Below are 115,343 nucleotides of genomic sequence, written 5' to 3'. Positions count from 1 at the left end.
GGCCCCGCTGTCCTTCGGCGGCGGCGGCGCGATCGCCGGCCCGCGCATGGACATAAACACCCAGGCTCGCGGCCTGGCTCAGGGTCAAGCCCTGCCCGACCAGGGCTGCGATGACCCCGGTGAGCAGATCGCCCATGCCGCCGACGGCCATGCCCGGGTTGCCGTCGGTGCACAGCCAGAGCTCTTCGGGTGTAGCCACCAGACTGCCGGCGCCCTTGAGCACCACGACGGCGTTGAATCGCCGGGCGAGTGTCTGCACGGCCGCCACCCGATCGTTGACCACATCCGCAGTCGGCCAGCCAAGAAGCCGTGCGGCCTCGCCCGGATGCGGCGTCAGGATCCAGTGATCGCGGGCGCCGCCCTGTGCGGCCAGCAGGTTCAATCCGTCGGCGTCGAGGACCAGCGGCTTACCGCTATCCATGGCGGCCTGCCATAACGCACTGCCCCATTCGGCCTGCCCCAGCCCCGGCCCGATCGCGATGACGTCGGCGGCCTCGATCAACTCGTGCACGGACGCCGGCGACTCGATACCCCGACACATGAGCTCGGGCCGCGCCTGACTCATAGGCCCCGCATGATCGGCGTGACAGGCCACGCTGACCAGTCCGGCGCCGCTACGCAGCGCCGCCTCGGCGGTCAACCGGATGGAACCGCCCATGCCCTGGGCACCGCCCACGCAGAGCACGTGCCCATTGTCGCCCTTGTGAACGTTGCGCGAACGCGGCTTGAGCGCGGCACGCAGGGCACGATGAGTGAGCCGGCGCGCGGTATAGGGCTGATCGGCGGCCAGCTCGTCCGGCGCATCGAGACCGCTGAACGACAGCTGGCCGCAGTGTGCCGGTCCGTGGCCGGTGAGCAGGCCAAGCTTGAGCCCGATGAACGTGGTCGTCGCATCGGCTCGAACCGCATGAGCCCACACATGTCCGGTGGCAGCATCGATGCCCGACGGAATATCCACGGCGAACACGCCCACGCCCGATTCGCCGGCCTCGTTGATTCGTTCGATGGCTTGTGCGAATTGTCCTTCGACATCGCGGTTGACGCCGGTGCCCAGCAGCGCGTCGACGATCACGTCCGTGGCGATGGGTTCATCGCGAAACGTCTCGATTTCTCCGCCGGCTTGCTGCCAGGCGGCCACTGCCTGGGCGGCCGCGCCCTGGTAGCTGTCGATATCCACCAGGCACGACAACCGCACGTGCCAGCCGCCCGCTCGCGCCAGACATGCGATCAGGAAGCCGTCGCCGCCGTTATTGCCGGGCCCGCAGAAAACCGACAGCCGGCCCGGCATTGCCCAGACGTGCGACAGTTCGTCATAGGCGTCGCGCGCGGCCCGCTGCATGAGCTCGAAGCCATCAACGCCGAACTGTTCGGTAAAGCGATCGTCGAGTGCACCGACCTGATCGGCGTCGTAGACGATCTCGGGGAGATATTCGCTGGATTCACTCATACGACTATTCTACCGGCGGACCGGGGTCGCCAGGTCAAGCGTCGCCTAGTCCCTGCCGGCCCAGCGGCGACGCACGCGCGCCAGCAGCGCACGGGTCGAGCCGTCGTGCGCGACGGAGGCGGCGCTGCCGTCGAGTTCGCCGAGCAGCTGGCCGGCCATGGTCTTGCCGAGTTCCACGCCCCACTGATCGAAACTGTTGATGTTCCAGATCACACCTTGGACGAATACCTTGTGTTCGTAGGCCGCGAGCAGCGCCCCCAGCGAGCGCGCATCGAGTCGATCCATGACCAGCATCGAACTGGGCCGATTGCCATCGAAACGCCGTGCGGCCAAGCGATGTTCGAGCCGCTCACCGGAGAGCCCTTCGGCGATGAGTTCATCCATCAGCGCCGCATGGTCGCGTCCATGCATCAATGCCTCGGCCTGGGCGAGACAGTTGGCGACGCGCTGGCGCTCACGGTCGTCGTCGCCGTGGGCGGCATCCGACAAGGGCAGCACGAAATCCACATCCGCGGCGAGCACGCCCTGATGCAGCATCTGGAAGAAGGCATGCTGGGCATTGGTGCCGACGCTGCCCCACACCGTGGGCACCGTTTCCACACGCGTGGGTTGGCCGTCACGGGTCACCGACTTGCCGTTGGATTCCATCTCCAGCTGCTGGAGAAAGGCCGGCAAGGCCGCCAGACGCTGTGCATAAGGCACCACCACATGGGTTGGCAACCCCAGGAAATTGTTGTTCCAGATGCCCAGCAGCGCGAGCGTCGCCGGCAGGTTATCTGCCAGCGGCGCGGTTTCGAAGTGATCGTCCATCGCATGCGCGCCGGCCAGCAGCGCATCGAACGTTTCCATGCCAAGCCCCAGCGCAATGGAAATGCCGACCGCCGACCACAGCGAGAAACGGCCGCCGACCCAGTCCCAGAACCCGAACATGCGCTCGATGCCGAACTCGCGCACCGCCTTTTCGTTGGTCGACACGGCCACGAAATGACGCGCCACGTCCGCCTGCGAGGCCCCGTTGTCGATCAGCCACTGCCGCGCGACTTCGGCGTTGGCCAGGGTCTCGGCGGTTCCGAACGACTTGGAGGTGACGATGAACAGCGTGCGCTCGGGGTCCATCCGCATGAGCGTGTCGTCGAGATCCGACGGATCGACGTTGGCCACGAAATGACAATGGATACGCTGGCGCAGCTGTGCCAGTGCATCGCAGACCAGACGCGGGCCGAGATCCGATCCGCCGATGCCGATATTGACCACGTCGCTGATCGGCGCCCCGGTATAGCCGAGCCACCGGCCATGCCGGACATCCTCGACAAAACGGCCCATTGCCGCGCGGACTTCGTGAACGCCTGCATGCAGAGGCGCGTCGTCCGGACGCCGCAGCGCCACGTGCCAGGCCGCGCGCCCTTCGCTGTTGTTGACGATCCCACCTGCGAACAACGCCTGTTTGACGACGTCGACCTGCTGCTGATCGGCCAGCCGCACAAGCGCACCCATGACCTGCGAGTCCACGCGCTGCTTGGAGTAATCGAGCGTGATGCCGGCGGCAGACAGCGTGAACCGTTCGGCACGCTCCGGGTCGGCTTCGAACATGGAATCGACGCGGGCCCGGCCGACGTCGGCGGCCAGCGCGCCCAGTTCGCGCCAGGCCGGCAGGTTACGCAGATCCGTCACGGAGGCCGCCGATTCGCTCCGACTCAAGCGGCCTGAACCGGTACGGCGTTGCGGGTATGCGTGATCTGATTACGCTCATCGAGATAGATCAGCCGCGGCGCGTGTGCGGCGGCCTCGCCCTCGGCCATGCGCGCATACGCACAGATGATCAGCCGGTCGCCCGGGCTGGCGCGATGGGCGGCCGCCCCGTTGACCGAAATCACCCGCGAGCCGGACTCTGCGCTGATCGCATAGGTCGAAAAACGCTCGCCATTGGTGACGTTGTAGATCTCGATCTGCTCGTAGGCGAAGATGCCGGCCGCATCAAGCAGGTCGGAATCGATGGCGCAGGAGCCTTCGTAGTCGAGCTCGGCGTGGGTGACGCACGCGCGGTGCAACTTGGCTTTGAGAAGCGTGACCTGCATCGGAATACCCGTGGTTGATCAGAACGGCGACCAGCGCAGAGCGTACCCAAAAAGCCGTTTCCGCACCACCGACACCGGTGTGTTCACACGCCGATATTGTCGATCAGGCGGGCCCGCCCGATATGCGCAGCGGCCAGCACCCGAAACCGTTTCATGGCGGGCTCGGCGGGGGCCAGATCGGCACCGCGAATCTCGAAATAATCGGGGTCGAACCCGGCGTCGACCAGACGCGCCCAGCCGCGTGCCTCCAGAGAACGGAAGTCGCGATGGCCGGCGGCAAGCTGCTCGGCGCAATCGCGCAACGCGGCCGACAGCGATGCCGCCTGTCGGCGCTCGTTGGCCGTCAGATACTGGTTGCGCGACGAACGCGCCAATCCGTCGGCCTCGCGCACGGTGGGCACGCCGACGATCTCGACACCCATGCACAGATCCTCGACCATGCGACGGATCACCATCAGTTGCTGATAATCCTTTTCGCCGAAGAACGCCGCATCCGGACGCACCAGGTTGAACAGCTTGGTGACGATCGTGGCCACGCCCTTGAAATGCGCGGGGCGGCGCGAGCCGCAGAGAATCTCTGACACACCCATGACCCGCACCGTGGTCTGGTGGGTCATGCCGTTGGGATAGATCTGTTCCACGCTCGGCGCAAAGATGGCATCGACGCGCTTGTTCGCGAGCGCGTCACGGTCGGCGTCGAAGGTGCGTGGATAGCTGTCGAGATCCTCGTCCGGGCCGAACTGCAACGGGTTGACGAACACGCTCACGATCACCCGATCGCAGCGCGCGGCCGCTGTATCGACCAGCGCCATATGGCCGGCGTGCAGGTTGCCCATGGTGGGCACCAGGCCCACGGTGCCCTGGCCCGTGCGGCGCCATTGCGCGAGTTCGTCCGCGGTGGTCAATATATCCATCGATTCCGGCCGTGAAGAAAGGGGAGCGCGTTTACTTGAATGCGTGCGCCGCACTCGGATAGCGGCCGTCCTTCACGGCGGCGACATAATCGGCCACGGCCGCGTCGAGCGTGCCTGCTCCGTCCATGAAGTTCTGAACGAAGCGCGGCTTGCGGCCGGGCGACAGCCCGAGAATATCGTAGATCACCAGAATCTGGCCGTCGGTATCCGGTCCGGCGCCGATGCCGATGACCGGCACCTTTGCATTCGAGGTGATTTCGGCGCCCAGTGACGACGGCACGCATTCCAGCAGGATCATGTCGGCGCCGGCTTGTTCGAGCATTTTGGCGTCGCGGATCATGGTTTCGGCGGCGTCCGAATCGCGACCCTGAACCTTGAAGCCGCCCATCTTGTGCACCAGCTGCGGCTGCAGGCCGATATGGGCACAGACCGGCACCCCGCGCATCGACAGGTGCTCGATGGTATCGACCTGGATCTCGCCGCCTTCGAACTTGACCATTTGTGCCGCCCCTTCGCCCATCAGCCGCCGCGAAGTCTCCAACGCGTCGTGCTTGGTGGCATAGGACAGAAACGGCAAGTCGGTCATCAGAAACGCCCGACCCAGCCCGGCGGCCGTGATACGACTGTGATAGACCATGTCGTCGACGGTCACCGGCACGGTGGTCGACGCACCCTGTACGACCATGCCGAGCGAATCGCCCACGAGGACCACGTCCACGCCGGCGCGATCCTCGAGCGCGGCAAAGCTGGCGTCGTAGGCGGTCAGACACGCGATCTTCTCGCCGTCGGCCTTCATACGCGCCAGATCGGAAATCGTGACGGGGGTGGCGTCACGCTGCTGCAAATGCGGATAGGGACTTGTATTCATGGCGCGCGACTATACCACCGTCACGCCAGGTCTCACGAGCGCGATTCATCCAGCACGGTTCGCGGCGCCGATGAACGCACGGCCTCGACCACGGCCGCATAGTCGGCGCCCCGTTCGACCAGATCCAGGCGCGCGGCATCCACGACCACCACACGGGTGCTGTCATAGCCGGCGAAGAAGGCCTGGTAGGCCTCGACCACCCGTGCGAGATAATCCCGTGTGAGCGAGCGTTCGGCCGGCCGGTCACGGCGTGCGATACGCGTCAAAAGCACGTCTACCGGCGCATGCAGATAGATCACGCAGTCCGGCACGGGCGCAGCCCATGCCAGGCGCGCATAGATTTCGTCATACAGGGCCAGCTCCGGACCGGACAGCGTCAGGCGCGCGAACAACGGATCCTTGTCGAACATGAAATCCGCGACACAGCCGCCGTCGAACAGATCGGTCTGTCGCAGCGCGTCGATCTGACGTGCGCGCTGGAGCAGAAACGACAGCTGGGCGGCCAGCGCCTGTCCGCGCGGGTTGTCGTAAAACGCGGCCAGGAAGGGATTGTCCTCCGGCGCTTCATCGAGCCGTCTCGCTCCGAGGCTCTGGGCGAGACGGCCACACAAGGTGCTCTTGCCCACGCCGATTGGCCCTTCGATGGCCAGGTAGCCGCCGGCTTTCATCGCTGGGCCCACGGACGGATGTCATCCGTATTCAGCCCGGCGAGCAGATCGGTGACCCGCCCTGCCGACCCCAGCACCAGAGCGGGGGCGATATCGGCCAGCGGCCGCAGCACGAACGCGCGTTCGTGGGCGCGTGGGTGCGGCAGGCTCAGCCGGGGGCAATCCAGGCGACGGTCGTCGAAGGCCAGCAGATCGATATCCAGCGTGCGCGGGCCCCAGCGCTCGTCCCGGGTCCGGTGGTGGGCCCGTTCGATCGCGTGCGCGATCTCCAGCAGCGTGTACGGGTCGCACTCGGTCGCACAGGCAAGACAGGCGTTACAGAAGTCCGGTTGGCCGGCCGGGCCGCCCACCGGCGCGGTCCGATAGAGCGCCGATAACGCCAGCACGCGCAGGTCGGGATGACGCGCGAGTTCGTCGACGGCGCGTCGTATCTGGTCTGCCGGGCGGTCGAGATTGGCCCCGAGCCCCAGCCAGGCAACAGCGACGTGACGCATCGACGTGGTCCGGTCGGGCGGCGATCAGGCCGGTTCGGCGCTTTTGCGACGCCGCCCGCCGCGGCGCTTGCGACGGCGACCGGCACCCGGGGCACCGCCGGCGCCCGAACCGGGCGTGGGCGTCGACGGGTGGTCCTGTGCGTCGGTCCACCACTGTGCAAGCTCGTCGTCGACTTCGCCCGCGCCAGCACGCAGCAGCAGAAAATCGTAGGCCGCACGGAACCGCGGATGTGCGATCAAGCGCGATGCCTGTTTGCCGCGGCGCCGATGAAAACGTGGCTGGAGCTGCCATATCTCGCGCATCGGCACCGAAAACCGCTTGGGTATGGCAACCCGCTGAATCTGATGGCCGACGACCTGGGACTGGGCGCTGGCCAGTGCCGGCGCCGGCGGCGTGCCGCCGCGTTCGAGTTCGGCGGCCTGTTCGCGAACCGCAGGCCAGAGCAGCGCAGCGAAAATGAACGCAGGGGTCACCGGGCGACCGGCCTCGATACGCGCGGCCGTGTTCGCGACCGCCTGCTCGATCAGCGCCTCGCTGGCCGCACCGGCGGGCGAATCGAGCACCGCAGCCGTCTGGTCGAACAACGGCGTGAACAACCCGTGTTCGCGCAGCATCCGGAACACCGCCGGCCCGGCCGGGTTCATCAGCAGCTTGAGCACTTCGTCGAACATGCGCGCCGACGGCACGTCCGCAAGCAGCGGCACGAGCGCGCGCGGCGGCAAGGCCGGCTCGTCGATCGTCAAACCCAGCTTTGCGGCGATGCGCACAGCGCGGATCATGCGTACCGGGTCCTCCCGATAGCGCACGTCCGCATCGCCGATCAGCCGCAGGCGGCGCGCGTCGACATCGGCCATGCCGCCGACATAGTCGTAGACGCAGTCGTCGGAGATATCGTAGTAAAGACCGTTGATGGCGAAGTCCCGCCGGCGGGCGTCCTCGGCGATCGAGCCGAAGACGTTGTCCCGCAGCACGCGACCGGCATCGTCGAGCTCGCGTGTATCGGCGCCGGGATCCGATGCCCCCGGGTCGGCACGGAACGTGGATACTTCAACGATCTCGCGGCCGAAGCGGACGTGCGCAATACGGAAACGGCGCCCGATCAGGCGGGCCTTGCGGCCGAACACCTCGACGACGGCTTCCGGCTCGGCGTCGGTCGCCACATCGAAATCCTTCGGCGCCACGCCCAGCAGCAGGTCGCGCACGGCGCCTCCCACCAGACAGGCACGATAGCCGGCCGCCTGCAGGCCTTCCAGCGTCTGCAGAGCGCCGGCGCTGATCTGGTCACGCACGATACCGTGCTCGTGCGGCTCGATGACGCGTAAATCGTTGATGATATCGCCCCGTTCATGATCAAGGAGTGGATTACGCGCGCTAGTTTACAACGGTTGGCGCCGATACTGGTCCTCGGCTGCTAAGCTTGCCGAATCGATCCGACCGTCAACGGTCCATGAAGCACAGCGAATACGTCGCCTGCGACGGTCTTGAGCTGGCGCGGCTGATCGCCGACGGCCAGATCAGTGCCGCCGAAGCACTGGCTGCCGCCCGCGCCCGCCTGGAGGCCGTCAACCCGGCCATCAACGCCGTCATCCGGCGGATGGACACCGAAGCCGATACGGCCGCCGCGACAGCACGCGACAGCACGCGTGCGTTCGACGGCGTGCCGTTTCTGCTCAAGGATCTGTTCCAGGACTACGCAGGCGTACCCAGCAGCTACGGCAGCCGTGCGCTGTACAAGGCGGGCTACACCCCGTCCCGGCATGCCGAGATCACCCAGCGTTTTCTGGCCGCCGGCGTGACGATACTCGGCAAGACGAACACGCCGGAATTCGGAATCAAGGGCGTGACCGAACCGGAGGTGTTCGGTGCCACGCACAATCCATGGAACGTCGAGCACACGCCCGGCGGGTCGTCGGGCGGCTCTGCCGCGGCGATCGCGGCGGGCATCGTGCCACTGGCCGGCGGCAACGACGGCGGCGGATCGATCCGTATTCCGGCCGCCTGTTGCGGGCTGTTCGGGCTCAAACCGGGCCGCGCGCGCACGCCCGGCGGCCCGCGTCACAGCGATCTGATGCATGGTGCCTCGGTGGAGCACGTGATTACCCGTTCCGTACGCGACAGCGCGGCGATGCTCGATGCCGTGGCTGGTTATGAGCCGGGCGCGATCGTACGTCTGGCCCAGCCGGCCACGTCCTATCTGGCCGCGCTGGATCGCCCGCCGTCGAATCTGCGTATCGGCCTGCTCGCCGAGTCGCCGTTGGGTGTGCCGCTGCACGCCGAAGCGCTCGCCGCGGTCGAAGGCACCGCGGCCCTGCTCACCGATCTGGGGCACGACGTCGAATACGCCGCACCGGCGATCGACGGCCTGGCCCTGGCACGCGATTTCCTGTCCATGTGGTTCGTCTATGCCGCGCATGCGATCGATACCGCGCGCGCCGATACGGGTGCGCATGCACGAGATTTCGAACTGGACACCCGTGCGATCGCCCACGTCGGACGCGTCCTGACGGCCACGGAGTACCTGTCCATTCACAGCCGCTGGCAGGACTATCGCCGGGCCCTGGCCGAGTTCCACGGCCGCTACGATGTCCTCGTCACCCCCACACTGGCCGGGCCGCCACCGCGTATCGGCGACACCCAGCTGCCCGGCTGGCAGCGCGGTTTGCTGAGGCCGCTGCTCAGACTGCCGTCGGCGCGCACGATGATTCGCTCCGGCATCGTCGAACAACTGGCACGCGAATCGCTCAAGCATGTGCCGTTCACGCAGCTGGCCAACCTGACGGGCGTGCCTGCCATGTCGGTGCCCCTGCACATGACCGACAACGGGCTACCGCTGGGCAGCCAGTTCGTCGGCCCGCCCGGCAGCGAGGCCGATCTGCTCGCGCTTGCCGGCCAGCTCGAGCAGGCCGCGCCCTGGTTCGATCGTCTGCCTACGCTATAACGTCCCCGCTTTACTCCCAGGTCCGTTGGCATCATGAGCTTTTCTCCCTACCCGGCCGGACTGGTCCGACGTCTGGCCGCCGCTGTCTATGATCTGTTCCTGCTCGTCGGGCTGTGGCTGCTCTCCGGTCTGTTGCTGCTGCCTTTCCACCACGGCCAGGCCGTGGACGGGCAGAGTCCGTGGGTACGTCTGTACTTCCTGTTCATTCCGTACCTGTTCTTTTCCTGGTTCTGGATGCACGGCGGTCAGACCCTGGGCATGAAGGCGTGGCGCATGCAGCTGCGCGCGCTCGACGGCGGCCCCGTACAGTGGTATCAGGCGGTCATCCGCTATATCGCAGCCTGGGTTTCATGGCTGTCGATCGTCGGCGTGCTGTGGTGCGTCGTCGACGGCCAGCGACGCAGCCTGCACGATATTCTCAGCCGTACCGAAGTCGTGGTCGTTCCACGCGACTGAGGCCGTCGGGCCGGTCAGCTCAGACGCCGCATCCAGATGGCGGTGGCCGCGGCCAGCAGCGCAGTCGGCAGACTGGCGGCCAACCACGGCGCGATCCCATAGACCGGCCCGCTCGAAGCCACGATCTCGTTGACGAGAAAAAAGACGAGTCCGATCAGGCCGCCCATGAAAAGTCGCTGGCCTGCGCTCGCGCTGCGCAACGAGCCGAACGCGAACGGCAGCGCGAATACCACCAGCACCCAGACCGTAATCGGGTTGACGATATTGCGCCACAGCGCCAGCCGGTAGTCGTCGGCATTGATATCGTTGGCCTGCAGGTAGTCGATATAACGCCAGAGCCCGACCGTGGAAAGCTCGTCGGGTGCGGTGACCGCCAGATCGAGGACGCGCGGATCGATATTCACGTCCAGCGTGAGCGTATCGGGCGCTCCGGTTTCCGTGCGGTTCTCGCCGATCCGGGTGAACTCCGGTTTGTCGACGATCAGCTTGCCACCGGCCAGCCGCGCCTGTTCTGCTACGAGGGCACGGCTCAGCTGGCCGTCGTCGGTCATCTCGTAGACATTGAGGCCATCGATACGGCCGCCCGGCAATGTGCCGTCGATCCGCACCACGGTGTCGCCCTGGCGCAGCCAGAGCCCGTCGTCGATCCGGTCGGCGATCCGCCCGTGCCGCGCCTGTTCGCGCAGATCGTCACCCATGCGCACCCCGGCCGGGCCGACATACTCGCCGATCACCACCGCCACCAATCCCAGCAGTACGCCGGCGATCGACACCGACACCGCCAGACGGGCCATCGACATGCCTGAAGCCCGTACCACCACCAGCTCGCTGCCGGCCGCCAGCGCCCCCAGGGCCAGCAGCGAACCGAGCAAGGCGATCACCGGCAGAACCAGGTACAGATCGCTGGGCAGATGCAGCAGCGTGTAGGCGATCAGATCCGGCAGCCCGTAGTCGCCATCGCCTATATGGTCGGCGTCGCCGATGAACAACGACAGCGCGACCAACGCTCCGACCACCAGCGCGACCACGCCTGTGGCGACCAATATGGTACGGCTGATGTAGCGATCGATCTGCTTCATGACGCCCGTCCCGCGCCGCGCAGCCGTGTGAATACACCCTGCTCCCGCATCACCAGCGCCACCGCGATCACCAACACCAGCGCGTGGACCCACCACACGCCGATCGCCGGCGGCAGGCGGCCGTCCTCGACCGCCGTGCTGGCCAGGTGCACGGCATTGACGTAGATGACATAGAACAATATGCCGGCGATCACGCGGCCATAGCGCCCGGAGCGAGGCGGTACCCGTCCGAGCGGCAGGGCCAGCAGTGTGAGAATGAGGATCGACAGCGGTACCGAAACCCGAGTCTGCCATTCGGCCGCGGCTTCCGGATCGTCACTGGCCAGCAGCTGCATGAAGCCTTGTGCCTCGACATCGCTGCTGGCCTCGGCGCGGGCCGGGGCCAGTTGCACGCCGTGCTCGGCGAACTTGATGGTTCGGTAATCGGCGCGTCCCGGGTAGCCCTCGTAACGCCAGCCGTTGTCCAGCACGAGCGTGACCCGACCGGTCTCCGGATCGGTCTGTTCGCGGGCACGATCGGCGGTCACCACGGTTTGCGTGGGCCGGTTCTGATTGTCCTTACGCTGGACACGGATGAACACGTTTCGAAGGTTATTGTCATCATCGCGGCTGGCGGCGTAGAACACGGCCTCGCCATCGAGAAAAGTCTGAAAACGGCCGGGGGAAAGCGTTCTCAGCAGCGCTGTCGCCCCGGCGGCTCCAATTTCCTTCATCGCACGCTCGGCCTGGGGCGCGGCCACGATCGATGCGGCCCCGGCCAGTAGGGCAACAGCAAACGCGAGCGCGAAAAAGGGTCGGTAGACGGTTTGCAAGCTCGCACCGCCCGCCAGCAGTGCCGCCATCTCGTTGTCCCGGCACAGCCGGCCGAGCGTGAGCAGCACCGCCAGCAGCATGGAAATCGGCATGACGATTTCCAAGTTTTCCACCACCTTGAACGCGGCGAGTGCCAGCACGGTATCCACCGGCAACTCGCCCGCGGCGGCATCGGCGATATAGCGTGCGAAACCCAGGCCCAGGGTCAGGAACACGAGGACGCCGGTTACCACCAGCCAGGTCCGCGTGAGCTCACCGAGCAATACGCGGAAGACCACACTAGGCATGGGCAGCCGCCCCGGCGATTCGCTCGTCAGCGCAACGAGAATTCATTTATACTGCGTCACGCATTGAGGGGGGTGATTTGTCTGCGGTTTTCGGTAAACTGCGCGACCTCGACAGCAGTTCTGGAAAGAGCGATTACCATGCCGAAACCGTTCGAGCCTGGAAACCGCGTGCGGTTTTCGCTGTCATAACAGTCAGTCTTGCAGGAGCACTTCATGGAATATCTCGTCAAAAGCGGCAGCCCCGAGAAGCAGCGTGTCGGATGCGTTGTGGTGGGTATCTTCGATCGCCGCAAGCCTTCGACGCAAGCCGAGGCTCTGGATCAGGCCAGCGGCGGCCTGATCGCCTCGGTGATGCGTCGGGGCGATATGGACGGGAAACTGGGACAGACTACCCTCCTTCACGGGTTGGAGAATCTGTTCTGCGACCGAATCCTGCTGGTCGGCTGCGGCAAGGAGCGCGACTTCAACGCCCGCGCCTACCGCCGGGCCTGTCAGGCCGCCGCCAAGCAACTGGACGGCATGGGCGGCGTGGATGCGGCGTTTTATCTGACCGAACTCAATGTGAAGGGGCGGGATGACTTCGGCTGGAGCGTCAAGCAGGCACTGCTGACCGTCGAGGACGTCTTTTACCGGTTCGAGGCCTGTCGGGGCACGGGCTACGAGCGTCATACGCGCAAGCTCGCCCGGCTGATTTTCCAGGTGCCCCGCCGTTCGGATCTGCCCGCGGCCGAGCGTGGTGTCGACGAAGGTGTGGCCACGGCCAACGGTGTCAAGTTCGCCAAGGACCTGGGCAATCTGCCCGGCAATATCTGTACGCCGACCTATCTCGCCGAGCAGGCGGTCGCGCTGGCCGAGCGCGAGAGCGCGGTCAAGACCACCGTGCTCGAGGAATCGGACATGGAATCGCTGGGCATGGGCGCGCTGCTGGGCGTGTCCCGCGGCTCGCGCCAGCCGGCCAAGCTCATCGTCATGGAGTACATGGCCGGGGCCAAGAACGCCAAGCCCATCGTGCTGGTCGGCAAGGGCGTGACCTTCGACGCCGGCGGCATCAGCCTCAAGCCGGGCGCGGCCATGGACGAAATGAAGTACGACATGGGCGGTGCGGCCAGCGTGTTCGGCGCTGTCCAGGCCGCCGCCGAACTGGGCCTGCCGGTCAATGTGGTGGGCGTTATTCCTTCGACCGAGAACCTGCCCGACGGCGATGCCTACAAGCCGGGCGACATTCTCACCAGCATGTCCGGGCAAACCATCGAGATCCTCAATACCGACGCCGAGGGCCGTCTTGCGCTGGCCGATGCACTGACCTATGTCGAGCGCAACTACCAGCCCGATGCGGTCGTGGACATGGCCACCCTCACCGGTGCATGCGTGGTAGCGCTGGGCGCCCATGCGGCCGGTCTGTTCTCGAACAACAGCCCGCTGCGTCGCAGCCTGCGCGATGCCGGCGAAACGGTGGGGGATCGGGCCTGGCCGATGCCGCTGTGGGAGGAATACCAGTCACAGCTGGATTCCAACTTCGCCGACATGGCCAACGTGGGCGGCAAGGGCGCCGGTGCGGTCACCGCGGCGAGCTTCCTGCACCGCTTCGCGCGCAAGCTGCGCTGGGCGCATCTGGATATCGCCGGGGTGGCCTGGACGTCAGGCAAGGACAAAGGGGCGACCGGACGCCCGGTGGGCCTGCTGGTGCAATACCTGATCGACCGCGCGCAACAGGCGTGAGGCCGGCCGGGCACGCGGTTTCGTGACCGAGGTCTTCTTCTACATCCTCGAAGCTGAAGGCGCCGAGGCCCTGGAGCGCTTTGCCTGTCGGCTGACCGAGAAGGCCCATGGCGAAGGTCACAGGGTGTACGTGCATGCGGCCGACGCGGACCAGGTCGCACGCATGGATACGCTGCTATGGGTCTTCCGCCAGGGCAGCTTCGTTCCGCACTGCGCTGCGAACGATCTGGCCGACGACGATCGCTTGACGCCCGTGCTCATCGGCACGGGCGCGCCGCCCGCCGGCTTCGACGATGTACTGGTCAATATCGGCGGTGATGCGAGCGGTTTCTTCTCGCGTTTCAATCGCCACAACGAGGTGGTCGCCCCGGAGGCTGTCGCCGACGCGCGTAGCCTGTATCGTTTCTACAAGGACCGCGGCTACGCGCTGACCACGCACAAGATCGCACCACGGTGACCCCCCGACATTTTTTCCGACTGTAACGAACGGCAGGCCCGTATCGACGGGCCGAAAGGCAATGCTTGATGGCTGACATGGACAAGACATTCGACCCGCACACCATCGAGGCGCGCTGGTACCCCGTCTGGGAAGAACGCGGCTATTTCGCGCCGGATATGGATGCGCCGGGCAACCCGTACTGCATCATGCTGCCGCCGCCGAACGTGACCGGCAGCCTGCACATGGGCCACGCCTTCCAGCATACGCTGATGGATGCGTTGACCCGCTACCACCGCATGAGCGGCGACCCGACCCTGTGGCAGCCGGGCACCGACCATGCCGGTATCGCCACCCAGATGCTCGTCGAGCGCCGGGTCGAAGCCGAAGGCGAGTCGCGTCACAGTCTCGGTCGCGAGGCGTTCACCGACCGGATCTGGGACTGGAAGGCTGAATCCGGCGGCCATATCACCCGCCAGATGCGGCGCCTGGGCGCATCGGTGGACTGGTCCCGTGAACGTTTCACCATGGACGACGGGCTGTCCGAGGCGGTGCGCGATGTATTCGTCGCCCTGCATGCCAAGGGTCTAATCTATCGCGGCCAGCGTCTGGTGAACTGGGACCCGGTCCTGGATACCGCCATCTCCGATCTCGAAGTCGAGAATCGCGAGGTCGCCGGTCACATATGGCACTTCAAGTATCCGCTGGCCGACGGCGAAACCTACGAATACATCGAAAAGGACGCCGACGGACAGATTACCCATCGCGAGACACGCGACTATATCTCGATCGCCACGACCCGCCCCGAAACCATGCTCGGCGACGGTGCGATTGCCGTCCACCCGGAAGATGAACGCTACGCGCCGATCGTCGGCAAGCTCTGCGAGATCCCGGTCGGCCCGGTCGCCCAGCGCCGGCGTATACCGATCATTACCGATGAATACCCCGATCCGGAATTCGGCTCCGGCGCGGTCAAGATCACCGGCGCGCACGACTTCAACGACTACGAAGTGGCCCGCCGCAATGCCATCCCGATGTACCGGCTGATGGACAGCACCGCGTCCATGCGCGACGACGGCCTGGCCTATGTCCAGGCGGCCGCCCGGGCCGCCGAGATCGTGGCCTCCGGGCATATGCCCGAAGCCAGCGATATCGATGCGCTCAATCTGGTACCGGACGAATACCGCGGCCTGGACCGCTATACCGCCCGCGAACGGATCGTTTCGGCCATCGACGCCGAAGGGCTGATGATCAAGGTCGAGGACAAGACCCTCATGCAGCCCTATGGCGATCGCTCCGGCGACGTCATCGAACCGATGCTGACCAATCAGTGGTTTGTCGATGCCAAGACCCTGGCCCAGCCCGCGATCGAGGCAGTCGAAAACGGCGACATCCGGTTCGTGCCGGGCAACTGGGACAAGACGTATTACGAATGGATGCGCAACATCCAGGACTGGTGCATCTCGCGCCAGCTATGGTGGGGGCATCGTATTCCGGCCTGGTACGACGAGGCCGGCAACGTCTATGTCGGCAACTCCGAGGCCGACGTGCGCACCGCTCATGGTCTTGGCGACGACATCATACTGACCCAGGACGAAGACGTTCTGGACACCTGGTTTTCATCGGCGCTGTGGCCGTTTTCGACGCTCGGCTGGCCCGACGAGACGCCGGCGCTGGCGCGGTTCTATCCGACCAGCGTGCTGGTGACCGGCTTCGATATCATCTTCTTCTGGGTCGCCCGGATGATCATGTTCGGCCTGGAGTTCATGGACGACGTGCCGTTCCACGAGGTCTACGTCCACGGCCTGGTGCGTGACAACGAAGGCGCGAAGATGTCCAAGTCCAAGGGCAACGTGCTGGACCCGATCGATCTGATCGATGGCATCGACCTCGAATCGCTGGTCGCCAAGCGCACCGGCGGCCTGATGCAGCCCCAGAAGGCCAAGGCGATCGAGAAAGCCACGCGTCGCGCGTTCCCCGACGGCATCGCCGCCTACGGCACCGACGCCGTGCGCTTTACCTTCGCCGCCCTCGCCTCGCCCGGGCGCGATATCCGCTTCGATCTGGGCCGTGTCGAGGGCTATCGCAACTTCTGCAACAAGTTGTGGAATGCGGCGCGTTTCGTGCTGATGCAGGTCGGTGAGGATTTCACTCCCGCCGACGACCAGGCAGTGGCGCTCTCGGCCGCCGATCGCTGGATCGTCTCGCGTCTGCAGGCGACCGAAGCCGAGGTGGCGCGCCAGTTCGACGCCTATCGCTTCGATCTGGCGGCCAAGGCGATCCACGATTTCATCTGGCATGCCTTCTGCGACTGGTATCTGGAACTGGTCAAACCCGTTCTCAATGCGCCAGCCAGCGATGCCGAACGGGCCGGCACGCGGCGTACCCTCGTGCAGGTGCTGGAGGCGACACTGCGTCTGGCCCATCCGCTGATGCCGTTCATCACCGAAGAGATATGGCAGCGCGTGGCCCCGCTCGCGCTCGGCCGAGCCCTGGCCGCCGACGGCGAGAGCATTTCGGTCCAGCCATTCCCGCGGACTGATCCGGCACGGCTCGACCTCGACGCCGAGGCCGAGATCGAATGGCTCCAGGCCGTCATCGCCGGGCTGCGGACCATTCGCGGCGAAATGGATATTGCGCCCAAGCAGAAGATTCCGGTCTGCGTCGCACGGGCCCAGGCCACCGACCGCGAACGCCTGACGCGCCACCGCTCGGCCATCGACTTTCTGGCCGGCGTGGAATCCATCGACGAGATTCAGGCCGAGGATGCGCCCGAGTCGGCAACCGCGCTGGTCGGCCATATGCAGTTGCTCGTGCCGCTGGCCGGCCTGATCGATCAGGAGGCCGAACTGGCCCGCCTGGACAAGCGGCTGGCCAAGCTGGAGAAGGATCTCAACGGGATTCGCGGCCGGCTGTCCAGCGATTCGTTCGTCGCCAAGGCACCGGCCGAGGTCGTCGCCAAGGCGCGCGAACAGCAGGCCGATGTCGAACGCGAACTGGGCGAACTGACCGAACAGCGCCAGCGTATCGCTGCGCTGTAGCCACTATCCGCGCCGGGAGACCTCCATGGCTATCAGACTGTTGCTGCTATTCATTGTCCTGCCGATCGTCGAGCTCATGCTGCTCATCAAGATCGGCGGTGTGATCGGTTTCCTTCCCACGATCGCGCTGGTCATCATCACCGCGTTCGTGGGCAGTCAGCTGGTGCGCCGGCAGGGCCTGACCGTGCTGGCGCGGATCCGCGAATCCCAGGCCCGCGGTGAAGTGCCGACGCTGCCCCTGCTCGACGGCGCCGCATTGCTGTTCGCAGGCTTCATGCTGCTCACGCCGGGTTTCATCACCGATATATGCGGCTTCGTGCTGCTGATCCCGGGCCTGCGCGAGCGGCTGGCGCGCGGCCTGGTATCCAAGGTGGTGGTGATGACGCCCGGCGGGATGGCCGGCGGTCGCTATGCCGGCCGTGGCGCTGCGCGCGGCCGTTCCGATTCCGTCATCGAGGGCGACTACCGCCGTACCGACGGCACCGCCCCCAGCGACGAAACCGCGGAGCGAATCGAGCGAAACGACCGCTCGTAAGCCCTTGCGGCCGCCAGCCTGATGGCGCGGCCCGTCGCGAGCGAATACCGCACTTATTCGCAGGATTGCTGCGCCGGCAGACGCGGCTTGCGGGATAGCGCGTCATCAGGCGCGCTTTCCGGGCCTGCGCGGATCCTCGGATCCCGGCATCGACACGCCGTGAGCCGGGGCCGCCGTTCGCGGGCGGCTGGTTGCCGGCGCGCCTCGCGGGCTGCCGAGCGTGCCAATAGGCAACGGCTCCGGTAGGCTCGAACGTATCGTTTCCCTTATGTTCGAACGTTGCCGCGATGACGACGATATCGCCAAGCGGATCGGTCCATGAACAGACCGGTGCTGGCCCGACCGCCGCCCGCCTCACCGCGGTCCAGACCGCCCTGGCCACGCGTGTGCTCGGCAAGAGTCACGAGTTGCGCCTGGCGCTGACCTGCCTGCTCGCCGACGGCCATCTGCTGATAGAGGATGTACCGGGCGTCGGCAAGACCACGATGGCGCATGCCGTGGCCCAGGTGTTCGGCCTGACGTTTTCGCGTATTCAGTTCACCAGCGATCTGATGCCCAGCGATATCCTCGGCGTGTCCGTGTTCGACCGAAACACGGCAAATTTCGTATTCAACCGCGGGCCGATCTTTGCCGAGCTGGTTCTTGCCGACGAAGTCAATCGCGCGAGTCCGCGCACCCAGAGCGCGCTGCTGGAAGCCATGTCCGAGCGCCAGGTGACCGTCGATGGCCATACCCGACGGCTGGCGCCGCCGTTTAACGTGATCGCCACTCAGAACCCGGTCGACCACAGCGGCACCTTCGCATTGCCCGACTCGCAGCTCGATCGCTTTGTCATGCGTATCGGCATGGGCTATCCGCCCGCCGAGGCCGAGCGTCGTCTGCTGGCCGAGGGCAGTCAGCGCGACCAGCCGCTGACGCCGATCGCCACCCCCTCCGATCTGCTCGCCTGGCAGCGCTCGACCACCCATATCGCCACGCGTGAGGCAGTCATCGACTACCTGCTGCGGCTGATGCACTACTCGCGGCGTCCCGGCCTGTTCGAACAGGGGCTATCCCCGCGTGCCGGACTGGCCTTGCGTCGTGCCGCCCAGGCCTGGGCCATGCTCGATGGGCGTGATTTCGTGCTCCCCGAGGATATCCAGGCCGTGCTGCCGGCGGTGGCCGATCATCGCCTGCATCGTCGTGACGGCGACAAGGCGCCGGGCTCTGCCCTGCTGCTCGAGCACGTCGGCGTCGATTGAGTCCGTGGCGCTGGCCTATCGGCTGCGCCAGGCGCAGCAACGTTTCATCCGCCGTCGCACGCCGGCGGCCGTACCGCCGCTGGCCATCTCGCGACGCCGGCTGTATATCCTGCCGACCCGCAGCGGCGTGCTGTTCGCGGGCCTGCTGGTGGTCATGCTGTTGGGCGCAACCAATTACAGCAACAGCCTGGCTTTTGCACTGACGTTCTGGCTGGCCTCGATCGCACTGGTATCGATGCACCATGCGCATCGAAACCTGCTGGGCCTGGAGTTGCGCGCGGTCGACGCCGAGCCCGTGTTCGCGGGTACGCCGGCCGTGTTCGATATCACGCTGGCACACCAGGCAACCCGCTCGCGACGCGCGGTACAGGTCAGCGCCGATCGGAGCCGCGCCGGCACGCCGGTCGACCTGGGGCCACGGGCGAGCGCGCGTGTTCAGGTCGATGCCGGGGCCGCCCGGCGCGGGTCGATGCCCTGTCCACGCCTCCGGCTGGAAAGCATCTATCCGATCGGTTTGTTTCGCAGCTGGAGCTGGCTGACACCGCAGGCACAGCTGCTGGTCTACCCTCGCCCGGCCGGCCGCGATCGTCTGCCCGAGCCCTCGGCAACCGACAGCGATCCAGCGGCCGTCGCTTGCCTGGGCCGTGGCGAGGTGATCGGCCAGCGTGGCTATCGCCGCGGCGACTCGCCCCGGGATATCGACTGGAAGGCGAGCGCGCGCAGCGACGACACGCTCGTGCGCGAATACGAATCCGAAGGTCGGCGCCGGCTGTGGCTGGACTATGAACATCTGAGCTGGCTCGATCATGAAGCGCGACTGTCGCAGCTGACCCTGTGGGTTACGCGGGCCGAGCGCCAGGGGCTGGACTACGGGCTGGCTCTGCCGGGGACGCGTATCGAGCCCGGCCACGGGCCAGCGCATCTGCGTAGCTGCTTGCACACACTGGCGCTGGCATGATCGCGCTCGGCCAGCGTCGACGCCGGACTCGCCGGCAACGGGCGGCCTATCAGCCGCCCAGCAGCATCCAGCGGCTGCGACTGACCGGCTGTCTGGTGCTGGTGGCCGCACCACACCTGTTTCATCTGCCGGGCTGGGTGCTCGCGATCGCCCTACCGCTGATCGCCTGGCAGAGCCTGGCCGCGGCCCGCGCGTGGCCTGCACCGGGGCGAGTGCTGCGCTTTCTGCTCGCGGCCAGCGCTTTTGCCATCGTGTTCGTGGGCTTCGGGCGCGTCAACGGCCAGGAAGCCGGCGTGTCGTTATTGCTGATTATGCTCAGCCTGAAGCTGTGTGAAGTCCGCAGTCATCGCGACGCCATGGTGTTCCTGTCGCTGCTGTGTTTCCTGCTGGTCACCCAGTTCCTTTTTTCACAAAGCCTGGGCATGGCGCTGTACCTGATCATCGGTACCTGGGCGATCATGGCCGCATTCGTGGATATCGGCAGCCGGGCAAGCATACACAGTGCGCTGACCGACGCCGGGCGGCTGCTCATCCAGGCGCTGCCGCTGGCCGCGCTGTTGTTCGTGCTGTTTCCTCGTATACCGGGCCCGATCTGGGGCCTGCCGTCGGACGCCGGTGCCCGCCAGACCAGCGGGTTGTCGGAGAGCATGGCCCCGGGCAGTATTTCCGAACTTGCGCTATCGCCAGGTGTGGCCCTGCGTGCACGCTTCGACGGCCCACCGCCGCCACCCGGCCAGCGCTACTGGCGCGGCCCGGTGCTCTGGGATTTCAACGGCCGGAGCTGGGAGATCAATCAGGCCAATCGCCGCCTGCCGGACGCCCGGATCGACCCGGCCTCCGACAGCCAGCGCTGGCGTGTCGATATCACCCTGGAGGCGACACGCCACGATTGGCTGATCGCGCTGGACACACCCCTGTCCATCGACCGCCCGGCAACACGCGGGGCCGGGGCGACGCTGCATGCACAGGACACCGTCGACCAGCGCACACGATATATTGCAACCTCGGTCGTCGGCGGCCGGCTGGACGCCCAACTCGCGCCGACCAGCCGACGGCGAGCCCTGCTGTTGCCTTCGGCCGGCAATCCGCGTGCACGGGCGCTGGCCGATGGCTGGGCCGGCCAGGGGCTGTCGCCTGCGGCCACCGTCGAGGCGGCGCTTGGCATGTTTCGACAGCAGCCGTTCGTCTATACGCTGTCGCCGCAGCGCACAGGCCCGGACAACGGCATCGATGAATTCCTGTTCGATACGCGCGAAGGTTTCTGTGAGCACTTTGCCGGCGCGTTCACCTTCCTGATGCGTGCTGCGGGCATTCCGGCGCGGGTGGTCACCGGCTATCTCGGCGGAGAGGCTTCGACGATGGGCGACTACTGGATCGTGCGCCAGGCCGATGCCCATGCCTGGGCCGAGGTCTGGTTTGCCGACCGGGGCTGGGTCCGGGTGGATCCGACCGCTGCGGTGGCGCCGGATCGTATCGAGTCCGGGCTGTCGGGATCGGTGATCGACAACAGTCGACTGCCCTATATGGCGCGCGGCAACGACGGGGTCTGGTACCAGGCCCGCATGATGTGGGACGCGGTCGATGCCGGCTGGAACCGCTGGTTTCTGGCCTACGGCCCGCAGCTTCAGCAGCAGCTGCTGAACGCGCTTGGACTCAAGGGCTGGACACGAGCGCTGCTCGCATTGACGGCCGGTACGCTGGGATTGCTGGCGCTGGTGTCGGCCTGGCTCGCCTGGCGCATGCGCAGGCGTGCCCACCCCGATCCGACGGTTCGCGCCTGGCATCGTATCGGCGCCCGACTGGCCAGGATCGGCTATCCTCGCCGACCGAGCGAGGGCCCGAGCGCTTATGCCCAGCGTGTGGGCGCCGCGCGCCCGGACCTGGCTGCACAGCTGGGCGAACTCGCCGACACCTATATCCGGTTACGCTATCAATCCCTCGCGGGCACCTCGGACGCCGCTTGCCGGGCTTTCGTCAAGGCCGCACGCAGGTTTCGTCCCCGACGCCGGCCGCCGGCCGGCCACCGTTCATCGGAGCAAATGCCTCATGCGCGATAACCGCCAGTTCTGCCCTGTCTGTACCAGCCTGCTCGTACATCGCGAAATCGGCGGCATCGAGCGCCCCCTGTGTTCGGATACAAGCTGCGGGTTCGTGTTCTGGGACAACCCCATTCCCGTGGTCGCGGGTATCGTCGAACACGAGGGCAAGCTGGTTTTTGCCCGCAACGCACTCTGGCCGGAGGGGATGTACGGTCTGGTCACCGGTTTCCTCGAGCCGCGCGAGACACCGGAGTTCGGTGTGGTGCGGGAGGTTGCTGAAGAACTGGGCCTGCGCGCGCGGGTGACCGAATTCGTGGGCGCCTACGGCTTCGCCCGCAAGAACCAGCTGCTGCTGGCCTATCATCTGGTTGCCGAAGGCACGATCACGCTTGACGCGGAATTGGCCGACTATTTCCATGTGGACAAGGCCGAAGCCGAATACTGGCCGGGCGGCACCGGCCTGGCCGTACGCGACTGGTTGCTGAGCCAGGGCTACGACCCGCAGCCCCGCGAACTGCCGGATGCGGTCAAGGCCTGGATGAAGGCGCCGATCGACCAGGACTGAGCCTGAACGGTTCGTGGTGGCGGGTCGGCGCACGGGCATGGCCCGGCCAGCGGCAGCGCTTTGACGAACCCTCGTGCGCGACCAACGCAGGGCGCCACGCACGCATGCCATGCGACCATGAACCGGCTGGAGATCGCTCTGATCGCCGGCCGCCGCCACGTCCGTCCGGGCACGACGTGGCGGGAACCGTAAGCCTGTGAACACGGGGGCGAGCGGCACGCTGCCGCCGCTCGCAACAACCGGGCAGCGACATCATGATTATCACGGGCAACTAGCTTGCGCGCGATTCGCGCTCGCCAGCGGCCAATCGCCTTCGTAGGATCGATCGCGTACTGCCAGGGAGAACGCGGTCATGGATCGTCTGAGTATCCTGAACGAGCAGCGCTTGGTGGACTGGCCCTGGGGCGACGATGCGCTCAGCGCCGATCGGACGAAATTACCCGACGCCGACGCCTTTCGACTCGAGGACGCGCGTAGCTACGCGCCGATGCCTACGGTCGCGCATGCCCAATGGCCGCGCATGCATATCTCGCTGATCGTCGACGGACGCTTCAGCACCGCGTATCGCACCGGTCTGTCGTTGCGTCGATTCGATCTCGGTCGGGGCAGCATCTTCATCTATCCCGCGGGCTGCGAGCTCGCCGACATCCGGCCCACCGGTGACTTTCGCATGCTGCTGGTCGAGATCGGCGGGCCGCTTCTACAGCAACTGGCCCAGGAACGGGATTCGCCGACCACCGACGATATCCAACCGCAGCACGACATACGCGACCCGGGCCTGGCGCGACTGGTGCGGGCCATGGAGAGCGACGTTAGACGCCGGCGTCCGATCGGGCGGCTCTATTCCGAATATCTGTCGCTGGCCCTGGCCAGTTATGTCATGGGCCGTTACGGGATACGCCACGAACCCGATACCCGCGCGCCTGTCCTGTCTGCACTGCAGCGCACCCGGGTTCGCGAGTACATCCACGACCATCTGGAGCGCGGGCTCAGCACCGTGGAACTGGCCCGGGTCGCTCAGCTCAGCCCGCGGCATTTCAGCCGCCTGTTTCGGGCGAGCTTCGGTGAGTCGCCGCATCAATACGTGCTTCGACTGCGTCTGGAGCGTGCCCGTACGCTGCTCAGCAGCGGGTCAACCGCCATCTCCGATGTGGCGCTGGCCGTGGGCTGCGGCAGCCAGAGTTATTTCACCGATCTGTTCCGGCGCGCGACCGGCATCACGCCCCGCCAGTACCGGCTACAGCATCGACCCCAGAGCCGATGCACGGCGCGTCAATCATGCCGCGGCGAGCCGGGGTGAGCCACACCCGGCGCGCCGCACACCGGACCAATACCCGGCCTCGTTCATTCAGCCGTTCAAGGACGCCCACAGATCACAGTGATGATCGTCGGACAGCGCCGAGATGTCTTTCGTCACCGGCTCGGGCAGCTCCAGGGACAGGTATTGCCGCGAATCGTCGCTATAAGCCGGCCATTCGGGCGTGGATGACGCATTCGGGTCGCCGGCCGCAGCGAACGTGGTCCAGTAGCTGACCATATCGGCCGAAAGCGCTGCCTGGGCATCGTCGAGCGGTTTAGCCGTGCCGGTCGCCCCGCGGAACAGGGGAAACAGATACTGTATCTCGCCGGTGTGATAGGCGCCGAAGTCGAAGGACACCGGCGGCGCATAGACCGGCGCGGTGCGATCGGCGAACTCGAAAATATAGACCGGCACGTACTCGGCCATGGCCTGGTCGAGCGCCAGCCCCGGGCAGACGATGCCGGAGTCGGTCTGTACCGCCGATAGCGCCAGGCTCGGCGAATCGTAGGCAGCCAGCGGATAGGCATCGCGCACGTCCTGGGCGCGCTCGCCGTAGCCGGCTGCGATCTGGCTGTCGTACTGCTCGGCGGTCACGACCTGGCCGCTGCTGGTTTCGTTGACCGCGACGAAGAAACGGTTCTCGTCACGCGTTGCCCCACCGATGACCGGGACCTGGTTGAAGTCGCCGGATTGAAAGGCGGCGAGCAGCGGCTGCGTGATGAGCGTGCCATCGATCACGGGGTTGCCGCCGAAAGAGCCGGCCGCCTGAATCTCGGCCACCGACAGCGCGCGCAGACAGGCCACGGTCTGCCCGGCGTCCTCGCTATCGCAGCCGGTGGCCTCGGCCAGTGCCAGCCCGTCGGCCTGGGCCGTGGCCTGGTCCACCGTGGCCGGGCCCGCGCCGCTTTCGATGATCGCGCGGTCGAACAACCCGGCTGCGGTCGGCGACGCCAGATGCACCCATACGCTCTTGCCGCCGGCGGACTCGCCGGAAATCGTGACGTTGTCCGGATCGCCGCCGAACGCGGCGATATTGGCCTGTACCCACTCGAACGCGAACTGCTGGTCCATGAACCCGTAGTTGCCGAATGAGTGCCCCTCGTCGTCCAGAGCCGGCAGGGAAAGGAACCCGAATACGTTCATCCGGTTGTTGATCGTGACCACGATCACATCGCCATCGCGCGCCAGCTGGGAGCCGTCATAGTCGTTGCTGCCCCCTGCCAGAATGGCGCCGCCGTGCATCCATATGATGACCGGCAGCGCCGCATCGTCGGTACGCGACCCAGGCGCGAACACGTTCAGGAACAGACAGTCCTCGTTCTGGCTGGGTGCGGCAAAGACGCCGAGCGTGAGTGTCTGGGCACAGGTATTGCCGAAAGCCACCGCCTCGCGCGTCTCGGTCCAGGGCTGCACGCTTTCGGGCGGGCGCCAGCGCAGGTCGCCGACCGGCGGCGCGGCATAGGGAATGCCGAGAAACTGTTCGACCTCGTTTTCGACCCTGCCCTGTACCGGCCCGGCCGACGTATCGACGATCGCCGTGCGCGCGGTGCCGTCGCCGCTGTCAGTCGAACCGGCAATATCGACCGATCCGTCGTCACTACAGCCCATGAGCAGACCGGCACACAGTGCCGCCGTCAGCCAGGGTGAGACCGCACGCCCGATGTCTGTTGTTTTCATGACGACTCCCGTTTTTTTATGAACATCCGTGCTGCCGACACCGAACAGGGACGGCAGCCATCGAAATACGGTTCGTGCATCGACCGACACAGCGCGCAGCCGTAGCCGGCCCGCGCTAGCGCCCGGCCAATGCGTCCCACAGGTCACAGTGATGCGCTGCGGCAAGGTCCGCGACATCGCGTGTCACCGGTTCGGGCAGTTCCAGCGACTGATACCGAGGGCGATCCGTGGCATAGGCAGGCCAGTCCGGCGTGCCCTCGGCGTTGGGGTCGGACACGGCCGCAAACCGAGTCCAGTAGCTGACCATGTCGTCCGAGAGCGCGCTCTGGGCGTCGCTGAGTTCGTGAGGCGTGCCCTGTCCGCCAGCATAGAGTGGAAACAGGTACTGGATCTCGCTGGTGTGGTAGGCGCCGTAGTCGAACGACACAGGCGGAGCATAGGCGGGCGCGGTGCGGTCGGTGAACTCGTAGGCATAAACCGGCACGTACTGCGAAAACCGGCGGTCTTCGTCCAGCGCCGGGCAGACATAGCCGCTGTCGGTGGTCAGCGCCGACGACGCCGCGCCCGCCGAGTCGTAGGCCGTCAATGGGTAGGCGGCGAGCACCTCGCCCGCGTCGTCGCCGTAACGGCTCTGAATCTGCCCGGTGTACTCGTCGTCGGTCAGCGCACGACCGCTGTTGAGTTCGTTCAGGCCGATGAACAGCGTGTTCTCATCCTTGTTGGTACCCGAGATGATCGGCACCTGGTTGAACTCACCGGAAGCCAGCGCCTGATCGAGTGTCTGGGTCAGAATCGTGCCGTCGAGCGGCAGAATCTGACGGCTCTGGAATCGCGGCGCCATCGACTGGATCTCTTCGACAGACAGCGCGCGCAGACACTGTGTGGTCTGCTCTGCGTCATCGCTCTGGCAACCCACCTGTTCGGCAAAGCTCACGCCCTCCGTTTCGGCGCTGGCCAGATCGGTGGTCGGCAACCCGGCGCCGCTTTCAATGATCGCGCGTTGGAACAGTCCGGCCGCGGTGGGTGATACCAGGTGCGCAAGAATGCTGCGCCCGCCGGCGGACTCACCGAATATCGTGACGTTGCCCGGATCGCCACCAAAGGCCGCGATGTTGTCCCGTACCCACTCGAACGCGAACTGCTGGTCCATGAAACCGTAATTGCTGAACGCATGACCTTCGTCGTCGAGCGCCGGATGCGACAGAAATCCGAACACGTTCAGCCGGTAGTTGAAGGTCACGACCACCACGTCTCCACGGGCGACCAGCTTGCTGCCGTCATAGTCGTCGCTCTCGCCGTCGAACAGCGCGCCACCGTAGATCCAGACCATCACCGGCAGACGGGCGTCCGCCTTGATGGCCCGCGGTGCGAACACGTTGACGAACAGGCAGTCCTCGCTCGCGCTCGGCGAAGCGAATACCCCGAGCGTGTTGGTCTGTGCGCAGGTATCGCCGTAGGCGAGGGTCGAACGCGTCTCGGTCCAGGGTTGGGGAGGCTGCGGGGGCCGCCAGCGCAGATCACCCACCGGCGACGCGGCAAAGGGAATGCCGAGGAACTGGCTGACACCCGAAGCGATACGCCCCTGCACGGGGCCATCGGCGGTCTGCACCACCGCGGTTCGGGTCGAATCCGGGGCGGGCGCACTGCCCAGCTGAGCGTCCTTGTCGTCGCTACAGGCACCCAGCGCCAATGCAACGACAATCGCGCACGCTGCGCCGGATACGCCTCTTGCACGTTCTACTCGCATCGTCATGATCTCCCCACCCCGTGTCATGAATGCTGGCCGATGATGTACAGGTGCCGCGGGCCCCGTTCCCGCCCGGGCCGATGGCCGGGGTGCCGTTGTGTGCCGGCACTACGGCATGGCTCAGTGTGGGGTAAAGGTGCACCTGCGTCTTTCGGTTTCCGGCCATTTACTATCGTCTTCGGGCCATGCATGAACGGCAGGCCCGGGCCGGATCACAGAAACGCGCGACCGCCGATCCGGCGTGAAGCGAACCGCTGTATACGACCCGTGGCCGACGACGGTTCGCTCGATTCGACATAGACAGGACAGGCTGCACGCGGTAGACGAGCGCGCGAACGTCTGGCCAGCCCGTTTTACCGGCGCCATACGCACATCCGGCCGATCGAGCAGGGGCGCCGCAGGTGATCGACGCCCCATAGCGGACGAGCGGGGTGTCGCCGGCCGGCCCGTACCAAACGCTTGGGCAAATACAGGGAGCGATCGTGTCACAACGGACCCACGCGATTCGAAGCGGGCTCCGATAGACGCCCGCACCGCGGCGAATCGGAGACCGAGATCGGACGCCATGACGCCGGACGCTTGCCTTCCGGCGTCTCGATCGGATACGGGTTCGGCCCAATCCGCGGCCCGTGTTCCACGCGCGCGGCGGCACGTTCGATCCGAACGCCCAGCGTCACGGCATCGGTCTTTCGAGGCCGCCGATCAGCCGGCGCTCGGGGCCTCGCGAACGTCGACCCGGGTAAGCAGCCAGCCGCCGGCCACGAACAGAATCAGCACCGACAGAATCGACAGGCGCGCACTGCCGGTGAGCGCCGCGGTCAGGCCAACCAGCAGCGGGCCGATGACGGCGGCGAATTTGCCCATCATGTTGTAAATGCCGAAATACTCGCCGGCTTTGCCGTCCGGTATCAGGCGGGCGAAGTAGGAGCGCGACAGCGATTGCACCCCGCCCTGGACCAGACCGATCACGCCAGCCATGACATAGAACTGCCAGACCTCGGCCAGGAAGTAGCCCCACGCCGTGATCCCGGCATACACGGCCAGGCCTAGATATATCGCCTTCTTCGTATCCCAGCGCTGGGCCAGCCAGCCAAAGCCGACTGCGGCGGGAAAACCGATGAACTGCACCATCAGCAACGCCGTGATCAGACTCTCCTGGCCGAAACCCAGGTTCAGCCCGAAGTCGACCGCCATGCGGATGATCGTGTGCACGCCGTCGATATACAGCCAGTAAGCCAGCAGAAACATCCACACCGCGCGTTCGCCGAGAATGCGCCGCGCGGTGGCCCGGAGTTCGGACAGGCCGGCCCGCAGTGCCTCGCGCGCCCCCGGCGTCTCGGCGTTGCGGGACTCGTCGACGAACAGGAACAGCGGCAGCGAAAACACCGCCCACCAGAGCGCCACACTGGCAAACGCCCAGCGCACGGCCTCGGCCCGGTCAGCCAGGCCAAACCAGTCGGGTGCGAGCGTCATCGCCACGTTGACCGCCAGCAGCAGCCCACCGCCGAGATAACCCAGGCCGTAGCCCAACGCCGACACCCGATCGTATTCGCTCGCGCTGCACACATCCACGATGAGACTGTCGTAGAACACCATCGCCAGGAAAAAACCGATCGAGGCGACCACGAACAACGTCAGCGCGGCCAGCCAGGCGCCCTGGCCGACGAAGAACAGCCCGGCGGTGGCCGCCACGGACAGGCCGGTGGCCAGCGCCAGGCCGAGCTTCTTGCGCCGGCTGCGATCGGCGATCGCGCCGGCCAGCGGTGCGAGCATGAGCACGACCAGGCTTGCCAGTGCGCTGCCGAGGCCCAGCTGGAGCGTACTCGTCTCTGCCGGATGGCCCGCACTCCAGTAAGTCTTGAAGAAGATCGGGAAGAAACCGGCAACAACCGTGGTGGCGAATGCCGAGTTGGCCCAGTCGTAGAGCGCCCAGCTGAACTGCGCGCCGCGCGCGGAGGTGATCGCCATGGCAGAAGGTGTCCGTGTTAGATATCGAGCTCGAGCGCGAGCAACAAGGCATCCTCGCGCCCATCGGCGGCCGGATAATATCCAGGGCGAGTGGCGATGCGTTTGAAGCCGCGGCGCTTGTACAGCCGGCGGGCGGACCGATTGGACGGCCGCACTTCGAGCAATACGGTCTCGGCACGTTCGGCGACGGCCTGGGTAATCATCGCCTCGAGCACCAGCGCGGCAATGCCGCGACCGCGCCAGTCCGGAGCCACGCACAGATTCAGTACATGGGCTTCGCCAACGGCGACCGATAAAAGCCCATAGCCCACCACCGCCTCGTTCAGATCGGTGGCCACCCAGCCCCGATAACCCACCCGCAGACAATCCCGGAAGATCCGTTCGCTCCACGGATAGCCGTAGGACACCTGCTCGATGGCCAGCACGGCCGGCACATCCCGCGCGCGCATGCCCCGTACACGAATGAGCTGGTCGACCTCAGCGCTCATGGGGCCGCGCGTCCCTGCGCGATGCGATGCGCGATCCGCTTGAGATCCTCCCAGGCCCTGGCTTTCTGCTGCGGGCTGCGCAGCAGATAGGCCGGGTGATAGGTCACCAGCACATCGAGCTCGCGGCGGGGATAGCGGTGCATCCGGCCCCGCATCTTGCCCAGCGCTTCCTGAGTATCCAACAGCGTCTGGGCCGCTACGCGCCCCACCGCAACAACCAGCATCGGGTCCATCAGCTCGATCTGACGCTCCAGCACCGGCCAGTCGGCGGCGACCTCATCGGCATTCGGGTCACGGTTGTTGGGCGGCCGGAACTTGCAGATGTTGGTGATATACACGTTGTGCTGGCGTGAACAGCCGATCGCCGCAAGCATACGGTCGAGCAGCTGCCCGGCGCGGCCTACGAACGGCACCCCCTGTGCATCCTCGTTGGCGCCCGGCGCTTCACCGACGATCAGCACATCCGCATCGCGGGCGCCGACCCCGAATACCGGGCGCTGCGCGCCGCGATGATCCTGTTCGCCGAGCCATGCCTCCAGGGCGTCCCAATCCATGTCGGCGAGCGGCGCACCGGCCGGCGCCGCGGATGCGGCCCCGGTCTTGTCGTCGTGGTCGGTACGGACCGGGTCGATATCGACGGTCTGCGGTGCGGGGCGATCTGAGCCGATGTCCGGTTCCGCAGATGCAGTGCCGGGGGCCGCCCCGGCCTCGACAGCCGCTGCAGCCGAGTGCTGCACGGGATGGGCCGCCGGTTGCGACGGAGCCGCCGATCGCTCGGGCCCGTCGGCCTGTTCGAGGGGCCCGGCACCGCGGTCGGATGCCGAGGGGTGCGCCGGGCCCGGCCGGCGCCCACCCGCGAGCGGGCCATCGGCGCGCGGTCGCCATGCCACCAGTCCCAGCGCATCGAGCATCCGACGTCGTTGTGCTGTACTCATGACGCTAGCCTAACCGCTCGGGCCGTGATTGGCAGCCGTCGATCGCCTGGCTCAGCCTCGCGAAGCGTGCCGACGACGCCAGCGCCGCAACGCGAGTATCGGCCCCGACGCGGCATAGACGAAAAAGCCGAGAAACAGTATCCGCGGCGGATCGAGAATGATCAGCACGAATACGACCAGCATGAACAGAATATAGCGAAACGGTACCCGCTCGCCGAAGTTCAGATCCTTGAAGCTGTGGTAGCGGACATTGCTGACCATGAGCAGCCCGGCGGCCACCGTCAGCAGGAATACGGGGACCACCAGCTGGGCGCCGCTGACATCGAAATCCGCGCTTACCCAGACAAAGCCGACCAATAGCCCGGCTGCGGCCGGGCTGGGCAGCCCGAGAAAGACCTTCTTCTCGACCGCACCGCCGCGAGTGATATTGAATCGTGCCAGCCGCAGCGCAGCCGCCGCAGTATAGAAAAAGGCCGCCAGCCAGCCGAGCTTGCCCGCGACGTTGCTGTAATAGGCCAGGCTGTCGAGACTGTAGAGATAAGCGATCAGCCCGGAGGCCAGACCGAACGCGACCAGATCGGCCAGACTGTCGTACTGGATACCGAAATCGCTTTCGGTATTGGTCAGGCGCGCCACGCGCCCATCGAGCATATCGGTGAGCATGGCAACGAAAATCGCCACCGCCGCCACCACGAAGCGCCCCTGGGTCGCCGCGATGATTGCGTAGAAACCCGCGAACAGGGTGCCGGTGGTAAACAGATTGGGCAGCAGGTAGATACCGCGCCGACGGCGGCTCGTTGCCGCGGAATTTTGCTCGCTCATGACGTTACTCTGGTAAAACCGGAGGGCGTCCGACCGCTGCGGGCAGCGCTTGCGCGCCGCAACCACCCGTCGCCCTTTGTCGCGATCCGTCGATCGCACGGACCGCAGTCCGCGCGTTGCATACTACGCGGATGCCGCCAGCTTCGGCGAACCGCCGTCCGATTGCCGCGGCGGATCGGCCTTCTTGTGTACGAGCTTGGCAAGCACACAGGCGCCGGCCGAGACATGATCGCCCAGTTCGACCTCGACCCGGGAATTCACCGGCAGATACAGATCGACCCGGCGAGCCAGCCGTCGCTGACCGCAACAGCGGCCCTGGCCCACGCGCTCGCCGAACTCGCTTCGACAGGGGCGGGCGCCGAACAGGCTGCCGTGACGGATGACCATGATCACGTCGTCCCCCTCGTCGGTGCGAATACGCGAAGCGACCCCGTCGAGCGCATCGATCGCCTCGCCGGTGAGTTCGAGCACGGTGCCCTCGACCGGCGAACGGATCAGATACGCGCCCAGCAGATGCACCTGCAGCGAGATCTTGATCGCCTCCCGGTCCAGGAAGGGGTCGTAGCATTCCCGTCGATGAACGACGCGTCCATCCACGGGCGCGATGATCGCCAGCGGCTCGGCCGGTACGTTGCGCGGTGAGTCACGGAAATACAGGGCTGCGACGATCAACGCAGCCAGCAGGGGCAGTGCCCAGACCCAGCTGACCGCGGCGTTCACGATGAGAACCGCCGCGGCCAGCCCGATCAGGACCGCCCACCCTTCCGGCACGACATGGAATAACGTCTTGCGCCGCATACCTGGCGACTGCGAATCCGAGGGATCAGACCGTCAGCATCCGCCTAATTGCGGGTTTTGTCGACGATCTTGTCCTTGGCGATCCACGGCATCATGCCGCGCAGCTTGTCGCCGACCTGCTCGATCGGATGCTCGGCAGCCAGCCGACGGCTCGCCTTGAGCGTGGGCATACCGGCCTGGTGCTCGCCGATGAACTCACGCGCGAACTTGCCGGTCTGGATCTCGGCGAGAATCTTGCGCATCTCGGCCTTGGTTTCGTCGGTGATCAGACGCGGACCGCGGGTGATGTCACCGTATTCGGCCGTGTTCGAGATCGAATAACGCATGTTGGCAATGCCGCCTTCGTAGATCAGATCCACGATCAGCTTGACCTCGTGCAGGCACTCGAAATAGGCCATCTCGGGCTCGTAGCCGGCTTCGACCAGCGTCTCGAAACCCGCCTGGATCAGTGCGATAGTGCCGCCACACAGCACGGCCTGCTCGCCGAACAGATCGGTTTCGGTCTCGGCACGGAACGTCGTCTCGATGACGCCGGCACGGCCGCCGCCGTTGGCCACGGCATAGGCCAGGGCCACGTCCTTGGCCTGACCGGAGGCATCCTGTGCGACCGCGATCAGGCTCGGCACGCCGCCGCCCTTTTCATAGGTGGTACGCACGAGATGGCCCGGGCCCTTGGGCGCGACCATGATTACGTCCAGATCCTTGCGCGCTTCGATCAGATCGAAATGGATATTGAACCCGTGGGCAAAGCCGAGCGTTGCGCCCTGCTTGATGTTCGGCTCGATCTTGTCGTTGTACAGCGCGACCTGGAGTTCGTCCGGCGTCAGGATCATGACCACATCGGCGCCGGCGGTGGCGTCTTCGATGCTCGCGACCTCCAGCCCGGCCGCTTCGGCCTTCTTGGCCGAGGACGAGCCTTCACGCAGGCCTACCACGACGTCGACGCCGGAGTCCTTGAGGTTGTTGGCGTGGGCGTGGCCCTGCGAGCCGTAGCCGATGATGGCCACTTTCTTGCTCTGGATCAGGGACAGATCGCCGTCCTTGTCGTAGTACACGTTCATGCTCAAGGTCTTTCTCCTGCGGTTTATGGCTTTGGACACGGCACGCCTCGGCCGCATCGATTGAGTGTGTGATCAGGCCGGGTCGGCATCCGATTCGCTGTAATGAAGACCGGCGGCGGCACCCGGGGTCATGGTGACCGCACCGCTGCGCGCCAGCTCCACGAGCACCCCGGCGTTCTCGAGCGTCGCCACGAACCGGTTTAGTTCGTCGCCGGCGCCGACGAACTTCAATGTCCGCACTTCGCCGTCGTCGCTGATGGTGTCGACGTCATAGCCGTCGGCCAGCGCTTCCAGCGAGAGTTGGCCCTCGGCCAGGCGCACCTTGACCAGCGCGAGCTCACGTTCGACGTGCTCGTCGCCGGTCATGTCCAGCACGTCGATCACGTCGACGAGCTTGAGCAGCTGGCGGTTGATCTGTTCGACAATGTGTTCGGTGCCCTCGGTCACCAGCGTCAGCCGCGACACCGAAGGGTCCTCGGTCGGCCCGACGTTGAGCGTCTCGATATTGAAGCCGCGCTGGGAGAACATGCCGGCCACGCGAACGAGCGCGCCCGCTTCGTTGGCCATCAGAACGGATATGACGTGTCGCATTGCTGCAATGCCTTTGAATTATGCGTGGGGCGCGCCTGCAAAGCGCGCAAAATACGCGCAATGTACAAGCGAAGCAACCGGCGCGCCCGTGCTGACGGCTTGTAGACTGGCCGGGCACGGTTGTTTGTGCGCTATAATTCGCGGTTTTCCACGCTGCCAATTGGGTGATCCCATGAGCCAAGCCCAGTACGTCCATACCTCGACCGATCCACACCCGCTGAGCGGGACCGTCCTCTCGGGCGCGGAAGTGATCGTACAGGTACTGGCCGACGAAGGCGTGGACACCATTTTCGGCTACTCGGGCGGCGCGATTCTGCCGACCTACGACGCGATCTTCCGCTACAACGCCGACAACCACGACCGCATGCCGCTGATCGTGCCCGCCAACGAACAGGGCGCGGGCTTCATGGCGGCCGGCTATGCACGCGCCTCCGGCAAGGTCGGCGTGGCCATGGTCACCTCCGGCCCGGGCGCGACCAACTGCGTGACGCCGGTGCGCGACTGCATGGCGGACTCGGTGCCGATCGTGCTCATCTGCGGCCAGGTCGCGCGCGCGGCCGTGGGCACCGACGCCTTCCAGGAGGCGCCGGTGTCCAACATCATGAGCAGTGCCGCCAAGCACGTGTTCTTCGTCACCGACCCGGACAAACTCGAGGCCACCGTGCGTACCGCCTTCGAGATCGCCCGCTCGGGCCGCCCCGGCCCCGTCGTCATCGACGTGCCCAAGGACGTCCAGAACTGGGAAGGCGCGTTTCGCGGCGAAGGCGTGCTGGCCGTGCCCGGCTATCGCCAGCGCATGCGCGACCTGCGCGAAAGCGAGCTCACCGACGACAAGTGCGCGCGTTTCTTCGAGCTGCTGGCTGCGAGCGAGAAACCGCTGATCTATGCCGGCGGCGGCGTCATCAACTCGGATTCCGCCAGCGAACTGCGCGCCCTCGCCCAGGCCTTCGGCATTCCGGTGGTGACCACCCTGATGGGCATCGGCGCGTTCGACACCACCGATGCCCTGTCGCTGCACATGCTCGGCATGCACGGCACCGCCTTCGCCAACTATGCCGTGGACGATTGCGATCTGCTGATCGCGGTGGGCTCACGCTTCGACGATCGCGTGGCCGGCGTGCCGGACAAGTTCGCGCCCAACGCCAAGGCGCTGGTCCATTTCGATGCGGATGCCTCCGAAATCGGCAAGGTCAAGGCCGTGGACTGGCATCACGTCGGGCTGTTCTCGCCGAGCCTGTCGCGCGTGCTGGCCTACGGCCGCGAGAACGGTTTTTCGGCCGATTTCTCGGCCTGGCACGAGCACGTCACCGAGCTCAAGCGCCACTATGCGATGAACTACGCTCGCGACACCGCGATGATCCAGCCGTACGCGGTGATCGAGGAGATCAACAAGCATACGGACGGACGCGCAGTGATCGCCACCGGCGTGGGCCAGCATCAGATGTGGGCCGCCCAGTACTTCGACTTCCGCGAGCCGCGGCTGTGGCTCACCTCGGGCTCCATGGGCACGATGGGCTTCGGCCTGCCGGCGGCCATCGGCGCCGCCTTCGCCCGGCGCGACAAGCTGGTCATCGATATCGACGGCGATGCATCGATTCGCATGAACATCGGCGAAATGGAGACCGTGACCACCTACGGCCTGCCCGTGAAGGTCGTCGTGCTCAACAACAACGGCGACGGCATGGTCAAACAGTGGCAGAAGCTGTTCTTCAAGGGCCGTTTGTCCGCCTCGGACAAGTCGCTGCACAAGAAGGACTTCATCAAGGCCGCCGAGGCCGACGGCTTCGAGTATGCCGCCCGGCTCACCGATCCGGCCGACCTGCCCCGCGTGATCGAGGAGTTCCTCAACTTCCAGGGGCCGGCGTTTCTCGAGGTGATGATCGATCCGGACGCCGGCGTGTACCCGATGGTGGGCCCCGGCATGAGCTACAAGCAGATGATCACCGGGGATCACATCAACAACCGCTACGGCGAGGATGGCCAGGAGCGGGAAGTCGGCGCCTCGGAGATGTTCTAGCGCCCGGCGTACGGGCGCCGCAGGCAAAAGGGCGAGGCCGTCAGGGGCTCGCCCTTTTTTGTGCGCGGCGTCATGGTCTATCGGATATCGGCCGATCGTTCGGGTGCCCGCGCAAACGCCGCCGACCAAGGGCCTTCACGCGCGGCAATCCGCACGCGTCACGGTGACCTCGCCGACCGGTGTCCCGTCTTCGAACCGGTAGCGGTACAGGAGCTTGAACTTGCGCGTCAGCAAGCGGCGCAGATGTTTCTTTGCACACATTGCCTGCCGGATGCGCGGCCCGTATTCCGAGGCGAACGTCTGCGGATCGACACGCTCGGCCATCGGCGCCAGCAGCGTGTAGTTGTACTGCAGCGTTTCGCCGTGGGCCTCTGTGCTGTCCAGCCGCGTACCGGCATCGACCCGGGCCGGCAGATCCGTATTCATCTCGGTGGAGATGTTGGCGAGCGTTGCGGTGCGGCTATCGGCACCTGCGCCGCCGAAGATAGCCGGCGCGACGACGTAGCCCAACACGACGAGCGCACACAGCAGCACCAGTGCACCCGCGACCGCGGCGATTCTGGAAAGATGGCTCTTGGCGATGGCCGGTTCTCCCTGGGTGTGATCGGGTCGTGAGTGGTGCGGCCAACATCCCATGGCTCATCGCCCAGGGTTCGGCACGCAGCCCGGCGAGGATACACGGGCGGCCGTCACCGCCTCCGAACCTTTGGAGCGCCGCCGGCTGGCTCGGACAGGGTTCACGCCGTGAATTGTCCACTAATCGCGCGTCGCACACCGTGCCGTGCCAACCGCCCATGCGGGCGGCCGAGCACCGCGCAGTCGTCAAGCGGCTGCCCCGGACCGCGTGGCGATGATCGGTGCGCCGTCGGTCACGACAATCGTGTGCTCGAACTGGGCGGACCGGCTGTCCGGATGGCCGACCAGCGTCCAGCCGTCATCGGTTTCCGAGACGAAGGTGCTGCGCGTCGACAGAAACGGCTCCACGGCGATCACCTGCCCGTACGCCAATCGTCGGCGATCGGCCGCATCGTAGAAGCCCACAATGCTTTCCGGCTCCTCGTGCAACGACCGGCCCAGGCCATGACCGGCCAGATTCTCGATCACCTTGAACCGATGCGATATCGCCACACGCTCGATCGCCTTGCCGATCCGGTTGAGCCGCGCCCCCGCACGCACCTCGGCCAGGGCGCGCTCCAACGCAAGCTCGGTGGCCCGACATAACGCCGCCTTGTCGTCGGCCACCGGCGAAACCACGGTCGTGCCGCCCGTATCGGCGTAATACCCATCACGCTCGGCCGACACATCCACGTTCACGATATCGCCCGCACCGATCACCCGTGCGCCGGGCACGCCGTGGGCGGCCTCTTCGTTGACGCTGATACAGGTGAACCCCGGGAAGTCGTAGCACTTCATCGGCGCCGACGTCGCGCCCAGTCGCGACAACATCTGCCCGCCGATTTCGTCCAGTTCGGCCGTCGTCATGCCGGGCTCGACCGCAGCCAGCATCGCGTCGCGGATGTCAGCGACGATTCGGCCGATGGCAAGAATACCGTCGAGGTCGTATTGGTTTTGAATGGTCATTGGAATCTTCAGGACGCGAAGGAAGACTTACCGGAGCGAACAAGTGACCCGCACAGCATAGCTTGCTGAGGCTGCGCGTCGGCCCGGGAAACCGTATACGCTTCCGACAGTTCGATATCCCGTTGGCCGACCTTGATGCCCTGAAACACTGACAGCGCTAATCATCCGACTCGGTCGCTTCATCCACCGCTTGAATCCGCTGTCGCTGGCGGTACCCGTAGGTGGCATTGCGCACGGTATCCTCGTCCTCGAGGCCTGCGCCAATCGCACCGGCGATAGTGGCCACCGAAGTGGCCAGCCAAGCCAGCACGATGTAATTACTTGGCCCGATCGGGTGCCCCAACTGCTGTTCGAGCAAGGTGGAGGGCACGATGATGGATACGGCAAGAATGAACAGACCCAATAGACACGCGTAGTAAACCACCACGGCGACGCTAAGGGTGAGCACGGTGGCCGTATTGTAGAGCTTGGCCATGCGCGGCGCATTGGCTTTGCGAACGGGTTCCCACAGGCGGTGCGCGATGATGATCCACGCGACCATTGCGACCATCGAGGCAACCATCAGCAGGATGAAACGTGGCCCTTGGTACGCATCGCTCAACTTCCACAGCGTCGGGAAAATCAGGCCATAGGCGCCGGTGGCAAACGCCACGGCGATTATACTTTTAAAGGCGGGGAAGACGGTCCATGGGCCGTTCGCGTGCACCATGCCGGCAAGCACTCTGAAGTTTCCGCCAAACCGGGTAATAAAACGAACGTCGACCGGCGTCTTTTCGTTTTTATCCGGTGTTATTCTCTTGATCGGAAACAATTGCTCGAAAAAACGCTCGCCCGTTAGTCGTCGTGCGCCTTCGCCGCGCAAACTTTCGTCGACCTTAAGCGATTTTCTCGTCTGCTGCGCCTGGCGCTCGCGATCGGCGTCGGAGCTTCCATGGCGCAGTTCATTGGCCAGCTGCAGTATCGCCTCCTGCAGGCGCCGACGTAGGCCCATCGATCCGAATGAGGGTAAAGAAATCAGGGCGACGGCGTTTGCCATGCTGGCCTCAGCCACCACGAAATCCTTGCCTTCGCAAATAACGAGATCGGTGATACACACAGCGTAATCCCAACCGTGGCGCTGCTTGTATTCCTCGGTTTGCTCGATAATGCGCGCTGTATCCTCCACCGCCCCGACGAGCGGCGATTCGACGACCTCGACTTTCCAGTCGCGGCGATCGTCTACATAGTTGGCCAAAAGCTCGGGAAGCTGGCGAGCGAACTGATTGGCGATATCCGCGGGCAGTTCGGGCGCAGGCACGAGCCCCAGCACGGCGGTCGTTCTGCCTGGCCGAGGGCCGCCGCTGCCAGTGGTTTGCCTTGATCCATCGGCATCTGCGTTACGTGGATGTTCTTGATCCGTCATGGCGCACACGGGCTTAGATATGGGTTATATGATTCGTCGGGCCGTGCCTATTGGTCCGGCTCGGCGGCCTTCGAATACAATCCAAGAGAGGGTTTTCGCGAACAGGTCGCTCGAGTGAGACAGCATGGGCTGTGTCTACCCGAGCGCGGTCGTCATGCCGGAATCTGGCCGCCCGCGCGGCTCCGCGCTCGAATAGTTGATATCTGAATCGTCGTCTCGTTTCGAACCCAGCTATAACGCGTCGACCCCGCTTTAGCAAATCGGTGCGAGGTTTCGGCGGGCGACGATTTTCGCCGTCAACCAACTCGCCGCATATCGGGTTGACGGTATTGACCGCGCAGTAGGGCGCCGTCTGCAGAGCTTTTGAGGCAGTACGCTCCGGCCGCTCTTGCGGCCATCGGGTAACGCCGCGATAAGGAGTCGTCTTGCAGCGCTTTCCGGTGCCTCTCGTCGGCCCGTCGTTTGAAGCCTCGCTCGAATGGACGTAACCGCCGATTCGTTCGCATCTGTGTAGCTTGAAGGCCGTCGAACGTGATCGTGTCCCGGTTATTCGACGAATAATAAAAAGAACGTAACGGGGCCTGTTTAACGGCTGCGCGGAAAGTGACGAGTCGTTATGTCTCACCCTTTTCGTCTCGTTGTCTGGTCTGCTCTCTGTAATTCCTGAGGTGCTCGGCTCTCGCTTCGCGCTGGGTCGCATGATCCCCCGGTGCCCGCCTCGCGAGTTCGTGCAGCCGGTTGTTGCGCCCGTAGAGGACCAGCAGATCACCGGGGCGAAGGCGCAACTCCGGTGGAGGCGCCCCGACATAATCGCCATCGCCCCGCACGACGCCTAGTATGAGAACGCCCTCGCCGGGAAGGTCGAGCTCGCCAATGGCCCCTTCGGCCAGCCAGGTATGCTCTCGAATATCCACCTCTACGATGCGGTAGTCGTCGCGCAGATGCAGCAGATCCGCATAGTCCCTCAACTCGAGCGTGGTATAGCGGGCGAGTACACGCCCGATGAGCGGCGTGAGAATGCGGCTGAAGGCCCGGCTTTGAGCGAGGGCGAAGAGGGCGAGCCCGCCCAGGCCGAGCACCAACAGACGCTCCGGCGTAGCCGCCCCGGCCCCGACGAAGGAAAGCAACAGGGTCGCGATAGACGATGCCATGCCAACAGCGCCAAGGCGGATGAGCAACGTTGCGACCCGCCGCCGTGCCGGGTCCTTCAGGACGGCCTCCGCTTCCTCAGTCGTAAAGCCGGCGCCGGAGAAGGCCGAGAGCGCTTGAAAGCTTGCCACCTCTTCGGACAAGCCCGTCATGGAAAAGGCGACGGCCCCGATGCGGATCACCAACATCGACAGGGCCAACACGAGAAGCAGGGAAACGACGGAAATCATAAGGCCGGCCTCTTTCGTGACGGCGCCTCAAAGGCATTACGCCCGCCATCGGATTACGTCTAGAATAGGTGCGAAACGTGTAGGCGAAAATGCACACTTTCCGTGCCGTTGCCATGCCGGCACTCCCGCAACAGAACGATTTTTTCCGAGGACGGCAGCCCTCTCAACGAGCCTGCAATTCCGTCGCCCACTTCAGTCTCATCTCTTCATCATGTCTAACGATCGGGGCTGAAGCAGCGTGTTGAGGCTCACTACCCCGGTACCTCGGTAAACTGAGGAAGGCCGTCACAAATCTCGAGCCACGGTGCTTTCGAGCCGGTGTAGATGTGCTCCGTTGGCCGCACAATCGGATCACTGTCCAAGGTGCCACTGTATAACGAGACGTTATCCGGTCTTTCGTGCGCCTTCGAGTAAAGCGGTGATCCGCACTCGGAACAACAATGACGCCGTTCGCCAGCACTTGATTGAAACGCCTTGATCACGGCTTGGCCCTTAGGAACGACGAAGTTCGCCCCCCCCCCCGCACGCACCCGTATGTTTGTTGGGAATGACGAGCGATCTAACGTGAGTCGTACGTGGCACGACATCAATTGCTAAAGAACTCATTCCATGGCTCCATTAACATCTTTTGATGCTTCTCCACCAGCTTGACGAGCTCGTTGAGTAATCGCGACGATTGAAAGCACCGCGGTGAAAACAGAAGCCAAATTTAAACCTGTTGAGCTAACGCCAATTCGACGACATTCGTTCACCTAACGCTCGGCCAACCAGCCTACCTAACGCCATAACCGCTGCCTGAATACAACACTTGGAGCGCTTGTCCGTATTAGGCAGACAATATTCTGATGCGTGGACGATTCACATGGTGTTCGATGCGGCGGCTTGATGCTTAGATTTGAATATCGCACGGATGCCACCGTCAAAAAAGCCCGCGCTCGGCGGGCTTTGATATATCGGACGGGATGGATGTGCGGACACGTCTGCGAACGCAGTGTGCGCGACTAGCGCTTCTCGTACTGCTTGCTCCCAAACATATTCTCCATCGCATCCTTGTCCTTGCTCAGATCGGTGTGATGGTCGGCCAGGACCTGTAGGCCTTTCTTGACGTTCTCGCGATCGCCGATCATCTCGAACCAGCGACGCACGTTCGGGTAGTCGTCGATGTTCACGCCCTGGGTTTCGGCGCTGCGCAGCCAGGGCCAAGTGGCGACATCGGCAATGGAGTAGTCGTTGCCGGCCAGGAACTTGAAGTCGGCCAAGCGGCGGTCCATGACGCCGTAGATACGATTGGCTTCATTCTCGTAGCGCTTGACCGCGTACTCGATCTTCTCGGGCGCATACTTGTTGAAGTGATGCGCCTGGCCGAGCATCGGGCCGACGCTGGCCATCTGGAACATCAGCCACTGCATGACGTCGTTACGCTTGACCGCATCGTTCGGCAGCAGGCGTCCGGTCTTCTCGGCCAGATAGATGAGTATGGCGCCGGATTCGAACAGGCTGTACGGCTTGCCGTTGGGCCCGTCCTGGTCGACGATCGCGGGAATCTTGTTGTTCGGGCTGATCTTGAGAAATTCTTCGCCGAACTGATCGCCCTTGCCGATGTTGATCGGATGGGCGGTGTATTCCAGGCCCATCTCCTCGAGCGCGATATGCACCTTGTGGCCGTTCGGGGTCGTCCAGGTATAGAGGTCGATCATGTGCGTTCCTTTCGACCGCTCCGGTCGATTGCTTGCATTGTGAGCTCGAAACCTAATGTTGTAGGTCACAGACGTTATTCAAGCAGGGGGCGACCGGCACCACCGGCTGGGCCTGCCCCACGCAAGGAGACCGACATGAAGGTACTGATCGCCGGCGCCCACGGACAGATCGGCCAGCGGCTGGTTCGCCGCATGGCCAAGAGCTCCCACCAGGCACGCGCGATGGTCCGCCGTGCCGATCAGGTCGACGAGATGAGCCGTCTCGGCGCGGCCGAGACCGTGGTCGCAGATCTTGAAGGCGACTGCAGCCAGGCCCTGGCCGGCTGCGAGGCCGTGGTCTTCACCGCCGGCTCGGGCGGGCACACGCCGCCCGAGAAGACCGACGATGTGGATCGCCGTGGCGCGATCAGCCTGATAGACCAGGCCGTGACGGCCGGCGTGCGGCGGTTTTTGATCGTGTCATCGATGAACGCGGACACGCCCGAAAACGGCCCCGAAAAGATGCGGCACTATTTTGCCGCCAAAAAGGCCGCCGACGATCACCTGCGGGCCTCGGGGCTCGAATACACGATCGTGCGTCCCGGCCATCTGCTGGATGATGACGGCACTGGCCGTGTGGATATTGCCAAGGATCTGGGCCGTTACGGCGACATTCCCCGCGACGACGTGGCGCAGGTGCTGCTCGAAACGCTGGACGCGCCCAATACCGTAGGCCGGCAGTTCGAGTTGCTGGCCGGCGACACGCCGATCGCCCAGGCCTTGATGGGGGTCTGATGGCCGAGTTCGTATCGCCGCAACGGCCCACGCAGCTGGCCTTCGACGCGCAGGCGGCGGTCGACCACCTGGCCGCCGCGGACCCGCAACTGGCCGAGCTGATGGCACGGTGCGGCCCCTATGCCCCGTCGACGACCGCAGCGCCGGACGTGTTTCATTCGTTGATGCGCGCCATCGTGTATCAACAGCTGTCCGGCAAGGCGGCGGGCACCATCCATCGACGCCTGCTCGACGCGCTCGGCGGTGGCGATACCCCCGGGCCCGAACGCATCGCGGCCGCCGACGACGCGACCCTGCGAAATGCCGGCCTGTCGCGGAACAAGATGCTGAGCCTGCAGGCCCTGGCCGCCGCTCAACTGGCTGGCGAACTGCCGGACGAATCACGTATCGGGGATTACGACGATACCCAGCTCATCGAGATGTACTCGTCGATCCGGGGCATCGGGCGCTGGACCGTGGAAATGCTGCTGCTGTTCCATCTCGGCCGGCCGGACGTCATGCCCATTCACGACCTGGGTGTGCGCAAGGGTTATGCGCTGACCTACGGGCTGGACGAACTGCCCAAGCCCAAGGCGCTGGAGGCCGCCTGCCGGATATGGCAGCCGTACCGATCCGTGGGCAGCTGGTTCATGTGGCGGGCGCTGGAAGCCGACGGCGCAGCGCCCCAGCCCGGTTGATGCGCCCGGCCGACCATCCCGGCCTGGGTGGCTTGCGCCGGCCGCTCGGGTTGGCGGACGACACGGGCCGGAACCAACCGTACACGGGCCCTGTGGCACGATAAGCGGGCACCAATCGCTTGCACGACCGTCCGACTCGGATGCGTGACCGCAGCCTGCGAGGCGGCAATCGGCGGTTCGCCTGGAGCTCGCCCGACGGCGCGGACCGCCCGCTCATGCCGTCGGTCGGCAGTCAGCCGAGTTTGGCCGCGGCCGACGCCTGATCGGTGATCGCCTGCCAGTTCCCCTCGGCGACCGCGGTCTTGTCGACCAGCCAGGACCCGCCGACACAGGGAATACAGTCGAGGGCGAGATAATCGGGTGCGTTGTCGCTGGACACACCGCCGGTCGGGCAGAACTGCAGGTCGGGAAAGACGCTGGCATAGGCCTTGATCGCCTTCGGCCCGCCGACCACCGAGGCCGGAAACAGCTTGACCGCGTCGAGTCCGCGCCGCCGGTGATGGGCGATCTCGCTGACGGTCTGCGCGCCCGGCAAATAGGCCAGATCCAGCTCGGCACAGCGATCGCCGACTGCGTCGCTGATGCCGGGCGACACGATGAATGCTGCCCCGGCGTCGGAGGCGTTCTGTGCCTCCGCCGCCGTCCAGACCGTACCCGCGCCCACACAGATATCCGGCACGTGCTCGCCGATCGCCCGGATCGCATCCAGGCCGGCGGCGGTGCGCAAGGTGACTTCGATCACCCCTATGCCCCCGGCGAGCAGCGCGCGGGCGATCTCCACGCCCGCCTCGGCGGTTGGGGTGACCACCACCGGAATGACCGGCGAGATGGCCATGACCTCGCGAACCTGATGTCGTTTCATGAGCGGTTTACCTGCGGCGGTGCAAAAAACGGCGCCGACGACCGGCGGCCTCTACGGCGGCTCGAGCGCTCGATCAGACCTGCGCATCGATGAGCGCGCAGGCGCCCTGCTCGGCCGAGCCCACGTTACGCCGAAATACCGAGAACAGCTCACGGCCGAAGCCGTATTCGCTGTCGACGTCGTTGGCAAAGGTGGTCGGCTCGCGCGCTTCGAGCTCGGCCGTGTCCACCTCGACGTCCAGCGTACCGGCATCGGAGTCCAGCGCGATCATGTCGCCATCGCGGATGCGCCCGATCAGCCCGCCGAGGCTGGCCTCCGGCGTGATCTGGATCGCGGCCGGGATCTTGCCCGACGCGCCGGACATGCGCCCATCGGTGAGCAGCGCCACCTGGTAGCCCTGGTTCTGCAGCTGGCCGAGCGCCGGCGTGAGCTTGTGCAGCTCGGGCATGCCGTTGCCGCGCGGGCCCTGATTGATGACCACGATGACGGCATCCTGGTTGAGCTGGTCGGCCTTGTAGGCTTCCAGCACCGCCTCCTGATGCGGGAACACCCGCGCCTCGGCACGCACCGTGCGGTGTTCTTTCTCCACCGCCGAGACCTTGATGATGCCGCGGCCGAGATTGCCCTGCAGCACGTTGAGCCCGCCGGTGGGCGAGAACGCATCGGCGGATGGCCGCAGCACGTCGGTGTCGTGGCTTTCGCTCGCACCCTCGCGCCAGATCAGCTCGTCCCCGTCGAGGAACGGCTCCTGGGTGTAGCGGTGCAGCCCGTCGCCGACCACGGTCTTCACGTCCTCGTGTACCAGCCCCGCGTCCAGCAGGTCGCGGATCATGTACTGGATGCCGCCGGCGGCATGGAAGTGATTCACGTCCGCCGTACCGTTGGGATAGACCTTGGCCATCTGCGGCACCACCGCCGAGATCTCGGAGAAATCGGTCCAGTCGATCTGCACGCCGGCCGCCCGCGCGATGGCGACCAGATGCATGGTGTGGTTGGTCGAACCGGCCGAGGCGAGCAGGCCGACGATGCCGTTGACGATGGCTTTTTCGTCGATGATGCGGCCGATCGGGCGATAGTCGTCGCCGAGCGCGGTCAGCCCGACCACGCGCGCGGCCGCCGCCCGGGTGAGCGCGTCGCGCAGCGGCGTGCCGGGATTGACGAACGACGTGCCGGGCAAATGCAGGCCCATGAACTCCATGAGCAGCTGGTTGGAATTGGCGGTGCCATAGAACGTGCAGGTACCGGGCGAGTGATAGGACAGCGACTCGGCCTTGAGCAACTCGTCGCGGCCGATCTCGCCGGCGGCATAGCGCTCGCGCACCTTGGCCTTGATCTTGTTGGGAAGCCCCGAGGGCATCGGCCCGCCGGGCACGAAGATGGTCGGCAGATGCCCGAACGACAGCGCGCCGATCAGCAGCCCCGGCACGATCTTGTCGCAGATGCCCAGGCACAGGGCCGCGTCGAACATGTTGTGGGTGAGTGCCACCGCCGTGGCCATGGCGATCACGTCGCGCGAGAACAGCGACAGTTCCATGCCCGGCTGGCCCTGGGTGACGCCGTCGCACATGGCGGGCGTGCCGCCGGCGAACTGCGCCACGCCGCCGGCGGCCCAGGCGGCTTCCTTGATGATGGGCGGGAAATCGCCCAGTGGCTGATGCGCCGAGAGCATGTCGTTGTAGGCCGACACGATAGCCACGTTGGGCCGCTGGCCGGCGGCCAGCGCGTCCTTGCTGGGCGTGTCCTCGGCGGCAAAGCCGTGGGCGAGATTGCCGCAGGACAGATGGCCGCGGTGCGGGCCCTGACTGGCGGCGTGCTCGATACGGGCCAGGTAGTCGCCGCGCGTATCCCGGCTGCGCTCGATGATGCGCCGGGTAACGTCGTCTATGACGGGGTGCAGTGCCATGGTGATCGTCCCGACAGGCCGATGCCTGTCTCTTGTCAATGTTCGTTGGCTGGCTCGCAGGCCGTGGTGTGCGTGCGGGCCGTCACGGCTCAGGGCGCCCAGTACGCCGTGGCCGTCACGCGTGTCTGGTGCAGCATCGCACGCACGGGCAGTTCCGCGGTGGGACCATCGTCGAGCGCCCGCTCATAGACCTTGCGCTTGTCGTCGCCGAAAAACAGCAGATACAGGGCCCGCGTGGCCAGCAGACGGGTCGGCCCGAGGCTGATGCGTTCGATCCGATCGTCGTCGAACACCGGCACCACGCAATCGGCCTGGCTGGCCAGCAGCGTGTCGATATTGCGGGCATCGGGAAACAGCGATGCGGTATGTCCATCGGCCCCCATGCCCAGCACCACGGCATCGAAATGCGAAGGCATTTCGGCCAGCCGCCGGGTAATCACCGACAGCGCGCCCGTGGGGGTCCGGCCGGGCTGATAGAGACTTACCACGCTGGCCCGCGCGGCCCGATCGCGCACGAGCGTTCGCCGGAACAGGCCTTCGTTGCTCTGCTCGTGTGTCGGTGCAACCCAGCGCTCGTCGGTGGCCACGATGGATACACGCGACCAGTCCAGCTCGGTTTCGCTCAGGCATTCGAACAACGCCACCGGCGACGACCCGCCGGCCAGTGCCAGCGCCGCGCGCCCGCGTGCGTCAATCCCCGCGGCCAGGCGCTGGGTGATCTCAGCGGCCAGCGCCCGGCTGGCCTCGTCGCGATCGTCGAACGTGAGCATGGCCTGTCGGTTCATTGCTTGATCTCTGCGTGTTTTTCGCTATCGAGCGCGTTCTGGCCAGACGCCGGGTTGAACCAGCGCCGCCGATCCCGGTCGACGAGCATCACCGACTGGGTCGGCCCCCAGCTGCCGGCCATATAGTCCTCGGGCTGGATATCCTCCGCCGCCCAGTTGTCGATGATGCGGTCGATCCATTGCCAGGCGGTCTCGATCTCGTCGCGACGCATGAACAGCGCCGGATTGCCGCGCAGCACTTCCATGAGCAGGCGCTCGTAGGCATCCGGATAATTGACCGCGAACGCATCCGAAAAATGCAGGTTCAACGGCAGGCTGCGCATACGGAACCCGCCCGGCCCGGGCTCCTTGGTCATCAGCGTCAGCTGTACGCCCTCCTCGGGCTGCAGGCTCATCACCAGCCGGTTGGGCTCCAGCGTCTGATCGCCGAAGATCGAATGCGGCACGGGTTTGAACTGGAACACGATCTGCGACATCTTGCGGGGCATGCGCTTGCCGGTGCGCAGATAGAACGGGGTGCCGTTCCAGCGCCAGTTGTCGATCTCGGCCTTGATGGCCACGAAGGTCTCGGCGTGCTGGTTGGCTGCGCGCACGCCGGCCGCTTCGCCCTCTTTCGTGTAACCGGGCACCGGCGTGTCGTCGATGATGCCCGCGGTATAGCGCCCGCGCACCGTGGCATGGGCCACGGATTCCTCGGTGATCGGCTTGAGCGAGCGCAGCACCTTGATCTTTTCGTTACGAATATCGTCGTGGTGCATGCTGGCCGGCGGCTCCATGGCGACCAGGCACAGCAGCTGCAGCATATGGTTCTGCACCATGTCGCGCAGCGCACCGGTACGTTCGTAGAACTCGAAGCGATTGCCGGCACCGAGCTCCTCGGCGACCGTGATCTGTACATGGTCGACCGCACCGCGCTCCCACAACGGCTCGAACAGCGAATTGCCGAAGCGCAGCGCCAGCAGGTTCTGGACCGTCTCCTTGCCCAGATAATGGTCGATCCGGTAGATCTGCGATTCGTCGAAGACCGCGCCGACCGCGTCATTGACGGCACAGGCCGAGGGGTAATCCTCGCCGACCGGTTTTTCGAGCACGATGCGCGAGCGCTCGTCGACGAGCCCGGTATCGTGCAGGTGATGAGACACCGGCCCGAACAGGGACGACGCCGTGGCCAGGTAGTACACGCGCACGCGCGCATGCTCGGGGTCGAGCGCCGCACCCAGTTCCGCCCAGCCGTCGTCGCCGGTCAGATCCAGGCGGCGATGGCGCAGACGCGAAGAGAACCGCGCCCAGACATCGGCATCGACCCGATTGGGCGCGAACTGCCGGTCCAGCGCATCGCGGACCCAGTCGGCATAGCCGGCATCGGTGATATCCGAACGCGAGACGCCGACGATCAGACTGTCGTCGCTGAACTGGCCATCCCGATCGCGGTGATACAGCGCCGGCAGCAGTTTGCGCTCGGCCAGATCGCCGGTGCCGCCGAAGATCACGAGGTCGAACGGATCGACCGGTACGAATTCAGCCATGGTGTCGTCGTCTTTTCGGTCTGTCGTCTTTCACAAGCATGAACCGTGCAAGACAGGCCCGCACAGGCACGAGCGTGGTCTCAGCCTACCACCGCGCACCCGAGCGGTACCGATTGTCGTCTGCGGATGACATCCGCCACCCGCAGACGATGCCTGGCCGGCGCCGATCAGTCCCGCACCAGCACCAGCTTGCCGGCGTGCTCGCCGCCTTCCATGGTGCGATGCGCCTCGACGGCTTCCTCGAAGGCGAAGGTCTGATCGAGCACCGGCTTGAGCCGGCCGGCCTCGAACAACGGCAGCAGCCGGTCGTTGAACTGCTGGGCGAGCATGATCTTGCGCTCGATCGGCAGGCTGCGCATGGTCATGGCCGTAACGGTCAGCCGGCGCCTGAGCAGCTTGCCGATGTTGATCTCGGTCTTGGGGCCGCCGATCACACCGACCTGCACCTGACGGCCTTCATCGCGCAGCGAGTCGAGGTTGTCGGCCAGCGCCGGGCCGCCGACGAAATCCAGAATCACGTGAGCACCGCCGGTCGCTTCCTGGACCTGTGCGGCCACGCCGTCCTTGCCGTCCTCGAAGCTCAGATCGAAGGCATAGTCGAAGCCCATCGCCTTGAATCGGGTATCCAGATCCTCGAGTCGGGCCTGACTGCGACTCGTGGCGATGCTGCGCGCGCCCAGCGCGTTGATGAGCTGCAGCCCCGCCTGGCCCACGCCCGAGGTCGCGCCCCGTACCAGGGCCCACTGCCCGGGCGCGAGTTCCCCGACCAGGAACAGCGCGCGATAGGCGGTGAGAAACGCCTCGGGCATGGCCGCGGCATGCGCCCAGTCGTAGTGCTGCGGCACCGTGAGGGTGTCGCGTTCGTGGGTGACCAGCCGCTCGGCATAGGCCGCGCCGCCAATCAGGCCCATGACCGGATCGCCCACCGCGCGCGTGAACACCTTGTCGCCCACCGCAATCACCTCGCCGGCGTATTCCAGCCCCGGGCACCGCGCGTCGAAGCCCTTGGGCGGCGGATACCCGCCCTTGCGCTGGATCACGTCCGCGCGGTTGATGCCGATGGCCTTGATATCGACCAGCACCTCGTTCGGCCCCGGCTGCGGATCCGGCAGCTCGCCGAGCTGCATTGCTTCCGGCTTGCCGGGCTCTTCTACCAACCATGCACGCATGATGTATTCCTTTGGATTTCGATTGAGTGTGTCGAGTCGTGTTCGCCCGGACGCGTTAATGGCTCGCCGACAGGTTGAGGCCCACCACTCCGGCCAGAACCAGCGCAATACAGGCCATACGCCAGGGCGTCATCGCCTCGCCGAAGAACAGGGCCGCGATCACCGACATCAGCACGATACCCAGCCCCGCCCATATGGCGTAGGCGATGCTGATATCGATGCGTCTCAGCGCCAGCGTTATACAGGCGAACGAGGCCAGATAGAACACCGCGATGCCAAGCGTCGGCCACAGTCGCGTCAGGCCATCGGAGAGCTTCATGCACGTTGTCCCCGCGACTTCGAGCAGGATGGCGGCGCCCAACAACAACCAGCTCTGCACAGCGACTCCGGTGAATTCCCAGTGCGAAGCCTAACGCCGGCACTGCATGCCGGCCAGTCGTCCGGCGCCGGTCGCCGTCACCGGTGGTTTTTGGGTAAACTCGAAGCGACCAGCCGGGTTTCATTGCGCCCGGTCCCACCGTTCACGGAGAGTTAGGAATGACGAAGACAATAAGCCTGGTCGCGGCGATGCTGCTTTCGATGGCCACTATCACCGGTTGTGCCAACTGGCAGAACTCCGATACCGGCACCGTACTCGGCGGCGTGGCCGGCGGGGCCCTGGGTTCGCAGATCGGCAGCGGCACCGGCACCACCATCGCCACCGTCGTCGGCACGCTCGCCGGTGCAGCGCTGGGCAACCGGGTCGGCTCGCGCTTCGACCAGCGTGATCGCAACCAGTTCGGCACGGCACTGGAATCCAACCAGACCGGCAACACCTCGACCTGGACCAACCCGGACACCAACAACAACTACTCGGTCACGCCGACCAACACCTATAACAGCGGCAGCCAGCCGTGCCGCAATTTCACCATGAACGCCAACGTCGACGGCAAGCCCGAAAAGGTCAACGGCACCGCCTGTCGCCAGTCCGACGGCACATGGAAGGTGCAGTCGTAGACCGGCGCATTCGAGCCGTCATACAAGCCGGGCCTCAGTGCCCGGCTTTTTTATTCCACGAAGGACACCGTCATGGCCCGCAACGTGCCGACCCGTAACGAATACCGCTGGTTCTGCGACATGCCCACCCGCTGGATGGACAACGATGTCTACGGACATGTCAACAACGTCACCTACTACTCGTATTTCGACACCGTTGCCAATCGCTATCTGATCGAACTCGGCGGCCTGGATATCCATGCGGCGCCGGTGGTCGGCTTCGTGGTCGAGTCGCGGTGCCAGTACCACGCGCCCGTGGCCTTCCCCGAACCGCTGGAAGCCGGAATCCGGGTCGAACATCTGGGCAGCCGTTCGGTGACCTACGGCATCGCCATCTTCAAGGCCGGCGAATCGTCGGCCAGCGCCCACGGCAGCTTCGTGCACGTGTTCGTCGCCCGCGAAACCGGGCGGGCCGCTCCTGTACCGGACGACATTCGCGCCGCGCTGGCGGCAATCGCCGTCGAGCCGGATGAGCCCTGAAGGGCCCGGCAGGAGAGCGCACGCATGAACACGCCCGCCCCGCCCCATGCGGCCGGCCGCGCCGACACACCGGTGTCGGCCGCCGATTATCACGCCGAAGTAGTCAACCCCGACGACGGCACGACGATCGCGATCACGGTCATGCAGCCGGCGCTGGACGCCGGCGCATGCGCACCGCTGATCCTGCACGGTCACGGCTTCGGGGGTGCACGCCTGGGCGGCCGCGAGCAGCGCTCGATCTACGAACGTCTGTCGGGCGGGCTGCTGCCCTCGGCCGAAGCGGCACGGCGGGCGGCCGAGGCCGGCTATTTCGTGATCAGTTTCGATCAACGCGGGTTCGGCGAATCCGCCGGGAATGTCGAACTCATGGATCCGGCGCGCGAAGGCGCCGATATCCGCGCGATTCTCGACTGGGCCGAGCAGTCGATGGCCCATCGCGAGCACCTGGCCTGTCGCGATGGCCGCCTCGTGGCCGGCGCACTGGGGCTGTCCTACGGCGGCGGCTATCAGCTGATCGCAGCGTGCGTGGACGACCGGCTGAGCGCGATCGTGCCCACTGCGGCCTGGCACGACCTGAGCTACAGCCTTGCACCGGACAACGTCATCAAGACCACCTGGGGCGCCGGCCTGGTCGCCCTTGGCGCACCGGCATCGGGCATCGATCTGGATCCGATGCTATACCGTGCGCTGGTCGAAGGTCTGGCGTCGCCGCTGACCGGTCAGGGCCTGTCCGACGGCGTGCGCGACACCCTCTACAACAATAGCCCGGCCTCGTTCTTCGACGGCCGGCTGGCACGCGACGGCGCGTTCGTGTCTGCACCCAACAAACGTCGCCCGCCCGTGGTCGATGCGTTGTTCATCCAGGGGGTCGGCGATACGTTGTTCAACCTCAACGAAGCGCAGGCCAACGCCGAAGCGCTGCGTGCCAACGGCTGTCAGGCGCACGTGATCGGCATGCGACATGGCCATAGTCTGCCGCTGCTGCAGAATATCGATCGCATCGCCTATCAGACCGAGGCGCAGCTGCACTGGGGGTCGTCCCAGTACGAGACCGCGGCCCTCGAGCTGGGCTATCTCGACTGGAAGCTCAAGGGGCACGCGCTCGAACACCCCATCCCACCCTGCACCATCAGTCTCGACGACGGACACGGGCTGAGCTTCGACGAGCTGCCCCGCGGACGGCGCGCAGGCGGCCGACGGCTGGAATTCAAGGCACAGGCAGTCACCGGCGGGCTGGATCTGCTGCTCGGTCTTTTTCGCCAGGACACCCTGGGCGGGCTGTCCGATCTCGTTCGCGGCACCGCCGCCAACGCGCGTGCGGCGGTGCAGCGCCTGTGGGACAGCCGCGGACGCGAAGCCCGCCCCCACGATACCGGCCTGCTGGCACAGCTGGTCAACGCGCTGCCGACCGAACATCTCGACGAACTGGCCAGCGGTGGCGTGTTCGTATCGCTGTCCCGGATCGAGCGCGACGATCTGGCTGTCATCGGTATCCCCGAAGCGCGCGTGCACATCACCGGCGATGCGCCGTCGCCGGTGGCCTTCATGGGTCTGGGCCTCAAGCGGGCGGGTCGTCGTGCCACGCTGCTGATCAACGACCAGCTACGTCCGATTCGCGGGCTCGGCACACGCGATATCCGGCTCAACGGGGTGGCCGAGCGGCTCTACGAAGGCGACGAGCTGGGCCTGCTCATCTACGGCTTCCATCCGCAGTTTCTGACCAGCTTTTCGGCCATTCCCGGCCGTCTCAAGGTCCGCGGCTGGATCGATCTACCGTTAATCGAGCGCACCGACCGCCGATAGACATGACATGACCTCGCGGCGAATAAGAGCATCGTGATCGGCCGATGCCGCGTAGGGGACTGGTAATCTTGGCGACCCTGCTCACGGACTCGGGAACACACATGACCGCACTTGCGGCCTTCGGCATCGGCCTGGCCACGGCAGTGATACTGCTCGTGCTGGTATGGATCATTCAGCTTTTCACCCGCAATGCGGGCCTAGTGGATGTCGTCTGGTCGGCGGCGGTCGGAATCCTGGGCGCCGAGTATGCGCTGGCCGGCGATGCGCCGGGTATCACCCGTGTGTTGCTGGCCGCCCTGGCCCTGACGTGGGCGTTCCGCCTGGCCGGTTATCTGGCCGTACGCATGCGCGGCGCACCGGAGGATTCCCGCTACGCGGCCGCACGCAAGGCCTGGGGACGGCGCGCCGATCTGTACATGCTCGGTTTCTTCATCTTCCAGGCGGTCGTCGCCGCGGTATTGTCGATCCCGTTTCTGGTCGTGGCCTATATGCCCGAGGCCCCTGCGATCTGGGTGGTGTTGCTGACGCTGCTCGTATGGTTCGTGTCGGTGGTCGGCGAAGGCACCGCGGATGCGCAGCTCAAGGCGTTCAAGTCGCGGCCGGAGAATGCCGGCAAGGTCTGCCGTGAAGGACTGTGGCGTTATTCGCGACATCCGAACTATTTCTTCGAATCGCTGCACTGGGTCAGCTATGTCGTGCTGGCGATCGGCGCACCGTACTGGTGGGCCACACTCGGCAGCCCGATCCTCATGGCCTGGCTGCTGCTCAAGGTCTCCGGCATACCGACCATCGAAGGCAAGGACGCCGCCGACAAACGCGAAGGCCACGACGAATACGTTCGCACCACGAGCGCGTTCATTCCGTGGCCCCCGAAAAGATAGCCCTCAGGAGCCCAAGCATTGGATAGTCTGCCCATCGAACTGTGCGAACGCGGCATGGTCCCGGATCGCATAGCCCGCGCCGGCATGCGTCGGTTGATCGCCACCCGGCTGACCAGTCCCGAGGCCACCGATCCGGAGGTTCGCGGCGAGCACATGCGTGCGTTTCTGCAGCGTGCGTCCACCGGGCCGATCGCCCAGCACACCGCCGATGCCAACGCCCAGCACTATGAAGTGCCGGCCGCCTTCTTCAAACACGTGCTCGGCAGCCATCTCAAATACAGCGGCTGCCTGTTCGAGCCCGGTATCGACAACCTCGATCAGGCCGAGCACGCCATGCTGGCGCTCTACGCCGAGCGGGCGCGCCTGCGCGACGGCCAGACCGTACTCGACCTGGGCTGTGGCTGGGGGTCTTTTGCGCTCTGGGCCGCCAAGCGCTACCCGCGCTCCCGTATCCTCGCGGTGTCGAACTCGGCGACCCAGCGCGCGGCCATCGAAGCCATGGCCGGCGAGCGCGGCCTGGACAACCTGACCGTGCAGACCTGCGATATCAACGTCTTCGATCCCGGCAGCGCCCGGTTCGACCGGATCGTGTCGGTGGAGATGTTCGAACACATGCGCAATTACCGGGAGCTGTTCGCTCGTATCAGCCGCTGGCTGGCCGACGACGGCCGCCTGTTCGTGCACGTGTTCGCCCACAAGACGCTGGCCTATCCGTTTCAGGACGACGGTGAATACGACTGGATGGCCCGGCATTTCTTCACCGGCGGCATCATGCCGAGCGAGAACCTGTTCGCACGGTTTCAGAACGACCTGATACTGCGCGAGTCCTGGTGGCTGTCCGGCAGCCATTATCGCGATACGGCCAACGCCTGGCTGGATCGCATGGACCGTGCGCACGATGAGATCCAGTCCCTGTTCGTCGACACCTACGGCCAGCGCGATGCCGCGCGTTGGCTCAACCGCTGGCGCATGTTCTTCATGGCCGTGGCCGAACTGTTCGGCTACGACCAGGGCAACGAATGGGGCATCGCCCACTATGTGTTCGCGCCGCGTGCGGCGGCGCCATCCACCGGCCCGGAGACCGCCTGATGAATTCGACCCGTTTTCCACAGCCGCGACTGATCGCGATCGCTGTGACGCTGCTGTCCGCCGGCGTCCCGATTGCGCACGCTCAGCCCGCCGACGACATGCGCTGCTTCAACGGCTATGCCTACACGCTCGATGGCGGCGATTATCGCTATACCGAACATCACGAACAGCATCTGTCGGCGGGCAAGATCCAGACCTGGGATGTGACCTATGTCGGCCGCAAGGGCCAGACGATCGCCACCAAGCACATGGATTTCACCGCCAACGATACGGTGCCGACCTATACGCTGGATATTCCGGCCGACGGGTATCGTGAAGGCATTCGCCGGGACGGCGACGACTGGATCATGTATCGCCAGGAGTCCGCAGACAGCGACGAACAGACGAAATCCTTCAAGATTCAGCCGCCGATGGCCGCGGACAGCGGCTTCAATGCGCTGGTCCAGCAGAACTTCACCGCGCTCGAACAGGGCAACACGATCGCCTTCCGATTCGCGGCCGCCGGCCGACAGGCCGTCATCAATCTGAAGGCATCCAAGACCGGGACCACCACCTTCGAAGACAAACCGGCCGTCGTGTTCGATGCCGAACTGGACATGTTCCTCGTCAATTTCTTCGTGGATTCGCTCAAGCTGACCTACGATCCGGACAGCAAGCGGCTGCTCGAGTACCGCGGTATCGGCAACATGCACGATGCCTCCGGCAAGGTGTATCCGGTCCGCGTGACCTATGCCAGCGAACTGCCGGACGTGGCACGCGCGAACGGAGCACCGGCCGACGGCTGCGGCGCGCTCGACTGATCGAACGTGCGCGTTTGAAATGAAGCGATGGTGCGGCTCATACGGATCCCGTCGACCGCTGGCCATACCACTAATCGCCAATTCGCGGCCTGCTCGATGTGTACTAGCGTATGCGTATCCCGTACGTGGCACCCCATGCCCTACGGCTATCGACGATCGCCCGCCGGCCCGGCCGGCAGGTGACGTCATTCGCACAACGACACTCGAACGAGGCCCTGCTCAATGCGCCAATCCCGTCTGTTCCATGCCCTGATCGCGATCAGCTGCGCGCTCGCGTTCACGGTTTCCAGCCATGCCTTCGCTGCCGATGGCCAACCCATCGTGATCAAGTTTTCGCACGTGGTGGCCAATGACACGCCCAAGGGCGAAGGCGCCCAGCTGCTCCAGAAGATGGTCAAGGAGCGTCTGGGCGACAAGGTCAAGATCGAGGTCTATCCGAATTCCTCGCTGTATGACGACACCAAGGGCCTGAACGCGCTGTTGACCGGCGACGTTCAGCTGCTCGCGCCGTCGATGGCCAAGCTCGGTCAGTACAGCAAGAGCGTCCAGCTGTTCGATCTGCCCTTCCTGTTCGACGACCTCGACGCAGTCACTCGTTTCGAACAGGGCGACGGCGGCCAGAAGATTCTGCAGTCGATGGAAGGCCACAACATTCTGGGCCTGGCCTATTGGCACAACGGCATGCGCCAGTTCACCGCCAATCAGCCCCTGGTGGTGCCGCGTGACGCGCGCGGCCTGAAGCTGCGCGTGGAGCCGTCCAACGTGCTCGCCGCTCAGGTCAACGAACTGCACGCCATTCCGCGCAAGATGGCTTTCGGTGAGGTCTACCAGGGTATGCAGACCGGCGTGGTCGACGGTCAGGCCGGCAATACCTGGTCGAACATCTACAGCCAGAAGTGGAACGAAGTCCAAAGCGACATGACCGAGTCCAACAGCGGCGTGCTCGACTACATGCTCATCACCAACGCCAAGTTCTGGAATTCGCTGCCGGACGACGTCCGTTCCGAGCTCGACGACATCATCGCCGAAGTCACCAAGACGGTGAACGACAAGGCAGGCGAGCTCAACGAGCAGGCCAAGCAGCAGATCATCGATGCCGGCGGCACCGAAATCCACGAACTCGACGCCGATCAGGTCAAGGAATGGCGTGAGGCCATGACGCCCGTCATCGAGCAGTTCAGCGACGAGATCGGGCCCGATCTGATCAAGGCAGCACAGCAGTCGAACAAGTCGTAGGCCGGTCTTACGACATTCGACGGACGCTGCCATGGGTCTGATCCGTTTATGGAACCGGCTGGAAGAGGCCCTCGTGGTCTTCTTCCTGACCGGCATGACACTCGTGACTTTCGCCTATGTGGCGGTCACCAATCTTTACGGTCTGTTCTACGATCTGGGCGATGCGGTGCCTTCGCTGGAAACGCCGGCCTTCGCGGTCGGCGATTTTCTTCTGACTCTGGGTCAGCAGATGACCTGGAGCCTGGCGGTGACCACCACGTTGTTCGCCTGGCTGATCTTCATCGGCATCGCCTACTGCGTACGCGAAGGCGCCCATATCGGCGTCGACCTGCTCGTGCGTCTGTTCCCCGAGCGCCTTCAACGGGTCTTCGGGGTCGTCGCCTGCCTGATCTTTATCGGCTATGCAGGGCTGCTGATGGTCTCGAGCTTCACCTGGCTGCAGTCGCTGATGGTCAACAATATCGGCGCCGAGGATCTCGATGCCTTCGGCATCAAGGAATGGCACGTGGCGCTGGTCGAGCCCATCGGCATGGCGCTGGTCATCGCGCGCCTGCTCGAGGTCATGGTGCATATCGTGCGCGGTCGTCAACTCGGGCTGGAACGCAGCAACGAGGCAGGCGATGCGTTGTCGCTCATGGAGCGTGAGCTGGAAAACAGCCGGCAGGCCGAGCAAGCCGCCGTGGCCGACAGCGCATCCGATACGCGGGGGTCCCGATGACCATCGCGTTTCTGTTCATCGTTCTGTTCGTGCTTATGTTCATCGGCGTGCCGATCGCCGTGTCGCTGGGTCTGTCGAGCGCATTGACGATCCTGCTGTTCAGCAACGATTCGCTGCAGTCGCTGGCAATCAAGCTGTTTGCGACATCCGATCACTACACGCTGCTGGCCATTCCGTTCTTCCTGCTGTCGGGTGCGTTCATGACCAGCGGGGGCGTGGCGCGACGGCTGATCGATTTCGCCAATGCCAGCGTCGGCCATATCCGCGGCGGTCTGCCGATTGCCTCGGTGCTGGCGTGCGTGCTGTTCGCGGCGCTGTCGGGCTCGTCGCCCGCCACGGTGGCCGCGGTCGGCTCGATCGTGATTGCCGGAATGGTGCGTTCGGGCTATACGGAGTCGTTTGCGACCGGCATCGTGTGCAACGCCGGCACGCTCGGCATCCTGATTCCGCCGTCCATCGTGATGGTGGTCTACGCAGCCGCCACGTCGACCTCGGTCGGCAAGCTGTTCATGGCCGGCGTGGTACCCGGCGTGGTGCTCGGCCTGCTGTTGATGATCGCGATCTATGTGATCGCCCGCATCAAGAACATGCCGGCACAACCGAAGGTCAGTTTTCGGGAATGGCTCACCACGGCGCGCAAGTCGCTCTGGGGCCTGCTGCTGATCGTGATCATCCTCGGGGGCATTTACACGGGCATCTTCACGCCGACCGAAGCCGCCGCCGTGGCGGCGGTGTATGCGGCGTTCGTGGCCGTGGTCATCTATCGCGACGTACGTATCCGCGATTGTCCGCGGGTGGTACTGGATGCGGCCAAGCTCAGCGTCACGCTGATGTTCATCATCGCCAACGCGATGCTGTTCGCGCACGTGCTGACCACCGAGCAGATCCCGCAGACGATCACCCAGTGGGTGGTCGAGCAGGGCTTTTCTCAGGTCGGTTTCCTGCTCGTGGTCAACGTGGTCCTGCTGGTGGCCGGCAGCTTCATGGAGCCATCGGCGATCATCCTGATCCTGGCCCCCATCCTGTTCCCCATCGCCACCCAGCTGGGCGTCGACCCGATCCATCTCGGCGTAATCATGGTGGTGAACATGGAGATCGGCATGCTCACGCCACCCACGGGGCTCAATCTGTTCGTGGCCTCGGTGGTGACCGGGCAACCGTTGACCAAGGTGATCCGTGCTTCGGCACCCTGGCTGATCCTGCTCATCGGGTTCCTGCTGCTGATCACCTATGTGCCGATCGTCTCGCTCGGTCTGCCGAATATGCTCGGCATGCCCTGATCGGCTCGACGAGCGGCGCGTTCGCGAGGCGGACCTCAGGGAATGAAAAAGGGCCGGCGTCGATGACGCCGGCCCTTTTCTTGCCGCCGATACGGCGAGCGCCGGCCCCGCGGCGTTCACCGGGGCACTGTACTAATAGCCGCGGAATTCCGGCTGGCGCGCCATCCAGGGCTGCATGCGTTCGAAGGCTTCCTCGATCTTTTCCATGGACGTCGAATAGCTGATCCGCATCAGATTGTTGGAATCCTCGCCGAAGGCGTCGCCCGGAATCACGCAGACGCCGGTTTCCTCGAGCATGCGCATGCACAGATTACTGGCATCCACTCCGTTGGGCAGCGACGGCGCGATATAGAACGCGCCCTGTGGCCAGTAACCGGTCAGGCCGGGCGTATCGGCGACCAGATCGACTACCCGATCGCGGCGACGCGAGTACTCGGTAACCATTTCGGTGATACAGCTCTGGTCGCCCAGCAGTGCGGCGACGCCCGCCCACTGGGCCGGCGTACTGGCGACCGTGGTCGTGAACATGTGATAGCGGCGCAGCGTACGGATGGTGTTCTGATCGGCCACGATCCAGCCGACACGCAGCCCGGGCATGGCATAGGTCTTGGAAAAACTCGAGACCACCGACACGCCGTCGAGATCGGTTGCGCAAGACAACACGCTCGGGTAGTCGATATCGTCGAGTATGAGGTTGTCGTAGACCTCGTCGGAAAGGATCTCGACGCCGCGATAGGCCGCTTCCTGGCACAGCCATTCGATCGTCTCGCGCGGATAGACCGTACCGGTCGGGTTCGACGGCGAATTGAGCACAATGGCATGGGTGTTCGGCCCGATCATCTTGATGATGCGTTCGGGATCGATCTGATGGCCTTCGCTGGCCTTGGTCGGGACGGTGCGTACCTGTCCGCCGTTCATCCGGATCAGCGGCGCGTACAACAGGAACGTCGGGTCGGCGATGATGAACTCGCGGCCCGGCGCGGCCATCGCCGTGAGCATCAGGTAAATGCCTTCGGTGGCCCCCGTGGTAACCAGGAAGTTGTCTTCCGAGAGCGTGCTGCGATACTTGTTGTTGTAGTAATCCTTGAGCGCGGTCAGCAGCTCCGGCAGACCGGCGTCCATGGTATAGCCTGTCTGACCGGCTTCCAGCGCGTGGATATGGGCGTCGATGATATGCCTCGGGGTGGCGAAGTCCGGCTGGCCGATCGACAGATGCACGACGTCGTCGAGTTCGGCGGCCCGATTGACCATGCGCCGGATGCCAGAGACCGGAATCGCGTGCATCGCCGGGTTCCAGACCATGCGGCTGCGCACATAGCGCTCGCCCGGATCGGCCGCCAGCACCTTGTTGCTCGTTTCCAGATTCGCAGCCATGCCCACCTCTTGTTGGAAAAATTCGGTAGCGCCCCAGCCACCGATATCGCGAGCGTATGCAGGTCGTAGGAGCCCGGTCAAGACAAGATTCCGCCAAGCCTGCACGGGTTTGTGTTGACGCAGCTCAAGGCCTCTGGGTACCGTGCGCCATGGCCACCGTCCGCACGCTGCTCCAATCGGGCTGCCCACTGTATTCATGAGCGATTACCGCACGCCCCGCGGCCCCGAGCCCGCCGACCCGCCCGTTCGCATCACCGTGCTCAGCGACAGTGCCGAAGGGCCCGAAAGCCTGGCCCGGCTGCACGACATCGCCGATCTGCGCATCGCCTGCGACGAGGCCAGTCTGCGCGCGGCCCTGCCGGGCAGCCGTATCCTGTTGGTGACCGATTTCCGCACCGAGTCGCTGGAGGCCGCCTGGGATGCCGCCGATTCGCTCGAGTGGGTGCACGCGGCCAGCGCAGGCGTCGACCAGTTGATGTTCGACGCGCTGGTCGACTCCAGTATTCCGGTGACCAACGCCCAGGGCATCTTCGATCGTTCGATCGCCGAATACGTACTGGGCGCGATCCTCGTATTCGCCAAGGACACACGCAACAACATTCGCTATCAGCACGCCCACCGCTGGGTTCATCGCGATACCGAGACCATCGAAGGCAAACGGGTGCTGGTGGTCGGCGCCGGTTCGATCGGCCGCGAGATCGGCGCGCTGTGTCGTGCTGCCGGCATGGGCGTCGCCGGTATCGCGCGGCGCGAACGTCCTGCAGATGACGTCTTCGACGCGGTATACGCGGCCGACACGCTCGACGAACATCTGGCCCGTGCCGACTACGTGGTGGTCGCTGCGCCGTTGACCGACGCCACCGAAGGCTGGTTCGACGCGGGTCGGTTCGAGGCCATGCCCGAGCATGCGCGTTTCATCAATATCGGCCGCGGGCCGATCGTGGTCACAGACGACCTGGTCACCGCGTTAGAGACGGGCCAGATCGCCGGCGCGGCTCTCGACGTGTTCGAGAGCGAACCGTTGCCCGGCGACCATCCGCTCTGGGACATGGACAACGTACTGATGTCGGCACACATGGCCGGCGACTTCATCGGCTGGCGAGACGCGCTGATCGACCAGTTTCTGGACAACCTGCGCCGCTGGCAGTCCGGCGAGCCGCTGTTCAACGAAGTCAGCAAGCGTCATGGCTACGCACCGGGCGGGCAATGACGCGCACGCGCGCCGATCAGGGTTTAAAAACATGCCGGCGCCCTGATAACTGATAGACAGACGGCACTGACCGACCGCCGGCGCTGTGCGTGACCGGTCGTGCCCCCGGATTTCGCCGAACCGACAGGACCGAGGACAACATGATCGAATCGTATCTACTCAAGAATATTTCCGGCTATATCGACGGCCAGTGGGTCGACGCGGACTCCGGACGGACGGTCGAGGTGCTCAACCCGGCCAACGGCAAGACCCTGGCCGAGATCCCCTACATGGCGGCCGACGAAACCGCACGCGCAATCGCTGCCGCCAAGGCGGCGCTGCCCTCGATGCCCGATGTCGCCACGCGTCGCGAATGGCTCGAAGACACCCGCGATGCGCTGATCGCCGAAAAGGAAGAGATCGGCCGGATTCTGTGCCTCGAGCATGGCAAGCCGTGGAAAGAAGCCCAGGGCGAAGTCGAGTATGCGGCGAGCTTCTTCGATTATTTCGCCAAGAGCATGGAAGACGGCCTGGCACCCGAGGAGCTGGCCGACAAGGTCAAGGACTGCACGTGGACCGTCTACAAACGCGCGATCGGCGTGGCCGGCCTGATCACCCCGTGGAATTTTCCGATCGGCATGATCGCCAAGAAGATTGCGCCGGCAATCGCCGCCGGCTGTCCGGTCGTGATCAAGCCCGCTACCGAAACGCCGCTGACCATGATCGCGATGTTCCAGATCATGCACGACCGGCTCGATCTGCCCAAGGGCGTGATCAACCTGGTAATGGGCAGCTCGAAGGAGATCGGCGGCGAACTGATGAGCTCGCCCGACGTACCCATGATCTCGTTCACCGGCTCCACCGGCGTCGGCCAGCTGCTGATCGAGCAGTCCCGGCAACACGTCAAGAAACTCGGCCTGGAACTGGGGGGCAACGCGCCCTTCATCGTGCTCGATGACGCCGACCTGGATTCGGCCGCCGATAACCTGATCGCCAACAAGTTCCGCGGTTGCGGCCAGACCTGTGTCTGTGCCAACCGGATCTTCGTGCACTCCAATGTGTACAAGGAATTCACCGACAAGGTCGTCGAGAAGGTGAAGGCGCTCAAGGTCGGCGACGGCATGGACGAGGACGTCGATATCGGCCCGCTGGTCAACGCCGCCGGCTTCGACAAGGTCCACGATCACGTCAAGGATGCGCTGTCCAAGGGCGCGACACTGGTGGCCGGCAAGCACCCGGACGAGCTGGATTCCGACAAGAACCTGTTCTATCCGCCGACCGTCATCACCGACGTCACCCACGACATGCTGTGCTGCCAGGAAGAGACCTTCGGCCCGCTGATTCCCATGATCGCGTTCGACACCGACGAACAGGCGGTCCAACAGGGCAACGACACCGAGTTCGGCCTGGCCTCCTATGTCTTCGGCAAGGATGCCAAGCGGGCGCACAAGATCATCGCCCAGCTGCACTTTGGCCATTGCGGGTACAACACGGCCACCGGCCCGGCAGCCCATGCGCCCTTCGGCGGCATGCTGCATTCGGGTATCGGCCGCGAAGGCGGCCACGACGGCCTGCTGGAGTACGTCGAACTGCAAACCGTGCCCGACGGCAGCTGATTCGACGGCTTCGAACCCGGATCGATCGAGGCGGCCTTCGGGCCGCCTTTTTCGTGTACGCCAAGTATCGCCCGCATACGACGCTACGGCGGCCCGGCCGTTCCCACCGTCTGGCTCGACTGTGAACACGAACGGTCCGCCAGATGGCTCTCGGGCCCGCACTACGTCCTGCCGCTACCGGACGAAGGCCGAGACAGGCCTATCGACGGTTCGGGTTCGTGGTGCGGCTTTCGTCGTCGCTATCGCCGCCGAACAGATGATGGCCGTACACGCGTGCACCGCCGGTGGACACCGTCGGCCCCGCCCGATCGACGCCGGACCGCGACGGCCAGCGAGCCGCAGCGGCCGGTACCGCCGGTACGACCATTGCAGTACAAAGCGCGGGCGGCGTATGTTGCCAGTCTAATCACGACGGCCGACGGCCGTACGATCTTGCCCACTCAACCACGGATACGCGCAGTGAAAGCCTATTTCGACGAACGCCAGAACGACCATGTGCCCCAGAGCTATCTGACCCGCGGTCAGATGCGCGCGCCGCAGGAGATTCCGGCCCGCACGCCGCCACTGATCGCGGCTCTGAAAGGTCTCGGCGTCGAGCTTTCTCAACCGCGGGATCACGGCATGGCACCGATCTCCGCGGTCCATGACCTCGGTTATCTCCGCTTTTTGGAATCCGCACATCGTCGATGGATGGCGATTCCCGACGACTGGGGCAACGAGGTGATGTCGAACATCTTCGTGCGCTCGCCCAATCCGCTCAAGGGCATTCTCGCTGAATCGGCACGCTACCAGGCCGACGGCAGTTGCCCGATCGGCGAAAAGACCTGGGCGGCCGCTTACCAGTCCGCACAGGTCGGGCTGAGTGCTGCCGACGATATTCTGTCCGGCGAACGGTTCGCCTATGGGTTGTGCCGTCCGCCGGGCCATCACGCACGGCGCGACGGCGCCGGCGGCTTCTGCTATCTCAACAACGCTGCAATCGCTGCACAAGCGCTACGCGGCAAATTCGAGCGGGTCGCGATTCTGGATCCCGACATGCATCACGGTCAGGGGATCCAGGAGATCTTCTACGAGCGCGATGACGTACTGTATATCTCGATTCATGGTGATCCGACCAACTTCTACCCCGTCGTCACCGGCCATGCCGACGAACGGGGCGAAGGCGTGGGCTACGGCTACAACATCAACCTGCCCATGCCCCATGGTTCGCCCGAACAGACGTTCTTCGAGAAACTCGACGAGGCGATTGCCGCCATACGACTCTTCGATGCCGATGTGCTCGTGCTGACCCTCGGATTCGATATCTACAAGGACGACCCGCAGGCCAAGGTGGCGGTCAGCAGCGAAGGTTTCGCCCGACTCGGCCAGGCCATGGATGCACTCGGCCTGCCGGTCTGCGTGATCCAGGAAGGCGGCTACGATATCGACAGCCTTGAAACCAACGCCACGCAGTTTTTCACCGGCCTGCTCGGAGCCTGAACGCAGGCAGCGGCCGGACGGGTGAAACGACGGCCGGCCGCTGCGACAGGCCCGGCCCAGGCTTTGCCAACAGGCGCACATGCATCGGGTCGAGGTGGTGCCATACGGGCGGACGCCTTCATGGCACCACCATTCCCCCGGCCGTATCTACAACACGATATCGCCGGCCATCGGAATGAGCCTAGCCGCCACTCCGTGGTATCGACACCCCCCGATCCGCGCCTGATTCGACCTCGGATCCAACTGGCGGATATCGATGTTCCGGCGTGTCGTGTCGTACTCAGCGGCTGTCGCTGTTCCCAAACGGCACGCTTCCCCCGCCCGGGCCTCGATGGAGCGAGACGTCCTGCGGCAGCACCGGCGTATGACAGGTTGTGCATACCAGCTGGGCATCCAGGGCGTGGCCACAGGGACGATGCATGCGTACCAGCGGAGGGCCCGAATCGTCGGCCCTGTATGCGTCCCCCCACTGAGCGATCGTGACCAGTATCGGATGCAGTGCGCGCCCTGCCTCGGTCAAGCGATATTCGTGGCGTGGTGGGCGTGTTTCGTAAGCGCGGCGCTCCAGAACCCCATGGTCAACCAGATGCGTGAGCCGATCACGCACGATGGTTCGCGAGATATCCAGCCGGGCCTGGAAATGCTCGAAACGGCGCACGCCCATGAAGCATTCGCGCAGCAGCATCAATGTCCATCGGTCGCCGATGACGGACAGCGTCCGAGCCACTGAACAGGCTTCGTATTCCAGCTCGTTCCAACGCAAGGCGCGCACCGTGAATCGTGGGCTTATTGACGGAATTGTACCCGTGATGAATACTCCGTACAGATTTTAAACGGAGTAGGCCGTGAATGAACCCGAGCGCGTCTGTCTCGTCGTGGGGGCCGGTATCGGCGTCGGCAGTTCCATTGCGCGCGCCTTTGCTCGCCGCGGTCTGACTGTCTGTGTCACTCGACGGCCACGCCATGCAAACGAGCTAAATGAACTGGTCGACGAGATTCGTGCCGCCGGCGGCCGTGCCCATGCCTTCCCGACCGATGCCCGATCCGAGGACGACGTGATCGAGCTTTACCGACATATCGAAGACGAGATCGGAGCGCTTGAAGTCGTCGTGTTCAATATCGGCGCGAATGTGAAATTCGCCGTGACCGAGACGACGACCCGTGTCTATACCAAGGTCTGGGAGATGGCCGCGCTGGCCGGCTTTCTCAACGGCCGCGAAGCGGCCCGCCACATGACGCCGCGCGGCCGCGGCACGATCATCTTCACCGGCGCCACGGCCAGCCTACGCGGCGGTGCCGGCTTCTCCGCGTTCGCCGGTGCCAAGCACGCACTGCGCGCGCTCGCCCAGAGTATGGCGCGTGAACTCGGCCCCCAGGGCATTCATGTCGGTCACGTGGTGGTCGACGGCTCTATCGACGGCGCGTTCGCACGCGATACCAAGCCGGAGTTCGAACGGCTACTGGCCGAAGATCGCATCCTAAAGCCGGACGATCTGGCCGAAAACTATGTCTGGTTGTGGCAACAGCCGCGCAGCGCCTGGACCCACGAGCTGGATCTGCGGCCCTGGGCCGAAACCTGGTAAACCCGACCCATCTCAAGGAGTAGTCCCGTGTCCGATCGCCGCTGGGTTGAATTCATCTTCGATTTCGGCAGTCCGAATGCCTATCTGGCCTATCGCGCCCTGCCCGAAGTCCTCGGCTCCTACGAGGTATCAGTCAGGCTCACGCCCTGCTTGCTCGGCGGCATCTTCAAGGCAACAGGCAACCAGTCGCCCGTCACCGCCTTTGCCCAGATCAAGGGCAAGCTCGCCTATCAACGGCTGGAAATGCAGCGTTTCATCGAGCGCTACGGCATCCACCGATTCAGCTTCAACCCGCATTTCCCGGTCAACACCCTGCTGGTCATGCGCGGGTTGATCGCGGCCGAGGCGGCCGGCGTCGGCAAGCCTTATACCGAGGCCGTGCTGACGGGTCTCTGGGAACATCAGCTGAAGATGGACGATCCGGCGATTGTCGCCGACGTACTGGCCGCCGCCGACCTCGACGCGACCGGCTTGCTCGATGCGACGCGCCAGCCGGAGATCAAGCAACGGCTGATCGACAACACCGCGGCCGCGGTCGAGCGCGGCGTGTTCGGCATTCCCACCTTCTTCGTCGGCGACGAGATGTTCTTCGGCAAGGACCGGCTCGAGCAGATGACGCGCTATCTATAAACCGATCCCGTCACCGATCGCAGGCAGACCCTCGGCAACGACAGGCGCTACCAGATTCCGAGCAAGATCTGCAGCCCGATAAAGACGGCCAGGATGAACAACAGCCCGATTGCGATCGTCCATAGATCGTTCTTCTCGATCTTCGACGCACTGACTTGGAACGCCGTCGCTTGCATCCGGTCATAGCCCTCGGCTGCACCTTCGGTCTGGCGAGTCAGACAGGACAGCAGAATCAGCCCACCGAAGCCGATCGGATAGCTGTAGATCGTGGGAAACGGTGCAAACCAGCCCCATGCGGTGTTGGTGGCAATCATGAACGCGCCGATCGGGATCGATCCCCAGAGCATGATCTTGACGGCCTGGGTGGTTACACCTTTCCAGTAGAGCGACACGATCAGGGTGGGAAAGAAGCCGAGCGAGGCGATCACGCCGGCCAGCGAGCTGGCGATGACGATCAGCCAGACCTGCTGAACCGCAAAGACGCCCACGATGATCAGCACGAGTACGCTGATGACCATGGTCAAGCGCTGGATATTGCGATCAGAAAAACGACGTTTGCTGGCGAACCGGAAAATATCCACCACGCCCTGCGATACGGTCAGCGTTTGTGTATTCGCCGTGGTGAAGGCGGCGGCCATCGCGCCGCCGATCAGAAAGAAACCCACGACCGGCGGCCAGACGTTGACCGCGGCATACGCCGAGATATCGTCCGGGCTCATCGAACCCGGTTCGATCACTGCCACGAGCATGGCGCTGGCGATGAACACGACGACGGTGAGCGCGATCGTAATGATATAGGCGACGAACGAGCCCTTGACGATCGATCTCGGCGTATCGACGATCAACGACCGATTGATCAGATGGGGCGAGCCGCCGATGATGGATAACCAGGCTAGCGCGAACCCGACGAAATAGGACATCGACAGACCGGACGAGCCGGTCGCGCCCCATCCGCCATTGGCGCCGACGGCTGCCAACCCGGTATCCAGCCCGCCGACGGCCAGGATCGTACCGGGCAGCACGACGATGCCGGCGATGATGAAGATGAACATCGACACCGTATCGGTCATCACCACCGAATACATACCCGACGAGCCCAGCGTCAGCGCGATGATCGCCAGCATGATAGCCACACCGACGGCTTGCGGAATATCGAATATGGTGGCGATGACGATACCGCCGCCCTGCAACTGAATGAGCAGATAGAAGAACAGGATCGCGGCCAACGCGGCGCCGATGCCGGTGAAAAGACCCTTGCTGTCGTCGCCGAACCGCTGCTGATAGAAGTCGCTGATACTCGTGCAACCCATCTTGCGCATGCGCAGCCCGATGAGCACCACGGCGATCAGCCAGCCAAACGTCAGACTGCTGGTGAAGAACAGCAGATACGGCATCGGCCCCCACTGCCAGGCTGCGCCAACGCCGCCGATGAACGTCGCCAGGCTGACATAGCTGGCGCACAGCGTGCCGGCGAACATCCACCAGGTCGCCCGGCGCCCCATCAGCCAGTAGTCTTCCGAGGAATGAATCTTCTTGCGACACCATAGGCTGATCAGCGTGAACACGATCAGTATGAGAACGATCCCGGAACCGACGATCATCGCTTCAACCCCTTTTCAATACGATCAAATAGATCAAGGCGAAAATCGCCGCAAAGCCGAAGAAGTACCCGGTAATGATGAGTTCGTGCATACCGGGCACGTCATGCGGTGAATCGGTCATCGCCAGCGTGATCAGGAACCCCCACATGATCACGAGCCAGAGCGACCAGAGAACGATGTCGAGCAGGCGACTGGTTCGTACGGCCTTGCCGGTACTGGCGCTCCCTTGGCCGCGTGCGTTGTCGCGGACTTGTCGATCCGGGCTGTTCATTGGCTAGGTCCCCTTTGCGTGTTGCTTGAATCGTCGGCTAACGACCATCGGTATTTCACTGCGCCATCAGCACGGTGCAAAAAGATCTGATACCGGGCTCGACGCGGCCACCGCCCGGTAGCGCGTTGCTGTTCAACCGCTGATATAACCGTCGTCGCGGTCGGCTGCCGCCGCGGCCGGGTGTCGCCGTGCCGGATCGCCGTAGCCGCCGGAGCCGGCCGTGTACATGGCAATCCGATCGCCCCGGCACATGGGCCGGGCGGTCACCTTGCCCTGGATACGTGTCTCATCGGCACGCCCGCGATTGATCATCTTGTGGGCCGGCAGCCCGTCGCAGCCGCCCTGGGCGCCGGCAGGATGCGTGGTCTCGCCGTCGTTACGTAGCGTGACCGTAAGCTCGTCGGCGAGCAGTTCGACCTCGCGCACGATGCCCAGCCCGCCGCGATATTCGCCCAGGCCGCCGGAGTTCTCGTAGAGTTCGTATTGGGTAAAGCGCAGCGGATATTCCTGCTCGGCCGATTCCACCGGCACATTCATGCAGTTGCCCACATAAACGTCGATACCGCTGAGACCGTCCTTGCCCGGCCGTGCGCCCATACCGCCGCCGTTGAGCTCGTAGTAGACGAAATACTGGCCGTCGTCGGGTTTTCGTCCGCCGATCGCCAGGGTGGTCGCATGCGCATGGCTCGAGGCCGGTATCCGGTCTGGCAGAAGCTGTGAACAGGCCTGAAAGCAGATATCGCTCAGCCGCATGATGGTGTGATACCGACCGCTGACAGGCGCCGGAAAACGCGGGTTGAGGATGGTGCCCTCGGCCAGCGTCACGTCCACTTGGCGGAACACGCCTTCGTTCTGTACCGCCTGCCCGCCGGTCAGACAGCGTGTGATGTAGTAGGCCACCGACCAGACCGTTTCCGGACTGACGTTGAACGGCCCACGCACCTGGCGCGCCACGCCGGTGAAGTCGAAATGAATACGATCACCGGCAATCGAGATCTCGACCGGCAGATCGATACGTTGACCGATATCCACGCCGTCATCGTCGAGATGGCCGGTCGCGCGGCCGGTCCCGTCGGGCAGTTCGGCCAGGCGCGTGCGGATCTTGTCCTGCGAGTAATCCATCCAGGCATTCATGATGCGGATGACGGTATCTGCGCCGTAGCGATCGAGCAGCCGCGAAAGCCGCCGCACGCCGATCGCATTGGCCGAGATCTGTGAACGCAGATCGCCCAGGGTGTAGTCGGGCATGCGGACGTTCGCGCGAATGATCTCGGTGATCGCGCGATTCTCCTCGCCCTTTTCATACAGCTTCAGCGGCGGAATGAGCAGCCCTTCCTGGAACAGCTCGGTCGCGTTCGACGGCGCGCTGCCGGCAACCACGCCGCCGACATCGACGTGATGACACATCGTCGCGCTGAAAGCGATCAGCCGATCGTCCACGAACACCGGCGCGTACAACAGGATATCCGGCGTATGCGATGCCCCCAGGTAGGGATGATTGAGCACGATCTGATCGCCGGGCGCGATCTCGTGGGCCGGAATATAGTCGGCCAGCACGCGCTTGAGCGTCTTGCCCATCGAGCCCAGATGCGTCGGGATACTTTCGGACTGCGCCAGCAGATCACCGTGGGCGTTGAACAGCGCGGTCGAGAAATCCTTGGCTTCGCGCACGATGCTCGAATAGGCCGTTCGCTGGAGCGTGATCGCCATTTCGTCGGCGATCGAGATCATGGTATGGCCGACGACTTCCATATCGATCGGGTCGATCTTGTGCGTGTCAGTCATGTTCATGCGTCACCCCTTGCGATATCGATATGCAGATTGCCCAGGCCGTCGAGTTCCGCGGTATCGCCGGCATGGACGAGAATCGTGGTGTTCTGGCCTTCGACCAGCGCGTGGCCTTCGATACGATCGCCCGGCCCCATGTCCGCGAGTACATGAATCGGCGTCGCAACGAAGCGCCCGACGCTTTCGTCATAGACCTCGCGATGGCGTACGGGCGCGCTGGCGCCGCTGTGCGAGCTGTTACGTTCGAGCGCGTGGACATCGACCTTCGATGCCAGGCCGATCGCCGTGGCTCGAAAATTCACGATTTCGACAGGCGCGCTGAAATCGCCATAGCCGTAACGGTTTTCGTATTCCTGGCGGAACAGCGATCTGATCCGCTCGCCATTCATAGCCGCACGGTCGTCGTCTTCGAAGTTGACCGGCACCTCGAACGCCTGACCCTTGAAGCGCAGATCCAGCTGGTAGGCATAGCGCCGATCGGCCTCGGCGACCGCTTCGTCGTCCAGGCGCGTCGCGCCGAGCGCGGTGACTTCGTCAAGCGCTTCAGTGATCGCAGCCGCGGCATCATCGGTTAAGGGCGTCAGGCGAGTCAGCGACACGTCATGGCGGATATCGGTGGTCAGGAAACCGAACGCCGACATCTCGGATGCCATATAGGGCACGAGCACCTTCGGGATCCCGAGTTCGCGCGCGATCTGGGTGGCATGCAGCGACGCCGCGCCGCCAAAGGCGAACAGCACGAAGTCACGCGGGTTGAGCCCCTTGCGAATCGTCACCCGGCGAACCGCTTCGGCCATATGGTGATTGCCGATACGAATCACGCCGAGCGCGGCCTGTTCGAGCGACAGATCGGTCTGAGCCATGATCGATGCGAAGGCCGTACGGGCGGCGGCGACATCCAGTTCGAGTTCACCGCTGTAGAAGGCGCCCGGATCCAGGCGTCCGAGCACCAGATTGGCATCGGTAATAGTGGGCTGATCGCCGCCGTTGCCGTAACAGGCGGGCCCCGGAATCGCGCCGGCGCTCTCCGGGCCGACCTTGAGTAGTTGCCCCTGGTCCATCCAGCCGATGCTGCCCCCGCCCGCCCCGACGGTTTCCATATCGATCATCGATACCTTGAGCGGATAGCCGGCGATCTGGCCTTCCATCGTCGCGTTCGGGCTTTGATCCAGAATCATCGCCACATCGGTGCTGGTGCCGCCCATATCGAAGGTGATGATGTTGTCGAACCCCAGCTCGCGCGCCAGAAACGTCGAGCCGGTCACACCGCCCGCGGGCCCCGAAAGAAGCAGTTCCACCGCCCGATGCCCGGCCGAGTTCAAGGACATCGCCCCGCCGCTCGACTTGACCATATAGGGTGATTTCAAACCGATACGCTCGAGCTTTTGAGCCAGATTGGACAGGTAGCGAATCGTGTTCGGCTTCAGATACGCGTTGACGACGGTGGTGATACAGCGCTCGTATTCGCGAAATTCCGGCGCAATCTCGTGCGAGAGCGTGATATGGCAGTCCGGATACACGCGCCGGATGATCTCGGCGGTCTGACGTTCATGTGCCGCGTTGGCATAGGCATGCAGATACACCACGGCGATCGACCGGATACCGGCCTCGCGAGCGCGCTCGACGGCACGTACGACCTCGTCTTCGTTCAAGGGCTCGACGACATCACCGTGTGCATCCATGCGTTCGGCAATACCGAAACGGTAGCGCCGCGGTACGAAATGGGCCGGCCGGTCCTGATCGAGATCATAGAGACTCGGCCGTTTCTGGCGGCCGATTTCCAGCACGTCACGAAAACCGTAGGTAGTCAGCAAGGCCACCGGCGAACCCTTGCTTTCCAGAAACGCGTTGGTCACGAACGTGGTGCCGTGTACGAATGCCTCGATCTCGTCGGCGCTCGTCTGCGTCTGGGCGAATATCTTGTCGATGCCGTTCAAGACCCCGGTCGACGGATCGTCGGGCGAGGACGGCGTCTTGGCGAAATACAACGCCGCGTTGTCGTCGTCGGCGAGCACCACGTCGGTAAACGTACCGCCCACATCGATCGCAAGTTTCTTTCCCATCAGGCTTGGCTCTCCGGTTTGTCTAAATCCTCTCGCGGGCCCAAACCCGCCACGGCTCACAACAGATCGCGCATCTTGTAGTAGGCCAACATGGCCGACACATAGAGTCGGCGCAGCGAATGCAGCGGGATCTGGCGTACCGAGGTAATCGGTACCGGCAGCCGCGTCGATTCACCGGACGCCATGTAGTCGGCCAGCCATCGGCCCATGGCGGTCTGCAGGCCGATGCCGCGCCCCTGACAGCCGATGAGCACCGACAAGCCGTCGGCGGGTTGATGCACATGCGGCAGAAAATCCTGAGTAATGGCCACGCGTCCGCCCCAGCGATATTCAATCGGCTGGTCCGCGGCCTGCGGATAGATCCGGGCCAGCATGCGATTCAGATGGCGGAAATCCGAGGCGGAAGTCGGCTCGTCGAACGTGCCCCGTCCGCCAACGATCAGACGGCCGGCCTGATCGCGCCGCCAGTAGGCCAGCAGATTGCGCGTATCCGAGGCGACCACGCCGCCCTTGAGGATATCGGCACCGATGTCTTCGGGCAGCGGCGCGGTGGCGATCTGGAAACTGTTGGCGGCGATGATCGATTTCCGCAGCCCGGGCCACAGCGCGCCGGTATAACCGTTGGTGCACAACACCACGCGCCGGGCCCGGATCGTGGCCCCGCCTTCGGTCGGCAACTGCCACGCGCCGGCGTCCTGGCGCAGCTTGCTCACCGCGGTCCGGTCGTGGATGGTCACGCCGGCGGCCAGACAGGCCCGCGCCAGGCCACGGGTATACGACAACGGCTGGATCGAGCCGCCACGGCGGTCGATCCAGCCGCCGTGGTAGGCGTTCGATCCCAGCAGATCGGCGACTTCGGCCGCGTTCAAGGCCGACACGTTCGCGCCGAGAGCCTGCCATTGACGGCAGCGCTCCAGCGCGGCGCTTTCGGCCGCCTTGGAATGCGCCGGCTGTATCCAGCCGGCACGGGTGGCTTCACAGGCGATATCATGGCGTTCGATCAGGTCGAATACATGATCCGCGGTCGCGCCGAACACTTGTGCCATCTTGTGCCCGGCTTCGTCGCCGAACAGCCGGCGCATGCCATCGGGGTCGTACTTCATGCCGGGAATGACCTGCCCGCCACTACGCCCCGATGCACCCCAGCCGATTTGGTTGGCCTCGACCAGTAGGGTCTGTGCGCCGGCTTCGGCCAGATGCAGTGCCGTCGACAAGCCCGCATAGCCGCCGCCGACCACGACGACGTCCGTGGTCCGATCGCTATCCAGCGGCTGTACGGGCGGGGCCGGCTCGGCAGTGGCGGCCCACAGCGAAGGTGGCATCGACTGGGTTTCGTTCATATCCAATATCTCAATCCGCCGTTTACTCGGCGACCCGCTCTTCGCCGTTCCGAAACGCCGGCGCCGACCAATGGCTCGCGTTCATACCGGGGCCCAAGCCCGCCTGGGCACGGGATATACCGGCAGTAACGAAGCCGGCCAGCGTGCGGCTTTCACTGTGTTTACGAATCGGCATGAGATGCCCCGTCGTTTATCGGTGGTGTGCTATCGATTGCCTTGTTGACGCAGGCGCGCGCTCGGCCCGCTCGAAATGCCGCGTACGGTTTCCATGAGCATGGGCGCGATCTCGGCGGCCATGCGATCGAGCGTCCAGCGGCTGGTCGGACAGGACACGTTCACCGCCCCGATCGCGTTGCCGTCGGCCGCCAGAATCGGGGCCGCGATATTCAGATCGCCCAGATAGAACTCTTCCGAGGCCATGGCAAAACCGCGCGGTATGGCCTCGGCAATGGCCGCCTGGATGCGCTCGGGGTCGGTGAGCGTATGTGCGGTGAACGAATGCAGGACCGAGGCCTGAATCGTCGCCTGCGCGCGCGCCGGGGCCAGGCTCGACAGATAGGCCCGGCCGGATGCCGTACAGAACATGGGAATACGGGTACCGACCGGCATATGCACAAAGGCGCGCGAGTGGCTGGTGAAGCGGGCGACGAAAACCATGTCGAGCCCGTCGGGACGCGACAGGTTCACCGATTCGCCGCAGCGGTGATTGAGCTCGACCAGATGCGGCGTCGCCTGCTCGATCAGCGAATCGGCCGCGAGATAGTGGGCACCGATATCCAGCGTTCGTGGCGTGAGTTGCCAGCGGCGGCTGGCCGCATCCTGAGACAGCAGCCCCAGCACCCCGAGCGTATAGGTGAAACGCTGGGCGGCACTCTTGGTCATGCCCACCGCGCTGGCGATCTCCGACAGGCTCATCGTCTGACGGCCATCGTCGAATGCCTGCAACACCGCGAATGCTTTCGCCACGGAGCGAACATAGAGCGGTGAGGCCGTCGGATCGGCGTTGTCGGGTTCGATGTCCACGTGTTGTTATTGGTATGCAATACTTTGTGATGTATTCCAATACAGCTATGCATAGGCTGTCGCGCGTTGTCAAACAGCCGCGCCGGTGCGGGCACGGCCGTGAGCGAGCCTTGAGCGACCTTCCCTGTGCTTCTAACTATTTCCCTACAGCGCGTTATCCGGCCTGGACCCCGCGCGAAACAGGGCCTCGCCGTACGCCGCCAGATCACCGACGAACGCGCGACCGGCGCGACAGCGGTCCGACGGGACGCCGGACGCGGCACGGCACGCGACCGCGAGCCGCCTTTCCAGCCGGTTTACGGGCGTCGCGCGCGGATCTACGCGCCCTGGAATTCGGCCAGGAACGTGTCGAGCACGCGGTGGGGGCGTCGGTCCTGGCGGGTGATCACCGCGTAGTCGATCCGGTAGAACAACTGCGCCGGGCGTATCCGCCGCAGGCGGCCGGCATCGACCCAGCGCTGGGCGAAATGCTCGGGGAGATAGCCGATATAGCAGCCGGTGAGTACCAGAAAGGCAATGCCTTCACGGTCGGTTGCGGTCGCGCTCGCATTCAAGGCCTCGATACGACGCTGGCCGGCCGCGGGCAGCGCCTGGGCCGGCACGACGGCATCGGCGGCCTCAATCTGATCGTCACCGGCCTGCCCGGCCTGATCGAACAGGGGATGATTGTCGGCACAGTACAGACAGGCCGTTTCGGTATAGAGCGCCCGATAGTCGAGCGCGCTCAGTGCGTTGACCACCGGCACCACGCCCACGTGCAGCCGGCCGTCCATGACCCCGATCTCCACATCCGCGGGCGGGATCATGTGAATATTGAAATGTACATCGGGGCCCCGCCGCTTGAGCTCGGCCAGTGCATGGGTCACGCGCATATGCGGCAGCGTGACCAGATTGTCGGTGATGCCGATATTCAACTCGCCGCGCAGATGCCGGTGCAGGCTGTTGACCTCGCTACGAAACGCCTCGGTCGCAGCAAGCAGGCGCGAGGCGGCCTGATAGATATCGCGGCCTTCTTCGGTCAACGCGAACCCGGAGCGCCCGCGCTGGCACAGCGTCATGCCGACCCGGGCCTCCAGATCGGCCATGTAGACACTGATCGCGGAGCGGCTGATGCCCAGCGTCGGCACCGCGGCGGTGAACCCCCCGCTTTCGACCACGGCCCGGAATACCCGTATCAGGCGCAGCTCGAAATCGCTGATCTGGCCGAGCGGATCGATATGGCGCTCGATCATGGCGTGCCCACCCGATACGTAAGCGCTGGCTGACGTGAACGTTCAATCATGCCGATTTAATAACACATAAACCCGGCATAGGCTCGTCGTACACACTCCTTCACAGGGCCGGCCCATGTCGACATCCACATCCCGCGTTTCGGTTACCGACGATCTGGCCACGCATGCCGCGGCCCTCACTCCTGCCGACATGAACGCCTACTGGATGCCGTTTTCCGGCAACCGTCAGTTCAAGGCAGACCCGCGCCTGATCGTGGGCGCGCGCGACTGTCATTACATCGACGCCGACGGCCGCGAGATCTTCGACAGTCTGTCGGGGCTGTGGTGTACCAGCTTCGGCCACGGCCGCCGCGAGATCGCCGATGCCATCGCCCGCACCGCGCGCGAGCTCGACTACGCCCCGCCCTTCCAGTACGCGCATCCGCTGGCCTTCGAGCTGGCCAACCGCGTGAAGACCCTCACGCCCGACGGACTCGATCACGTGTTCTTCACCAATTCGGGCTCCGAGTCGGCGGATACCGCGCTCAAGATCGCACGCGCCTACTGGGCCAAGCGCGGCGCGCCGAACAGGACACGTCTGATCGGCCGTGCCAAGGGATACCACGGCGTCAACGTCGGCGGCACCGGCGTGGGCGGTATCGACGCCAACCGCGCGAACTTCGGTGACATGCTCGCCAGCGACCACCTGCCGCATACGCTGCTTGAGGAAAACCGTTTTTCCCGCGGCATTCCCGAGCACGGCACCGAACTCGCCGATGTCCTCGAAGACAAGATCCAGCACCACGGCGCCGACAACGTCGCCGCGGTCATGGTCGAACCGATGAGTGGCTCGGCGGGCGTGATCGTGCCGCCGGCAGGCTATCTCAAGCGCCTGCGCGAGATCTGCGATCGCCACGACATCCTGCTGATATTCGACGAGGTGCTGACCGGCTTCGGGCGCACCGGCGCCTCCTTCGGGGCGGAGCTGTTCGGCGTTCGCCCGGACATCATGACGCTGGCCAAGAACCTCACCAACGCGGCCGTGCCCATGGGCGCGGTGGTCACCAGCGACGCCATCTACCAGACCTTCATGGACGAAGGCGGCCCGGCGTATCAGATCGAGCTGTTTCACGGCTATACCTACTCCGCCCATCCGCTGGCCTGTGCGGCCGGCCTGGCGGCGATGGATATCTACGAGCACGAGCACATGGTCGACAAGGCCGCGGCACTCGCGCCGCACTTCGAGGCCCAGGTACACGGGCTCAAGGGCCTGCGCCATATCGTGGATATCCGCAACCTCGGCCTGGCGGCCGCGGTCCAGATCGAACACGCCGACGGCCAGCCCGGCCTGCGCCCCTACAAGATCGCGATGGAAGCCTGGAAACGCGGGCTGTACCTGCGGTTCGGCGGCGACACCATCCAGCTCGGCCCGCCCTTCATCGCCGAACCGGCCCAGATCGACGAGGTCTGCAACCTCCTCGAAGACATCATTCCCAATATCGACTAGGGCCGGCCCACCCCATCATTTCGTAGCGAGAGACGTCTATGCACATCGGCGTACCCAAGGAAATCAAGCCCCAGGAAGCACGGGTCGGGCTCACGCCCGCCGGTGTGCGCGAACTCGTCGAACACGGCCACCAGGTCACGGTAGAAACCCGCGCTGGCCAGGGTGCCGGCCTGGCCGACAGCGATTACGAAGCCGCCGGGGCCACGATCGCCGAAGACGCCGAGCGCGTGTTCGAAACCGCCGACATGATCGTCAAGGTCAAGGAACCGCAGCCCGAGGAATACAAACGGCTGCTCGAGGGCCAGATCCTGTTCACCTATCTGCATCTGGCGCCCGACGCCGAACAGACCCGCGGCCTGGTGGACTCCGGGTGTGTGGCCATCGCCTACGAGACCGTGACCGCCGACGACGGCAGTCTGCCGCTACTCGCGCCCATGAGCGAAGTCGCCGGGCGCCTGTCGGTCCAGGCCGGCGCCCACTGCCTGGAAAACGTCAACGGCGGCGCCGGCATGCTGCTCGGCGGCGTGCCCGGCGTGCCGGGCGCGAATACGGTGGTGGTCGGCGGCGGCGTGGTCGGCAGCAATGCCCTGCGCATGGCGCTGGGCCTCGGCGCGCAGGTCACCGTGCTCGACAATTCGCTCGAACGCCTGCGCGCACTCGATGCGCTCTATGGCGGGCGCCTGCATACGTTGTTTTCCAATACCGATACGCTCGAACGCAGCATTGCCGAAGCCGATCTGGTCATCGGTGCCGTGCTGCTGCCGGGCGCGGCCGCGCCCAAGCTCGTGACCGAAGCGATGATTGCCAGCATGCGCCCCGGCAGCGTGGTCGTCGACGTGGCCATCGATCAGGGCGGCTGTTTCGAGACCAGCCGGGCGACCTCGCACTCCGAGCCGACCTATACCGTCGACGGCGTCGTGCACTACTGCGTGACCAACATGCCCGGCTGCGTCGCGCGCACCTCGACCTTCGCGCTGACCCACGCCACGCTGCCCTTCGTGCTGCAACTCGCGGACTCGGGTTATCAGCAGGCGTTGATCGACAACCCCCATCTGCGCGCCGGACTGAACGTGCATGGCGGCCAGATCACCCACCGCGCCGTGGCCGACAACCTCGGCTACGAGCACACGCTGGCAGAAAGCGTTCTGGGTATCGCGGCCGACGCCTGAGCGTGGCGCGGCCCACCCGCCGACCTCTATTCGTTTTGAACCAAGGATCTCGAGATATGACGAGCACGCTGCACCATTGGATCGACGGCCGTATCGCCGAACAGGCCGGCGGGCGGCGTTCGCCGGTCTACAACCCGGCCACCGGTGAAACCACCGCCGAGCTGGCCCTGGCCGACGCCGACCAGACCCGTGCCGCCATCGACGCGGCCGAGGCGGCGTTGCCGGCCTGGGCCGCCACCACGCCGCTCAAGCGTGCGCGCATCCTGTTTCGATTCAAGCAGTTGCTCGAGGAAAACCTCGACGAAATGGCCGCGCTGATCACCGCCGAACACGGCAAGGTGCATTCGGATGCCAAGGGCGAAGTCGTGCGTGGCATGGAAGTGGTCGAATATGCCTGTGGCGCGCCCGACCTGCTCAAGGGCGAGCATTCGCTCAATGCCGGCACCGGCGTGGACGCCTTTTCCCTGCGCCAACCCGTGGGCGTGGTCGCCGGCATCACGCCGTTCAACTTCCCGGCCATGGTGCCCATGTGGATGTTCCCCGTGGCCCTGGCCTGCGGCAACACCTTCATCCTCAAGCCCTCCGAGAAGGACCCGAGTGCTGCGCTGCGCATGGCCGAACTGCTCGCCGAAGCCGGCCTGCCCGCGGGCGTGTTCAATGTCGTGCAGGGCGACAAGGAGGCCGTGGATACGCTCATCGACGACGAGCGCGTGGCCGCGCTGAGCTTCGTCGGCTCGACGCCGATCGCCGAATCCATCTACGCGCGTGGTGCGGCCAACGGTAAGCGTGTCCAGGCGCTCGGCGGCGCCAAGAACCATGTCGTGGTCATGCCCGATGCCGATATGGACAGCGTGGTCGACGGCCTGATGGGTGCGGCCTATGGCTCGGCCGGCGAACGTTGCATGGCGGTGTCGGTCGCCGTGCCCGTGGGCGAGGAGACCGCCGATCGGCTCGTCGCCGCGCTTGAAGAACGCCTCGCCACGCTCACCGTGGGCAACGGCGCCGCCGACGACGAGCCGCAGATGGGCCCGCTGGTCACCGCCGCGCATCGCGACAAGGTTGCGGGCTATGTCGATCTCGGCGTCGAGGAAGGCGCCGAGCTCGTCGTGGACGGCCGCGGGCTGACCGTCAACGGCCACGAAGACGGCTTCTTCCTCGGCGGCTGCCTGTTCGATCACGTCACGCCCACGATGCGTATCTATCGCGAAGAAATCTTCGGGCCGGTGTTGTCCGTGGTACGCAGCGCATCGCTGGACGAGGCGATCCGCCTGGTGAACGCCCACGAGTTCGGCAACGGCACCGCAATCTTCACCAACGACGGCGGCGCCGCGCGTGTCTTCCAGGAGAATATCCAGGCCGGCATGGTCGGCGTGAACGTGGCGATTCCGGTGCCCATGGCCTTCCACAGCTTCGGCGGCTGGAAGCGCTCGCGCTTTGGCGTGCTGCACGCCCACGGCCCGGACGGGGTGCGCTTCTATACCCAGCTCAAGACCGTCACCCAGCGCTGGCCGGACGCGCGCAGCAGCGAAAACGCCTTCGCCATGCCCACCCTGGGCTGATCCAGCCGGAGCGAAGCCGTACCGAGCCCGCGTTCGGTACGGCTTCGATGCTTGTAGTGCCGCTATCCGGCCGCGATGCCGAGAAAGTCGGCGGCGTTGTCGTGCAGCCACTTGCGGCGTACGGCATCCGGTATCGGCAGCGCCTCGAACTCGTTCAGCGCTTTTTCCACCGGCATCATCGGATAGGCCGACCCGAAGATCATGCGGTCCTGCAGTACCGTGCAGCCATACTGCAGCAACGGCTCATAACCCGAATGCGGTTTCGTCATCAGCCGTGGACGCATGGCGAGCGTGCCGATCCACACGTTCGGATGGCGCCAGGCCACCGCCAGCAACTCATGCACCCACGGCCAGCCCGGCGGCGACGCGCATACGCGCAGCGCCGGAAAATCGATCATGACCCGGTCCAGCGCGATGGGCGCGCCATAGGTCATCGAGGTATGCGTCGAAAAATTCGTGCCGCAATGGATATTGACCGGCACGTCGAGCTCGATGCATTTCTCGTATAGCGGATAGAGCCGCTCGTCGTCGATCGCGAGTTGGTGTTCGAAGCCCTGGATATTGAGCCCCCGCAGGCCGAGCTCGCGAATGGCGTGTTCGAATTCGGCCACCGCGGCGTCGCCGCGGTGCGGGTCCACGCCGGCAAAACCGATGAAACGCTCGCCGTGTGTGCGACAAAATTCGGCGACATCGGCATTGGCGATCCGAAAACCGAATGTGGAGCGTACGTCCCGTGCCTTGAGCACCACCCGCGACGCGCCGAGACGCGAATAGGTATCGAGGTACTCTGCCAGGGCGTCGTCGCCGGACGCCGAGGCAACCTCGGACTCGGTCTTGCGATAGATACGTCGGTAGTTGGCCAGATGCGACGCATTGCCTGCGAACGCCGGCCCCGGCGGGCGGCTGGAAAAATCGATGAACATGATAGGGGCCTCGATCAGCGCCAGATGTCGTCTTGCGCGTCGTACGTATTGGCGAGCACGTCGTCGGCGTCGCCTGCCAGCTTGTTCTTGGCGATCTTGCGCGACGCCGTACGCGGGAAATCGGTCTGCATGTACTCGATATAGCGCGGCACCTTGAACGCGGCCAGGCGGCTGCGGCAATGCTCGAGAATGCGTTGTGGGGGCACGTCTGTCGGCTCGATGCCGGCCGTGAGCTTGATATAGGCCTTGACCTCTTCGCGGCGCAGTACGTCGGGCACGGCCACCACGGCGGCTTCGTCGATCTCGCCCATGGAACGCAGCACCGCCTCGACCTCGTTGGCGGCAATGTTCTCGCCGGAGCGTTTGATCATTTCCTTGATCCGCCCGACCAGGTAATAGAAGCCGTCCTCGTCGCGGCGAAACAGATCGCCGGTACGAAACCAGGCGCCGACGAAGCTCTCGGCGTTTGCCTGCGGACGCTTGTAGTACCCCCAGAAGATGCTGCGGCCCTTCACCCACAGCTCGCCGACCTCGCCGGTGGGCACATCCCGGCCGTCGGCGTCGCAGATGCGCATTTCGCGAAAGGCCATCGGCAGGCCACAGGTTCGTACCAGCGACTTGTCATGGGCACCGGCGGGCACGAGCGCGCCGGTGCCGATTTCGGTCATGCCATAGCCTTCACGGGCGATCACGCTAAAGCGCTTTTGCACGTCCCGGCGGGCCTCCTCGGTCCAGCCGTAGATACTGATGTATTTCAGGCTGAGCTCGGCATCGCGCGCCGACGGCGGGTAATAGGACAACGCCGGCTCGGGGAAGATACAGAAGTGGATTTCGTAGTCGATCAGCCAGTCGAAGAACCGGCTCAGACTCATCTTGTCGGCGATATAGGCTGTGCCCCCGAGTGTCAGCGTCATCAGAAACTGCCACATCGGGTCCATGTAGAAGAACGGCGCCCAGATCAATATGTTCTCGATACCGCCCTGCTCCGGACGCCGGTGGCGCGCCGAATTGGCGCCATGCATCACCCAGTAGTCGTGGTTGAGCATGCAGCCTTTGGGAAAGCCGGTGGTGCCCGAGGTGTACTGCAGGTTCAACAGATCGTTGCGGCCCACGACCCAGGGCACAACGAACGCGGCATCGCCGGCTTCGATCAAGTCGTCCCACGAGCGGTACACGTCGGCAAGGCCGGCATGCTCGATGACGCGCTCCGGCACGAGCGTGTCGGGCCAGGTCTCGATCGATTCGAGGATCGCGATGAAATCCTGTTCGACGATGAAAAACTGCACATCGGCGTCGTCGAGCACGAAGCGCAGCTCGTCCTTTCGATAGGCCGTGTTGATGGGCACCATGACCGCGCCCAGACGGCCCAGGGCGATCCAGGTGATCGGATAGGCCGGCGTATTCGCCAGCATCACCCCGACATGACAGCCCTTGCGTACGCCCAGGCGCATCAGGCTCGAGGCGAGCCGGCTCGCACGTTCATCGAGCTGTCGATACGACAGCGTCACGTTCTGTTCGAACCAGACCGCGGCGGTGGCGTCGCCCTTGAGCGCGGCCCGCTCGCGGACCAATTCACCTATCGTCTCGGGCAGCGCGATCTGCTGCTCGCCCGCGCGACGCGCCCGCTCGTCGGCCGTGGTGAAAGCGGGGCTGGGCACTGTTGCAACCATTATCCAAAAACCTCTAGCAAGCAATAATTCGACAATCGTTCTGGGCCCAACGCAGGCTCACGCGGTCGCCGTGCGACAGCAACAAACGCGAGCGCGAGTTCGCCTGCTGGGCGACCACCGGCACATCGCCGGCGATCGTCAGGTAATGGCGCACGACGCCCCCGACGATCAATGAATCCTTGACCACGGCCTCGATCCAGGGGTTGTCCGATCCCGTGGACTCGCGATCATCTCCGGCGGCGCGAACCTCGACGTTTTCCGGCCGGATGACGGACGTCACGCGATCGCCCACGGCGACATCCGCTTCGACCTCGGTGACCTCGAAGGCACCGGCCGCGCCGGTCACGCGGACCCGATCGCCGTTAACGGCCGACACCTCGCACTCGACCAGATTGGCGGTGCCGATGAAATCGGCCGCGAATACGGATTTCGGTCGGAAATACAGCTGTTCCGGGGTGTCCTGCTGCTCGATGCGGCCCTGATTCATGAGCACGATGCGATCGGACATGGTCAACGCCTCGTCCTGATCGTGGGTGACGTTGAGCATCGTGATGCCCAGTTCCGCATGCACCCGCCGAATCTCGAGCTGCATGTACTCGCGCAGCTTCTTGTCGAGCGCGCCGAGCGGCTCGTCGAGCAGAATCAGCGCCGGGTTGTAGACGATGCAGCGGGCCAGCGCCACGCGCTGCTGCTGCCCGCCGGAGAGTTCGCGCGGCTTGCGGTCCTTGATCTGGGGCAGCTGTACCAGATCGAGCACGTCGTTGACCTTGCGCTCGATCTCCTGCCGGGACAGGCGCCGTACGCGCAGCGGAAAGGCGATGTTCTCGAACACGCTCATATGCGGCATGAGCGCATAGTTCTGGAACACCATGCCCAGGTCGCGTTCGCTCGCCGAGCTGTGGGTGACGTCGCGCCCGCGTATCTCGATACGTCCGGCGCTCGGCGTGGCCATGCCGGCGATGAGATTGAGCAGGGTCGTCTTGCCGGAGCCGCTCGGCCCGAGCAGGGTCACGAACTCGCCCTCGCGAATCGTCAGATCCACGTTGGACACGGCATCGACATCGCCGAATGCCTTGGAGACCCCCTTGAGTTCGACCATATGCATGCTAAGTCCTCCTCTGGCGCGAACGGCCGAGTGCCTTGAGCACCACCCGCGCGGCGTTGTAGCCGGGCACGCCGGTCACCCCGCCGCCCGGATGCGCCGATGCCCCGCACTGGAAAAGCCCATCCACGGGCGTGCGATAGGCCGCACTGCCATGAACCGGGCGATTGAAAAGAATCTGGTCGGCACTGAGCTCGCCGTGGTGCACGTGCCCGCCGGGCAGGAGAAAGTGCTGTTCGATATCGTGCGGCGAAAGCACCTGGCAATCGTCGATGCAGTCGGCGAAGTCGGGCGCGTACTGCGTAATCGTGTCGACGGCGTTGGCATACAGCCGCTTGCGCGCATCGTCATCCCAGGCGCCCGTTTCCAGCGCGTAGGGCGCATGCTGGCCGAACACGTGCATGAGATGACGCCCTGACGGCGCGACGCTGTCGTCGACGACGCTCGGTGTGGTCAGCACCAGTGCCGGATTCTGTGCGATACGGCCATACTTGGCCGCGTCGAAGGATTGTTCGAAATAGCGCGTCGACGGGGCAATGCGCAGCTGGGCCGGATAGGCAAACCCGCTGCGCTCGGGCTCGAAGCCGGTGAAGCTGGGCAGCCGACGCAAGGCGAAGTTGATCTTGAACGCCGCCGAGCGGTCGCGGATACGCCCGACGCGCCGGGTGAAATCCGCATCCAGCGCCTCGGCGTCGACCATCGAACCGAACAGCAGTTTGGACGGCACGTTGGAGACCACCGCTCGCGCGCGGATCTCGCTGCCGTCCTCGAGTACCACACCCTGGGCACGGCCATCGTGCAGGATTACGTTGCGTACCTGGGCGTTCGTACGAATGATCAGGCCGTGGCGCCGGCCGGCTGCGGCGATTGCTTCGGAAATCGAGCCCATGCCGCCACGCACGAACCCGCTGGGCCCGGCGGCGGTCGTGTTGTCGCGAATGAATCCGCGCAGCAGGATATAGGCTGAACCGGGCGCCGAGAGCGTCGTCGCTGCGCCGCTGCAGGCGACATAGAAGCCCAGCGCGGTAATCACTTCGTCGCTGACGAACCAGCGCTTGAGCCAGTCGTAGCCGCTGAGCGTCATCAGCTCGTAGACGTCGTAGAAGACCGCGCCAAGATTGCGGTTCTTCCAGGCAAAACGGGCCAGCCGCACGCGCTCGCTCAGCTTCGACGATCCCGGGTCGGGCGGAATCTCCCAGAGCATGCGCGAGACCACCTCGCCGATGGCCTTCATGGTCTGCACATAGTCCGGATAGGCATCCGCATCGACGCGGCTGTAGCGCGCCAGTTCTGCATGCAGGCGTTCGCTGTCGCCGTGCAGCACCAGATACCGTTCGCGGTCGTAGAAATGCACCATCGGCGGCGGCACGAGCACTTCGAAGCCTTCGCGCGCGAGATCCAGTTCCTGAATGATGCGCGGCTGCAGCAAGGCCATGGTGTAGGCACCGGTCGATACCCGATAGCCGGGCCAGACCGCTTCACTGACTGCCGCGCCGCCGACGATGTCGCGCCGCTCGAGCACGCAGACCTTATGGCCCTGACGGGCCAGATAGGTGCCGCAGACCAGGCCGTTGTGGCCGCCGCCGACCACCACTGCATCGAATTGTTGATCTGTCATCGGGCGTCGTCCGGGGCGATGGTGGGCTTCTGGTTGGTCTTGTCGGCGGCCTGCAGACGCATGACGCCGAGACACACCAGCAGCGATATGCCAGTCAGCAACGCCGACACAGCCGCCAGTACCGGCGATATTTCCCAACGGATCGCGCTGTACATGCGTACCGGCAGCGTCGTCGAATCCGGCCCGGTGATGAAGTAGGCGATGATGACTTCATCGAAGGAGATCAAAAACGCGAACAGCGCGCCGATGACGATGCTCGGCCGGATCTGTGGCAGCACCACCTCGAAGAAGATGCGTCGCCGGCTCGCACCCATCATGAGCGCAACGTTCTCCAGGGCGGGATCGGTCTGGCGCAGGCCGGACGTCAGCGCCACGATCACGAACGGGGTGACGAATACGGTATGCCCGAGCACTACGCCCAGCAGGCTGTCGACCAGCCCGAGCTTGGACAGCCCCATATACATGCCCAGACCCAGCACCACGGTCGGCACGAGCATCGGCGCCAGCGACAGGGTCTCGAGCAGCTTCTTGCCGACCAGGCGACCGCGTACCAGCGCGTAGGCGGCCGGCAGGCTGATCGCAAGTGACAGCACGGTGGTCAGGCTCGACGCGATCAGACTCATGATCGCCGCATCCGTCCAGCCCGGATCGGTGAAGAATTCGCGAAACAGTTCCAGCGAGAACGTCTTGGGCGGGAAACTCAGTTCGCTGCTACCGCTGAAGGCGATCGGGATCACGATCAGGCTCGGCAGCACCAGAAACACATACCCCATCCAGGCCATGCATCGCCCGAACCAGCGCCAGCCGGTTTCGGCCAGGCGTTGCCGATGCCGTTGTGCGCCCGCGCGGCTCATCGTGCCACCTCACGGCTGGCCTGGGCGCGTACCAACAGCAGCATCAGCACGGCCGAAATCAACAACAGCATCATGGCGATCGAGGTGGCCAGCACCCAGTCGAGCGATTGCCGGGTATAGAAGTCGATCAGGTTCGACAACATCATGTCGCTGCTGCCGCCCAGCAATGCGGGTGTGATGTACATGCCCATCGACAGCGTCAGACACATCAGAATGCCGGCGAACACGCCGGGCAGGCTCAACGGCAATGTCACCCGAAAGAAGATGCGCAGCGGCCCGGCCCCCATGATGCGGGCCGCGCGCTCGAGATTCGCATCCTGGCTTTCGAGGCTGGCCATCACCGGCAGCACCATGAACGGCAGCAGATAATTGGTCATGCCCACGACCACGCTGAAGCGATTGAACATCAGCTGCGGGTGCCAGTAGCCGCCACTCAGCCAACGCAGCAGCTGGGTGACGAACCCCTGGTCGCCCAGCACCACGGTCAAGGCAAAACTCTTGACCAGAATGCTGGTCCAGAATGGCAGCATCACCATGACCAGATACGGCGCGCGGCGATGGCGCGGCATCCGCGTGATATGCATGGCCAGCGCATAGCCCAGCAGCAGCGCCACGGCCGTCGACCACAGGCTGATACTCAACGTATTCCATGCCACCTTGCGGATGAGACCGCTGGTCAGAACCTGGGCATAGCCCTGGGTGGTGAAGCCGCCGTCATAGAAGCTGGTCCAGCCGACATAGCCGAGCGGCCACAGGAACATGGCCAGCAGCAGGGCGCCGAGCGGCACCAGCAGGGCAACGGTGGTACGCGTTTTGATCGTGTCTGCCATCGTCAATCCAGTGGGTTCGAACACGCTTCGGAGCACGGCCACAGGGCGCCGGCTCCAATGCGCAGACCAAGGCCGCTTCGTGGCGGCCGGACGATGTCGCGACCTACATCAACATCCACTCGGTAAAGCGACGCTGCAGATCGTCGAAATGCTCGCCCCACCATTCGTCGTCGATGACGATCGCATTGGCGCTGTTCATGTCCGGCATCCGCGCGCGGGCATCCGCATCGACCAGCGACAGCGCCTTTTCGGCATTGGGAGAGAATTCGACCATCTCGCAGAATTTCGCCTGGTTTTCGGGCTGCAGGCAGAAATTCACGTATTGCATGGCCGCTTCGGTGTTACGCCCATGCCGCGGCACGGCGAGATATTCCAGACTGTTGAGCGTCTGTTTCATCGACATCGCCACCGACGTACCGGCGCGTTGCGCGGGCAAGACGCGGCTGAGATAGGTGTAGGTGAAATCGAGATCGCCACTGGCGATCAGGCTCACCGTCTGCGGCGTGGTCTCGATCCACTTGCGCACATGCGGCTTGATACGATCGAGCGCGGCGAAACCGCGTTCGATATCCAGCGGGTAGAGCGCATCCGGCGCCACGCCGTCGGCCAGCAGCGCCATCTCGAGGTTCTCGCTGATCCGCGAGCGCAGACCGCGCCGGCCGGGGAATCGGTCTACATCCCAGAACTGCTCGAAGGTTTCGGGGTGCTGGCCCTGCGGATTGCGTTTCGGATCGAAACCGATGCCGCCGGCATAGAAATAGGTGCCCACGTTGTCGTCACCGGTCTGCTGGATCAGCCCGGAGGTATCCACGATCGACGTATCGATCTTTTCCCACATGCCCTGTTTGGAGCCGGCCATGATCTGGGGCCCGATGCTGTCGAAGACGTCCCAGGAAATACGCCGGTTCTGCACCTGGACCTTCATGCGCGCCAGATCGGCGTTGTTGACCAGATTGACGCGGATACCCGTGGCCTTCTCGAAGGGCTGCGCGAATGACGTACGCACGGCGTCTTCATAGGCGCCGCCCCAACAGGTGACATTGATCGACTTCGACTTCGCGCTGACGATGCCAGGCCAGCCCACGGTGCCCACGGCGCTGGCGGCCGCGATCGCACCCACCGATTTTACGAAGCCGCGTCTCGACAGCCCCCGGTTCAGAACGGTGTCGGCACCTTTTTCGTTGTGGTCATCCTTGTTCATCGTCAGCCCTCTTCTTTTTGGAATGCGAAATCGATTACGACGCGATCCAGACCGCCTTCCAGTCCATATACTTGGAGAAAGCGTGCATAGACTTATCGCGTCCGAAGCCGGATTGCTTGAAGCCGCCGAACGGCGCGGACATGCTGCCCTTGTCGAAACAGTTGACCCAGACCACGCCCGCGCGCAGACGCCGCGCCGCCTGGTGTGCCCGGCGCACATCGCCGGTCCAGATCGACGCGCCCAGCGCGTAGACGGAATCGTTGGCCACGTCGATGGCCTGCTCGAAACTGTCGACCGCGAGGCTGGCCAGTACCGGGCCGAAGATCTCTTCCTGCGATATGCGCATATCCGAGCGCACGTCGCTGAAGATCGTCGGCGGAATGAAGAACCCGCCCGAGCCCTGGTTCACGGCGCTGCCCCCAAGCAACGCCGCCGCGCCTTCCTGGCGGCCGATATCGATATAGGACATCACGCGGTCGAACTGGGCTTCGCTCACGATCGAGCCCATACGCGTTTCCGGGTCGAGCGGATCGGCAGGCACGAACTGACCGGCGATGCCGGCGACCTTGTCGAGCAGCGCATCCCGGATCGATGACTCGACGATCACGCGCGAGCCGGCGTTGCACACCTGGCCGCTGTTGGAAAAGATGCCCTTGGCCACCGCTTCCGCGGCCGCGTCCAGATCGGGGCAATCGGCCATCACGATCTGCGGACTCTTGCCCCCGCATTCGAGGGTCACGCGCTTGATGTTCGACTGGCCGGCATATTGCAGGAACAACTTGCCGACCGCGGTGGAACCGGTGAAGCCCACCGCGTCGACGTCCATATGCAGGCCCAGCGCCCGACCAGCGGTTTCACCAAAGCCCGGCACCACGTTGAGCACGCCCGGCGGAATACCGGCTTCCACGGCCAGCTGGGCGATACGGATCGCGGTCAAGGGCGATTGTTCCGCCGGCTTGAGCACGACCGAATTGCCGGCCGCCAGCGCGGGGCCAAGTTTCCAGCACGCCATCGACAGCGGGAAATTCCAGGGAACGACGGCCGCGACCACGCCCAGCGGTTCGGGAATCACCATCGTGGTCATATCCGGGGCGCCGGGCACGTATTCGCCATATAGCTTGTCGATGGCTTCGCCGTACCACTGGATGCACGAGGCCGAACTGACGATATCGCCGTTGTAGGCGTTGCTGATCGGCTTGCCCACGTTCAGCGATTCGAGCAGCGCCAGTTCTTCCCGGTGGTCGAGAATGCTCTGGGCGAAACGCTGCATGATCTGCTTGCGTTCGACCGGCGCGCGACGCGACCACACGCCAGCCTCGAACGCCTTGCGTGCCGCGGCCACGGCCGCATCCACATCGGCGGTGTCGCAGGCGGCGATATCCACGATCTTCTGGCCGGTCGCCGGATTCGTGGATTCGAAGGTCTCGCCGGACAACGCCGGCCGATACTCGCCATCGATGAACGCACGCCATTCCGCTTTGAGACCGCGCGCCCGTTCATGCCATACGTGTTTGTCTGAAACGCTCAAGCCATGCTCCTTGGGTTTTCGACGCGCCTGTGACACGTCATTTAGGGCTTGACTGGAGCCTACGCAAGCTGATCGTATAAATACCAATACAATCTTATAACTTAAAAAATAACCGCAGGTTATACAGTGACCGAGCTCAACGTCAGACAACTCGAAATCTTTCGGGCCGTGGTCAACACCGGGTCGGTTTCGGCGGCGGCTCGAATGCTGTACGTATCGCAGCCCGCGGTCACCAAGACACTGAAAAACCTCGAGACATCGCTCGACCTCAAGCTGTTCCAGCGCACCAAGGGCCGCCTGCTGTGTACGCCCGAGGCGGCGACCCTGCTGCCCGAGGTCGAACGGCTGTTCGGCAGCATGGAATCGGTCAGCCAGCTGGCTACCGAGATACGCGACGGCATGGCCGGCCGGATCACGATCGGCGCGCCGACCACCATCGCCGCATCGCTGATCCCACACGCAATCAAGATATTCGTGGCCGATCATCCCAAGGTCGTCTTCGATGTCCGCGCGTTGCCGACGCGTCACGTGGTCGATTACGTCACCACCGGCCAGGTCGATATCGGCATCCTCGATGTCCCCACCCCCACCGACGATCTGCAGGTCGAGGAATTCGGAACGGCCGAACTGGTGGCGGTCCTGAAAAGCGCGCATCCGCTGGCCCGGCACGCCTGCCTCGGCCCTGCAGAACTGGCCGGCCAGATGCTGGTGTCGTTCGGTATGGAAACGAGTACGGGTTGGCTGCTACGCGAAGCGTTCAGACGCTGCGGCTATGTCTTCAAACCGGCGTTGATGTCGAACAATACGTCGACGGCCTGTTCCATGGTCAACCAACTCGACGCCATCGCACTGGTCGATCCCTTCACCCTTCTCAGCGGCGCCTATCCCGATCTCGTGGCGCGGCGATTCGAACCCCAGGTGAAGATACAGCCGCGCTTTCTGTTTCCGACCGAACGGCCGCGCTCGCTGATCCTGCGCCAGTTCGTGGACGTGATCCGGTCCATCGCCGGCGAGGATATCCGCGCGATCGATTGAGCGCTGCCCAGCAATTCGTACGCACCAGACTAGTAACCGCGCCACCGATCCACTCTACCGATCATCGCCTCGCCTTTGCGATCACGTTCAATATTGGCCATCAAAACATCGAAGGCGGTATCGGGGTTGGTCATCGCCGCGATATGCGGCGTCAGCAGAATACGCGGGTCGGACCAGAACGGGTGATCTGGCGCAGGCGGTTCGCTATCCAGCACATCCAGAACCGCTCCACGGAGAATGCCGTCGTCGAGGGCCGCACTCAGGTCGGCTTCGACGAGGTGTCCGCCCCGCCCCATGTTCACCAGGCAGGCCCCACGCGGCAATTGCTCGAACAGGCTGCGGTCGAGCATGCCGCGGGTCGCCTCGGTCAGGGGCAGCATGCAGATCAGGATATCCGTGACGGCGAGCATGCGTGCGAGCCCGTCTTCTTCTTGGAAACAGGCCACGCCGGGCAGCGTGTGCGCCGAACGCGCCCACCCCAATACCTCGAAACCTAGCGTCACCAGTCGTCGGGCGATGGCGCGGCCCAATGAGCCCAGCCCCAGGATACCGACCCGGCGCGCTGTGGCCGGTAGCGGTGCGTGGGGCATCCAGGCACGCGTGTGCTGCTGGTGCCGATAGCGATCGAACTCGCGGTGCAGATACAGGACGGCGGTGCTGGCGTATTCCACGACGCCCGCCTCGATCTGCGGGTCGAACATGCGGACCACGGGAACCCGTTCGGGGATGGCCGCCAGATCGAACTGGTCGACCCCCGCGGAGGTCGCGAATATCGCTCGTAGCGAGGGGAAACGCCCCAGGATATCGTCGGGCGGCTGCCAGCTCAGCAGATAGTCGACGTCGGCCGCATCTCCCGGATCATCCGAGCGCCGGAACGTGATCGAAGGCGCACGCGCGGCGAACAGCGCCTGCCAACGTGCGGCCCGCGTATCGTCGGGCCCCCAATAAAGCAGAGTAGCGGTCATGTCATGTCCATGAGATCGTGCCTGCCGGCGATGCAGCACAGCCTTTAACGCCGGGGCGACAAGCCCCGCCGGCGGTGGCAGGCAGCCTACGAGCGGCCTCGGTCATCGGCAAGTCCCGTACGGCCGAGAACCGGAAACCGGATGGTGCCGTTTTCAAACACGACGCCGCTCAGCGACGCCGGAATAACAGGCTCAGCGCAGCCAAGGTCGTCGTCCCCACGATCAGCAGCGTGCTGATCGCGGCAATGGTTGGATCGATCTCGTCGCGCAGCCGTGTGAACATCACCTTTGTGAGCGTCTGCTTGTCGCCACCGGAAATGAACAGCGCCACGATGGTTTCATCGAGCGTCCAGATGAAGGCGAAGATCGCCCCCGAGACGACGCTGGGCTTGATCTGGGGCAGCACCACGGCAAAGAACGCCCGGAAACGATTCATGCCCAGACTGCGGGCCACCATTTCCTGATTCTTGTCGAAGCCTCGCAGGCCGGCGCCGACCGCGGTCACCACGAACGGCAGGCTGAGCATCACGTTCGCCAACACGAGCCCGGTGGTCGTTGCCCACAGCCCGGTTCGAGCGAAGGCGAGAAACAACCCGGCCGCGATGATGATCAACGGCACCATGAGCGGCAGCATGAGCAGAATACGCACATAGCGTGCGCTCCAGTGGTCGGTGTTCTCGAGCGCGTAGGCAGCCGCCACGCCCAGGGGCGTGGCGATCAGGGTCGCCAGTACGGCCACTTGAAGACTCGTGCGCGCCGCGCCGAGCCATTCGTTGCTCGAAAAGAACGCGTCATACCAACGCAGCGAGAACGCCTCCGGCGGAAAACTCAGGAATCGCGCGTCCGAGAACGACATCGGGATGACGATGAGCACCGGCAGGATCAGAAAGACCACGACGCCGATCACATACAGATACAGGGCCGCGCGTCGCAAGGGCATACGTCTGACCATCACCCGGCCCCCACGATTCGATCCACCGGCACGATGCGGCTGGCGAGATAGAACACGATAAGCACGATCACCAGCAGCACGACGCTCACCGCGCTGGCCGCCCCCCAATCATTGAACAACTCCACGTTGCGGCTGACCACCATTGAAGCCATGACCGTCTTGCCACCGCCCATCAACTCGGGCGTGATATAGAACCCAAGGCACAGCACGAACACCAGAGCCGCGCCGGCCATCACGCCCGTCAACGACAGCGGGAAATAGATGCGGCGAAAGGCGTGGAACGGCGAACCGCCCAGGCTCATGCCGGCCAGCATGAGATCGTCGGGTATCTTCTGCATCGCCGAATACAGCGGCAGCACCATGAACGGCAGCAGGATATGGATCGTCGCCACGATGGTGCCGAACTCGTTGTTGACCAGCCGCAACGGCGCATCGACCGCACCCAGACTCATCAGAAAGCTGTTGATCACGCCGTTGTGTCCGAGCAGGATCAGCCAGGCATAGGTTCGTACCAAAACGCTGGTCCAGAACGGCAACACCACCGCCACCAGAATGGGCAGGGCCCACCGGCGCGGCAGCACACAGGCCGCATAGGCCAGCGGATACCCCAGCACCAGCGTGCCCAGAGTCACGATCGCGCTGATCCGGAAGGTCAACACGAACGTGTCGAAATAGATCGAATCGGTGAAGATCCGCTCGTAGTTGGCCAGGGTGAAACCGCCGGCATAGATCGACTGCCAGAACAGCCAGCTGGTCGGCACGATCAGCAGCAACAGCACCACGCAGACCGCGGGCGCCATGAGCAGGTACATTAGCCCGCGATCCCGGCGGCGATGTCGGAGAGCGGCGTCGGCCATGGGCGAAAACTCGCTAGCGTGAATGGCCGGACCGGCAATGCCGGCCCGGGCGACGAAAGACAGGCATACAATCGCGATCAGCGCTGCATGAAGCGCAGCCAGCGCCGCTGGGTGTCCTCACCTTCGGGGGACGCCCACCATTTATAGGACAGCTCCGCCTGCTGGGCCGCATTGGTCGGCGAACTGGGCAGCTGGGCGGCGCGCTCGTCGGAAATCTTGCCGGTATCGAACGCCTTGGCATTGGCCGGGCCGTAGTCGATGTACTTGGGCAGGTTGGCCTGATATTCCGGCGAGATGGCGGCATTGACGAACCGGTAGGCGGTATCCAGATTCGGCGAGCCCTTGAGAATACACAACCCGGTGCGCTGGAGAATGCCATCGGCGTAGGTGTAGTCGACGTTGTCGCCGGCCTTCTTGAGCTCGCTGACACGGCCGTTCCACATCATGATCATGTCCACTTCGCCGTCGTGGAGCAGCTGTGCCGACTGGCCGCCAGACGTCCACCAGGTGGCGATATGCGGCTTGATCTCGTCGAGCTTGGCAAATGCCCGATCGACATCCAGCGGATAGAGCTTGTCGCGGGGCACGCCGTCAGCCAGCAGCGCGGCCTCCAGCGTGGCCACGGGGTAATTGCGCAACGCCCGTCGTCCGGGGAATTTCTTCACATTCCAGAAATCCGCCCAGCTTTTAGGCGGGTTGTCGCCGTACTTGTCGGCGTTGTAGGCCAGCACGCTCGAATATTTCTCGTAAGGAACCGAATAGGCGGTGCGCGTGCTTTCGGGGATGTCCTTGGCGGCCGGCAGCCGCGAGTAGTCGAGTTTTTCGACCAGATCCTGTGCGCCGGCACGAATACAGTTGTAGGGCGGCGTGTCCACCACGTCCCAGACGACCCGCCCGGTCATGCCCTGCGTCTTGATCATCGGCAGCGGATCGGGAACGCTGTCCTGGTTGATGGTGATATCCAGCGCCTGGGCCACCGGGTCGAGAATCGCCTTTGTCTGGGCGTCCTGATAGGCCCCGCCCTGGGAGACGAACGTGATCTCGTCTGCAGCGTTTGCCACGGCGGGCAGACCTGCGATAAGGCCGACCGCCATGGCCAGGCCGAGTGTGCGTCGGATTGTCATTGTCCTTGCCCTCTAGTTGTCGTTGTCGTACCGATTCATGTCGGATCAAAGCCCGACGGCATCGAGCAGCTGATACCACCCCGCCACCGAACGGATGCCCAGCTCTCGCAGCGGGTAGAACGGAATACGCTTGAGCCGCTCGGCGGCCAACAGGCCGACCTCCGGCGAATGGCCGGCGGCACACGCCCCGGCATGGCGACCCAGCAGCGTGGAAAGCGCCACGCCGGCGCCGTTGTAGCCGACACACGTCGTGGTGCGATCGTCCAGACGGCCGACATGCGGAAACTTGTCAAGGGTCATTGCCACGTGGCCCGACCAGCGATAGTCGACAGCCACGCCCGCCAGGTCCGGAAACAGCCCCACCATCGCTCGCTGCAGCGCATCGAACGCTTTGGCCGAATCTTCTCTTCCGAACGCGCCACGGCCGCCGAAGACAAACCGGTCGTCGACCTTGCGAAACCACCGCATCATGCGTCGGGTCTCGCCGTAGCTGCGATCATGCTTGAGTAGCCGCGCATGCAGCGATTCAGGCAAGGGCTCGGTTGCGATGATCGCGCTGCGAAACGGCACCACGCTGCGTCTGAGCCGGTCGGTCGCCGGTGTGATCCCCGAATAACCGTTGCTGGCCAGGATCACCTGCGACGCCTGAACGCTTCCCCCCGGCGTATGAAGCCGCACGCCCTGGCCAACTTGCTCCACCCGTTCGACCGGCGTGTCCTCGAACAGCAGATCCGAACCTGACCGACACAAACCATCGGCCAGGCCGCGTGCATAGGCCAGTGGACGCAGCCGGCCCACATCGTCGGCGAGCACGCCACCGACGAATGCGTTCGAGCCCGTTTCCTCGGCCACGCGCTCGGCCGAAACCACCGATAGATGGTCATCACCGAGCGCATCCACCTGCCAGCGTGCATCGGCGGCGATCCGTGCCAGCGCACGCTGGTTGTGCGCGCAGCTCAGATTGCCCGTGCGACGAAAATCCGCGGTCTCGATTCCCAACCGCTCGATCAGCGATTCGACCAGATCCACGGCGTCATGACTGATGCGGTGCATCAGCCGTGCCGTATCCAGCCCATGCGCCTGCGCAATCGCCGAATACGGCATACGGAACTTGGCCGATACCACGCCGCCGTTGCGGCCGCTGGCGCCCCACCCCACCCGTCTGGCTTCGAGCACCACGGGTTTGAGGCCCTGTTCGATCAGATAATGGGCCGCCGACAACCCGGAGTAGCCGCCGCCGACGATCGCCACGTCGACTTGCAGGGGCGTGGCGAGCGGCCGCGCGGGCTCTGCCGGCGGCGCCTGGGCTGCCCACAGCGAGGCTACGGAGGGGTACGGCTGGCGCATCGATGTCCTCCGATCAGGCCGTTGCCATTCCGGCCTCGACCGCATCGGCGAGTCCGGCGAGCGTGGTGAAATGGGCATCCGGGGTGGTCACCTGCTTCGGATCCGGGGTGCCGCCAAAGCCTTTCTGCCCGTGCCGACGTTCGATCCAGCACACCGTATAACCCAGCTCGCGGGCCACGCCGATATCGTGATACTGGCTCTGGGCCACGTGCAGGATTTCCTCGAAACGATAGCCGAAGGCGTACTGGCGGCCCCGGTTATAGGCGAAATACTGGGGATCGGGTTTGGCCGTGCCGGTTTCATCGAACGTGACGCTGTCGTGGAACGGCCAGCCCAGCTTCTCGGCATAGGAGGTGAACGCGGTCCGGTCGGCGTTGGTCATGGCCACGAGGCGGAAATTTCGCCGTAGCCGGGCCAGCGCCTGTGCCGAGTCCGAAAAGGCCGGCCAGTCGATGACGTCGAGCTGAAACGATTCGGCTCGGCTGTCATCGGCGGGTAGCCCCAGCTCACCGGCCAGCTCGCGATAGACCTGTGCCATCGCCTGGCTGGACCGGCCCGGGTTGGCGCTACGACCGCGCTTGTAGGCGCCGAAGATATCGTCGTCGCTCAATCCGGTCGCGGCATCGCCGCCCAGTCGACGAACCGAATCAAGCACACCCTTTTCAAAGTCGATCAGTGTGCCCACCACATCGAAGGTCAATACGCGAAATTGGCTGTAATCGAGTTCGCTCACGCTGCGTCTTCCTTTTCTATCGAAGTAGATGAATAGCCGTGGGCCACGGGGACCACAACGGTGTCGTTGGGATGGATGGCCACGGTGATGTCGTCGCCGATCGCCGGGGCGTGTCGACGCGCGGCGTCATGGGTCGGATGGTTCAGACGCACGACCGTGCCGTCGGCCAGCGCAACCAGCACACGCAGGCTTTCGCCCTGATAGACGACTTCGGAGACACGACCGCTGATGCGGTTGAACACCTCGGGCAGATCGCCGACATCGAGTACAAGCTTGGCGGTCTGAAGAACGAGCACCAGCGACTCGGCAGCCGGCACCGGGTCACGTGTTGTCAGCGTGATACCGGCATAGGCCACCTGACGGTCGCCGGTCGCGCGCACCGGCAATAACCGCGACTCGCCCACGAACTCGGCCACGAATGAATCCACCGGGCTGTCGTGCAGCGTCTGCGGCGTGCCGACCTGGGCGATGCGTCCGTCGCGCAGGACCACGATCCGATCGCTCATGGTCAAGGCCTCACGCTGATCATGGGTGACATAGATGATCGTCGCGCCCAATTTCCGGTGCAGCGCTCGCAGCTCCATCTGCATGATTTCGCGCAGCTGCTTGTCCAGCGCCGAGAGCGGCTCGTCCATGAGAATGAGTGCCGGTTCGAACACGATCGCCCGGGCCAGCGCCACGCGCTGCCGCTGGCCACCGGACAACTGCAATACGCCGCGATCGCCGTAACCGGCCAGGTCGACCATGGCCAGTGCATCGCGTACGCGTTCGGCCTGCTCGGCTTTGGCCATCCGACGAGCGCGAAGCGGGAAGGCGACGTTCTCGCCCACCGTCATATGAGGGAACAGCGCGTAGCTCTGGAACACCACGCCGATATCGCGTTTGTGCGGCGGCGTGAAGGTCATGTCGCGATCACCGATATGGATCGTGCCACCACTGGGCATCACGAACCCGCCGAGCATGCCCAGGAGCGTGGTCTTGCCCGAGCCGGAGGGTCCGAGTAGAGAGACGAACTCGCCGGGCGCAATATCCAGATCGGTCTCGTGAACGGCGACCGTTCGTCCGTAGACCTTGCGAGCGCCCCTGATCCGTACGCCAACGCTATCTCGAGTCTTCATTTGCCCTCTCTCGATCGTGCTTCGTTCTCGCCGACGGATCTGCACCGAACCGACGCATCGGCCGCCCCAGACCAGCGCACTCGCGCTATAACGATGCACGGTAGTTTGTGCAAATATCCGTATCCACGTGGCTTGCCAGGACACAGCCGCATCGTCACGAACTAATTACCGCACGCCTGGCCGGCAACGACGATTTAGTGTCCTCTTCGCCTGTCTCTATCTCGACGGTAGAACAGCCGACTATCGGGTTGCAATTGAAAAATAATTGGATCAAGCATAACCTCAGATCATGACCTCGCTTCGCCGAAAACTTCCCAGTGCGCACGCTTTGTTCGTGTTCGAATCCGCCGCACGATGCGGTAATTTCACGCGTGCAGCGACCGAGCTTTATGTCACCCAACCGGCAGTGAGCCGCATGATTGCCCGTCTTGAAGATCATATGGGGGTGAGGCTGTTTCGGCGAGATAAAGGCCGTCTCGAACTGACTGAGAACGGACAGATTCTTTATCGAGGGGTATCGGACGGTTTCCGCTCGATCGAGTCGTCAATTGAACAAATAAGCGCGCGAAACGAGACCGTGGATACCGTGTCGCTTTCGGTCTCGACTGCGTTCACCACCCACTGGCTGATGCCGCGCATGCACGAGCTACAGGCAGCGATGCCGCGTCTGGATCTGCGTTTTCAGCTGATCTCCGGCGCAATCGGCGGCCCGGTAGAGGACGTGGATCTGGGCATGCGGTTCATTAGCGGAAGCGATGCGTCGCACGATGCAGACCTGATTCTGCCGGAGATATTGGTACCGGTCTGCAGCCCGGCCTATCTGCGCGATATCACCGCAGGGCCTGGCGACCAGTCGCCCGCGCCGACGTTGATCAACCTCACCGGCAGCCCGACCGACTGGTTCGAGCTGTTTCCCGCGTTAGCCGAGCGCTGGCCGGCGGCGAGCACGCTGAGTTTTTCGGATTATGCGGTGGTATTGCAGGCAGCACTCATGGGCCAGGGAATCGCGGTCGGCTGGCTCAACGTGGTCGCGCACTGGCTGGATATCGGCGCGCTGGTCCCGGCGCTGGATACCTGCGTGGCCACTGGGCGGCTGTGTCATTTCGTTCGCTCGCGCGCCAAACCTGCCCGCGAGCCGGTCGCGCAGCTCCAGCGGTGGATCATCGACAAGACCCATGCGGATATACATCGTGTGGAGAACCACTATCCGCAGCTCGATATCGCCCGCACGATGAATCCGGACCCAAGCAGCTGATCGCACGCGCCGGTCAGGCTGCGACGCTACGCCACCTGCCGGACCGTTTCGCCTTACTTTCGGTCCGGCACCCGCCCCGCGCGGGGCGCCACAACTGCCTCCGAGAATAGGATCGCACCGTATACCGGAGAGCGGGTCTGCGAGACCGCTAGAGCACGATCGTGCGATGGCCGCTGATCATGACCCGGTCTTCCAGATGGTGACGCAGCCCACGGGCCAGAACGGCCTTTTCGATATCCTTGCCATAGCGCATGAGGTCGCCGACGGTATCGGCATGGTCGACGCGGGTGACATCCTGGTCGATGATCGGCCCCTGGTCCAGTTCCGCAGTGACGTAGTGGCAGGTCGCACCGACCTGCTTGACGCCACGCCGCCAGGCCTGGAGATACGGTGACGCGCCGACGAAACTCGGCAGGAAACTGTGGTGGATATTGAGCACGCGCCCGGCCAGCGCCTCGCACAGTCGCGCGGGCAGAATCTGCATGAAGCGCGCCAGCACCATGGCCTCTCCGCGTGCCTGATCGAACAGATGCTCGATCCGCTCGAAGGCGGCCTTCTTGTTGTCGGCGTCGATAGGCACGTGGTGATATGCAATCCCGTGCCATTCCACCAGCCCACGGGCATCATCGTGGTTGGAGATCACGCAGGGGATATCGATCTCCAGTTCACCCGAAGCCCAGCGCTCGAGTAGGTCGTACAGACAGTGCATCTGTCGAGAGACCAGGATCACGACCCGCTTGCGGTGTGCGCTGTCGCTGATCTGCCAGTCCATGGAAAACGATCGGGCGACCGGGTCGAAGGCGTCACGGAGCGCGTCCAGATCCATGACGACCGATTCGGCCCGCACTTCGACACGCATGAAGAACTGCCCGGACGCCTCATCGGAGTGCTGCGCCGACCTGAGTATCCAACCGCCGTTTTCAGCGAAGAAGCCGGCTACTCGGGCCACGATACCGACACAGTCGGGACAGGAAAAACGCAGGGTGTAATATCGCTGACGATCCATGATGCAGTGCTTATCAATGAGAAATGCGACCGCCACGGGCGCGGGGTCGGCTCTGGCCGGCTATGGTAGCGCGTCGGACCGGCGTGGTCTTAGCCGCGCCGCTGTCGTCCGGTATCGCTCGGGGTGCGTAGACCGACCATGAGTGGTGCGCTTCGCAAGATCGTGCATGTCGATATGGACGCTTTCTATGCGTCGGTCGAACAGCGCGATGCGCCCGAGCTGCGCGGCCGGCCGGTCGTGGTGGCCAAACGCGGTCTGCGTTCGGTGGTCACCGCGGCCAGCTACGAAGCACGGGTTTTCGGCGTGCGTTCAGCGATGCCGGCGGTGCGCGCCGAACGGCTCTGCCCCCAGGCGGTTTTCGTGCCACCGGACTTTGCCCGGTACAAGGCGATCTCGCAGCAAATCCGGGCGATTTTCTACCAGTACACCGACCTGGTCGAACCATTGTCGCTGGACGAGGCGTATCTCGATGTCACCGAAGACCGGCAGGCGCTGCAGTCGGCCACCGCCACGGCACGAGCCATCCGTGCCGATATCCTCCGGGAGACCGGGCTGACCGCGTCTGCGGGCATCGCGCCAAACAAGTTCCTGGCCAAGATCGCCTCCGACTGGCGCAAGCCCGATGGCCAGTTCGTAGTCAGCCCACGCCGGGTCGATGCCTTTCTCCTGCCACTGGATATCGGCAAGATTCCCGGCGTCGGCAAAGTGATGAAAACACGCCTGACGGCCATGGGTATCGCAACGGTAGGCGATCTGCGCAGCGTCGACGCGGATCTGCTCGTGGCGCGTTTCGGTCGCTGGGGGTGGCGACTGCATGAGCTGTCGCACGGTATCGATGACCGACCGGTGCAGCCGCGACGCGCTGCTTCGCAGGTATCCGCGGAGGACACATTGCGGGAGGATCTGCCACTGGCCGAGCTGACCCCGCATATCGAGCGTCTGGCAGAAAAGACCTGGGCCAATCATCGACGCAAGCAGACCCGCGTTGCACGCACGGTGGTGCTCAAGCTCAAGACTTCCGACTTCCGTATTCTCACACGCAGTTTCACCCCCGCAGCACGACCGGCTTCGGCAGCCGATGTGGCCGCCATTGCCTGTGCGCTGCGAGACCGGGTCGAAGACGACCACCTAACCCGTTACCGGCTCGTGGGGGGAGGCCTGTCGGGTTTTGTCGACGCCGAGACCCAGCCGCTGCAGGCCAGCCTGCTCTGAGCGGATCCGCTCCTTCGACGACGAGACCTGACGATGCGCTACGAACTCTATTACTGGCCCGACATTCCCGGTCGCGGCGAATTCATACGTCTGGCACTCGAAGACGCCGGCGCCGATTATGTGGACATCGCGTATTCGCAGGACGCCGAACACGCGAGCGCGGCGGTGGCCGCCGGCCTGGACACGCGGCACCGGGCACGTCCACCGTTTGCACCGCCCTATCTGCGTGCCGGCGATCTTGAGATCTCGCACGTGGCCAACATTCTGGCGTTTCTCGGGCCGCGACTGGCCCTGGCGCCCGCCGACGAAGCCGGCCGGCTCTGGTGTCATGCGCTAGCCCTGACCCTGACCGATTTCACTGCCGAGATTCATGACATTCACCATCCGCTGGGCCCGGGCCTGTACTACGAAGACCAGCGCGAGGTCGCGGTTCGCGCGGCAGCGACCTTCATCGACCAGCGCCTGCCCCGGTTTCTCGGCTATTTCGAATCGGTGCTCGATGCCCGCGGCAAGCGCCGACCCTGGCTGGCGGGTGACGCCTGTTCAACGGCCGATCTGTATCTGTTCCAGGTCGTTGCCGGCCTGCGCTACGCGTTGCCGCGCGCCATGCATGCGGCCGAACGCGCCGTTCCGAACGTGAGCGCCCTGGCCGCACGCGTGGCCGCTCGCCCGCGACTGGCGGCCTATCTGGCCAGCGATCGGCGAATGGCCTTCAACACCGACGGCGTATTCCGTCATTATCCGGAACTGGATCTCCAACCCGAGCCGCCGTATGGATCGTGATTTCTGGCTAGAGCGCTGGGACAACCAGCAGATCGGTTTTCATCAACCCAAGGGCCAGCCCCTGCTACACCGGTTCTGGCCGACGCTGGAACTGGCCGAGGATGCCCCGGTGCTGGTGCCGTTGTGTGGCAAGACGCCGGACATGGCATGGCTGGCCAGCCGCGGCCATTCCGTAACCGGAATCGAGTTCAGCGAGCGGGCCGCGGCCGATTTCTTCGACGAGCAGCGCATCCCGCGCGAGACCACCGATGAAGGCCCGTTCAGGCATATCTCAGGTCAAGGAGTCGAGCTCTACGTGGGCGACTTCTTCGCGTATCCGGTCGAGCGTATCGCGCGTTTTGGCGCGGTCTACGATCGGGCCGCGCTGATCGCGCTTCCGCCCGAGCTGCGGGCGGACTACGCGAAACACCTGTTGGACGGGCTCGCCCCCGGTGCGCGCATTCTGCTGATCACCCTCGACTACGACCAGCAGGAAATGTCGGGTCCGCCGTTCGCAGTCGGCGATAGCGAGGTGCATCGGCTCTATGGTGATCGGGCCGATATCGCCTGTGTCTCCGAGCGTAGCGGCCTGAGCCGCAACGACCATCTACGCGCGCGAGGCCTGACCCAGGCCTGCGAACGCGTCTACTGCATCACACGCAACGCGGATCGCTGAGGCCTCGCCCGACCGGGCAAAGACGCGCCGCCCGGCCACGCTCACACGCGCCCAGGCGGTGCGCAGCCGTGTCGTGGCAGCGTGTCTCACCCGAGTGCGGATCGCCGATCTGGCCGGCTGACGCGTACGCATTCGCCGCCGTGGCATCGTCACAGCGCAGCTACCACAGGCCGCGCAGGATCAGGCTTGCGCCCATCGCTGCGAGCATGCTGAACACGATGGCCCGAAGACGACGCTCGGGCAACCGGTCGCGTACATACTGGCCGAGCATCTGCCCGCCCGCCGACGGCGCGATACAGGCGACAGCGGTCAGCACCTCGGCCCGGCCGTAGACACCCAGTACGGTCAGCCCGGTGGAAAGAATCGCCGAGGCGAGGAGAAACATGACGCCGATGACCATCGCGAAGACATCCCGCTGCATGCGTGCGGCCACAAACACCGGGATGGACGGGAAACTCACGAAAGACGTCATGCCGGCGAGCAGCCCGGATGCAGCGCCGGTGACCAGCTGCGCCCGCACACGCAACGGAGTCGCGATCGCCGGCTGCCAGCCGCTGGCCTGTACCGCCACGAACACCAGAATGAGGGTGCCGATCAGCGTGAGCAGGCCCTCGTGGCCGACGTTCGAGAGCACCACCAGACCCAGTATCATCGCCAGAACCAGCGTGACATAGAACGGCCAGTAGACGAACGTGGCGCGGAACACCCGCCGGTTCTGGATGAGCTGAACGACATTGGCGACCATGACCGGCGCGATCGAGATGGCGATCGCCGTCGGCACCGGCAGCAGAAAACTCGACAGCGGTATCGTGAGCATCGGCTGGCCGAACGCGGCGGCGCCCTTGATGAACCCGCCGAACAGATAGATGACCAGCAGCGCGGCAACGACAGTCAGGGTAAGCGGGCTGGCCTCGGGCATCGCGAGAGTATATCGCGCGGCGACGTGGCGGGTGGAGTTGCGATCAGGCCCGGCGCTGGCGATTGGCTCGCAAACGCCGCAGCAATCCGCGCCCGGCCACCGCCAGGCCCCCGATCACCAGCAAGGCCACCATCACATACACCCAGAACGGCAGGTCCCGCCCGACGGCCAGAACATACAGATACGGCGCCGAGTAACAGAACGCCCAGCCGAGCACCAGCAAGGCAAGCGGCTTTTCTCTTCGAATATGATGAAACAGCCAGGCGCTGATCAGCAGAAACGGCGGCGTGCTCACCAGATAGATGAGCACGAATAGCAATGGATCGACCTCGTGCGCCTCGGCGATGCCGCTCAGGTAATCGATGAGATTCTGCATGGGCCCCACGGCGAGCGCCGGCTCGACGCGGCGATACGATGACTGACCCTCCCCACAATACGGACTTATCGCCCAGGGTGACAGCCCGGCCCGCCGCGATCAGGGCTCGTCGGTGCCGGATGCCGACCGCAGGCGTGTCTGCGCACAGGTTGCGCCAAGCCGTCAGCCACCGACTCGTCGTGCCGAGGCCTTGAGCCGCGAAACCGCCGGTACGGCAAGCCGGGAGCGCGGATCCGATCGCCCGGACGACCACCAGCCCGTGGCCGCTGGGTACGCCCCCCGTTCAAGCGATATTGCCATGCAGCGCGCGGAACGATCTGGGCTGCCGCGGGACCGCGTTCGGTACGGATTCGTATGCAACATCGACAGGGCCTAGACTGCGGCTAGACAACCGTTCCAGAGATACCGATGAAGCCACTCGTACTCCGCCACATGATGAATGCCTGGCCGCCGTTCGCCGCGAGCGGCATACGAGTGGAGACAATCGCCTCCGATTGGTCCTACGCGCGGGTGGCACTCAAGTTCCGGCCCTGGAATCGCAACTATATGGGCACCCAGTTCGGCGGCAATCTGTTCAAGATGTGTGATCCGTTCTGGGCGATTCTGGCGATCGAACGCATGGGCCGCGGGTTCATCGTATGGGACGCGGCCGGCGCCATCGAATTCGTGGCCCCCGGCCGCGAAACGGTATATGCCGAGTTTCGAATGGACGACACGACCCGCGACGAGCTGATCGAGGCCGCTGCCGGAGGCCGCAAGCACCTACGCTGGTTCGAAAACGATATCGCCACCGCGGACGGCACCGTCGTCGCGCGGGCGAAAAAACAGCTCTATATACGGCGCAAGCCCGTACGGCGGCGCGCTCGTTCGTAACGCCATGCCCCGACTCGATTGAATCCAGGCCTCGGCGCACCTAAATTCTGGCTACGGCAATCATCGGTCCTGCGTCTGTCCTCATGGAATACAAGAACTATTACGAAACCCTCGGCGTGGAGCGATCCGCCGGCGACGACGAGATCAAGCGTGCGTATCGAAAGCTGGCCCGCAAATACCATCCGGATGTCAGCAAGGAAGCCGACGCGGAAGACCGCTTCAAGGACGTCAACGAGGCCTACGAAGTGCTTCGCGACCCGGAAAAACGCGCTGCCTACGACCAGATCCCGCCCGGCGGTTATGGCCGCACGGAGGCCGGACAACGTCCAGGTGCGGGCGCGGGCACGGGCCGCGGCGCCGACTCCGGATTCGATTTCCACGGCGGCGGTTTCACCGGCGCCGATGCTTCCGACTTCAGCGATTTCTTCGAGTCGATGTTCGGCCGCGGCTATGCCGGTGGCGGTGCCGCGGGCGGCCGGGGTACGGCTCATGTACGCGGCCAGGACCACACCGCGAGGATCGAAGTCGATCTCGAGGATGCCTTTACCGGCAGCACCCGTACGGTCAGCCTGCGTGCACCCGCGATCGACGAACACGGCCATGTGGTCGAGCGCACCCGCTCGCTCAAGGTCACCGTGCCCAAGGGCGTACGAGCCGGTCAGCAGCTGCGCCTGACCGGCCAGGGCACGCCGGGTATCGGAGATGCCCCGGCCGGCGACCTGTATCTGGAAATCGGCTTCCGCACCCATCCGCTGTATCGCCTGGACGGGTCCGATCTGATCGTCGACCTGCCGGTCGCTCCATGGGAAGCGGCACTCGGGGCCACGGTCAAGACGCCGACCCCGGCCGGGCCGGTGGACCTGAAGATCCCGCCCAACTCCAACGGCGGCCGGCGCTTGCGGCTCAAGGGCCGCGGCATGCCCGGGCGCACGCCGGGCGATCTGTATGCGGTATTGCGTATCGTCCTGCCCCCGGCCGACAGCGATGCCGCACGCAAGCTTTACCAGGACATGGCCGATACGATGGCGTTCAATCCGCGCGCGGCAATGGGAGTCTGATCATGGCAAATCGCGATCACACGACGGTGACCTGTGAAATCGTCGAAACCCGTTCCACCCTGACGCTCGGCCAACTGTGTCGATCGGCCGGCGTTCAGGCGGAATGGATCACGCTGCTCGTCGAAGAAGGCGTGATCGAGCCGCAACAGCGGGGCTCCCGCTGGGAATTCGCCGCCACCCACCTGCCGCGTGTGCATACCGCCGCCCGCCTGCACCGCGATCTCGGCGTCAACGTCTCCGGTCTCGCGCTCGCGCTGGAGCTCATGGACGAGATCACGGCCCTGCGCGCGCGCCTTGACGCACTCGCCGAGCGTGGCTGACGCCGGGATCCCATGGCTGTGCGTGACCTGCGGCACGCAGTTCAGGCCGACGCCGAAGCCACCCGCGCACTGCCCCGTCTGCGAGGATGTCCGGCAATTCGTCGGCCCGGACGGCCAGCAGTGGATGATGCCGTCCGAACTGGCGGCTACGCACAGCGCACGTATCGAACGTGTCGACGACCGGCTGTACGGTATCGGCACCGAGCCCGAGTTCGCCATCGGCCAGCGCGCCCTGCTCGTGCGCAGCGGCGGGCTCAATCTCCTCTGGGACTGTACCAGCCTGATGGACGAAGCCACCGTGGCCGGCGTGAACGCGTTGGGCGGCGTCGACGCGATTGCGATCTCGCATCCGCATTTCTACACCGCCATGGTGGACTGGGCACAGGCGTTCGATGCGCCGGTGCTGTTGCATGCCCAAGACCGTGACTGGGTGATGCGCGATGACGCGCGAATCCGGTTCTGGGAAGGTGACCGCCATGTGCTGAATGACGACCTGACGCTGGTACGCCTGGGCGGTCATTTCCCCGGCGGCACGGTATTGCACTGGCAGGGGCAGAGCCGTCCGGAGGGCGCACTTCTCAGCGGCGATATCGTGCAGGTGGTCGCCGACCGCGACTGGGTGAGCTTCATGTACAGCTACCCCAACACGATTCCTTTGCCCGCCTTCGAGGTCGAGCGGATCGCCACGACCGTCGCTGCCTACCGGTTCGACACCCTCTACGGCGGCTGGTGGCAGACGATCGTGCACGAGCGGGCCGATACCAAGGTCCAGCGTTCGGCCGAGCGCTACCTGGCAGCCCTGGCCGGCCGGTATCATCGCCCGCCGGGCTGAGGCCCAGCCGACACAACCGGCGCGAGTGCACGCGACGCCCTGGCGCAGGAAAGCCGGGCTCTGTCGTATCGGGAACTGGCCTGACGGGGATGGTCGCCGTCTTCGCCCGGCATGTCGATCGCCCCGGCATACGGCATGGGCGCTCACGCCGTGTGGCCCGCTTGGGCCCGGCATCCACGCTTGATGTCCCGAACGATCTCTACCGGCGTCGATGTATCCGGGCCCGGTCCGGACCGCCGTTCGCGCGGCGGACGTCGGCTGTGCCGATCAGTCCTCGGCGAGCCCGAGCTCGGCGATCATCTGCTCCCGCATGCGGAATTTCTGCACCTTGCCGGTCACGGTCAGCGGGAACGCATCGACAAAGCGTACATAGCGCGGGATCTTGTAATGCGCGATCTCACCTTCGCAAAAGGCCCGCAACCCCGCTTCGTCGAGCTGCCCGGCGGCGGTGAGCTGGACCCACGCGCACAGTTCCTCGCCGTAGCGCGCATCGGGCACACCGATGACCTGGACATCGGCCACGGCCGGATGACGATACAGATATTCCTCGATCTCGCGCGGATAGACGTTCTCGCCGCCCCGGATGACCATATCCTTGAGCCGCCCGATGATGCGGCAGTAGCCGGCGTCGTCCATGACGGCCAGATCACCGGTATGCATCCAGCGTGCGGCATCGATCGCCTCGCGTGTCCGTTCGATCTCGTCCCAGTAGCCGAGCATCACGCTATAGCCGCGCGTACAGAACTCCCCCGGTTGGCCACGCGGCACCACGCGTGAAGATGCATCGACGATCTTGATCTCCAGATGCGGATGAACCCGGCCGACGCTGGCCACGCGTGCTTCGAGTTCATCGTCCACCGCGGTCTGACAGCTCACCGGCGAGGTTTCGGTCATGCCGTAGGCGATGGTGACCTCGTCCATGTGCATCTCGTCGATCACGCGCTGCATCACCGCCCGTGGGCAGGGCGAGCCGGCCATGATCCCGGTCCGCAGGCTGGCCAGGTCGAAGTCGGCGAAATCGGCCAGGCCCATTTCGGCGATGAACATCGTGGGCACACCGAATAGCGCAGTACAGCGTTCGGCGGCCACGGCTTCGAGCGTGGCGCTCGCATCAAACGCGCCGGCCGGATAGACCACCGCGCTACCGTGCGTGACCGCGGCCAGATTGCCCATCACCATGCCGAAACAGTGATACAGCGGCACCGGCACACAGATCGCATCGTCGGCGCTCAGGTTCATGCCCCGACCGACGAAGTAACCGTTGTTGAGAATATTGTGGTGGGACAGTGTCGCCCCCTTGGGCCGCCCCGTGGTGCCGCTCGTGAACTGGATGTTGATCGGCTCGTCGGCCTGCAGTTCGGCGCCCAGCGCCGCGACGCGCGCCTGGTGCGACGGCCCCGCGCGCTCGGGCAGATCGTCGAAGCGAACCATGCCCGGCGTGTCCTGTTCACCCAGTCGTATCACCCACCGCAATTCAGGTAACGCGGCGCTGTGCAATTCGCCGGGCGGCGCCTCGGCCAACTCGGGCAACAACGACTGCAACAGCGCGATATAGTCGCTGGTTGCGTGCTGCGGCATGACCACCAGTGCCTTCGCCCCGACCTTGGCCAGCGCATATTCGACCTCGGCCCGCCGATAGGCCGGGTTGACGTTGACCAGCACCAGCCCTGCCTTGGCACTGGCGTACTGGGTGATCAGCCATTCGGCACAGTTATGCGACCAGATTCCGATCCGGTCGCCCGGCACCAGGCCCATGGCCACGAACGCCGCGGCATAGGCATCGACCCGATGCCCCAGCTCGGCATAGGTCCACCGCACGTTCTGATGCCGGCTGACCAGTGCGCATCGGTCGGGCCAGCGGGCGACCGCCGAATCGAACGCCTGACCGATCGTGCTGCCCAACAGGCTGGCCGGGCTGGCGCCGTGCACATAGCTTGGCTGTGGTGTCATCGCCTCTTCCTCGCACGGGCTCCGGCAAGCCGATCGGGTCCGCGATCGATTGCCGCGCCCTCGTTTTGTTATCGCTCGTCCCGAATTACGCCGAAACGACGGCCGATACACAACCTGGCAGTCGACCGCACGACGACAGCCACCATTGCCGAACGGTCGGTGGCGTTTAACCGGCTGCCTCGCCGGAGCCCGTCGGCCGGAGCCTGGCAGCGAATTCGCGGCACCCCCAGAGCCGGCATGCATGTTGCCGCACGACTTTGGTCTTAGCCCGGTACGAGGGGCACCTGGGGGGGCGCAAGTGCGCGCCAGTCCGAATGGCGGTATCGCGCATCCGGGTAGCCCCGGGTGCGCGGCCGCGCGATCCGAACGCCGGCGACCGACCCTGGGCGATGGCGATTTGAGCCGACGCGCGCGCCCTCGGCAGGCCGGGTATACGACGGCAGCGGGCCAGCGCCGCAAGCCAGGCGTACCGCACGGCGTGTCACGCACCTGGACAACCGTCGGCCGGGGCGCCCGGCCCGGGTGGCGTTCAACTTCGCCGGCCCGCGTGTCCGGGGCGTGGGATACCGTAACGCAACGGCGCGGCTCGGCGGGCGCCGAGACGAACCGGCCCGGTCAGTGCGTGGCCTGGGCGCGGCGCCTAGAACGCGGCACGCCGATACCGACGATAGCGCGGGTACCAGAAGTTGCGCGCTACGCTTTCCCGAATGGCGTCTTCGGAGGACTTGAGCGCCACACCGTCGGCCTGTGCCTGACGAGCGACGGCCACCGCGATCGATTGGCTCAGCTCACGTACCCGCTCCAGCGGCGGCAGCAGCGCACCTTCGCCATCGACGCCCAGCGGCGACATCTCGGCCAGTGCGCGCGAGGCGCTCATGATCATGTTCTCGGTCACTCGTCGTGCCTGGGCCGCCACTACGCCGAGGCCGATGCCGGGAAAGATATAGGCATTGTTGCACTGGGCGATCGGGATCGTGCGATCGCCGATCTCGACCGGATCGAAGGGGCTGCCGGTAGCCACGAGCGCCGCGCCGTCGGTCCACTCGAGGATCTCGGCGGGCGTGGCCTCGACCTTGGACGTGGGATTGGATAACGGCATGACGAACGGATGCGCGCAATGCGAATGCATGCGCTGAATCACCTCACGAGAGAACAGACCACGCTGGCCCGATACGCCGATGAGCACGGTCGGCCGTGCATGTTCGATGACCGTCAGGATCGGATCCTCTTCGGTATCCTCGCCCCATTCCTCGATACGTGCCTTGGGATGCGCCAGCCGCCGCTGGAAATCGGGCAGGCTCGCCATGCTGTCGGTGAGCAGGCCATTCCGGTCGATCATGTAGATACGGGCCCGTGCCTGGCTGTCGGTCAGCCCCTCGTCCACCATCGCGGCGATGATCTGCTCGGCGATACCGCAGCCGGCCGACCCGGCGCCCACGAAGGCCACGGTCTGATCGGCGATGGATTCGTTCTTGGCCTTGCACGCGGCCAACAACGAACCCACGCACACGGCGGCCGTACCCTGAATATCGTCGTTGAAACAGCACAGCTGATCGCGATAGCGGGACAGCAACGGAAGCGCATTGCGCTGGGCGAAATCCTCGAACTGCAGCAGCACGTTCGGCCAGCGCCGGCGGATGGCCTGGATGACCAGATCCACGAATTCGGCGTACTCTGCGTCGCCGATGCGCTCATGGCGCCAGCCCATGTACATCTCGTCGTCGAGTAGTTCCTGATTGTTGGTGCCCACGTCCAGAACCATCGGCAGCGTATACGCCGGGCTGATGCCGCCACAGGCCGAGTACAACGACAGCTTGCCGATGGGAATGCCCATCCCCCCGATACCCTGATCACCCAGACCCAGAATACGCTCGCCATCGGTGATCACGATGACCTTGACGTTATCCTTGGTGGCACTGCGGATGATGTCGTCGATCCGGTGCCGGTCCGGATAGGAGATGAAGATGCCGCGGTGATTGCGGTAGATTTCGGAGAACTTCTCGCAGGCCTGCCCGACGGTCGGCGTATAGATGATCGGCAGCATCTCTTCGAGATGGTCTTCGAGCAGCCGGAAGAACATGGTCTCGTTGTCATCCTGGATACCGCGCAGATAGATATGCTTGTCCAGATCGTTCGTACACGTGGTGTACTGCTGGTAGGCCCGATCGACCTGCTCTTCGATCGTTTCCACGTTCTGCGGCAGCAGCCCGATCAGATTGAAGGCCACCCGCTCGTCGGCGTCGAACGCACTACCCTTGTTGAGCAGCGGCATCTCGAGCAGCGTCGGACCGGCGTAGGGGATATAGAGGGGGCGTTTGCTGCCGTGTGTCGTCATTGAAGCACCTGATTGGAACTGCCTGAGGCGCAGTTTATTGCTTTGTGTCCGTCATGTCGGCCACTTGTGTTGCATCGACCGGCGTTTTCTGGCCCCCCCACTGTCGGCGCAGATAGGTTGCCAGCGTCGCGATCTCATCGTCGCTGAGCTTGTCGGCAAAGCCCGGCATGGCCTGCGCGCGCTCTGTGCCATTGAATTGCCGTGCGGCGATCCCGTCGTGAATGATCTTCACCAGATTGCGCGGACTGTCCAGTCGCAGCGTCGTATTGCCGGTCATCGCCGAGGCGACCTGAGCCGCGCCCTGACCCTGTGCGCCGTGACAGCCGGCACAGCTGTTGAGATAGAGCTGACGTCCCGGGTCGTCACCGAGGTCGGTTGCGGCGCTGATCGTTTTCGGTGCCGGCGGCTCGGCGCCCAGCAGGTAGCCGGTCATCGCGGCCAGATCCGCGTCGTTCAGATACCGCGTGCTGTGATGGAATACCGGGTACATCTCGCTATACATGCTGCCCTGCCGGCTCCGCCCTTCACGCAGAAAGGTCCGAAGCGAGTCGGTGTCCCAGCCGCGCGAAGCCAGTGATGTCGGCAGCAGATTCGGTGCCTCGTAGCCGGCGATCACCGCGCCCTGCAGGCGCTTGTCGCTCTCGACCGCGCCGAGCATGTTGCGCGGCGTATGACACTGGCCGCAATGGCCCAGCGTGTCCACAAGGTAGCGCCCGCGGCCGGACTGCGGGTCGTCGTCCGCCGGCGGGCCGGACGTATCGGATCCGGCGAACATCCAGTTCCAGACGTTCAAGGTCCAGCGCATCGAGAACGGCCACGACAGGTCGGTTTGCGGGCCGGCGGCGTGCACGCCGTCGAGGCTCATGAAGTAGGCATACATCGCATCCGAGTCCTCGCGCGCGATGTCGTGATAGGCGGTATAAGGCATGGCCGGATACAGCTGCGTGCCATCCGGCAGCTCACCTTGAGTGAGCACGTGATAGAAATCGTCCGCGCTGTAGTCGCCGATGCCGTACTGCTTGTCGGGCGTGATGTTGGTGCCGTAGACGGTGCCGAACGGCGTGTCGATCGGATGGCCGCCGGCATAGGGCGTGCCCCCCTTCGCCGTATGACAGGCCGCACAGTCGGCCGCACGCGCCAGATACTCGCCGCGCTCGACCTGGGCGTCCACGCGCTCGGCGGCGAATACCGTCATCGACGCACTGCACCCGACGGCCAGCGCGATCAGCAAATAAGCAGCCGTACGCACGATCAACCCTCCACCGTGGTGCCGGACGTCGCCAGCACTGCATCCCGCACTGCCTGGTAATAGCGCACGTAGCCGGTACAGCGGCACAGATGCGATTCCAGCGCCTGACTGATCGTATCCTCGAGCTGCGATCGGGGCACCGGATCGCGTTGCAGGCGCTCGATCAGCACCGTCGCGGCGTTGACGAAGCCCGGCGCGCAGTAGCTGCACTGGAACGAGAAATGGTTCAGAAACTGCTGCTGGACCTCGGACAGCGAGACCACCTCGCCGCGATCGTCACGCTCGGCGTGGCCCTCGACGGTCCGGATCGACTTGCCGTTGAAATAGTGCGCGCCGGTGATACAGGTGCGTATCTCCTCGCTGTGCCCGTCCGGGCTATCGACGATCACGGTACAGGCTCGGCACAGCCCGATACCGCAGCCGAAACGCGTCCCGGTGAGGTTCCGGTATTCGTTGAGATAATCGAGCATCATCAGCTCGTCGGGCACTTGCTCGACCGGCTGTTGCTCGCCGTTGATGGTGACCTTCAGCGGCTTGCGCTTGATCGGATCGGGTGTGCTCACAGGACCTCCCGGACGCGTTCGGCGGTGATGGGCAAATGATGGAAGTGATGGCCGATGGCGTGGGCCACGCCGTTGCCGATCGCCCCGACAATCGGAATCATCACGACTTCGGCAATGCCCTTGGGCGGCTCGGTACGCGAGACCGGCGGCAGAATCTCCGCCGTCTGTTGCCAGACGGCTACATCGCTGGCACGGGGGACGCGGTAGCGGTTGATGTTCCACGTCCCGTTGCCCGGGCCGTCTTCATACAGCGGCATGTCTTCGTGCAGCGCATGACCGATCCCCATGGCGATCCCGCCCTGCAACTGGCCCGAGACCAGCTCCTCGACGATGGTGTTGCCGCATTCCAGAAACGTGTGGTGGTTGAGCAGGGAGATCTCGCCGGTACCGGTATGGACCGCCAGTTCCACGAGCGTGCCACAGGCGCTGTAGTAGGTGACCCCGGCGTTGTTGCGCTGGGTGGGCGGGAAATACGGGTTCGAACGGGTAAGCCGCTCGAACCCGCGGGCCGTGGTCATGCGTGCTTTCTTTGCCGGCGACGCACCCTGACCGTACTGCACGGCCAGCCCGTCCAGCGGCAGATTTTCGGTGGTGCCGTCGATGTCGTAGTCGGCCCGCGACCAAGCCCAGCGGTTGAACGCATGGGCCATGACGCCGGTCACCCGGCCCTGGGCATGTGCCCTTTCGGCCAGAAACGCCAGCGACAGAGGTTCCATGCCGTTGGCCGAGAGCTTGCCGTCCTTCCAGACCGCATCGGCCTCGCGCACCACATACGGCGCGGCCTGTCCCCCGCCGATGCCGCGCTGCCAGTATTCGAGTGCGACCGGCCAGAGGCCGTGGCGAAAGATCACGCGCGCGGCTTCGATGGTCGGGAACGACAGATAATAGGCCGAGTTGCTCGCGCTCGAGGCCTGCTGGAGCATCGGCGTCCAGCGCGGATCCGACTGAGCAGCATCCTGGGTGTCCTGGGACATCAGGTACGGATTGCCCGTGGCCTTCATCGCCAGATCGTCCCACTCGGTTTCGGCGGTGTGAACGACATCGGCCGGCCGGCCGAGCCAGGCTGCTACGACCGCTGCCTGGCTGGTCGAATAACCGGTACCCATCTCGGCACCGGTGTTACGCAGCTCGATTCGACCGTCGGGCATCAGCTGGACCTGTGAGTAGACCGCCTCCGCACCGTGGCCGAAATCCTTCTGCACGCAGGCAAAACCCACCCCGTAGCGATGCTCGGGATGATCGGCCTCATAGGCTTTCTTGCGCTCGGCGCGCGTTGTCCATATGTCATGCCGCTTCGCCTTGTTGAGAATCTCCTCGCCGCGAAGATGGCCGGCCGGGATCGCGCCCTGGGTATTCTTCATGCCCGACTTGAACACGTTCGCCAGCCGCAGCTCGATAGGATCCATCCCGAGTTCGCCCGCGATCTCATCGACCATGACCTCGGTCGCGGCCATGGTCTGCAAGGTGCCGTAGCCGCGCATCGAGCCGGCCTCGGGCATCCGCGAATAGATGGCGGTGGCCGTCAGGTCGCTGTTGGGCATGTAATAGATGCCCTGGGCGGCGGTAGTGCCCACAAAGGCGACCGAATTGGAGAAATTCGCCCGGCCGCCGCCGTTGGCGGTCAGATCCTGTTTGAATATCC

103 protein-coding genes and 1 pseudogene (2 of these 104 only partly in view) are annotated in these 115,343 nt (G+C 64.7%); 41 read left to right on the top strand and 63 right to left on the bottom strand.

The window, feature by feature from the left end:
• The 8 genes from T31B1_RS15775 to pcnB form a co-directional block, all read right to left on the bottom strand.
• Positions 1–1,447, bottom strand: partial view of an NAD(P)H-hydrate dehydratase gene (locus tag T31B1_RS15775; RefSeq protein ID WP_353250486.1) — the 5' portion only. The gene continues 59 nt to the left of window position 1, outside the view; 1,447 of the gene's 1,506 nt are visible here — the first part of the coding sequence; its start codon is at positions 1,445–1,447; its stop codon lies off the left edge, out of view.
• A gap of 45 nt (positions 1,448–1,492) precedes the next feature.
• Positions 1,493–3,118, bottom strand: a complete 1,626-nt coding sequence (gene pgi, locus T31B1_RS15770) for a glucose-6-phosphate isomerase (RefSeq protein WP_353250485.1) — start codon at positions 3,116–3,118, stop codon at positions 1,493–1,495.
• 23 nt (positions 3,119–3,141) lie between these two features.
• Complete coding sequence (gene panD, locus T31B1_RS15765; protein WP_353250484.1) at positions 3,142–3,522, bottom strand: aspartate 1-decarboxylase; 381 nt, start codon at positions 3,520–3,522, stop codon at positions 3,142–3,144.
• 83 nt (positions 3,523–3,605) lie between these two features.
• Positions 3,606–4,436: a pantoate--beta-alanine ligase gene (gene panC / locus T31B1_RS15760; protein ID WP_353250483.1), complete on the bottom strand. Its 831-nt coding sequence runs from the start codon at positions 4,434–4,436 to the stop codon at positions 3,606–3,608.
• 31 nt (positions 4,437–4,467) lie between these two features.
• The gene (panB, locus tag T31B1_RS15755) at positions 4,468–5,304 is read right to left on the bottom strand and encodes a 3-methyl-2-oxobutanoate hydroxymethyltransferase (RefSeq protein WP_353250482.1); all 837 of its coding nucleotides are present in this window, start codon (positions 5,302–5,304) and stop codon (positions 4,468–4,470) included.
• 32 nt (positions 5,305–5,336) lie between these two features.
• Positions 5,337–5,984 carry a deoxynucleoside kinase gene (locus T31B1_RS15750; protein WP_353250481.1) on the bottom strand — a complete coding sequence of 216 codons (648 nt, stop codon included), beginning with the start codon at positions 5,982–5,984 and terminating at the stop codon, positions 5,337–5,339.
• Entirely contained in the window at positions 5,969–6,466 is a 498-nt protein-coding gene (folK, locus tag T31B1_RS15745; protein ID WP_353250480.1) for a 2-amino-4-hydroxy-6-hydroxymethyldihydropteridine diphosphokinase, read from the bottom strand. The genes T31B1_RS15750 and folK overlap by 16 nt, the downstream gene beginning before the upstream one ends.
• A gap of 24 nt (positions 6,467–6,490) precedes the next feature.
• A complete protein-coding gene (pcnB, locus tag T31B1_RS15740) occupies positions 6,491–7,780 on the bottom strand; it encodes a polynucleotide adenylyltransferase PcnB (RefSeq protein ID WP_353250697.1) in 1,290 nt (429 codons plus the stop codon).
• A gap of 134 nt (positions 7,781–7,914) precedes the next feature.
• Here pcnB and T31B1_RS15735 point away from each other — a divergent pair, with 134 nt between their 5' ends.
• Positions 7,915–9,405, top strand: coding sequence for an amidase (locus T31B1_RS15735; protein WP_353250479.1), 1,491 nt, complete (start codon positions 7,915–7,917; stop codon positions 9,403–9,405).
• Positions 9,406–9,438: 33 nt separating this feature from the next.
• Positions 9,439–9,861 (top strand): RDD family protein, encoded by a 423-nt coding sequence (locus T31B1_RS15730; protein WP_353250478.1) that lies wholly within the window; start codon positions 9,439–9,441, stop codon positions 9,859–9,861.
• Between the two features lie 14 nt (positions 9,862–9,875).
• Here T31B1_RS15730 and lptG read toward each other — a convergent pair whose 3' ends face one another.
• Both lptG and lptF read right to left on the bottom strand, forming a co-directional pair.
• Positions 9,876–10,940 carry an LPS export ABC transporter permease LptG gene (lptG, locus tag T31B1_RS15725; protein WP_353250477.1) on the bottom strand — a complete coding sequence of 355 codons (1,065 nt, stop codon included), beginning with the start codon at positions 10,938–10,940 and terminating at the stop codon, positions 9,876–9,878.
• Entirely contained in the window at positions 10,937–12,040 is a 1,104-nt protein-coding gene (gene lptF / locus T31B1_RS15720) for an LPS export ABC transporter permease LptF (RefSeq protein WP_353250476.1), read from the bottom strand. The genes lptG and lptF overlap by 4 nt, the downstream gene beginning before the upstream one ends.
• Before the next feature lie 213 nt (positions 12,041–12,253).
• On the opposite strand from lptF, the gene T31B1_RS15715 reads away from it, so the two are divergent.
• The 9 genes from T31B1_RS15715 to T31B1_RS15675 all read left to right on the top strand — a co-directional run bounded on the left by T31B1_RS15715 (position 12,254) and on the right by T31B1_RS15675 (position 23,874).
• Positions 12,254–13,759 (top strand): leucyl aminopeptidase, encoded by a 1,506-nt coding sequence (locus T31B1_RS15715; RefSeq protein WP_353250475.1) that lies wholly within the window; start codon positions 12,254–12,256, stop codon positions 13,757–13,759.
• Positions 13,760–13,781: 22 nt separating this feature from the next.
• On the top strand, positions 13,782–14,216 hold the full coding sequence (locus T31B1_RS15710; RefSeq protein ID WP_353250474.1) for a DNA polymerase III subunit chi: 435 nt from the start codon (positions 13,782–13,784) through the stop codon (positions 14,214–14,216).
• Between the two features lie 77 nt (positions 14,217–14,293).
• Positions 14,294–17,236: a valine--tRNA ligase gene (locus T31B1_RS15705; protein ID WP_353250473.1), complete on the top strand. Its 2,943-nt coding sequence runs from the start codon at positions 14,294–14,296 to the stop codon at positions 17,234–17,236.
• Between the two features lie 25 nt (positions 17,237–17,261).
• Complete coding sequence (locus tag T31B1_RS15700) at positions 17,262–17,771, top strand: FxsA family protein (protein WP_353250472.1); 510 nt, start codon at positions 17,262–17,264, stop codon at positions 17,769–17,771.
• A gap of 287 nt (positions 17,772–18,058) precedes the next feature.
• Entirely contained in the window at positions 18,059–19,012 is a 954-nt protein-coding gene (locus T31B1_RS15695) for an AAA family ATPase (RefSeq protein WP_353250471.1), read from the top strand.
• Positions 19,013–19,016: 4 nt separating this feature from the next.
• Positions 19,017–19,970 (top strand): DUF58 domain-containing protein, encoded by a 954-nt coding sequence (locus T31B1_RS15690; protein ID WP_353250470.1) that lies wholly within the window; start codon positions 19,017–19,019, stop codon positions 19,968–19,970.
• Positions 19,967–22,027, top strand: a complete 2,061-nt coding sequence (locus T31B1_RS15685) for a transglutaminase TgpA family protein (protein WP_353250469.1) — start codon at positions 19,967–19,969, stop codon at positions 22,025–22,027. The genes T31B1_RS15690 and T31B1_RS15685 overlap by 4 nt, the downstream gene beginning before the upstream one ends.
• Positions 22,017–22,574: an NUDIX domain-containing protein gene (locus T31B1_RS15680; RefSeq protein WP_353250468.1), complete on the top strand. Its 558-nt coding sequence runs from the start codon at positions 22,017–22,019 to the stop codon at positions 22,572–22,574. Before T31B1_RS15685 ends, T31B1_RS15680 begins: the two co-directional genes overlap by 11 nt.
• Positions 22,575–22,926: 352 nt before the next feature.
• The gene (locus T31B1_RS15675) at positions 22,927–23,874 is read left to right on the top strand and encodes an AraC family transcriptional regulator (RefSeq protein ID WP_353250467.1); all 948 of its coding nucleotides are present in this window, start codon (positions 22,927–22,929) and stop codon (positions 23,872–23,874) included.
• 48 nt (positions 23,875–23,922) lie between these two features.
• Here the strand turns inward: T31B1_RS15675 and T31B1_RS15670 are convergent, their stop codons facing one another.
• From T31B1_RS15670 to ilvN, 9 genes are all read right to left on the bottom strand, one after another.
• Positions 23,923–25,551 (bottom strand): carboxylesterase/lipase family protein, encoded by a 1,629-nt coding sequence (locus tag T31B1_RS15670; protein WP_353250466.1) that lies wholly within the window; start codon positions 25,549–25,551, stop codon positions 23,923–23,925.
• A 115-nt stretch (positions 25,552–25,666) separates the two neighbouring features.
• Complete coding sequence (locus tag T31B1_RS15665; RefSeq protein WP_353250465.1) at positions 25,667–27,304, bottom strand: carboxylesterase/lipase family protein; 1,638 nt, start codon at positions 27,302–27,304, stop codon at positions 25,667–25,669.
• Positions 27,305–28,000: 696 nt separating this feature from the next.
• Positions 28,001–29,266: an MFS transporter gene (locus T31B1_RS15660; RefSeq protein ID WP_353250464.1), complete on the bottom strand. Its 1,266-nt coding sequence runs from the start codon at positions 29,264–29,266 to the stop codon at positions 28,001–28,003.
• Positions 29,267–29,283: 17 nt separating this feature from the next.
• Positions 29,284–29,754, bottom strand: coding sequence for a ribosomal protein S18-alanine N-acetyltransferase (gene rimI, locus T31B1_RS15655; RefSeq protein WP_353250463.1), 471 nt, complete (start codon positions 29,752–29,754; stop codon positions 29,284–29,286).
• Positions 29,751–30,665 carry a uracil-DNA glycosylase gene (locus tag T31B1_RS15650; RefSeq protein ID WP_353250462.1) on the bottom strand — a complete coding sequence of 305 codons (915 nt, stop codon included), beginning with the start codon at positions 30,663–30,665 and terminating at the stop codon, positions 29,751–29,753. Before T31B1_RS15650 ends, rimI begins: the two co-directional genes overlap by 4 nt.
• Positions 30,666–30,740: 75 nt before the next feature.
• Complete coding sequence (gene pssA / locus T31B1_RS15645; protein WP_353250461.1) at positions 30,741–31,511, bottom strand: CDP-diacylglycerol--serine O-phosphatidyltransferase; 771 nt, start codon at positions 31,509–31,511, stop codon at positions 30,741–30,743.
• A gap of 123 nt (positions 31,512–31,634) precedes the next feature.
• Positions 31,635–32,309 (bottom strand): phosphatidylserine decarboxylase, encoded by a 675-nt coding sequence (locus T31B1_RS15640; RefSeq protein WP_353250460.1) that lies wholly within the window; start codon positions 32,307–32,309, stop codon positions 31,635–31,637.
• Positions 32,310–32,353: 44 nt separating this feature from the next.
• Positions 32,354–33,370, bottom strand: coding sequence for a ketol-acid reductoisomerase (ilvC, locus tag T31B1_RS15635; protein ID WP_353250696.1), 1,017 nt, complete (start codon positions 33,368–33,370; stop codon positions 32,354–32,356).
• A gap of 72 nt (positions 33,371–33,442) precedes the next feature.
• Positions 33,443–33,961 (bottom strand): acetolactate synthase small subunit, encoded by a 519-nt coding sequence (ilvN, locus tag T31B1_RS15630; RefSeq protein WP_353250459.1) that lies wholly within the window; start codon positions 33,959–33,961, stop codon positions 33,443–33,445.
• 172 nt (positions 33,962–34,133) lie between these two features.
• Between ilvN and ilvB the strand changes: the two genes are divergently transcribed.
• Positions 34,134–35,978, top strand: a complete 1,845-nt coding sequence (gene ilvB / locus T31B1_RS15625) for a biosynthetic-type acetolactate synthase large subunit (protein ID WP_353250458.1) — start codon at positions 34,134–34,136, stop codon at positions 35,976–35,978.
• A gap of 135 nt (positions 35,979–36,113) precedes the next feature.
• Here ilvB and T31B1_RS15620 read toward each other — a convergent pair whose 3' ends face one another.
• The 6 genes from T31B1_RS15620 to T31B1_RS15595 form a co-directional block, all read right to left on the bottom strand.
• The gene (locus tag T31B1_RS15620; protein WP_353250457.1) at positions 36,114–36,614 is read right to left on the bottom strand and encodes a hypothetical protein; all 501 of its coding nucleotides are present in this window, start codon (positions 36,612–36,614) and stop codon (positions 36,114–36,116) included.
• A 186-nt stretch (positions 36,615–36,800) separates the two neighbouring features.
• Complete coding sequence (map, locus tag T31B1_RS15615; RefSeq protein WP_353250456.1) at positions 36,801–37,559, bottom strand: type I methionyl aminopeptidase; 759 nt, start codon at positions 37,557–37,559, stop codon at positions 36,801–36,803.
• 157 nt (positions 37,560–37,716) lie between these two features.
• Positions 37,717–38,961, bottom strand: a complete 1,245-nt coding sequence (locus T31B1_RS15610) for a hypothetical protein (RefSeq protein ID WP_353250455.1) — start codon at positions 38,959–38,961, stop codon at positions 37,717–37,719.
• Positions 38,962–39,575: 614 nt separating this feature from the next.
• Positions 39,576–40,340, bottom strand: a complete 765-nt coding sequence (locus tag T31B1_RS15605; protein ID WP_353250454.1) for a TrkA C-terminal domain-containing protein — start codon at positions 40,338–40,340, stop codon at positions 39,576–39,578.
• A 251-nt stretch (positions 40,341–40,591) separates the two neighbouring features.
• Positions 40,592–40,927 carry a GFA family protein gene (locus tag T31B1_RS15600; protein ID WP_353250453.1) on the bottom strand — a complete coding sequence of 112 codons (336 nt, stop codon included), beginning with the start codon at positions 40,925–40,927 and terminating at the stop codon, positions 40,592–40,594.
• A 414-nt stretch (positions 40,928–41,341) separates the two neighbouring features.
• A complete protein-coding gene (locus T31B1_RS15595) occupies positions 41,342–42,037 on the bottom strand; it encodes a glutathione binding-like protein (RefSeq protein ID WP_353250452.1) in 696 nt (231 codons plus the stop codon).
• Between the two features lie 135 nt (positions 42,038–42,172).
• Here T31B1_RS15595 and T31B1_RS15590 point away from each other — a divergent pair, with 135 nt between their 5' ends.
• A complete protein-coding gene (locus tag T31B1_RS15590; protein WP_353250451.1) occupies positions 42,173–42,811 on the top strand; it encodes an SDR family oxidoreductase in 639 nt (212 codons plus the stop codon).
• Positions 42,811–43,488: a DNA-3-methyladenine glycosylase family protein gene (locus T31B1_RS15585; protein ID WP_353250450.1), complete on the top strand. Its 678-nt coding sequence runs from the start codon at positions 42,811–42,813 to the stop codon at positions 43,486–43,488. The genes T31B1_RS15590 and T31B1_RS15585 overlap by 1 nt, the downstream gene beginning before the upstream one ends.
• Positions 43,489–43,720: 232 nt before the next feature.
• On the opposite strand, the gene T31B1_RS15580 is transcribed toward T31B1_RS15585, so the two are convergent.
• From T31B1_RS15580 to T31B1_RS15555, 6 genes are all read right to left on the bottom strand, one after another.
• Positions 43,721–44,350: a bifunctional 4-hydroxy-2-oxoglutarate aldolase/2-dehydro-3-deoxy-phosphogluconate aldolase gene (locus T31B1_RS15580; protein ID WP_353250449.1), complete on the bottom strand. Its 630-nt coding sequence runs from the start codon at positions 44,348–44,350 to the stop codon at positions 43,721–43,723.
• 73 nt (positions 44,351–44,423) lie between these two features.
• On the bottom strand, positions 44,424–46,253 hold the full coding sequence (edd, locus tag T31B1_RS15575; RefSeq protein WP_353250448.1) for a phosphogluconate dehydratase: 1,830 nt from the start codon (positions 46,251–46,253) through the stop codon (positions 44,424–44,426).
• A gap of 89 nt (positions 46,254–46,342) precedes the next feature.
• Positions 46,343–47,038, bottom strand: coding sequence for a 6-phosphogluconolactonase (gene pgl / locus T31B1_RS15570; RefSeq protein ID WP_353250447.1), 696 nt, complete (start codon positions 47,036–47,038; stop codon positions 46,343–46,345).
• A complete protein-coding gene (gene zwf / locus T31B1_RS15565) occupies positions 47,035–48,564 on the bottom strand; it encodes a glucose-6-phosphate dehydrogenase (RefSeq protein ID WP_353250446.1) in 1,530 nt (509 codons plus the stop codon). The genes pgl and zwf overlap by 4 nt, the downstream gene beginning before the upstream one ends.
• Before the next feature lie 167 nt (positions 48,565–48,731).
• Positions 48,732–49,733, bottom strand: a complete 1,002-nt coding sequence (locus tag T31B1_RS15560; RefSeq protein WP_353250445.1) for an NAD(P)H-quinone oxidoreductase — start codon at positions 49,731–49,733, stop codon at positions 48,732–48,734.
• A gap of 55 nt (positions 49,734–49,788) precedes the next feature.
• Positions 49,789–50,112 (bottom strand): DMT family transporter, encoded by a 324-nt coding sequence (locus tag T31B1_RS15555; RefSeq protein WP_353250444.1) that lies wholly within the window; start codon positions 50,110–50,112, stop codon positions 49,789–49,791.
• A 158-nt stretch (positions 50,113–50,270) separates the two neighbouring features.
• Here T31B1_RS15555 and T31B1_RS15550 point away from each other — a divergent pair, with 158 nt between their 5' ends.
• The 9 genes from T31B1_RS15550 to T31B1_RS15510 all read left to right on the top strand — a co-directional run bounded on the left by T31B1_RS15550 (position 50,271) and on the right by T31B1_RS15510 (position 59,055).
• Positions 50,271–50,729, top strand: coding sequence for an RT0821/Lpp0805 family surface protein (locus T31B1_RS15550; protein WP_353250443.1), 459 nt, complete (start codon positions 50,271–50,273; stop codon positions 50,727–50,729).
• A 72-nt stretch (positions 50,730–50,801) separates the two neighbouring features.
• Entirely contained in the window at positions 50,802–51,248 is a 447-nt protein-coding gene (locus T31B1_RS15545; RefSeq protein WP_353250442.1) for an acyl-CoA thioesterase, read from the top strand.
• 24 nt (positions 51,249–51,272) lie between these two features.
• Entirely contained in the window at positions 51,273–53,051 is a 1,779-nt protein-coding gene (locus T31B1_RS15540; protein ID WP_353250441.1) for a CocE/NonD family hydrolase, read from the top strand.
• A 101-nt stretch (positions 53,052–53,152) separates the two neighbouring features.
• Positions 53,153–53,932 carry a DUF1295 domain-containing protein gene (locus T31B1_RS15535; RefSeq protein WP_353250440.1) on the top strand — a complete coding sequence of 260 codons (780 nt, stop codon included), beginning with the start codon at positions 53,153–53,155 and terminating at the stop codon, positions 53,930–53,932.
• Positions 53,933–53,986: 54 nt separating this feature from the next.
• The gene (locus T31B1_RS15530) at positions 53,987–55,021 is read left to right on the top strand and encodes an SAM-dependent methyltransferase (protein WP_353250695.1); all 1,035 of its coding nucleotides are present in this window, start codon (positions 53,987–53,989) and stop codon (positions 55,019–55,021) included.
• Positions 55,021–55,821, top strand: coding sequence for a hypothetical protein (locus T31B1_RS15525; RefSeq protein ID WP_353250439.1), 801 nt, complete (start codon positions 55,021–55,023; stop codon positions 55,819–55,821). The genes T31B1_RS15530 and T31B1_RS15525 overlap by 1 nt, the downstream gene beginning before the upstream one ends.
• A gap of 222 nt (positions 55,822–56,043) precedes the next feature.
• The gene (locus T31B1_RS15520; protein ID WP_353250438.1) at positions 56,044–57,057 is read left to right on the top strand and encodes a DctP family TRAP transporter solute-binding subunit; all 1,014 of its coding nucleotides are present in this window, start codon (positions 56,044–56,046) and stop codon (positions 57,055–57,057) included.
• A gap of 31 nt (positions 57,058–57,088) precedes the next feature.
• Positions 57,089–57,775, top strand: coding sequence for a TRAP transporter small permease (locus T31B1_RS15515; protein ID WP_353250437.1), 687 nt, complete (start codon positions 57,089–57,091; stop codon positions 57,773–57,775).
• Positions 57,772–59,055 carry a TRAP transporter large permease gene (locus tag T31B1_RS15510; protein WP_353250436.1) on the top strand — a complete coding sequence of 428 codons (1,284 nt, stop codon included), beginning with the start codon at positions 57,772–57,774 and terminating at the stop codon, positions 59,053–59,055. Before T31B1_RS15515 ends, T31B1_RS15510 begins: the two co-directional genes overlap by 4 nt.
• A 132-nt stretch (positions 59,056–59,187) precedes the next feature.
• Here T31B1_RS15510 and T31B1_RS15505 read toward each other — a convergent pair whose 3' ends face one another.
• Positions 59,188–60,429 (bottom strand): pyridoxal phosphate-dependent aminotransferase, encoded by a 1,242-nt coding sequence (locus T31B1_RS15505; RefSeq protein ID WP_353250435.1) that lies wholly within the window; start codon positions 60,427–60,429, stop codon positions 59,188–59,190.
• 196 nt (positions 60,430–60,625) lie between these two features.
• Here T31B1_RS15505 and T31B1_RS15500 point away from each other — a divergent pair, with 196 nt between their 5' ends.
• From T31B1_RS15500 to T31B1_RS15490, 3 genes are all read left to right on the top strand, one after another.
• Entirely contained in the window at positions 60,626–61,639 is a 1,014-nt protein-coding gene (locus T31B1_RS15500) for a D-2-hydroxyacid dehydrogenase (RefSeq protein ID WP_353250434.1), read from the top strand.
• 140 nt (positions 61,640–61,779) lie between these two features.
• The gene (locus T31B1_RS15495) at positions 61,780–63,234 is read left to right on the top strand and encodes an NAD-dependent succinate-semialdehyde dehydrogenase (protein ID WP_353250433.1); all 1,455 of its coding nucleotides are present in this window, start codon (positions 61,780–61,782) and stop codon (positions 63,232–63,234) included.
• A 459-nt stretch (positions 63,235–63,693) separates the two neighbouring features.
• Positions 63,694–64,713 carry a histone deacetylase family protein gene (locus T31B1_RS15490; protein ID WP_353250432.1) on the top strand — a complete coding sequence of 340 codons (1,020 nt, stop codon included), beginning with the start codon at positions 63,694–63,696 and terminating at the stop codon, positions 64,711–64,713.
• A 280-nt stretch (positions 64,714–64,993) separates the two neighbouring features.
• Here T31B1_RS15490 and T31B1_RS15485 read toward each other — a convergent pair whose 3' ends face one another.
• Positions 64,994–65,485 (bottom strand): winged helix-turn-helix transcriptional regulator, encoded by a 492-nt coding sequence (locus T31B1_RS15485; RefSeq protein ID WP_353250431.1) that lies wholly within the window; start codon positions 65,483–65,485, stop codon positions 64,994–64,996.
• A gap of 73 nt (positions 65,486–65,558) precedes the next feature.
• Between T31B1_RS15485 and T31B1_RS15480 the strand changes: the two genes are divergently transcribed.
• A complete protein-coding gene (locus T31B1_RS15480; protein WP_353250430.1) occupies positions 65,559–66,296 on the top strand; it encodes an SDR family oxidoreductase in 738 nt (245 codons plus the stop codon).
• A 27-nt stretch (positions 66,297–66,323) separates the two neighbouring features.
• Positions 66,324–66,926, top strand: a complete 603-nt coding sequence (locus T31B1_RS15475) for a 2-hydroxychromene-2-carboxylate isomerase (protein WP_353250429.1) — start codon at positions 66,324–66,326, stop codon at positions 66,924–66,926.
• 47 nt (positions 66,927–66,973) lie between these two features.
• Here the strand turns inward: T31B1_RS15475 and T31B1_RS15470 are convergent, their stop codons facing one another.
• The 7 genes from T31B1_RS15470 to T31B1_RS15440 all read right to left on the bottom strand — a co-directional run bounded on the left by T31B1_RS15470 (position 66,974) and on the right by T31B1_RS15440 (position 76,244).
• Positions 66,974–68,527, bottom strand: a complete 1,554-nt coding sequence (locus tag T31B1_RS15470; protein WP_353250428.1) for a sodium:solute symporter family protein — start codon at positions 68,525–68,527, stop codon at positions 66,974–66,976.
• Positions 68,528–68,531: 4 nt separating this feature from the next.
• Positions 68,532–68,798, bottom strand: coding sequence for a hypothetical protein (locus tag T31B1_RS15465; protein ID WP_353250427.1), 267 nt, complete (start codon positions 68,796–68,798; stop codon positions 68,532–68,534).
• A 132-nt stretch (positions 68,799–68,930) separates the two neighbouring features.
• Positions 68,931–70,589 carry a hydantoinase B/oxoprolinase family protein gene (locus tag T31B1_RS15460; RefSeq protein ID WP_353250426.1) on the bottom strand — a complete coding sequence of 553 codons (1,659 nt, stop codon included), beginning with the start codon at positions 70,587–70,589 and terminating at the stop codon, positions 68,931–68,933.
• Positions 70,586–72,649, bottom strand: coding sequence for a hydantoinase/oxoprolinase family protein (locus T31B1_RS15455; protein ID WP_353250425.1), 2,064 nt, complete (start codon positions 72,647–72,649; stop codon positions 70,586–70,588). Before T31B1_RS15455 ends, T31B1_RS15460 begins: the two co-directional genes overlap by 4 nt.
• A gap of 56 nt (positions 72,650–72,705) precedes the next feature.
• Positions 72,706–73,989 carry an NAD(P)/FAD-dependent oxidoreductase gene (locus T31B1_RS15450; protein WP_353250424.1) on the bottom strand — a complete coding sequence of 428 codons (1,284 nt, stop codon included), beginning with the start codon at positions 73,987–73,989 and terminating at the stop codon, positions 72,706–72,708.
• Positions 73,990–74,193: 204 nt separating this feature from the next.
• On the bottom strand, positions 74,194–75,012 hold the full coding sequence (locus T31B1_RS15445; RefSeq protein ID WP_353250423.1) for an IclR family transcriptional regulator: 819 nt from the start codon (positions 75,010–75,012) through the stop codon (positions 74,194–74,196).
• Positions 75,013–75,329: 317 nt separating this feature from the next.
• Positions 75,330–76,244 carry a LysR family transcriptional regulator gene (locus T31B1_RS15440; RefSeq protein ID WP_353250422.1) on the bottom strand — a complete coding sequence of 305 codons (915 nt, stop codon included), beginning with the start codon at positions 76,242–76,244 and terminating at the stop codon, positions 75,330–75,332.
• A gap of 115 nt (positions 76,245–76,359) precedes the next feature.
• On the opposite strand from T31B1_RS15440, the gene aptA reads away from it, so the two are divergent.
• Genes aptA through T31B1_RS15425 form a run of 3 tightly spaced genes read left to right on the top strand, consistent with a single transcriptional unit; the run spans position 76,360 to position 80,458 of the window.
• Positions 76,360–77,730, top strand: a complete 1,371-nt coding sequence (aptA, locus tag T31B1_RS15435; protein WP_502951006.1) for an omega-aminotransferase AptA — start codon at positions 76,360–76,362, stop codon at positions 77,728–77,730.
• Between the two features lie 38 nt (positions 77,731–77,768).
• Positions 77,769–78,899 carry an alanine dehydrogenase gene (ald, locus tag T31B1_RS15430; protein ID WP_353250421.1) on the top strand — a complete coding sequence of 377 codons (1,131 nt, stop codon included), beginning with the start codon at positions 77,769–77,771 and terminating at the stop codon, positions 78,897–78,899.
• Between the two features lie 56 nt (positions 78,900–78,955).
• On the top strand, positions 78,956–80,458 hold the full coding sequence (locus tag T31B1_RS15425) for a CoA-acylating methylmalonate-semialdehyde dehydrogenase (protein WP_353250420.1): 1,503 nt from the start codon (positions 78,956–78,958) through the stop codon (positions 80,456–80,458).
• A gap of 62 nt (positions 80,459–80,520) precedes the next feature.
• On the opposite strand, the gene T31B1_RS15420 is transcribed toward T31B1_RS15425, so the two are convergent.
• The 8 genes from T31B1_RS15420 to T31B1_RS15385 all read right to left on the bottom strand — a co-directional run bounded on the left by T31B1_RS15420 (position 80,521) and on the right by T31B1_RS15385 (position 90,184).
• Entirely contained in the window at positions 80,521–81,381 is an 861-nt protein-coding gene (locus tag T31B1_RS15420) for an amidohydrolase family protein (protein ID WP_353250419.1), read from the bottom strand.
• Between the two features lie 14 nt (positions 81,382–81,395).
• Positions 81,396–83,039, bottom strand: coding sequence for a class I adenylate-forming enzyme family protein (locus T31B1_RS15415; RefSeq protein ID WP_353250418.1), 1,644 nt, complete (start codon positions 83,037–83,039; stop codon positions 81,396–81,398).
• Positions 83,040–83,064: 25 nt separating this feature from the next.
• Positions 83,065–84,156: an ABC transporter ATP-binding protein gene (locus tag T31B1_RS15410; RefSeq protein ID WP_353250417.1), complete on the bottom strand. Its 1,092-nt coding sequence runs from the start codon at positions 84,154–84,156 to the stop codon at positions 83,065–83,067.
• A gap of 1 nt (position 84,157) precedes the next feature.
• Positions 84,158–85,771, bottom strand: a complete 1,614-nt coding sequence (locus T31B1_RS15405) for a phytoene desaturase family protein (RefSeq protein WP_353250416.1) — start codon at positions 85,769–85,771, stop codon at positions 84,158–84,160.
• The gene (locus T31B1_RS15400) at positions 85,768–86,625 is read right to left on the bottom strand and encodes an ABC transporter permease (protein WP_353250415.1); all 858 of its coding nucleotides are present in this window, start codon (positions 86,623–86,625) and stop codon (positions 85,768–85,770) included. The genes T31B1_RS15405 and T31B1_RS15400 overlap by 4 nt, the downstream gene beginning before the upstream one ends.
• A complete protein-coding gene (locus tag T31B1_RS15395) occupies positions 86,622–87,455 on the bottom strand; it encodes an ABC transporter permease (protein ID WP_353250414.1) in 834 nt (277 codons plus the stop codon). The genes T31B1_RS15400 and T31B1_RS15395 overlap by 4 nt, the downstream gene beginning before the upstream one ends.
• A 103-nt stretch (positions 87,456–87,558) precedes the next feature.
• Complete coding sequence (locus T31B1_RS15390) at positions 87,559–88,656, bottom strand: ABC transporter substrate-binding protein (protein ID WP_353250413.1); 1,098 nt, start codon at positions 88,654–88,656, stop codon at positions 87,559–87,561.
• A gap of 34 nt (positions 88,657–88,690) precedes the next feature.
• Positions 88,691–90,184: an aldehyde dehydrogenase gene (locus T31B1_RS15385; RefSeq protein ID WP_353250412.1), complete on the bottom strand. Its 1,494-nt coding sequence runs from the start codon at positions 90,182–90,184 to the stop codon at positions 88,691–88,693.
• Between the two features lie 126 nt (positions 90,185–90,310).
• On the opposite strand from T31B1_RS15385, the gene T31B1_RS15380 reads away from it, so the two are divergent.
• The gene (locus T31B1_RS15380; protein ID WP_353250411.1) at positions 90,311–91,219 is read left to right on the top strand and encodes a LysR family transcriptional regulator; all 909 of its coding nucleotides are present in this window, start codon (positions 90,311–90,313) and stop codon (positions 91,217–91,219) included.
• A gap of 29 nt (positions 91,220–91,248) precedes the next feature.
• Here T31B1_RS15380 and T31B1_RS15375 read toward each other — a convergent pair whose 3' ends face one another.
• The 7 genes from T31B1_RS15375 to T31B1_RS15345 all read right to left on the bottom strand — a co-directional run bounded on the left by T31B1_RS15375 (position 91,249) and on the right by T31B1_RS15345 (position 98,315).
• On the bottom strand, positions 91,249–92,184 hold the full coding sequence (locus T31B1_RS15375; protein ID WP_353250410.1) for a 2-hydroxyacid dehydrogenase: 936 nt from the start codon (positions 92,182–92,184) through the stop codon (positions 91,249–91,251).
• 169 nt (positions 92,185–92,353) lie between these two features.
• Positions 92,354–93,136 carry an ABC transporter permease gene (locus tag T31B1_RS15370; protein WP_353250409.1) on the bottom strand — a complete coding sequence of 261 codons (783 nt, stop codon included), beginning with the start codon at positions 93,134–93,136 and terminating at the stop codon, positions 92,354–92,356.
• Entirely contained in the window at positions 93,136–93,993 is an 858-nt protein-coding gene (locus tag T31B1_RS15365) for an ABC transporter permease (RefSeq protein ID WP_353250408.1), read from the bottom strand. Before T31B1_RS15365 ends, T31B1_RS15370 begins: the two co-directional genes overlap by 1 nt.
• 77 nt (positions 93,994–94,070) lie before the next feature.
• Entirely contained in the window at positions 94,071–95,117 is a 1,047-nt protein-coding gene (locus T31B1_RS15360; RefSeq protein ID WP_353250407.1) for an ABC transporter substrate-binding protein, read from the bottom strand.
• A 45-nt stretch (positions 95,118–95,162) separates the two neighbouring features.
• Entirely contained in the window at positions 95,163–96,464 is a 1,302-nt protein-coding gene (locus tag T31B1_RS15355; RefSeq protein WP_353250406.1) for an NAD(P)/FAD-dependent oxidoreductase, read from the bottom strand.
• Between the two features lie 13 nt (positions 96,465–96,477).
• Positions 96,478–97,197 carry an HAD-IA family hydrolase gene (locus tag T31B1_RS15350; protein ID WP_353250405.1) on the bottom strand — a complete coding sequence of 240 codons (720 nt, stop codon included), beginning with the start codon at positions 97,195–97,197 and terminating at the stop codon, positions 96,478–96,480.
• Complete coding sequence (locus tag T31B1_RS15345; RefSeq protein WP_353250404.1) at positions 97,194–98,315, bottom strand: ABC transporter ATP-binding protein; 1,122 nt, start codon at positions 98,313–98,315, stop codon at positions 97,194–97,196. Before T31B1_RS15345 ends, T31B1_RS15350 begins: the two co-directional genes overlap by 4 nt.
• Before the next feature lie 289 nt (positions 98,316–98,604).
• Here T31B1_RS15345 and T31B1_RS15340 point away from each other — a divergent pair.
• Both T31B1_RS15340 and T31B1_RS15335 read left to right on the top strand, forming a co-directional pair.
• Positions 98,605–98,802 (top strand): annotated as a pseudogene (locus tag T31B1_RS15340) (LysR family transcriptional regulator); the annotation flags it as partial.
• Positions 98,803–98,892: 90 nt separating this feature from the next.
• On the top strand, positions 98,893–99,570 hold the full coding sequence (locus T31B1_RS15335; RefSeq protein WP_353250693.1) for a LysR substrate-binding domain-containing protein: 678 nt from the start codon (positions 98,893–98,895) through the stop codon (positions 99,568–99,570).
• A 148-nt stretch (positions 99,571–99,718) separates the two neighbouring features.
• On the opposite strand, the gene purU is transcribed toward T31B1_RS15335, so the two are convergent.
• Positions 99,719–100,576 (bottom strand): formyltetrahydrofolate deformylase, encoded by an 858-nt coding sequence (purU, locus tag T31B1_RS15330; RefSeq protein ID WP_353250403.1) that lies wholly within the window; start codon positions 100,574–100,576, stop codon positions 99,719–99,721.
• Between the two features lie 138 nt (positions 100,577–100,714).
• On the opposite strand from purU, the gene dinB reads away from it, so the two are divergent.
• From dinB to T31B1_RS15315, 3 genes are read left to right on the top strand one after another with little or no spacing between them, the layout of a single operon-like run.
• On the top strand, positions 100,715–101,788 hold the full coding sequence (gene dinB, locus T31B1_RS15325; RefSeq protein ID WP_353250402.1) for a DNA polymerase IV: 1,074 nt from the start codon (positions 100,715–100,717) through the stop codon (positions 101,786–101,788).
• Positions 101,789–101,821: 33 nt separating this feature from the next.
• Entirely contained in the window at positions 101,822–102,571 is a 750-nt protein-coding gene (locus tag T31B1_RS15320) for a glutathione S-transferase (protein ID WP_353250401.1), read from the top strand.
• Positions 102,561–103,226, top strand: a complete 666-nt coding sequence (locus T31B1_RS15315; RefSeq protein ID WP_353250400.1) for a thiopurine S-methyltransferase — start codon at positions 102,561–102,563, stop codon at positions 103,224–103,226. The genes T31B1_RS15320 and T31B1_RS15315 overlap by 11 nt, the downstream gene beginning before the upstream one ends.
• 160 nt (positions 103,227–103,386) lie before the next feature.
• Here the strand turns inward: T31B1_RS15315 and T31B1_RS15310 are convergent, their stop codons facing one another.
• Positions 103,387–104,145, bottom strand: a complete 759-nt coding sequence (locus tag T31B1_RS15310) for a TSUP family transporter (protein ID WP_353250399.1) — start codon at positions 104,143–104,145, stop codon at positions 103,387–103,389.
• Positions 104,146–104,188: 43 nt separating this feature from the next.
• Entirely contained in the window at positions 104,189–104,521 is a 333-nt protein-coding gene (locus T31B1_RS15305; protein WP_353250398.1) for a hypothetical protein, read from the bottom strand.
• Positions 104,522–104,929: 408 nt separating this feature from the next.
• On the opposite strand from T31B1_RS15305, the gene T31B1_RS15300 reads away from it, so the two are divergent.
• The 4 genes from T31B1_RS15300 (at position 104,930) to T31B1_RS15285 (ending at position 107,604) form a co-directional block, all read left to right on the top strand.
• Positions 104,930–105,394, top strand: coding sequence for a DUF4442 domain-containing protein (locus T31B1_RS15300; protein WP_353250397.1), 465 nt, complete (start codon positions 104,930–104,932; stop codon positions 105,392–105,394).
• A gap of 83 nt (positions 105,395–105,477) precedes the next feature.
• On the top strand, positions 105,478–106,452 hold the full coding sequence (locus T31B1_RS15295) for a DnaJ C-terminal domain-containing protein (protein WP_353250396.1): 975 nt from the start codon (positions 105,478–105,480) through the stop codon (positions 106,450–106,452).
• A gap of 2 nt (positions 106,453–106,454) precedes the next feature.
• Positions 106,455–106,772: a chaperone modulator CbpM gene (locus T31B1_RS15290; protein WP_353250395.1), complete on the top strand. Its 318-nt coding sequence runs from the start codon at positions 106,455–106,457 to the stop codon at positions 106,770–106,772.
• Complete coding sequence (locus tag T31B1_RS15285) at positions 106,765–107,604, top strand: MBL fold metallo-hydrolase (protein ID WP_353250394.1); 840 nt, start codon at positions 106,765–106,767, stop codon at positions 107,602–107,604. Before T31B1_RS15290 ends, T31B1_RS15285 begins: the two co-directional genes overlap by 8 nt.
• 267 nt (positions 107,605–107,871) lie before the next feature.
• On the opposite strand, the gene T31B1_RS15280 is transcribed toward T31B1_RS15285, so the two are convergent.
• The 5 genes from T31B1_RS15280 to T31B1_RS15260 form a co-directional block, all read right to left on the bottom strand.
• Positions 107,872–109,554 (bottom strand): AMP-binding protein, encoded by a 1,683-nt coding sequence (locus T31B1_RS15280; RefSeq protein ID WP_353250393.1) that lies wholly within the window; start codon positions 109,552–109,554, stop codon positions 107,872–107,874.
• A gap of 640 nt (positions 109,555–110,194) precedes the next feature.
• Positions 110,195–111,889, bottom strand: a complete 1,695-nt coding sequence (locus T31B1_RS15275) for an NAD-dependent malic enzyme (RefSeq protein WP_353250392.1) — start codon at positions 111,887–111,889, stop codon at positions 110,195–110,197.
• Positions 111,890–111,923: 34 nt separating this feature from the next.
• Positions 111,924–113,084, bottom strand: coding sequence for a c-type cytochrome (locus T31B1_RS15270; RefSeq protein ID WP_502951021.1), 1,161 nt, complete (start codon positions 113,082–113,084; stop codon positions 111,924–111,926).
• 56 nt (positions 113,085–113,140) lie between these two features.
• Complete coding sequence (locus T31B1_RS15265) at positions 113,141–113,701, bottom strand: (2Fe-2S)-binding protein (RefSeq protein ID WP_353250390.1); 561 nt, start codon at positions 113,699–113,701, stop codon at positions 113,141–113,143.
• Positions 113,698–115,343, bottom strand: partial view of a xanthine dehydrogenase family protein molybdopterin-binding subunit gene (locus tag T31B1_RS15260; RefSeq protein ID WP_353250389.1) — the 3' portion only. Its footprint extends 1,183 nt past the window's final position; only the last 1,646 of its 2,829 coding nucleotides appear in the window; the start codon falls outside the window, past its right edge — the gene reads right to left on this strand; its stop codon occupies positions 113,698–113,700. The genes T31B1_RS15265 and T31B1_RS15260 overlap by 4 nt, the downstream gene beginning before the upstream one ends.

The organism is Salinisphaera sp. T31B1, assembly GCF_040361275.1.
In the GTDB taxonomy this organism is placed as follows: Bacteria; Pseudomonadota; Gammaproteobacteria; order Nevskiales; family Salinisphaeraceae; genus Salinisphaera.
Note: the sequence above shows the minus strand (reverse complement) of the source record. Positions and strands in the feature narration are given on the sequence as shown.

Excerpts from the sequence above, each read along its gene's own strand:
- panD (WP_353250484.1), bottom strand. The coding sequence starts at position 3,522 with ATGCAGGTCACGCTTCTCAAAGCCAAGTTGCACCGCGCGTGCGTCACC.
- panC (WP_353250483.1), bottom strand. The coding sequence starts at position 4,436 with ATGGATATATTGACCACCGCGGACGAACTCGCGCAATGGCGCCGCACG.
- panB (WP_353250482.1), bottom strand. The coding sequence starts at position 5,304 with ATGAATACAAGTCCCTATCCGCATTTGCAGCAGCGTGACGCCACCCCC.
- folK (WP_353250480.1), bottom strand. The coding sequence starts at position 6,466 with ATGCGTCACGTCGCTGTTGCCTGGCTGGGGCTCGGGGCCAATCTCGAC.
- T31B1_RS15735 (WP_353250479.1), top strand. The coding sequence starts at position 7,915 with ATGAAGCACAGCGAATACGTCGCCTGCGACGGTCTTGAGCTGGCGCGG.
- T31B1_RS15730 (WP_353250478.1), top strand. The coding sequence starts at position 9,439 with ATGAGCTTTTCTCCCTACCCGGCCGGACTGGTCCGACGTCTGGCCGCC.
- lptG (WP_353250477.1), bottom strand. The coding sequence starts at position 10,940 with ATGAAGCAGATCGATCGCTACATCAGCCGTACCATATTGGTCGCCACA.
- lptF (WP_353250476.1), bottom strand. The coding sequence starts at position 12,040 with ATGCCTAGTGTGGTCTTCCGCGTATTGCTCGGTGAGCTCACGCGGACC.
- T31B1_RS15715 (WP_353250475.1), top strand. The coding sequence starts at position 12,254 with ATGGAATATCTCGTCAAAAGCGGCAGCCCCGAGAAGCAGCGTGTCGGA.
- T31B1_RS15705 (WP_353250473.1), top strand. The coding sequence starts at position 14,294 with ATGGACAAGACATTCGACCCGCACACCATCGAGGCGCGCTGGTACCCC.
- T31B1_RS15700 (WP_353250472.1), top strand. The coding sequence starts at position 17,262 with ATGGCTATCAGACTGTTGCTGCTATTCATTGTCCTGCCGATCGTCGAG.
- T31B1_RS15695 (WP_353250471.1), top strand. The coding sequence starts at position 18,059 with ATGACGACGATATCGCCAAGCGGATCGGTCCATGAACAGACCGGTGCT.
- T31B1_RS15685 (WP_353250469.1), top strand. The coding sequence starts at position 19,967 with ATGATCGCGCTCGGCCAGCGTCGACGCCGGACTCGCCGGCAACGGGCG.
- T31B1_RS15680 (WP_353250468.1), top strand. The coding sequence starts at position 22,017 with ATGCGCGATAACCGCCAGTTCTGCCCTGTCTGTACCAGCCTGCTCGTA.
- T31B1_RS15675 (WP_353250467.1), top strand. The coding sequence starts at position 22,927 with ATGGATCGTCTGAGTATCCTGAACGAGCAGCGCTTGGTGGACTGGCCC.
- T31B1_RS15670 (WP_353250466.1), bottom strand. The coding sequence starts at position 25,551 with ATGAAAACAACAGACATCGGGCGTGCGGTCTCACCCTGGCTGACGGCG.
- T31B1_RS15665 (WP_353250465.1), bottom strand. The coding sequence starts at position 27,304 with ATGACGATGCGAGTAGAACGTGCAAGAGGCGTATCCGGCGCAGCGTGC.
- T31B1_RS15660 (WP_353250464.1), bottom strand. The coding sequence starts at position 29,266 with ATGGCGATCACCTCCGCGCGCGGCGCGCAGTTCAGCTGGGCGCTCTAC.
- rimI (WP_353250463.1), bottom strand. The coding sequence starts at position 29,754 with ATGAGCGCTGAGGTCGACCAGCTCATTCGTGTACGGGGCATGCGCGCG.
- T31B1_RS15650 (WP_353250462.1), bottom strand. The coding sequence starts at position 30,665 with ATGCTCGATGCGCTGGGACTGGTGGCATGGCGACCGCGCGCCGATGGC.
- pssA (WP_353250461.1), bottom strand. The coding sequence starts at position 31,511 with ATGAGCGAGCAAAATTCCGCGGCAACGAGCCGCCGTCGGCGCGGTATC.
- T31B1_RS15640 (WP_353250460.1), bottom strand. The coding sequence starts at position 32,309 with ATGCGGCGCAAGACGTTATTCCATGTCGTGCCGGAAGGGTGGGCGGTC.
- ilvC (WP_353250696.1), bottom strand. The coding sequence starts at position 33,370 with ATGAACGTGTACTACGACAAGGACGGCGATCTGTCCCTGATCCAGAGC.
- ilvN (WP_353250459.1), bottom strand. The coding sequence starts at position 33,961 with ATGCGACACGTCATATCCGTTCTGATGGCCAACGAAGCGGGCGCGCTC.
- ilvB (WP_353250458.1), top strand. The coding sequence starts at position 34,134 with ATGAGCCAAGCCCAGTACGTCCATACCTCGACCGATCCACACCCGCTG.
- T31B1_RS15620 (WP_353250457.1), bottom strand. The coding sequence starts at position 36,614 with ATGGGATGTTGGCCGCACCACTCACGACCCGATCACACCCAGGGAGAA.
- map (WP_353250456.1), bottom strand. The coding sequence starts at position 37,559 with ATGACCATTCAAAACCAATACGACCTCGACGGTATTCTTGCCATCGGC.
- T31B1_RS15610 (WP_353250455.1), bottom strand. The coding sequence starts at position 38,961 with ATGACGGATCAAGAACATCCACGTAACGCAGATGCCGATGGATCAAGG.
- T31B1_RS15605 (WP_353250454.1), bottom strand. The coding sequence starts at position 40,340 with ATGATTTCCGTCGTTTCCCTGCTTCTCGTGTTGGCCCTGTCGATGTTG.
- T31B1_RS15600 (WP_353250453.1), bottom strand. The coding sequence starts at position 40,927 with ATGTCGTGCCACGTACGACTCACGTTAGATCGCTCGTCATTCCCAACA.
- T31B1_RS15595 (WP_353250452.1), bottom strand. The coding sequence starts at position 42,037 with ATGATCGACCTCTATACCTGGACGACCCCGAACGGCCACAAGGTGCAT.
- T31B1_RS15590 (WP_353250451.1), top strand. The coding sequence starts at position 42,173 with ATGAAGGTACTGATCGCCGGCGCCCACGGACAGATCGGCCAGCGGCTG.
- T31B1_RS15585 (WP_353250450.1), top strand. The coding sequence starts at position 42,811 with ATGGCCGAGTTCGTATCGCCGCAACGGCCCACGCAGCTGGCCTTCGAC.
- T31B1_RS15580 (WP_353250449.1), bottom strand. The coding sequence starts at position 44,350 with ATGAAACGACATCAGGTTCGCGAGGTCATGGCCATCTCGCCGGTCATT.
- edd (WP_353250448.1), bottom strand. The coding sequence starts at position 46,253 with ATGGCACTGCACCCCGTCATAGACGACGTTACCCGGCGCATCATCGAG.
- pgl (WP_353250447.1), bottom strand. The coding sequence starts at position 47,038 with ATGAACCGACAGGCCATGCTCACGTTCGACGATCGCGACGAGGCCAGC.
- zwf (WP_353250446.1), bottom strand. The coding sequence starts at position 48,564 with ATGGCTGAATTCGTACCGGTCGATCCGTTCGACCTCGTGATCTTCGGC.
- T31B1_RS15560 (WP_353250445.1), bottom strand. The coding sequence starts at position 49,733 with ATGCGTGCATGGTTGGTAGAAGAGCCCGGCAAGCCGGAAGCAATGCAG.
- T31B1_RS15550 (WP_353250443.1), top strand. The coding sequence starts at position 50,271 with ATGACGAAGACAATAAGCCTGGTCGCGGCGATGCTGCTTTCGATGGCC.
- T31B1_RS15545 (WP_353250442.1), top strand. The coding sequence starts at position 50,802 with ATGGCCCGCAACGTGCCGACCCGTAACGAATACCGCTGGTTCTGCGAC.
- T31B1_RS15540 (WP_353250441.1), top strand. The coding sequence starts at position 51,273 with ATGAACACGCCCGCCCCGCCCCATGCGGCCGGCCGCGCCGACACACCG.
- T31B1_RS15535 (WP_353250440.1), top strand. The coding sequence starts at position 53,153 with ATGACCGCACTTGCGGCCTTCGGCATCGGCCTGGCCACGGCAGTGATA.
- T31B1_RS15530 (WP_353250695.1), top strand. The coding sequence starts at position 53,987 with ATGGTCCCGGATCGCATAGCCCGCGCCGGCATGCGTCGGTTGATCGCC.
- T31B1_RS15525 (WP_353250439.1), top strand. The coding sequence starts at position 55,021 with ATGAATTCGACCCGTTTTCCACAGCCGCGACTGATCGCGATCGCTGTG.
- T31B1_RS15520 (WP_353250438.1), top strand. The coding sequence starts at position 56,044 with ATGCGCCAATCCCGTCTGTTCCATGCCCTGATCGCGATCAGCTGCGCG.
- T31B1_RS15515 (WP_353250437.1), top strand. The coding sequence starts at position 57,089 with ATGGGTCTGATCCGTTTATGGAACCGGCTGGAAGAGGCCCTCGTGGTC.
- T31B1_RS15510 (WP_353250436.1), top strand. The coding sequence starts at position 57,772 with ATGACCATCGCGTTTCTGTTCATCGTTCTGTTCGTGCTTATGTTCATC.
- T31B1_RS15505 (WP_353250435.1), bottom strand. The coding sequence starts at position 60,429 with ATGGCTGCGAATCTGGAAACGAGCAACAAGGTGCTGGCGGCCGATCCG.
- T31B1_RS15500 (WP_353250434.1), top strand. The coding sequence starts at position 60,626 with ATGAGCGATTACCGCACGCCCCGCGGCCCCGAGCCCGCCGACCCGCCC.
- T31B1_RS15495 (WP_353250433.1), top strand. The coding sequence starts at position 61,780 with ATGATCGAATCGTATCTACTCAAGAATATTTCCGGCTATATCGACGGC.
- T31B1_RS15470 (WP_353250428.1), bottom strand. The coding sequence starts at position 68,527 with ATGATCGTCGGTTCCGGGATCGTTCTCATACTGATCGTGTTCACGCTG.
- T31B1_RS15465 (WP_353250427.1), bottom strand. The coding sequence starts at position 68,798 with ATGAACAGCCCGGATCGACAAGTCCGCGACAACGCACGCGGCCAAGGG.
- T31B1_RS15460 (WP_353250426.1), bottom strand. The coding sequence starts at position 70,589 with ATGAACATGACTGACACGCACAAGATCGACCCGATCGATATGGAAGTC.
- T31B1_RS15455 (WP_353250425.1), bottom strand. The coding sequence starts at position 72,649 with ATGGGAAAGAAACTTGCGATCGATGTGGGCGGTACGTTTACCGACGTG.
- T31B1_RS15450 (WP_353250424.1), bottom strand. The coding sequence starts at position 73,989 with ATGAACGAAACCCAGTCGATGCCACCTTCGCTGTGGGCCGCCACTGCC.
- T31B1_RS15440 (WP_353250422.1), bottom strand. The coding sequence starts at position 76,244 with ATGATCGAGCGCCATATCGATCCGCTCGGCCAGATCAGCGATTTCGAG.
- aptA (WP_502951006.1), top strand. The coding sequence starts at position 76,360 with ATGTCGACATCCACATCCCGCGTTTCGGTTACCGACGATCTGGCCACG.
- ald (WP_353250421.1), top strand. The coding sequence starts at position 77,769 with ATGCACATCGGCGTACCCAAGGAAATCAAGCCCCAGGAAGCACGGGTC.
- T31B1_RS15425 (WP_353250420.1), top strand. The coding sequence starts at position 78,956 with ATGACGAGCACGCTGCACCATTGGATCGACGGCCGTATCGCCGAACAG.
- T31B1_RS15420 (WP_353250419.1), bottom strand. The coding sequence starts at position 81,381 with ATGTTCATCGATTTTTCCAGCCGCCCGCCGGGGCCGGCGTTCGCAGGC.
- T31B1_RS15410 (WP_353250417.1), bottom strand. The coding sequence starts at position 84,156 with ATGCATATGGTCGAACTCAAGGGGGTCTCCAAGGCATTCGGCGATGTC.
- T31B1_RS15405 (WP_353250416.1), bottom strand. The coding sequence starts at position 85,771 with ATGACAGATCAACAATTCGATGCAGTGGTGGTCGGCGGCGGCCACAAC.
- T31B1_RS15400 (WP_353250415.1), bottom strand. The coding sequence starts at position 86,625 with ATGAGCCGCGCGGGCGCACAACGGCATCGGCAACGCCTGGCCGAAACC.
- T31B1_RS15395 (WP_353250414.1), bottom strand. The coding sequence starts at position 87,455 with ATGGCAGACACGATCAAAACGCGTACCACCGTTGCCCTGCTGGTGCCG.
- T31B1_RS15390 (WP_353250413.1), bottom strand. The coding sequence starts at position 88,656 with ATGAACAAGGATGACCACAACGAAAAAGGTGCCGACACCGTTCTGAAC.
- T31B1_RS15375 (WP_353250410.1), bottom strand. The coding sequence starts at position 92,184 with ATGACCGCTACTCTGCTTTATTGGGGGCCCGACGATACGCGGGCCGCA.
- T31B1_RS15370 (WP_353250409.1), bottom strand. The coding sequence starts at position 93,136 with ATGGTCAGACGTATGCCCTTGCGACGCGCGGCCCTGTATCTGTATGTG.
- T31B1_RS15365 (WP_353250408.1), bottom strand. The coding sequence starts at position 93,993 with ATGGCCGACGCCGCTCTCCGACATCGCCGCCGGGATCGCGGGCTAATG.
- T31B1_RS15360 (WP_353250407.1), bottom strand. The coding sequence starts at position 95,117 with ATGACAATCCGACGCACACTCGGCCTGGCCATGGCGGTCGGCCTTATC.
- T31B1_RS15355 (WP_353250406.1), bottom strand. The coding sequence starts at position 96,464 with ATGCGCCAGCCGTACCCCTCCGTAGCCTCGCTGTGGGCAGCCCAGGCG.
- T31B1_RS15345 (WP_353250404.1), bottom strand. The coding sequence starts at position 98,315 with ATGAAGACTCGAGATAGCGTTGGCGTACGGATCAGGGGCGCTCGCAAG.
- purU (WP_353250403.1), bottom strand. The coding sequence starts at position 100,576 with ATGGATCGTCAGCGATATTACACCCTGCGTTTTTCCTGTCCCGACTGT.
- dinB (WP_353250402.1), top strand. The coding sequence starts at position 100,715 with ATGAGTGGTGCGCTTCGCAAGATCGTGCATGTCGATATGGACGCTTTC.
- T31B1_RS15320 (WP_353250401.1), top strand. The coding sequence starts at position 101,822 with ATGCGCTACGAACTCTATTACTGGCCCGACATTCCCGGTCGCGGCGAA.
- T31B1_RS15315 (WP_353250400.1), top strand. The coding sequence starts at position 102,561 with ATGGATCGTGATTTCTGGCTAGAGCGCTGGGACAACCAGCAGATCGGT.
- T31B1_RS15310 (WP_353250399.1), bottom strand. The coding sequence starts at position 104,145 with ATGCCCGAGGCCAGCCCGCTTACCCTGACTGTCGTTGCCGCGCTGCTG.
- T31B1_RS15305 (WP_353250398.1), bottom strand. The coding sequence starts at position 104,521 with ATGCAGAATCTCATCGATTACCTGAGCGGCATCGCCGAGGCGCACGAG.
- T31B1_RS15300 (WP_353250397.1), top strand. The coding sequence starts at position 104,930 with ATGAAGCCACTCGTACTCCGCCACATGATGAATGCCTGGCCGCCGTTC.
- T31B1_RS15295 (WP_353250396.1), top strand. The coding sequence starts at position 105,478 with ATGGAATACAAGAACTATTACGAAACCCTCGGCGTGGAGCGATCCGCC.
- T31B1_RS15290 (WP_353250395.1), top strand. The coding sequence starts at position 106,455 with ATGGCAAATCGCGATCACACGACGGTGACCTGTGAAATCGTCGAAACC.
- T31B1_RS15280 (WP_353250393.1), bottom strand. The coding sequence starts at position 109,554 with ATGACACCACAGCCAAGCTATGTGCACGGCGCCAGCCCGGCCAGCCTG.
- T31B1_RS15275 (WP_353250392.1), bottom strand. The coding sequence starts at position 111,889 with ATGACGACACACGGCAGCAAACGCCCCCTCTATATCCCCTACGCCGGT.
- T31B1_RS15270 (WP_502951021.1), bottom strand. The coding sequence starts at position 113,084 with ATGACGGTATTCGCCGCCGAGCGCGTGGACGCCCAGGTCGAGCGCGGC.